Annotated in this window: 91 protein-coding genes, 3 tRNA genes, 3 rRNA genes, 1 other RNA gene and 2 pseudogenes; 59 read left to right on the top strand and 41 right to left on the bottom strand. The window is 71.8% G+C overall.

All coding sequences use genetic code 11. The features are described 5' to 3' along the window. The coding region (locus ACN265_RS00055; protein ID WP_421405667.1) for an RNA polymerase sigma factor at window positions 1-1,394 on the top strand (1,394 nt) is incomplete at its 5' end. Here ACN265_RS00055 and ACN265_RS00060 read toward each other — a convergent pair. Next, window positions 1,391-1,978 carry a TetR/AcrR family transcriptional regulator gene (locus ACN265_RS00060; RefSeq protein ID WP_357935777.1) on the bottom strand — a complete coding sequence of 196 codons (588 nt, stop codon included), beginning with the start codon at window positions 1,976-1,978 and terminating at the stop codon, window positions 1,391-1,393. The two genes, ACN265_RS00055 and ACN265_RS00060, sit on opposite strands and share 4 nt — an antisense overlap. A gap of 107 nt (window positions 1,979-2,085) precedes the next feature. Between ACN265_RS00060 and ACN265_RS00065 the strand changes: the two genes are divergently transcribed. Genes ACN265_RS00065 through ACN265_RS00075 form a run of 3 tightly spaced genes read left to right on the top strand, consistent with a single transcriptional unit; the run spans window position 2,086 to window position 3,930 of the window. Continuing rightward, window positions 2,086-3,015: an oxidoreductase gene (locus ACN265_RS00065; protein WP_421405661.1), complete on the top strand. Its 930-nt coding sequence runs from the start codon at window positions 2,086-2,088 to the stop codon at window positions 3,013-3,015. A gap of 49 nt (window positions 3,016-3,064) precedes the next feature. Further along, entirely contained in the window at window positions 3,065-3,430 is a 366-nt protein-coding gene (locus ACN265_RS00070) for a metalloregulator ArsR/SmtB family transcription factor (RefSeq protein WP_421405662.1), read from the top strand. Next, complete coding sequence (locus ACN265_RS00075) at window positions 3,427-3,930, top strand: SRPBCC family protein (RefSeq protein ID WP_421405663.1); 504 nt, start codon at window positions 3,427-3,429, stop codon at window positions 3,928-3,930. Before ACN265_RS00070 ends, ACN265_RS00075 begins: the two co-directional genes overlap by 4 nt. A 49-nt stretch (window positions 3,931-3,979) precedes the next feature. Here ACN265_RS00075 and argS read toward each other — a convergent pair whose 3' ends face one another. Together argS and ACN265_RS00085 are read right to left on the bottom strand one after the other, a co-directional pair. Continuing rightward, window positions 3,980-5,698 carry an arginine--tRNA ligase gene (gene argS / locus ACN265_RS00080; protein WP_421405664.1) on the bottom strand — a complete coding sequence of 573 codons (1,719 nt, stop codon included), beginning with the start codon at window positions 5,696-5,698 and terminating at the stop codon, window positions 3,980-3,982. Between the two features lie 561 nt (window positions 5,699-6,259). Continuing rightward, window positions 6,260-6,799, bottom strand: coding sequence for a PRC-barrel domain-containing protein (locus ACN265_RS00085; protein WP_421405665.1), 540 nt, complete (start codon window positions 6,797-6,799; stop codon window positions 6,260-6,262). Window positions 6,800-6,972: 173 nt separating this feature from the next. On the opposite strand from ACN265_RS00085, the gene ACN265_RS00090 reads away from it, so the two are divergent. The 5 genes from ACN265_RS00090 (at window position 6,973) to ACN265_RS00110 (ending at window position 14,275) form a co-directional block, all read left to right on the top strand. Continuing rightward, window positions 6,973-7,266, top strand: coding sequence for an SCO4848 family membrane protein (locus tag ACN265_RS00090; RefSeq protein WP_421405666.1), 294 nt, complete (start codon window positions 6,973-6,975; stop codon window positions 7,264-7,266). A gap of 597 nt (window positions 7,267-7,863) precedes the next feature. Then, a 16S ribosomal RNA gene (locus tag ACN265_RS00095) occupies window positions 7,864-9,378 on the top strand. 389 nt (window positions 9,379-9,767) lie between these two features. Further along, window positions 9,768-12,881 (top strand): 23S ribosomal RNA (locus ACN265_RS00100). A gap of 95 nt (window positions 12,882-12,976) precedes the next feature. Next, window positions 12,977-13,093: ribosomal RNA gene (gene rrf, locus ACN265_RS00105) — 5S ribosomal RNA — on the top strand. The 16S, 23S and 5S rRNA genes sit together here, the layout of an rRNA operon. Before the next feature lie 555 nt (window positions 13,094-13,648). Beyond that, window positions 13,649-14,275: an NADPH-dependent F420 reductase gene (locus ACN265_RS00110; RefSeq protein ID WP_204926965.1), complete on the top strand. Its 627-nt coding sequence runs from the start codon at window positions 13,649-13,651 to the stop codon at window positions 14,273-14,275. Between the two features lie 214 nt (window positions 14,276-14,489). On the opposite strand, the gene ACN265_RS00115 is transcribed toward ACN265_RS00110, so the two are convergent. The 3 genes from ACN265_RS00115 to ACN265_RS00125 all read right to left on the bottom strand — a co-directional run bounded on the left by ACN265_RS00115 (window position 14,490) and on the right by ACN265_RS00125 (window position 20,466). Continuing rightward, complete coding sequence (locus ACN265_RS00115) at window positions 14,490-16,310, bottom strand: VanW family protein (protein WP_420119418.1); 1,821 nt, start codon at window positions 16,308-16,310, stop codon at window positions 14,490-14,492. Between the two features lie 211 nt (window positions 16,311-16,521). Beyond that, the gene (locus tag ACN265_RS00120; protein WP_421405668.1) at window positions 16,522-19,038 is read right to left on the bottom strand and encodes a DUF5005 domain-containing protein; all 2,517 of its coding nucleotides are present in this window, start codon (window positions 19,036-19,038) and stop codon (window positions 16,522-16,524) included. Window positions 19,039-19,050: 12 nt separating this feature from the next. Further along, a complete protein-coding gene (locus tag ACN265_RS00125) occupies window positions 19,051-20,466 on the bottom strand; it encodes a polysaccharide biosynthesis protein (RefSeq protein WP_421405669.1) in 1,416 nt (471 codons plus the stop codon). Between the two features lie 149 nt (window positions 20,467-20,615). Here ACN265_RS00125 and ACN265_RS00130 point away from each other — a divergent pair. Together ACN265_RS00130 and ACN265_RS00135 are read left to right on the top strand one after the other, a co-directional pair. After that, window positions 20,616-22,163, top strand: a pseudogene (locus ACN265_RS00130) (hypothetical protein); the annotation flags it as partial. Window positions 22,164-22,299: 136 nt separating this feature from the next. Further along, a complete protein-coding gene (locus tag ACN265_RS00135; RefSeq protein ID WP_145922205.1) occupies window positions 22,300-22,494 on the top strand; it encodes a hypothetical protein in 195 nt (64 codons plus the stop codon). 131 nt (window positions 22,495-22,625) lie between these two features. On the opposite strand, the pseudogene ACN265_RS00140 reads toward ACN265_RS00135, so the two are convergent. Continuing rightward, a pseudogene (locus ACN265_RS00140) lies at window positions 22,626-23,771 on the bottom strand (glycosyltransferase family 4 protein); the annotation flags it as partial. A gap of 172 nt (window positions 23,772-23,943) precedes the next feature. Between ACN265_RS00140 and ACN265_RS00145 the strand changes: the two are divergent. Further along, window positions 23,944-28,191, top strand: coding sequence for an alpha-(1->3)-arabinofuranosyltransferase domain-containing protein (locus ACN265_RS00145; RefSeq protein WP_421405670.1), 4,248 nt, complete (start codon window positions 23,944-23,946; stop codon window positions 28,189-28,191). On the opposite strand, the gene ACN265_RS00150 is transcribed toward ACN265_RS00145, so the two are convergent. Next, window positions 28,086-29,303, bottom strand: coding sequence for an acyltransferase family protein (locus ACN265_RS00150; protein ID WP_421405671.1), 1,218 nt, complete (start codon window positions 29,301-29,303; stop codon window positions 28,086-28,088). The two genes, ACN265_RS00145 and ACN265_RS00150, sit on opposite strands and share 106 nt — an antisense overlap. Window positions 29,304-29,416: 113 nt before the next feature. Here ACN265_RS00150 and ACN265_RS00155 point away from each other — a divergent pair, with 113 nt between their 5' ends. The 3 genes from ACN265_RS00155 to ACN265_RS00165 all read left to right on the top strand — a co-directional run bounded on the left by ACN265_RS00155 (window position 29,417) and on the right by ACN265_RS00165 (window position 33,164). Beyond that, a complete protein-coding gene (locus tag ACN265_RS00155) occupies window positions 29,417-30,586 on the top strand; it encodes a DUF3068 domain-containing protein (RefSeq protein ID WP_421405672.1) in 1,170 nt (389 codons plus the stop codon). 362 nt (window positions 30,587-30,948) lie between these two features. Then, window positions 30,949-31,563, top strand: a complete 615-nt coding sequence (locus ACN265_RS00160; RefSeq protein WP_204926973.1) for a DUF6230 family protein — start codon at window positions 30,949-30,951, stop codon at window positions 31,561-31,563. 92 nt (window positions 31,564-31,655) lie between these two features. Next, a complete protein-coding gene (locus ACN265_RS00165; protein WP_421405673.1) occupies window positions 31,656-33,164 on the top strand; it encodes a DUF6114 domain-containing protein in 1,509 nt (502 codons plus the stop codon). An 85-nt stretch (window positions 33,165-33,249) separates the two neighbouring features. Here the strand turns inward: ACN265_RS00165 and ACN265_RS00170 are convergent, their stop codons facing one another. The 4 genes from ACN265_RS00170 to ACN265_RS00185 form a co-directional block, all read right to left on the bottom strand. Beyond that, window positions 33,250-34,920: a DUF885 domain-containing protein gene (locus tag ACN265_RS00170; RefSeq protein ID WP_421405674.1), complete on the bottom strand. Its 1,671-nt coding sequence runs from the start codon at window positions 34,918-34,920 to the stop codon at window positions 33,250-33,252. A gap of 132 nt (window positions 34,921-35,052) precedes the next feature. Then, the gene (locus tag ACN265_RS00175) at window positions 35,053-36,129 is read right to left on the bottom strand and encodes a PHP domain-containing protein (protein WP_204926976.1); all 1,077 of its coding nucleotides are present in this window, start codon (window positions 36,127-36,129) and stop codon (window positions 35,053-35,055) included. A gap of 74 nt (window positions 36,130-36,203) precedes the next feature. Further along, window positions 36,204-39,149, bottom strand: coding sequence for a glycosyl hydrolase (locus tag ACN265_RS00180; protein WP_421405675.1), 2,946 nt, complete (start codon window positions 39,147-39,149; stop codon window positions 36,204-36,206). A 160-nt stretch (window positions 39,150-39,309) separates the two neighbouring features. Then, window positions 39,310-40,239, bottom strand: coding sequence for a peptidoglycan DD-metalloendopeptidase family protein (locus ACN265_RS00185; protein WP_421405676.1), 930 nt, complete (start codon window positions 40,237-40,239; stop codon window positions 39,310-39,312). On the opposite strand from ACN265_RS00185, the gene ACN265_RS00190 reads away from it, so the two are divergent. The 4 genes from ACN265_RS00190 to ACN265_RS00205 all read left to right on the top strand — a co-directional run bounded on the left by ACN265_RS00190 (window position 40,225) and on the right by ACN265_RS00205 (window position 42,152). Continuing rightward, the gene (locus ACN265_RS00190; protein WP_421405678.1) at window positions 40,225-40,587 is read left to right on the top strand and encodes a hypothetical protein; all 363 of its coding nucleotides are present in this window, start codon (window positions 40,225-40,227) and stop codon (window positions 40,585-40,587) included. The two genes, ACN265_RS00185 and ACN265_RS00190, sit on opposite strands and share 15 nt — an antisense overlap. A gap of 73 nt (window positions 40,588-40,660) precedes the next feature. Continuing rightward, entirely contained in the window at window positions 40,661-40,828 is a 168-nt protein-coding gene (locus tag ACN265_RS00195) for a hypothetical protein (RefSeq protein WP_204926980.1), read from the top strand. Between the two features lie 114 nt (window positions 40,829-40,942). After that, window positions 40,943-41,476, top strand: a complete 534-nt coding sequence (locus ACN265_RS00200) for a tRNA adenosine deaminase-associated protein (RefSeq protein ID WP_204926981.1) — start codon at window positions 40,943-40,945, stop codon at window positions 41,474-41,476. Window positions 41,477-41,696: 220 nt separating this feature from the next. Further along, window positions 41,697-42,152, top strand: coding sequence for a nucleoside deaminase (locus tag ACN265_RS00205; RefSeq protein WP_420118805.1), 456 nt, complete (start codon window positions 41,697-41,699; stop codon window positions 42,150-42,152). Window positions 42,153-42,272: 120 nt separating this feature from the next. On the opposite strand, the gene deoD is transcribed toward ACN265_RS00205, so the two are convergent. Continuing rightward, complete coding sequence (gene deoD / locus ACN265_RS00210) at window positions 42,273-42,983, bottom strand: purine-nucleoside phosphorylase (protein ID WP_363658442.1); 711 nt, start codon at window positions 42,981-42,983, stop codon at window positions 42,273-42,275. A 75-nt stretch (window positions 42,984-43,058) separates the two neighbouring features. On the opposite strand from deoD, the gene ACN265_RS00215 reads away from it, so the two are divergent. Then, window positions 43,059-43,145, top strand: a tRNA-Ser gene (locus ACN265_RS00215). Between the two features lie 104 nt (window positions 43,146-43,249). Here ACN265_RS00215 and ACN265_RS00220 read toward each other — a convergent pair. The 4 genes from ACN265_RS00220 to ACN265_RS00235 all read right to left on the bottom strand — a co-directional run bounded on the left by ACN265_RS00220 (window position 43,250) and on the right by ACN265_RS00235 (window position 47,405). Next, a complete protein-coding gene (locus ACN265_RS00220; protein ID WP_421405679.1) occupies window positions 43,250-45,826 on the bottom strand; it encodes a hypothetical protein in 2,577 nt (858 codons plus the stop codon). A gap of 90 nt (window positions 45,827-45,916) precedes the next feature. Then, complete coding sequence (locus ACN265_RS00225) at window positions 45,917-46,411, bottom strand: hypothetical protein (protein ID WP_421411280.1); 495 nt, start codon at window positions 46,409-46,411, stop codon at window positions 45,917-45,919. A 32-nt stretch (window positions 46,412-46,443) separates the two neighbouring features. Continuing rightward, window positions 46,444-47,058, bottom strand: a complete 615-nt coding sequence (locus ACN265_RS00230) for a hypothetical protein (protein WP_363658450.1) — start codon at window positions 47,056-47,058, stop codon at window positions 46,444-46,446. A gap of 140 nt (window positions 47,059-47,198) precedes the next feature. After that, window positions 47,199-47,405 (bottom strand): helix-turn-helix transcriptional regulator, encoded by a 207-nt coding sequence (locus ACN265_RS00235; RefSeq protein WP_088646531.1) that lies wholly within the window; start codon window positions 47,403-47,405, stop codon window positions 47,199-47,201. A 156-nt stretch (window positions 47,406-47,561) separates the two neighbouring features. Between ACN265_RS00235 and ACN265_RS00240 the strand changes: the two genes are divergently transcribed. Continuing rightward, window positions 47,562-47,810 (top strand): flavin reductase, encoded by a 249-nt coding sequence (locus tag ACN265_RS00240; protein WP_421405680.1) that lies wholly within the window; start codon window positions 47,562-47,564, stop codon window positions 47,808-47,810. A 132-nt stretch (window positions 47,811-47,942) separates the two neighbouring features. On the opposite strand, the gene ACN265_RS00245 is transcribed toward ACN265_RS00240, so the two are convergent. Beyond that, window positions 47,943-48,638, bottom strand: coding sequence for an alpha/beta fold hydrolase (locus ACN265_RS00245; protein ID WP_420118078.1), 696 nt, complete (start codon window positions 48,636-48,638; stop codon window positions 47,943-47,945). 176 nt (window positions 48,639-48,814) lie between these two features. Beyond that, window positions 48,815-48,899 (bottom strand) — tRNA-Ser (locus ACN265_RS00250). Between the two features lie 82 nt (window positions 48,900-48,981). Between ACN265_RS00250 and ffs the strand changes: the two genes are divergently transcribed. From ffs to recR, 4 genes are all read left to right on the top strand, one after another. Continuing rightward, window positions 48,982-49,071: signal recognition particle sRNA small type (ffs, locus tag ACN265_RS00255), an RNA gene on the top strand. A gap of 107 nt (window positions 49,072-49,178) precedes the next feature. After that, window positions 49,179-51,986, top strand: a complete 2,808-nt coding sequence (locus ACN265_RS00260; RefSeq protein WP_421405681.1) for a DNA polymerase III subunit gamma and tau — start codon at window positions 49,179-49,181, stop codon at window positions 51,984-51,986. A 109-nt stretch (window positions 51,987-52,095) separates the two neighbouring features. Next, a complete protein-coding gene (locus ACN265_RS00265; RefSeq protein ID WP_067309858.1) occupies window positions 52,096-52,404 on the top strand; it encodes a YbaB/EbfC family nucleoid-associated protein in 309 nt (102 codons plus the stop codon). 7 nt (window positions 52,405-52,411) lie between these two features. Beyond that, window positions 52,412-53,005, top strand: coding sequence for a recombination mediator RecR (recR, locus tag ACN265_RS00270; RefSeq protein ID WP_088647762.1), 594 nt, complete (start codon window positions 52,412-52,414; stop codon window positions 53,003-53,005). 85 nt (window positions 53,006-53,090) lie between these two features. On the opposite strand, the gene ACN265_RS00275 is transcribed toward recR, so the two are convergent. Next, on the bottom strand, window positions 53,091-53,684 hold the full coding sequence (locus tag ACN265_RS00275; RefSeq protein ID WP_421405683.1) for a hypothetical protein: 594 nt from the start codon (window positions 53,682-53,684) through the stop codon (window positions 53,091-53,093). A 761-nt stretch (window positions 53,685-54,445) separates the two neighbouring features. On the opposite strand from ACN265_RS00275, the gene ACN265_RS00280 reads away from it, so the two are divergent. The 5 genes from ACN265_RS00280 (at window position 54,446) to ACN265_RS00300 (ending at window position 60,579) form a co-directional block, all read left to right on the top strand. Continuing rightward, entirely contained in the window at window positions 54,446-56,122 is a 1,677-nt protein-coding gene (locus tag ACN265_RS00280) for an ABC transporter substrate-binding protein (RefSeq protein WP_357932622.1), read from the top strand. Between the two features lie 99 nt (window positions 56,123-56,221). Next, window positions 56,222-57,229, top strand: coding sequence for an ABC transporter permease (locus ACN265_RS00285; protein WP_088643793.1), 1,008 nt, complete (start codon window positions 56,222-56,224; stop codon window positions 57,227-57,229). Next, window positions 57,226-58,332 (top strand): ABC transporter permease, encoded by a 1,107-nt coding sequence (locus ACN265_RS00290; protein WP_357932626.1) that lies wholly within the window; start codon window positions 57,226-57,228, stop codon window positions 58,330-58,332. The genes ACN265_RS00285 and ACN265_RS00290 overlap by 4 nt, the downstream gene beginning before the upstream one ends. Before the next feature lie 106 nt (window positions 58,333-58,438). Next, window positions 58,439-59,425: an ABC transporter ATP-binding protein gene (locus ACN265_RS00295; protein ID WP_420117574.1), complete on the top strand. Its 987-nt coding sequence runs from the start codon at window positions 58,439-58,441 to the stop codon at window positions 59,423-59,425. Window positions 59,426-59,502: 77 nt separating this feature from the next. Continuing rightward, window positions 59,503-60,579, top strand: coding sequence for an ABC transporter ATP-binding protein (locus tag ACN265_RS00300; protein ID WP_357932805.1), 1,077 nt, complete (start codon window positions 59,503-59,505; stop codon window positions 60,577-60,579). 68 nt (window positions 60,580-60,647) lie between these two features. Here the strand turns inward: ACN265_RS00300 and ACN265_RS00305 are convergent, their stop codons facing one another. Beyond that, complete coding sequence (locus ACN265_RS00305) at window positions 60,648-61,094, bottom strand: hypothetical protein (RefSeq protein WP_421405685.1); 447 nt, start codon at window positions 61,092-61,094, stop codon at window positions 60,648-60,650. After that, window positions 61,076-61,735: an HNH endonuclease family protein gene (locus ACN265_RS00310; RefSeq protein WP_088643797.1), complete on the bottom strand. Its 660-nt coding sequence runs from the start codon at window positions 61,733-61,735 to the stop codon at window positions 61,076-61,078. The genes ACN265_RS00305 and ACN265_RS00310 overlap by 19 nt, the downstream gene beginning before the upstream one ends. 108 nt (window positions 61,736-61,843) lie before the next feature. Between ACN265_RS00310 and ACN265_RS00315 the strand changes: the two genes are divergently transcribed. Beyond that, complete coding sequence (locus tag ACN265_RS00315; protein ID WP_421405686.1) at window positions 61,844-63,307, top strand: MFS transporter; 1,464 nt, start codon at window positions 61,844-61,846, stop codon at window positions 63,305-63,307. A gap of 16 nt (window positions 63,308-63,323) precedes the next feature. On the opposite strand, the gene ACN265_RS00320 is transcribed toward ACN265_RS00315, so the two are convergent. After that, on the bottom strand, window positions 63,324-64,043 hold the full coding sequence (locus tag ACN265_RS00320; protein ID WP_420117571.1) for a hypothetical protein: 720 nt from the start codon (window positions 64,041-64,043) through the stop codon (window positions 63,324-63,326). Window positions 64,044-64,337: 294 nt separating this feature from the next. Here ACN265_RS00320 and ACN265_RS00325 point away from each other — a divergent pair, with 294 nt between their 5' ends. Then, window positions 64,338-65,027, top strand: a complete 690-nt coding sequence (locus ACN265_RS00325; protein ID WP_421405687.1) for a hypothetical protein — start codon at window positions 64,338-64,340, stop codon at window positions 65,025-65,027. Between the two features lie 141 nt (window positions 65,028-65,168). Here ACN265_RS00325 and leuA read toward each other — a convergent pair whose 3' ends face one another. From leuA to ACN265_RS00340, 3 genes are all read right to left on the bottom strand, one after another. Then, window positions 65,169-66,923, bottom strand: a complete 1,755-nt coding sequence (gene leuA / locus ACN265_RS00330; RefSeq protein ID WP_204927020.1) for a 2-isopropylmalate synthase — start codon at window positions 66,921-66,923, stop codon at window positions 65,169-65,171. Window positions 66,924-67,241: 318 nt separating this feature from the next. Next, window positions 67,242-67,772: a nitroreductase family protein gene (locus ACN265_RS00335; RefSeq protein WP_420117568.1), complete on the bottom strand. Its 531-nt coding sequence runs from the start codon at window positions 67,770-67,772 to the stop codon at window positions 67,242-67,244. A gap of 85 nt (window positions 67,773-67,857) precedes the next feature. After that, window positions 67,858-68,676 (bottom strand): hypothetical protein, encoded by an 819-nt coding sequence (locus ACN265_RS00340; RefSeq protein WP_421405688.1) that lies wholly within the window; start codon window positions 68,674-68,676, stop codon window positions 67,858-67,860. Window positions 68,677-68,921: 245 nt separating this feature from the next. On the opposite strand from ACN265_RS00340, the gene ACN265_RS00345 reads away from it, so the two are divergent. After that, window positions 68,922-70,187 carry an aspartate kinase gene (locus ACN265_RS00345; RefSeq protein ID WP_088643814.1) on the top strand — a complete coding sequence of 422 codons (1,266 nt, stop codon included), beginning with the start codon at window positions 68,922-68,924 and terminating at the stop codon, window positions 70,185-70,187. Window positions 70,188-70,192: 5 nt separating this feature from the next. Continuing rightward, entirely contained in the window at window positions 70,193-71,254 is a 1,062-nt protein-coding gene (locus ACN265_RS00350) for an aspartate-semialdehyde dehydrogenase (protein WP_204927022.1), read from the top strand. A 132-nt stretch (window positions 71,255-71,386) separates the two neighbouring features. Here ACN265_RS00350 and ACN265_RS00355 read toward each other — a convergent pair whose 3' ends face one another. Next, window positions 71,387-72,808: a GGDEF domain-containing protein gene (locus ACN265_RS00355; RefSeq protein ID WP_357932644.1), complete on the bottom strand. Its 1,422-nt coding sequence runs from the start codon at window positions 72,806-72,808 to the stop codon at window positions 71,387-71,389. Window positions 72,809-72,981: 173 nt separating this feature from the next. On the opposite strand from ACN265_RS00355, the gene ACN265_RS00360 reads away from it, so the two are divergent. From ACN265_RS00360 to ACN265_RS00370, 3 genes are all read left to right on the top strand, one after another. Beyond that, entirely contained in the window at window positions 72,982-73,665 is a 684-nt protein-coding gene (locus ACN265_RS00360; RefSeq protein ID WP_421405689.1) for a histone deacetylase, read from the top strand. Window positions 73,666-73,807: 142 nt separating this feature from the next. Beyond that, a complete protein-coding gene (locus ACN265_RS00365) occupies window positions 73,808-74,266 on the top strand; it encodes a lamin tail domain-containing protein (RefSeq protein ID WP_363650421.1) in 459 nt (152 codons plus the stop codon). Between the two features lie 200 nt (window positions 74,267-74,466). After that, window positions 74,467-74,943 (top strand): hypothetical protein, encoded by a 477-nt coding sequence (locus ACN265_RS00370; RefSeq protein WP_420117565.1) that lies wholly within the window; start codon window positions 74,467-74,469, stop codon window positions 74,941-74,943. A 22-nt stretch (window positions 74,944-74,965) separates the two neighbouring features. Here the strand turns inward: ACN265_RS00370 and ACN265_RS00375 are convergent, their stop codons facing one another. Then, complete coding sequence (locus tag ACN265_RS00375; RefSeq protein ID WP_204927025.1) at window positions 74,966-76,072, bottom strand: calcium:proton antiporter; 1,107 nt, start codon at window positions 76,070-76,072, stop codon at window positions 74,966-74,968. A gap of 72 nt (window positions 76,073-76,144) precedes the next feature. Next, window positions 76,145-76,825, bottom strand: coding sequence for a M23 family metallopeptidase (locus tag ACN265_RS00380; protein ID WP_421405690.1), 681 nt, complete (start codon window positions 76,823-76,825; stop codon window positions 76,145-76,147). A 256-nt stretch (window positions 76,826-77,081) separates the two neighbouring features. Here ACN265_RS00380 and ACN265_RS00385 point away from each other — a divergent pair, with 256 nt between their 5' ends. Continuing rightward, window positions 77,082-77,453 carry a hypothetical protein gene (locus ACN265_RS00385; protein WP_421405691.1) on the top strand — a complete coding sequence of 124 codons (372 nt, stop codon included), beginning with the start codon at window positions 77,082-77,084 and terminating at the stop codon, window positions 77,451-77,453. A 99-nt stretch (window positions 77,454-77,552) separates the two neighbouring features. Beyond that, window positions 77,553-78,308 (top strand): hypothetical protein, encoded by a 756-nt coding sequence (locus ACN265_RS00390; protein ID WP_421405692.1) that lies wholly within the window; start codon window positions 77,553-77,555, stop codon window positions 78,306-78,308. A 112-nt stretch (window positions 78,309-78,420) separates the two neighbouring features. On the opposite strand, the gene ACN265_RS00395 is transcribed toward ACN265_RS00390, so the two are convergent. Further along, window positions 78,421-79,152: an SDR family oxidoreductase gene (locus ACN265_RS00395; RefSeq protein WP_421405693.1), complete on the bottom strand. Its 732-nt coding sequence runs from the start codon at window positions 79,150-79,152 to the stop codon at window positions 78,421-78,423. A 69-nt stretch (window positions 79,153-79,221) separates the two neighbouring features. Between ACN265_RS00395 and ACN265_RS00400 the strand changes: the two genes are divergently transcribed. Continuing rightward, a complete protein-coding gene (locus tag ACN265_RS00400) occupies window positions 79,222-80,049 on the top strand; it encodes a LysR family transcriptional regulator (protein ID WP_421405694.1) in 828 nt (275 codons plus the stop codon). A gap of 481 nt (window positions 80,050-80,530) precedes the next feature. On the opposite strand, the gene ACN265_RS00405 is transcribed toward ACN265_RS00400, so the two are convergent. Then, complete coding sequence (locus ACN265_RS00405; protein ID WP_421405695.1) at window positions 80,531-81,733, bottom strand: helix-turn-helix domain-containing protein; 1,203 nt, start codon at window positions 81,731-81,733, stop codon at window positions 80,531-80,533. Window positions 81,734-82,078: 345 nt separating this feature from the next. Here ACN265_RS00405 and ACN265_RS00410 point away from each other — a divergent pair, with 345 nt between their 5' ends. After that, window positions 82,079-83,158 (top strand): helix-turn-helix domain-containing protein, encoded by a 1,080-nt coding sequence (locus tag ACN265_RS00410; RefSeq protein ID WP_421405696.1) that lies wholly within the window; start codon window positions 82,079-82,081, stop codon window positions 83,156-83,158. A 973-nt stretch (window positions 83,159-84,131) separates the two neighbouring features. Continuing rightward, window positions 84,132-85,121, top strand: coding sequence for an AAA family ATPase (locus ACN265_RS00415; RefSeq protein WP_421405697.1), 990 nt, complete (start codon window positions 84,132-84,134; stop codon window positions 85,119-85,121). A 644-nt stretch (window positions 85,122-85,765) separates the two neighbouring features. Here ACN265_RS00415 and ACN265_RS00420 read toward each other — a convergent pair. After that, window positions 85,766-86,395 carry a hypothetical protein gene (locus ACN265_RS00420; RefSeq protein WP_421405698.1) on the bottom strand — a complete coding sequence of 210 codons (630 nt, stop codon included), beginning with the start codon at window positions 86,393-86,395 and terminating at the stop codon, window positions 85,766-85,768. 605 nt (window positions 86,396-87,000) lie between these two features. Between ACN265_RS00420 and ACN265_RS00425 the strand changes: the two genes are divergently transcribed. From ACN265_RS00425 to ACN265_RS00440, 4 genes are all read left to right on the top strand, one after another. Continuing rightward, window positions 87,001-87,378, top strand: a complete 378-nt coding sequence (locus ACN265_RS00425) for a hypothetical protein (RefSeq protein WP_421405699.1) — start codon at window positions 87,001-87,003, stop codon at window positions 87,376-87,378. A gap of 592 nt (window positions 87,379-87,970) precedes the next feature. Then, window positions 87,971-89,530, top strand: coding sequence for a replication initiator (locus ACN265_RS00430; protein ID WP_421405700.1), 1,560 nt, complete (start codon window positions 87,971-87,973; stop codon window positions 89,528-89,530). Then, entirely contained in the window at window positions 89,527-89,724 is a 198-nt protein-coding gene (locus ACN265_RS00435) for an excisionase family DNA-binding protein (RefSeq protein ID WP_421405701.1), read from the top strand. The genes ACN265_RS00430 and ACN265_RS00435 overlap by 4 nt, the downstream gene beginning before the upstream one ends. Further along, complete coding sequence (locus ACN265_RS00440; RefSeq protein ID WP_421405702.1) at window positions 89,724-90,941, top strand: tyrosine-type recombinase/integrase; 1,218 nt, start codon at window positions 89,724-89,726, stop codon at window positions 90,939-90,941. The genes ACN265_RS00435 and ACN265_RS00440 overlap by 1 nt, the downstream gene beginning before the upstream one ends. A 77-nt stretch (window positions 90,942-91,018) precedes the next feature. Here ACN265_RS00440 and ACN265_RS00445 read toward each other — a convergent pair. Further along, window positions 91,019-91,092, bottom strand: a tRNA-Pro gene (locus tag ACN265_RS00445). 218 nt (window positions 91,093-91,310) lie between these two features. Continuing rightward, window positions 91,311-92,204: a metallophosphoesterase gene (locus tag ACN265_RS00450; protein ID WP_421405704.1), complete on the bottom strand. Its 894-nt coding sequence runs from the start codon at window positions 92,202-92,204 to the stop codon at window positions 91,311-91,313. Window positions 92,205-92,229: 25 nt separating this feature from the next. Here ACN265_RS00450 and ACN265_RS00455 point away from each other — a divergent pair, with 25 nt between their 5' ends. Next, on the top strand, window positions 92,230-92,685 hold the full coding sequence (locus ACN265_RS00455; RefSeq protein WP_088643824.1) for a GatB/YqeY domain-containing protein: 456 nt from the start codon (window positions 92,230-92,232) through the stop codon (window positions 92,683-92,685). Between the two features lie 194 nt (window positions 92,686-92,879). Beyond that, window positions 92,880-93,320, top strand: coding sequence for a peptidoglycan-binding domain-containing protein (locus ACN265_RS00460; protein ID WP_420115490.1), 441 nt, complete (start codon window positions 92,880-92,882; stop codon window positions 93,318-93,320). Window positions 93,321-93,400: 80 nt separating this feature from the next. Here ACN265_RS00460 and ACN265_RS00465 read toward each other — a convergent pair whose 3' ends face one another. Beyond that, the gene (locus ACN265_RS00465; protein WP_421405705.1) at window positions 93,401-95,830 is read right to left on the bottom strand and encodes a penicillin-binding protein; all 2,430 of its coding nucleotides are present in this window, start codon (window positions 95,828-95,830) and stop codon (window positions 93,401-93,403) included. 402 nt (window positions 95,831-96,232) lie between these two features. On the opposite strand from ACN265_RS00465, the gene ACN265_RS00470 reads away from it, so the two are divergent. After that, the gene (locus tag ACN265_RS00470) at window positions 96,233-96,553 is read left to right on the top strand and encodes a WhiB family transcriptional regulator (protein WP_088643826.1); all 321 of its coding nucleotides are present in this window, start codon (window positions 96,233-96,235) and stop codon (window positions 96,551-96,553) included. 71 nt (window positions 96,554-96,624) lie between these two features. Here ACN265_RS00470 and ACN265_RS00475 read toward each other — a convergent pair whose 3' ends face one another. From ACN265_RS00475 to ACN265_RS00485, 3 genes are read right to left on the bottom strand one after another with little or no spacing between them, the layout of a single operon-like run. After that, window positions 96,625-97,773: an ArsA family ATPase gene (locus ACN265_RS00475; RefSeq protein ID WP_421405706.1), complete on the bottom strand. Its 1,149-nt coding sequence runs from the start codon at window positions 97,771-97,773 to the stop codon at window positions 96,625-96,627. 54 nt (window positions 97,774-97,827) lie between these two features. After that, entirely contained in the window at window positions 97,828-98,805 is a 978-nt protein-coding gene (locus tag ACN265_RS00480) for an ArsA family ATPase (RefSeq protein WP_204927045.1), read from the bottom strand. A gap of 26 nt (window positions 98,806-98,831) precedes the next feature. Beyond that, window positions 98,832-99,437, bottom strand: a complete 606-nt coding sequence (locus ACN265_RS00485; RefSeq protein ID WP_421405707.1) for a hypothetical protein — start codon at window positions 99,435-99,437, stop codon at window positions 98,832-98,834. 327 nt (window positions 99,438-99,764) lie between these two features. Here ACN265_RS00485 and ACN265_RS00490 point away from each other — a divergent pair, with 327 nt between their 5' ends. From ACN265_RS00490 to ACN265_RS00520, 7 genes are all read left to right on the top strand, one after another. Then, window positions 99,765-100,250 carry a hypothetical protein gene (locus ACN265_RS00490; protein ID WP_421405708.1) on the top strand — a complete coding sequence of 162 codons (486 nt, stop codon included), beginning with the start codon at window positions 99,765-99,767 and terminating at the stop codon, window positions 100,248-100,250. Between the two features lie 45 nt (window positions 100,251-100,295). Further along, the gene (locus ACN265_RS00495) at window positions 100,296-100,451 is read left to right on the top strand and encodes a DUF4177 domain-containing protein (protein ID WP_088643831.1); all 156 of its coding nucleotides are present in this window, start codon (window positions 100,296-100,298) and stop codon (window positions 100,449-100,451) included. An 11-nt stretch (window positions 100,452-100,462) separates the two neighbouring features. After that, window positions 100,463-100,924: a RidA family protein gene (locus ACN265_RS00500; protein WP_421405709.1), complete on the top strand. Its 462-nt coding sequence runs from the start codon at window positions 100,463-100,465 to the stop codon at window positions 100,922-100,924. 124 nt (window positions 100,925-101,048) lie between these two features. Further along, window positions 101,049-101,849, top strand: a complete 801-nt coding sequence (locus ACN265_RS00505; protein WP_357932705.1) for an MBL fold metallo-hydrolase — start codon at window positions 101,049-101,051, stop codon at window positions 101,847-101,849. Next, entirely contained in the window at window positions 101,846-105,421 is a 3,576-nt protein-coding gene (locus tag ACN265_RS00510) for an adenylate/guanylate cyclase domain-containing protein (protein ID WP_421405710.1), read from the top strand. The genes ACN265_RS00505 and ACN265_RS00510 overlap by 4 nt, the downstream gene beginning before the upstream one ends. A 164-nt stretch (window positions 105,422-105,585) precedes the next feature. Then, the gene (locus tag ACN265_RS00515) at window positions 105,586-106,104 is read left to right on the top strand and encodes a hypothetical protein (RefSeq protein ID WP_204927050.1); all 519 of its coding nucleotides are present in this window, start codon (window positions 105,586-105,588) and stop codon (window positions 106,102-106,104) included. Between the two features lie 30 nt (window positions 106,105-106,134). After that, a complete protein-coding gene (locus ACN265_RS00520; RefSeq protein ID WP_204927051.1) occupies window positions 106,135-107,691 on the top strand; it encodes a serine/threonine-protein kinase in 1,557 nt (518 codons plus the stop codon). Here the strand turns inward: ACN265_RS00520 and ACN265_RS00525 are convergent. Next, window positions 107,678-108,004, bottom strand: coding sequence for a hypothetical protein (locus ACN265_RS00525; protein WP_204927052.1), 327 nt, complete (start codon window positions 108,002-108,004; stop codon window positions 107,678-107,680). The two genes, ACN265_RS00520 and ACN265_RS00525, sit on opposite strands and share 14 nt — an antisense overlap. A gap of 129 nt (window positions 108,005-108,133) precedes the next feature. On the opposite strand from ACN265_RS00525, the gene ACN265_RS00530 reads away from it, so the two are divergent. The 3 genes from ACN265_RS00530 (at window position 108,134) to ACN265_RS00540 (ending at window position 112,081) form a co-directional block, all read left to right on the top strand. Continuing rightward, window positions 108,134-109,927 (top strand): alpha/beta fold hydrolase, encoded by a 1,794-nt coding sequence (locus ACN265_RS00530; protein WP_421405711.1) that lies wholly within the window; start codon window positions 108,134-108,136, stop codon window positions 109,925-109,927. Window positions 109,928-110,102: 175 nt separating this feature from the next. Beyond that, window positions 110,103-111,044 (top strand): transporter substrate-binding domain-containing protein, encoded by a 942-nt coding sequence (locus ACN265_RS00535; protein ID WP_421405712.1) that lies wholly within the window; start codon window positions 110,103-110,105, stop codon window positions 111,042-111,044. Then, window positions 111,041-112,081, top strand: a complete 1,041-nt coding sequence (locus ACN265_RS00540; protein ID WP_204927055.1) for a hypothetical protein — start codon at window positions 111,041-111,043, stop codon at window positions 112,079-112,081. The genes ACN265_RS00535 and ACN265_RS00540 overlap by 4 nt, the downstream gene beginning before the upstream one ends. 34 nt (window positions 112,082-112,115) lie before the next feature. Here ACN265_RS00540 and ACN265_RS00545 read toward each other — a convergent pair whose 3' ends face one another. Continuing rightward, window positions 112,116-113,279 (bottom strand): acyl-CoA dehydrogenase family protein, encoded by a 1,164-nt coding sequence (locus ACN265_RS00545; RefSeq protein WP_377683519.1) that lies wholly within the window; start codon window positions 113,277-113,279, stop codon window positions 112,116-112,118. Beyond that, entirely contained in the window at window positions 113,276-115,282 is a 2,007-nt protein-coding gene (locus ACN265_RS00550) for a biotin carboxylase N-terminal domain-containing protein (RefSeq protein WP_421405713.1), read from the bottom strand. Before ACN265_RS00550 ends, ACN265_RS00545 begins: the two co-directional genes overlap by 4 nt. Window positions 115,283-115,343 lie beyond the last annotated feature (61 nt).

Here is a 115,343-nt window from a genome sequence, read left to right on the forward strand (position 1 = left end):
GTGAGGTGGTGCACCTGGCGATCCGCCACGACCTCTCCTCCGCCGACATCGGTACGGCCCTGGGGGTGCCCACGAACCACGCGCACGCCCGGCTGTCCCGGGCCCGGTCGCAGCTCGAACGGGCGCTCGGCACGCTGCTCGTCGCCCGCAGCGGGGCACGGGACTGCCCGGCCCTGGCCGAGCTGCTCGGCGACTGGCAGGGCCGGCTCACCCCGGTCCTGCGCAAGCGGCTCGCCCGGCACATCGACGACTGCGCACGGTGCGGGCTGCTCCGGCGCGAACAGTGCAACCCGGCGGCGCTGCTGACCGCGTACACCGCGCCGGGGTTCCTGGTGGTGGCCGAGACGGTGTGGTCGCGTCTCGCCGAGGCGGGCTCCACCGCCGTGCAGGCCACCGCCGAACTGCCGGCCGGCAGCGGTCCCGCCGCCGACCCGTCCGGGCCCACCGTCGGGAGCGACGCCACCGACGTCACCGCAGCCCACGGCCCCGCCGGGCCGACCCCTCCGGCCGGTCCCGATCCGTCGTCGCCGGCCGATCTGGCGTCACCGGCTGATCCGTCGTCGGCCGCCGGTCCGTCGTCGCCCGATGGTCCGACGCCCCCGGCCGATCCGATGTCGACGGAAGGGTCCTCCGGTGTCGCCGGTCGGTCGGATGCCGCCGGGCGAGGCGGGTCGGATCCGATCGGCGTCGCGGCGGCCCCGGTCGGCGCGGCGGCGACATCCACCGCGACCCGGACGGCGGGCGTCGCGGCCCCGGACCGCGACCGGCGGCGTCGGCGGCGGATGGCCGTGACCGCCGGGCTGTTGCTGCTCCTGGTGGTGGCCGGCACCTGGGCGGTGTCGGCGGCCGGGCGGGACGCCGGGCAGGTGTCGGTGACGTCCGGCGTCCCCACCGGTGCGGCGGCGGTCACGCCGTCCGTCGTCGCCACCGCAGGCCCGTCGGCCCGGACGACCCCGGGGCCCGACGCGAGCGGTGCCGGTGACCCGTCCGCGCCCGGCGGTGCACCGACCGGCACCGCGACAGGTGCCGTCCCGGGTCCGACGCCGGCACCCTCCCGGCCGCCGGCCGCTCCCCGCCCGACGACGGGTGCGCAGCTCGCCGCGCCCTTCACGGTGTCGGCCGACGCGCACGTCCGCTGTGGCGCGGACGCCTACGCCCTGGTCGTCCGGGCCACCGGCAGCGGTGCGCTCAGCAGCGCGCAGGTGCGGTACACCCCCGCCGGGGGCGTTCCGACGAGCCGGGCGATGACGGTGGACGGCTCGTCCGCCCGGGTGACCGTGGGTCAGCTCCGGGCGTCCGCCGTGACCTGGACGGTACGGGTGACCGCCGTCGACGGCCGGACCGCGCAGAGCCCGTCGTCCACGGTGGCCGACCCGTGCGTGCGGCCGGGCTAGGCGGGCGGGGGTGAACCCTGGTCGGGTGCGCGGACACCGGCGAGCAGCACGGCCAGGTACAGCTCGACCCGGTCGTCGGGCGCGCCGGCGATCCGGGCGGCGAACGCGGTGCCGCAGACCAGGTGCTGCAGGTCGTCCAGGGTGAGTCCGGGGCGTAGCTGACCGGCCCGCGTCGCCCGCTCCAGCACGGTCGCGGCGAGTGCGGCCAACTCCGCCCGGCGGGTCGTGGTCGGTGCGGTGGCGTCCTCGTCCGGGCTGGTCGCGAGCACTTCGGCGAGGGTCGGCTCGGTGAGCTGGCCGAGCAGGATGCTGCGCAGCAGCCGTTGCAGTCCCGCCCACGGATCGTCGTCGTGGCTCGCCGCCTGTGCCTGGTCGAGCAGGGCGGCGAAGGCGTCGGCGGCGAGCGCCTCCAGCAGTGCGCGCCGGGTCGGGAAGTGCCGGTAGACGGTGCCGACCCCGACCCCGGCCCGCCGGGCGATGTCGTTGAGCTGCAACGACAGGTCGCCCTCCGCCACCAGCGCGCGGGCGGTGGCCAGCACCCGGTCGCGGTTGCGCGCGGCGTCCGCGCGCAGTGTCGTCGTCACCGCGCCAGCCTAACTCAGCGGATTACCCATCCGATCGGATTGACAATCCGTTTAATCCGGGCTTGAATCGGATAGGTAATCCACTCTTCTGTCGGAAGGCACTCGCCATGCATCGCGCACCCGGTTGGACCGCCGCCGATCTCACCGACCAGTCCGGCCGGACCTTCGTGGTCACCGGCGCCAGCAGCGGCCTCGGCACGGCGATCACCCGCCACCTGGCCGCCCGGGGTGGCCGGGTGGTGATGGCCGTGCGGGACACCGCCAAGGGCGCCCGGGTCCGGGCCGAACTCCGCCGCGCCCACCCCCGGGCCGATCTCGTCGTCCGCCGGTTGGACCTGCTCGACCTGGATTCCGTCCACGCCTTCGTCGACGATCTCCACCGCGACGTCGACACGGTGGACGCCCTGGTCAACAACGCCGGCATCGGCACCGTCCCCCGACGGTTGAGCCCGCAGGGGGTGGAGAGCCAGTTCGCCACCAACCACCTCGGGCACTTCGCCCTCACCGTCCGGCTGCTGCCCACCCTGACCCTCGGCCGGAACCCGGTCGTGGTCACCGTCTCCTCCGGTCTCTACCGGCTCGGCCGGCTCGACCTGACCGACCTGGCCGCCGAACGCCGCTACTCCGCCGCCGGCGCCTACGCCACGTCCAAGCTGGCCAACGTGCTGTTCGGGCTGGAACTCGACCGCCGGCTGCGGGCCGCCGGCTCCCCGGTACGCAGCCTGCTCACCCACCCCGGGATGACCAGGACCGACCTCTCCCGGGACCTGCCGCCACTCGCCCGCCGGATCGAGACCGTGCTCGCGGGCCCGCTGCGCCGCCCGCTCGACGAGGCCGCCGCCCCGATGCTCTTCGCCGCCACCGTCCCGACCGCGCCCACCGACCGGCACATCGGTCCCGGCCGACGCTTCCGCCGCGCCGAGCCCACCTTCGCGCCGTTGCGCGGCCGCGCCACCGACCAGCAGCTCGCCGCCGACCTGTGGGCCCGCTCCGAAGAGATCACCGGGGTGCGCCTGACGCCCACCCCGCTGCGCTGAGCGGTGGGGACTGACCGGTAAAGCGTAACCCATAGGTTACGCTTTACCGGTGGACGAGGTGGCGGCGGCGATATCCGATCCGGTGCGTCGCCACATCCTCGAGCTGCTACGCGACGGCGACCTTCCCGCCGGGGAGATCGCCGACCGGTTCCCGATCAGCAGGCCGGCGGTCAGCCGCCACCTGCGGGTGCTGCGGGACAGCGGCCTGGTCCGCAGCGAGCTGGTGGGCCGGCAACGGCGCTACCGGCTCGACGCCGACCGGTTCACCGAGCTCGCCGACTGGCTCGCCCGGTTCCGCCGCCCACGCGGCTGGGCGCAGCACCTCGACGCGCTGGAGACCGAGGTCCACCGCACCCGCCGGGAGCGCCGCACGCGCGACAACCGGGCGGACCGAGCCAGAGGAGAAACCGCGTGACCGGCACCCCCACCGGACGGCTGTTCCGTACCGCCACCGGCACCGACCTGGTGCTGGTACGCACCTTCCGCGCCCCCGTCGCGGACGTCTGGGTGAGCGTCACCGAACCCGAGCGCACCGCCCGCTGGTTCGGCCCGTGGGAGGGCGACGCCGGCCCCGGCCGGACGATCCGGTTGCAGATGGTCTTCGAGGACGACGCCCCGTGGACCGAGCTGCGGATCGAGACCTGCGAGCCGCCCCGGCACCTGGCCGTGTCGGCGGCCGACGGGTCGGGCGGCTGGCGGATCGAGCTGCTGCTCACCGAGACGGCCGGCCGCACCGAGCTGCGGTTCACCCACCACCTCGACAGCGAGGAGCACGTCGGCGAGATCGGCCCCGGCTGGGAGTACTACCTCGACCTGCTGGTGGCCGCCGGGACGGACGCCCCGAAGGCCGGGTTCGACGACTACTACCCGGCGATGAAGCCGTACTACGAGGGGCTGCGCGGGCCGGCCGCCTGAGCCCGCCGGGGCCGCGTCCGGTCGACCCGGCGCGGCCCCGGCGTCGCGCTCACATCCGGTCGAGCGTCCGGATGCCGAGCAGGTCCAGTCCCTGCCGCAGGGTCCGTCCCGTCAGGTCGGTCAGCAGCAGCCGGCTCGCTCGCAGCTCCCCCTCCGCCCGCAGCACCGGACACCGCTCGTAGAACGTGCTGAACCGGGTGGCCAGCCGGTGCAGGTAGCCGGCCAGGTGGTGGAAGCGCGCCGTCCGGGCCACCTCGTGGACGACACCGGCGAACCCGAGCAGCTCGAGCGCCAACGCCCGCTCCGCCGGGGTACCGAGCAGCACCACGGTCGCCGCCCCCGGCACCGCACCGGCCCGCCGCAGCACCGACCGGGTCCGGGTGTACGCGTACTGGAGGTAGGGGGCGGTGTTGCCGTCGAGGGCGAGCATCCGCTCCCAGTCGAGCACGTAGTCACGGGTCCGGTCGGTGGCCAGGTCGGCGTACTTGATCGCGCCGATGCCGACGGCCCGGCCGATCTCGGCCGCCGCCGCCTCGTCCAGGTCCGGGTTGCGGGTCCGGGCCAGCGCGGTCGCCCGGGTGACCGCCTCCGTCAGCAGGTCGACCAGCTTCACCGACCCGCCGGCCCGGCTGCGCAGCATCCGCCCGTCCGGGCCGAGGACGGAGCCGAAGCCGAGGTGCTCGGCCCGGACTGGTGGACGCAGCCAACCCGCCTGCCCGGCCACCGCGAACACCATGGCGAAGTGCTGCTGCTGCGGCAGGCCCACCACGTAGAGCAGCCGGGTCGCGCCCAGCTCGTCGACGCGCTGCCGTAGCGCCGCCAGGTCCGTCGCCGGGTACCCGAACCCACCGTCGCCCTTGCGCACGATCAACGGCAGCCCGACGCCGTCGCGTCCGACGAACCCGGGCGGGAAGACGCAGGTCGCCCCGGCGCTGTCGGTCAGCAACCCGAGCCGGTCGAGGTCGGTCACCACCGCGCCGAGCCGGTCGTTGTACGCGCTCTCGCCCCGGAAGTCCTCCTCGCTCAGGGTGACGTCGAGCAGCTCGTACACGGTCAGGAAGTACCGCTGGGACTGCCCGACCAGCAGCCGCCACAGCCGGCGGGTCTCCGGGTCGCCGCCCTGCAAGGCGACCACCCGCTGCCGGGCGCGTTCCCGGAACGCCGGGTCGGCGTCGAACTTCGACCGGGCCGCCCGGTAGAACCCGTCCAGGTCGCCGATGGACAGCTCCTGCGCCGCCTCCGCCTCACCGAGGTCCACCAGGTGCGCGATCAGCATCCCGAACGGGGTGCCCCAGTCGCCCAGGTGGTTGACCCGGACGACACGGTGTCCGAGCCAGCCCAGCACCCGGACGGCCGCGTCGCCGATGACCGTCGAGCGCAGGTGCCCGACGTGCATCTCCTTCGCCACGTTCGGCCCCGAGTAGTCGACCACCACGGTCTCCGGCTCGCCGGTCACCGGCACCCCGAGCCGCTCGTCGCCGGCGAGCGCGGCGACCATCCCGGCCAGCGCCCCGTCGGCGAGGGTCAGGTTGACGAATCCGGGGCCGGAGACCTCCGCCACCGCGCAGACGTCGTCGAGGACCGCGTGGTCCAGCACCGCCCGGGCGATCTCGCGCGGGGGCCGGCCGAGCCGCCGGGCCAGCGCCAGTGCCGCGTCGGACTGGAAGTCCGCCCGCGGCGAGCGCCGCACGGTGGGCGCGACCGGTTCGCCGGCCACGGCGGCGAACGCGGGCGTCAGCCGGTCGGTGAGCAACCTTTCAAGATCCATTGGTACGCCGATCTGCTCGGATCCGTCAGTCAGGCGGATCCCCGGACGGGGGAGCCTGCGGACGGACCGAGGACAGCGGTGGTGACCGGCGGCTCGATCCGCCGGTCGCAGGGGAATGGGTCAGCGCGGGCGGGCGACGGATCGCCGGCGTCGCTCCGCACCGACCACGACGTCGTACGACGTCCGGGTGTGCTGAGCGGTCGCGCTGGTCATGCCGGCAGCGTACCGGACCGTCGGCGTGGCTGGTCCGGCCCTGCCGGCCGCGTCCGGTCCCGGCGTGGCCGGTTCGGCTCTGCTGGCCACGTTCCGTCCCGTGCCGGCCTGGTCGGTCGCCCTGCCGATGCGTCCCGTCCCGGCGTGGTCGGTCGGCCCTGCTGGTCCTGGCCTGGTCCCGGCCTGGCCTGGTCCCGGCCTGGGCCGGTCCGCCCGCGAGTGCCCGTCGGGCGGACCCGGCCGGCGAGGTGATCGGTCTCGTTTTGCAGGGCATGCCGGCACCGGAACGACCACGGTGCCCGTCGGCGGGTCTCGACCCCCACCGAGATGCCGCCGGGGCCCCGCCGGTCAGCCCCGGCGGTAGCTCTTCGTGTAGTAGTCGCCGACCTGGTCGCGGTAGTCCGGCCGGGCACCGTCCTCGGGATCGAAGACCGGGGAGTCCTTGACCTGTTCCCGGCTCCGGTCGACGTGCACCACCCGGTCCCCGTGGTCCACCCGGGCGACCGTGCCGACCGGCAGCAGGACCTTCCGCCCGAAGATCCACGGCCCGGTGTCCACCACCAGCCAGCGGGCACCCGCGTCCTCGCTCGCCTCGTCGATCGCGCCGATCCGCCCGTCGGTCGCCTCCACCCGGTATCCGGTCAGGTCGAGCGGTGTGCCCGGGCCGGGCGCGTCCGGTCCGTCGTGTGACTCCCGGTCGGGCCGCTCACCCGGCTCGGTCTGGTCGTATCCACCGGCCAGCGCCGCCGGGTCACGCCACGCCCACGGGTTGAACGGCTGCATCCGGGCCACCTCCACCTCGTCGTCGACCCCTGCCAGGTGCCCCGACCCCCACCAGCGGAAACCCGGCCACCAGATCCGGCCGGCCCGGCCCGCCCCGACCGCCACGTAACCGCCACTCGGCCCGTCGCTCGACCGTGTTGATCAAGAAGTTTGCGTCACGGATGTCCCCGAGGGTGACGCAAACCTCTTGATCAACACGGTGTGGTCCGGGAACCGCCGTCGGGGGCGGGAGTGGGGGTGGGCCGGTAGGCGGCAGGGCGCTGGGATACTCGTCGACCATGGTGTTGTCGCGGGGTTGGTCGTTGTTCCTGGTTGGTGTCGGGGTGTGGACCTGGGTGATCTGGCCGAGGTTCGGGCTCGCCATCTGGAACGACACGCGGGCCTGGTCGGGAGATGCGGTCGGCATGGGCGCGCCGACCGGCTTCCTCTGGATCCACGCGCTGCTCATCGCCGCCTCGTTGGCCATCGGCTCCACGGCCGGCGTGCTCGGCGTCCGGGGGTGGCGGGCGGCCCGTCGCCTGTCCCGCCGAGTTCAGCCGGGCGGCACGGAAGCCGATGACCAGCGGATTTGACGATCAAACCTGAGGCCGCGTAACTTTCTCTCTGCCAGCGCGGAACGGGCAAACGGGGTGAAAAGCCCCGGGTTCGAATCCGATGTGTGGCACCGGGTCGTCGGGGGCACTGTCTCCAGGACGACGCGGTCCGGGTGGGGCTAGCCGAACGCCGCAGGGCGGATTTGGCCGGGCGGAACCGACCGGGTAAGGTTGTCGACCGGCAGAGCACCGGGCGAGCATGCGGGAGACCGCAGCGGCCGGTTCTGCCAAATCCGATGATCAATCGCAGCGCTGGCCGCTGCGTGCGCTCAGCGGAGCAAGGCCGTACGAAGCGTGACACACCGGGACACACCGGTTGACACGGGGAAGACGGTGAGGTAACGTAGTAAAAGTGCCAGGCGCGAGAGCGCGGGGCGCGACGAACGAGATACCCCGGTCGGGTTGCCGTTGGTGCGGTGGTTTGGCTGGTGTGTGGTTGTTCTTTGAGAACTCAACAGGGTGCTTGTAAAGCCAGTGCCAATTGTTTTATACCCCGGGCTGGCCGAATCTTCGGGTTTGGTTGGCTGGGATTCCTTTGGCAACACTTTTGTTGTCAGGATGCTGTTCAACAGGTTTTTGTTGGAGAGTTTGATCCTGGCTCAGGACGAACGCTGGCGGCGTGCTTAACACATGCAAGTCGAGCGGAAAGGCCCTTCGGGGTACTCGAGCGGCGAACGGGTGAGTAACACGTGAGTAACCTGCCCTAGGCTTTGGGATAACCCTCGGAAACGGGGGCTAATACCGGATATGACCTTGCCCTGCATGGGGTTTGGTGGAAAGTTTTTCGGCCTGGGATGGGCTCGCGGCCTATCAGCTTGTTGGTGGGGTGATGGCCTACCAAGGCGACGACGGGTAGCCGGCCTGAGAGGGCGACCGGCCACACTGGGACTGAGACACGGCCCAGACTCCTACGGGAGGCAGCAGTGGGGAATATTGCACAATGGGCGGAAGCCTGATGCAGCGACGCCGCGTGAGGGATGACGGCCTTCGGGTTGTAAACCTCTTTCAGCAGGGACGAAGCGCAAGTGACGGTACCTGCAGAAGAAGCACCGGCCAACTACGTGCCAGCAGCCGCGGTAAGACGTAGGGTGCGAGCGTTGTCCGGATTTATTGGGCGTAAAGAGCTCGTAGGCGGCTTGTCGCGTCGACCGTGAAAACTTGGGGCTCAACCCCAAGCCTGCGGTCGATACGGGCAGGCTAGAGTTCGGTAGGGGAGACTGGAATTCCTGGTGTAGCGGTGAAATGCGCAGATATCAGGAGGAACACCGGTGGCGAAGGCGGGTCTCTGGGCCGATACTGACGCTGAGGAGCGAAAGCGTGGGGAGCGAACAGGATTAGATACCCTGGTAGTCCACGCTGTAAACGTTGGGCGCTAGGTGTGGGGGGCCTCTCCGGTTCCCTGTGCCGCAGCTAACGCATTAAGCGCCCCGCCTGGGGAGTACGGCCGCAAGGCTAAAACTCAAAGGAATTGACGGGGGCCCGCACAAGCGGCGGAGCATGCGGATTAATTCGATGCAACGCGAAGAACCTTACCTGGGTTTGACATGGCCGCAAAACTTCCAGAGATGGGAGGTCCTTCGGGGGCGGTCACAGGTGGTGCATGGCTGTCGTCAGCTCGTGTCGTGAGATGTTGGGTTAAGTCCCGCAACGAGCGCAACCCTCGTTCGATGTTGCCAGCGCGTTATGGCGGGGACTCATCGAAGACTGCCGGGGTCAACTCGGAGGAAGGTGGGGATGACGTCAAGTCATCATGCCCCTTATGTCCAGGGCTTCACGCATGCTACAATGGCCGGTACAATGGGTTGCGATGCCGTGAGGTGGAGCGAATCCCAAAAAGCCGGTCTCAGTTCGGATCGGGGTCTGCAACTCGACCCCGTGAAGTCGGAGTCGCTAGTAATCGCAGATCAGCAACGCTGCGGTGAATACGTTCCCGGGCCTTGTACACACCGCCCGTCACGTCACGAAAGTCGGCAACACCCGAAGCCGGTGGCCCAACCCTTGTGGAGGGAGCCGTCGAAGGTGGGGCTGGCGATTGGGACGAAGTCGTAACAAGGTAGCCGTACCGGAAGGTGCGGCTGGATCACCTCCTTTCTAAGGAGCACCATCCGGTGAAAGCCGGTATGGAGCCCACACTGCCCGAATGTGGTGGTGGGGTGCTCAGATGGCGGAGACACTGGCAAGTTTTTCCCTGGCAACGGCCGGGATACCTAGTACAGCTGCTTCGGTGGTGGGAACGGGGTCCTGGTGCGGCTGGTGGAGGGATGTGAGCACCCTGTTGGGTCCTGAAGGAACAACCTGAGGTTGTTTTTTCGGAGGACTGTTCTGGAGCGTGAGCTTCGGTGGTCTGCCAGGCATGGCCTGGTCTCGCATACCGGATTCTGTTCTGCCTTGTGGGGTGGGGTGGGGTTGCTGGTGTGGGGCTTTCGGGTTGTGGGTTGGTTGTTTGTTGAGAATTGCACAGTGGACGCGAGCATCTTTGTGGTCAAGTTGTCAAGGGCGAACGGTGGATGCCTTGGCACCAGGAGCCGATGAAGGACGTGGGAGGCCGCGATAGGCCTGGGGGAGCTGTCAACCAAGCTGTGATCCCAGGGTGTCCGAATGGGGAAACCTGGCACCAGTCATGTGGTGTCACCCGCACCTGAACACATAGGGTGTGTGGGGGGAACGCGGGGAAGTGAAACATCTCAGTACCCGTAGGAAGAGAAAACAATGTAGTGATTCCGTGAGTAGTGGCGAGCGAAAGCGGATTGAGGCTAAACCGGTTGCGTGTGATACCTGTCAGGGGTTGCGTGGTCGGGGTTGTGGGACCCTGCTGAGTGTACTGACATGCATTCGAGGAGTTATAAAATCAGTGGCTAGCCGAATGGTGTGGAAAAGCCAACCGTAGTCGGTGAGAGTCCGGTAGGTGAAAGTTGCTGATCTTCTGTGGGTGTTCCCGAGTAGCGGCGGACTCCTGAAATCTGCCGTGAATCTGCCAGGACCACCTGGTAAGCCTAAATACTTCCTGGTGACCGATAGCGGACGAGTACCGTGAGGGAATGGTGAAAAGTACCCCGGGAGGGGAGTGAAATAGTACCTGAAACCGTTCGCCTACAATCCGTCGGAGCCTTGCGGGGTGACGGCGTGCCTTTTGAAGAATGAGCCTGCGAGTTAGTGGCATGTGGCGAGGTTAACCCGTGTGGGGGAGCCGTAGCGAAAGCGAGTCTGAATAGGGCGTCGTAGTCGCATGTTCTAGACCCGAAGCGGAGTGATCTAGCCATGGGCAGGCTGAAGCGCGGGTAAGACCGCGTGGAGGGCCGAACCCACCAACGTTGAAAAGTTGGGGGATGACCTGTGGTTAGGGGTGAAAGGCCAATCAAACTCCGTGATAGCTGGTTCTCCCCGAAATGCATTTAGGTGCAGCGTCGTGTGTTTCTTGCCGGAGGTAGAGCACTGGATGGTCTAGGGGGCCTACAAGCTTACCGAAATCAGCCAAACTCCGAATGCCGGTAAGTGAGAGCGCGGCAGTGAGACTGCGGGGGATAAGCTTCGTAGTCGAGAGGGAAACAGCCCAGATCACCAGCTAAGGCCCCTAAGCGTGTGCTAAGTGGAAAAGGATGTGGGGTCGCATAGACAACCAGGAGGTTGGCTTAGAAGCAGCCACCCTTTAAAGAGTGCGTAATAGCTCACTGGTCAAGTGGTTCCGCGCCGACAATGTAGCGGGGCTCAAGCACACCGCCGAAGCTGTGGCATTCACATTTTAATCTCGCTTGGACTTGATTCCTTGTGCAGGTGTGTGGATGGGTAGGGGAGCGTCGTGCCGGGGGTGAAGCAGCGGGGTGACCCAGTTGTGGACGCGGCACGAGTGAGAATGCAGGCATGAGTAGCGAAAGAAGGGTGAGAAACCCTTCCGCCGGATGACCAAGGGTTCCAGGGCCAGGCTAATCCGCCCTGGGTGAGTCGGGACCTAAGGCGAGGCCGAGAGGCGTAGTCGATGGACAACGGGTTGATATTCCCGTACCCGCGAAAGAGCGTCCCTGATGAACCTCGTTGTGCTAACCACCCGAGCTGGCTGATGTCTTCGGACGGATGTTGGGGAGCGTGGGAACCTGGCGGGTAGTAGTCAAGCGATGGGGTGACGCAGGAAGGTAGCTGAGCCCGGCCGGTGGTTGTGCCGGGGTAAGCGTGTAGGCCGTGCCGTAGGCAAATCCGCGGTGCATTGAGGCTGAGACGTGATGCCGAGCCGATTCAGGTGAAGTCAGTGATCCTATGCTGCCGAGAAAAGCCTCTAGCGAGTTCTGAGCGGCCCGTACCCCAAACCGACACAGGTGGTCAGGTAGAGAATACCGAGGCGATCGGGCGAACTGTGGTTAAGGAACTCGGCAAATTGCCCCCGTAACTTAGGGAGAAGGGGGGCCGGAGACGTGAAGCCCCGTGCGGGTGGAGCGTTGTATGGCCGCAGAGAGCAGGGGGAAGCGACTGTTTACTAAAAACACAGGTCCATGCGAAGAAGTAATTCGATGTATATGGACTGACGCCTGCCCGGTGCTGGAACGTTAAGGGGACCTGTTAGCTCCTTTTGGGGGCGAAGCGGAGAACTTAAGCGCCAGTAAACGGCGGTGGTAACTATAACCATCCTAAGGTAGCGAAATTCCTTGTCGGGTAAGTTCCGACCTGCACGAATGGCGTAACGACTTCCCCACTGTCTCAACCACAGGCCCGGCGAAATTGCAGTACGAGTAAAGATGCTCGTTACGCGCGGCAGGACGGAAAGACCCCGGGACCTTTACTATAGCTTGACATTGGTATCTGAATGGACTTGTGTAGGATAGGTGGGAGCCGGTGAAACCTGTACGCCAGTATGGGTGGAGGCAATCTTGAAATACCACTCTGGTTGATTTGGGTATCTAACTTCGGACCGTTATCCGGTTCAGGGACAGTGTCTGGTGGGTAGTTTAACTGGGGCGGTTGCCTCCTAAAGGGTAACGGAGGCGCCCAAAGGTTCCCTCAGCCTGGTTGGCAATCAGGTGTTGAGTGCAAGTGCACAAGGGAGCTTGACTGTGAGACTGACAGGTCGAGCAGGGACGAAAGTCGGGACTAGTGATCCGGCACTTGCGTGTGGAAGCGGTGTCGCTCAACGGATAAAAGGTACCCCGGGGATAACAGGCTGATCTTCCCCAAGAGTCCATATCGACGGGATGGTTTGGCACCTCGATGTCGGCTCGTCGCATCCTGGGGCTGTAGCAGGTCCCAAGGGTTGGGCTGTTCGCCCATTAAAGCGGTACGCGAGCTGGGTTTAGAACGTCGTGAGACAGTTCGGTCCCTATCCGCCGTGCGCGTAGGATACTTGAGAAGGGCTGTCCCTAGTACGAGAGGACCGGGACGGACGAACCTCTGGTGTGCCAGTTGTCCCGCCAGGGGCACGGCTGGTTAGCTACGTTCGGAAGGGATAACCGCTGAAAGCATCTAAGCGGGAAGCCTGCTTCAAGATGAGGTATCCCACCCCACTTTGTGGGGGTAAGGCCCCCAGCTAGACGACTGGGTTGATAGGCCGGAAATGTAAGCTCGGTAACGGGTTGAGTTGACCGGTACTAATAGGCCGAGGACTTGACAACAAGGCTGCTACGCGTCCACTGTGCAACTCTGAACAAACACCAAACAACCCCCCACAGTGTGTGGGTGTGTGTGTTGTTTGATATGTTCATAGTGTTACGGCGGTCATGGCGGAGGGGAAACGCCCGGTCACATTCCGAACCCGGAAGCTAAGCCCTCCAGCGCCGATGGTACTGCACTCGGGAGGGTGTGGGAGAGTAGGACACCGCCGGACAACCTTTCAGTTGAGGCCAACCCCGAACAGGGGTTGGCCTCAACTGCATTCCACACCATATCTCTCCCCCCGGAACTGCTTCCGCTATCCGTGAGAGAGGCCCCCCACCGGCACGGAAAACCCCGCCTCCGGAACCTCCCCCTCCGGGACTTCTCGCCTCAGGCTGAGGGCCCCGGGGTTGGGGCTGGTGGGTAGAAGAAGCGCCTATCCCGACACGGGATACCCCTACATCCGCGACGTCGGCGATAGGCAGCCAGACGGAGAGCGGCCCGCCCACCACCCGCTCCGCCCTTCGCGGACCAGCAGCCCGGAGACGTCGAGGCAACCCCGCCACGCCCGCGCCGGGGACAGGCGGGCGACGTTCCGTGAATCGGCCCGTACGACGCCTGTGACCTCGTACCGTCGATGCGGGACTGACTCCCGGGGCCCCGCGCCGGGGTCCGTGACGACGTGACGTGGTGCACGCCTCGTCCACGATCGGAGCGGACCTGTCGGGGTACCTGCTGACCGTACGACCGGAACTGACCGTCGGGACCGGCGGAGGCAGGAGTGGCCATGAAGATCGGAATCATTGGTTCGGGGCACATCGGCGGCACCCTCACGCGGCGGCTGGGCGCCCTCGGGCACGACGTGACAGTCGCCAACTCGCGGGGGCCGGAGAGCCTCACCGAGCTGGCGCAGGAGAGCGGCGCGACCGCCGGCACCGTGGAGCAGGCCGTCCAGGACGCCGAGCTGGTCGTGGTGGCGATCCCGCTCTTCGCGGTACCCGCGCTGCCGGTGCAGCCGTTCGACGGCAAGATCGTGGTCGACGCCAACAACTACTACCCGCAGCGCGACGGCGACATCGCCGAGCTGCTCGACCGTAGCCTCAGCTCCAGCCGGTGGACCGCCGACCACCTCAAGGGCGCCCGGGTGGTGAAGACGTTCAACAACATCCAGGCGGCGCACCTGATGGACCACGGCAAGCCGGCCGACGCCGGTGACCGGATCGCGCTGCCGGTGGCCGGGGACGACGCCGACGCCAAGCAGCTCGTGATGCAGCTCGTCGACGCGCTCGGCTTCGACCCGGTCGACGCGGGCACCCTCGACGAGAGCTGGCGGCAGCAGCCCGACACCCCCGTGTACGGCACCGACCGGGACGCCGAGGGTGTCCGGCAGGGCCTCGCCGAAGCCCGCCCCTGACCTTGCCACGTCGGTGCGCCGCGGCCGGGTGGCACCGCCGCCACCCACCACCGCAGAGACCCCATGTGCCGGGAGCACCAGGTGCCCGAGCCGGCCCGGATGTCCGGCAGTCACCGCGTACCCGGGAGACAGCGAGCCCCGCCGGCTGATCAGCCGGCGGGGTTCGGTCGTGTCCGGGGTCGGTGTCCCCGACCCGTTCGGGTGGGGCGTGGGGTCAGGGCTTGGGGCCGCAGACGAAGTTGGGCTCGGGGTCGTACGTCCAGCTGAACTTCTCCCGCTTGACGACCTTGCCGTCCTTCTTGATCACGCGGAAGGCGTCCTGGGTGAAGCCGGTGCTGCCGGCGGCGGCGATGCAACTCGGGCCGGGCTCCAGGTGGACCGTCTTCGGCGAGGTGATGTTGCGGCGCGGGCCGTACTCGGTCTTCACGCTGTCGTAGATCTTGGTGCTCCACATCGACACGGTGATCGTGTTCGAGGTGTACGCGGTGTCGATCAGGACCCCGTACGGCGTGTTGTTGCGGAACTTGAAGTCCAGGTCCGGCCAGAAGATCGTCGACTCGATCACCGCCGGGTAGCGGCTGAAGTAGAACGAGTGCGGCTTGTGCTCGACGTCCTGGAGCCCGGCGTAGTAACTGGCGTTGAAGAGCGTGGTGGTGAACTGGGAGACGCCGCCACCCACCCCGGGCACCAGCTTGCCGCCGAGGATCACCGGAGCGTCCTTGTAGCCCTGGGCGTAGCCGCGCTCGCCGGTGTGCCCGTTGAGCGAGAACGTCTCCCCGGGCTTGACGATGGTGCCGTCCACGTCCTTCGCGGCCTGGATGATGTTCTGGCTACGCGGCGAGGAGAGCCCACCGGGGAACTTCGTGGAGAAGGTGGAGACCCGCTCCTTGATGCCCAACTCGGCGAGCTTCGCCTCGGTCAGCTCCGGCTCGGCATCCGTGAGCTGCCCGGTGACCGTCCGGCCGTCCGGCTTCGGCAGCACCGCCAGCAGGTCCCGGCTCAGCGCCGCCGAGTCGAGCTGCTGGCCGGCCCGGCCCGGCACCACCTTCGGCTTACCGCCCGAGATGGTCAGCCCGGCGTCCTTGGGCGTCGACTCGATCGCGGCCAGCTTGCTGCCCAGCGCCGACCGCAGCCGCTTCACGTCGACCCTCGGCGTCAGCTTCCCCTCGTCGTCGGCCGAGAAGCGCAACGCGCGGGCGATCGCCGTGGGCGGGACGCTCACCGACCCCTTGCTGGAGGTGATCGTCACCGGTGCGGCGACGGCCGGCTTCGCCAGCTCGGCGATCATCCGGTCCACCTCCTCCCGGGTGGTCACCGGGTTCTTCTCCACCACCGGCACCGTCACCGGCTGCCCGGCCAGCCAACCCGCCCGGACCACCCGGGCGGACTGCTCCGGGTCCAGGGTCAGGCTCGGCTTCGGGTAGACGGGCTTCGGCGTGGTGCCGGTGAAGATGATCGCCGGCAGGGTCATGTCCCGGCCTTGTTCGCCGAGGATCTGCCGCAGCGCCGCGTCCAGCTTGGCGGCGTCGACAGTCACCACCGGGTCGACCGACCGGGAACCGAACAGCCGGTCCACCGGGTGCGCCTGCGCGTCGGTGGCGGCGGCGACGGTGGCGTCCACGTCCACCGCCAGGCCGACGTCAGCGGGCTTGATCTCCGCCCGGTTCTCGCCCACCACCACGGTCAGCGGCGCGTCGAGCGTCGCGGCCCGCTTCTCCAACTCGGCCCGCAGCTCCCTGGCCGCGTCGGACCGGCTGCGGCCACCCAGCTCGGTGCCGAGCACGTTGGTGCCGCGCGGCACGTCCCCGGCGTACGCCCAGGCGCCCGCGCCGACCACCCCGGCCAGCACCGCGGCGGTCACCCCGCCGGCGAGCAGCACCCGGCCGCGCCGCCACCACGGCCCCGGCCCGGCACCGGGACCTGCGGCCCCACCGGCCGGTGGGGGTTCGTCCTCGGACGGCCAGCTCACCGCGGTGACCTGCACCGTGGGGCGGTCGTCGGAGACCGGTTTGTCGCCGTACAGGGTCACAGCCACCTCGATCGGACGTACCACGTGGGGGGTTGCGGGCCCCCAGGGACACCTACGGTAGCCAACCGGACGGCCAGCCGACAGCGTGCGTCCGGCCATCCTCACCGCCGCGTGTCGCGGCCGGTCACACGGTGTATGGGCGTTCGTGGCACGGTGTCCGGATGACCGCCCGGCGGCTGTGGTCGGCGGCACAGGGGCCGTGGGCGACCGACGGTGGTCAGCGGATGCGGACGCCGACCGCCGGGGTCGGCGGGCCGTCGTCGCGTCCGTCGGTCACGGCGACCCGGAACTGGTAGTCGTGCCCCCGGGTCAGCAGCACCGCCGTGTGCCGGGTGTCCCGCACCGGGTACGGGTCGACACGCCACCGCTCCCCGGCGGTGGCGTCGCGCCACTGCACCCGGTAGGCGAACCCCGGCCCGGCCGGTCGCCAGGTCAGGCGGGCCTCACCGGTGCCGACGGCGGTCACGACGAGCCCGGTGGGGGTGGGCAACTGCGGGGTGGCCCGTGCCGGCGTGCTGCGCGGTCCCGCACCGGCCTGGTTCACCGCGGCCACCGTGAACTCGTACTCGTGCCCGTTGCGTAGCCCCGGCACGACGGCCCGGGTGCCCCGGGTGGGGATCTCCTCGGTGGTGAAGTCGCGTTCCCCGGCGGTGACGTCGCGCCGGTGGACCCGGTGCCAGCCGTCCGGCACCGACGAGAGCCAGGTCAGCTCGACGCTGCCGGCACCGGCCTCGGCGCGTAGCGCCCGTGGGGCGTCGCCGGGTGCGGTGAACCGGGCCCGGGCCCGCACCGGCGTGGACCGGGGCCCCTCGCCGCCGCCGTTCACCGCACTGACCGTGAACTCGTACTCGTGGCCGTGTTCCAGGTGTTGGGCGAGGTGCCCGGCGCTGGCCTCCACGGCGGGTGGGCCGTACTCCCGGGTGCCGGTGGTCAGGTCGCGCCGGTACACCCGGTAGGAGACGCCCGGCCCGAGGGTGCGCCAGACCAGCCGGACGGTGCCGTCGGGCTGCCCGGCGGCGACCAGACCCGACGGCGGCGCGGGCGGGGTGACCAGCGCGGTGACCCCGACCGGGGCCGACGGCGGACTGTCCCCGCCGCCGCCGACCGCGACCACGGTGAACTCGTAACGGTGCGCGTGCCGCAGGAACGCGACGGTGGCGGTGGTGCCGGTGAAGGTGCCGACCGTGCCGCGTTCCCCGGTGTCCAGGTCGTGCCGGTACACCCGGTAGAGCTGGACGAAGGGCACCGGTTGCCAGCTCAGCGCGACGTCACCGGCGCGGCCCGGAACCGCCCGCAGGCCGCCCGGCGGCGGTGGGGGCGGCACCGTGGCGGTGACCCGGCCGGCCGGTGAGGGCGGGCCCTCGCCGCGCCGGCCCACGGCGCTCACCCGGAACTCGTAGTCGTGCCCGTTGACCAGGAAATCGGCCGTGAAGCGGGGCTCGTCGACCGGTTCGCCGATCCGGACGAAGTGCGTCTGGCCGGCGGTGACGTCCCGCCGGTGCACCTGGTAGCGCAGCTCGTCGTCGGCGCGTACCGGCGGCCAGTCCAGCTCGGCGGTGCCGGCGCCGCCCGGACGGGCGGTCACCGCCACCGGCGGCGGGGGCAGCTCGGCCGGGTCGGGGCGGCGGCGGGGCCACGGCACCTCGACGAAACGCGGCCGGTAGAGGCCCGCGTCGGCGTAGGTGACCGCGTCGTCGACGTCGTTGACGTTGTAGGAGAACAGCAGCTGGCCGGGACGGACCAGCTCCGGGTGCAGGTCGACGTCGTAGACCAGGTGGCCGGCTGCCGTCTCGGGGGCCCGGTGCAGGTAGTCGGGGCCGGTGAACGGGCCGGTCGGGGCATCGGCCGAGTAGGCCACCAGGTCGCCGCTGAACACCAGGTTGTTCTCCTGGGTGACCAGCACGTACCGGCCGTCGACCCGCTGCACGCCGTAGGCGGTGCCGACGCCGCTGAGCAGCCGGGCCGAGGTGCGGTCGTCGGGGGACCAGCCGTCGCCGGTCCAGAACTCCCACCGGCCGGTCAGGTCGTCGCCGGCCACCCGGGCCAGGTGGGCGAACTTCGCCTCACCGGCGGCCTCGGTGCCGTACACGTAGGTGTGGTCGCCGTCGCGGAGCAGCTCGGAGCCCCAGGAGACCCGGGGGCCCAGGGGCAGCGGACGGACCCCGGTGGGGGTGAGCGCGGGCAGCGCGAAGGTGGCCAGGGCGGTGCCGAGCAGGGCGTGGTCCAGCGGGCTGAGGCCGGTACGCCGGTAGCGGTGGACCAGCACCTGGAGGGTGTCACCGGCGACGGTGGCGTCGCCGATCCAGGAGAACTCGCCGGGCGTCGTCGCGGGGATCAGGTCGCGTGGGTCGTCGGCGGTGCCGCCGTGCAGCGTGGTGGTGAGCTGGTCGCCCTGCTGCACCACTGCCGAGTTGTGCACGAACGGCGCGCTGCGGGGGCGGGAGCCGTCGGGGTGCACCGGGCCGAGGAAGGTGTCGGAGAACAGCCAGAGCAGCCGGCCGTCGGGCAGCCGTACCGAGGCCGTCCGGTCGGCGCCGTTCCACCGGCCGGAGGTGTCGCCGTAGTCGTCGAAGGCGGCGGTCAGCCGGGCGGCGGTCGTCCCGCCGTCGGGTCGGGACGGCTGCGGCGTCGCGGTGGGTACGGCGGCGAGCAGCCCGACCAGCCAGACGGCGAGCAGCCAGCGGGCCGGCCGGCGGACGCCGACCGGCTCCCGGCCCGGGTCGACCTCCGCCACCAGAACCCCCGTCTACTGGTCACCCACCCGTAGGGTGTCACGATCAACGGCGGGGGCGGTAGCCGTCGGCCGGGTGGGTGTGGCCGGTGCGTCCGGTCCGCGACGGACCGTCAGCGCGCCGGTGACGAGGGCGGTGACCGCCGCCGTGGCCAGGGCGGCACCGGCGATCCCGGCGACGGTGTGCGGCACCACCGTGGCGGTCGCGGCCAGGAAACCCGCCGTGGAGATCCACAGTGGTGCCGAGGGCCATCGCGCGGCCGCCGCGACCCGCGCGTTGATCAGCACGAAGACCAGCGCGTACAGCGCCCCGGTGGCGGCGAACAGCGGGGCGAGACCGCCGTGGCGGGTGTACTCCGGGCCGCCGGCCAACCCGAAGGCCAGGCCACCGGCGAGGGTCGCGGCGAGCACCAGCGCCGCGCCGGCCGCCCCGACCAGCAGCAGCGCGGCCCGCAGGGTGCCCCGGTCACCCCGGGCCAGCCGGGGCAGCGCGATCACCGTCACCACCTGGGGGGCCCACAACGCTCCCTTGGTGAGCACCGTGCCGACCGCGTACGTGCCGGAGGCGTCCGGGGGCAGGAACCGGCGGGCCAGCAGCAGGTCGGCGTACGACACGACGAGCATCGCCAGGGTCGCCCCGCTGGCGGTGAGCACCGTCCGGGTGGCCAGGGTCGGGGCGACCGGGTCGAGGCCCGCCCCCCGGTTGAGCCGGACCAGCAGCGCCAGCACCAGCACGGAGGTGACCGCCCCGGCCAGCAGCGCGCCGGTCAACCCGCCGCCGAGCGCCAGCCCGGCGATCATGCCGCCGTAGCGGCCGGCGGCGAGCAACGCCATCCCGCCGGCCAGCCGCAGGAAACGCTGGTCGCCCTGGAGTTCACCGAGCCACCGGCCGGCGGCCACCACGGCCACGGTCAGCACCCCGAGCAGCAGCACCGCCGGGCCGGTCAGCCGCAGCCCGACGGCGGCGACCGGCAACGTCACGGCCAGCAGCGCGGCGGTCACCGCCACGGTCAGCAGGGTGGGGCGGGCGGTGCCGGCCCGACCGTGCCGGGCCCGGTGCACGGCCACCGCGATCTGCAGGCCGGTGCCGGCCACGCCGCCGATCGCGCCGAGTGCCAGCAGGGTGGCCAGCGCGCTCAGCTCGGCCGGTGGGAGGTGCCGGGCACCGAGGACCGGCACCACGTACGCGAGCCCGTTGACGAAGACCCCGGCCAGGGTGACGGCCACCCCGGCGACGCCGATGCCGGCCGTCCGGCCCGGCCCGCCGCCGGACCCCGGGCCCGGCCCGTCGCCCGCCTCCCGGCCCGGCCCCTCGCCCGGACCCCGGTCCGGCCCGTCGCCGGACGGGCGGGGGTGCTCGTCGGGAGCGCCGGGTCGCCCGTCGCCGGTCCCGGGACGCCTGTCGTGCGCGCCGTCCGATGCTGTGCCCATCACCGCTCCGTGTCGCCGGCCCCGCCGGTGCTCCGCTGCCCCGCCCGTGATCGTCCCGGGTCGTCGGCTCCGCCCGTCGCCAGCAGCGCAAGTACAGTGTCGCCACGCCGGCGCCGATCGCCGGGTCAGCCTAGTGAGGAGGTCAACCCCTGCGGGAGAGGCCGATCCTCGTCGCCACCGGGCTGGCCGTCACCGCGCTGGTGCTGGCCCCGCTGGCCGCGCCCGGGTACGTGCTCAGTTACGACATGGTCTTCGTGCCCCGGCAGCCGTGGCGGGCCGAACTGGTCGCCCCGGTCGACTCGCTGCCCCGGGCGGTGCCGCTGGACGCCCTGGTCTCGCTGGCCAGCCAGGCGGTGCCGGGGTGGCTGCTGCAACGGCTGGTGCTGGCCGGGGTGCTGCTGCTCGCCGCGATCGGGGCCGGTCGGCTGGTGCCCGCCCGGCGGCCGGTGGTCCGGGTGGTCGCCGCGGTCGGGTACGCGTGGACGCCGTACCTGGCGGAGCGGCTGCTGATCGGGCACTGGGGACTGCTGCTGGCGTACGGGGCGCTGCCCTGGCTGGTCGACGCCGCGATCCGGGTGCACCGGCCGGGTGGGCTACGCCGATTGGTGCTGGTCGCACTGCCGGCCGTGGTCACCCCGACGGGTGGCCTGGTCGCCCTGGTCACGGTCGCCGTGCTGGTCGCCCGACGGGGTGCCGCCCGGACGACCGCGCTGGCCGTCGGCGCGTTGCTGCTGCTGAACCTGCCGTGGCTGGTGGTCGCCGGGTTCAGCGCGGCGGACGCCCGGACCGACCCGGCCGGGGTGGCCGCGTTCGCGGCGCGGGCGGAGAACTGGAGCGGGGTGGTCGGCGCGTTGGCCGGCACCGGTGGGATCTGGAACGGGCAGACCGTCCCGGCGAGCCGCGCGTCGCCGTTGACGCCGGTGGCGACGGTGGTCCTGCTGGTGCTGGCGGGGTACGGCCTGCGGGAGTTGCGTGGCCGGTGGCCGGCCGGGGCGGCGTACCGGCTCGTCGGGTTGGCCGGGGCCGGTTTCCTGGCCGCCCTGGCCGGGGCCCTGCCGGGCGGGTCGGCCGGGCTGGGTTGGCTGGTGTCGACGGTGCCCGGGGCCGGGGTGCTGCGCGACGGGCAGAAGCTCCTGGTCCCGTACGCGCTGCTGCTGGCGCTGGCCGCCGCGCTGGGGGCGGAGCGGCTGGCCGACCGGGTCGCCGCCCGGGGTGCGCCGGGTGGGGCCGGTGCGGTGCTCGCCGCCGTGCTGCTGCTGCCCGTGGTGGTGCTGCCCGACCTGGCGTTCGGTGCGGCGGGCCGGCTGCGTCCGGTGGCGTACCCGGCGGACTGGGACGCGGTGGCCCGGCGGCTGGACGGCCGGTCGGGGGAGGTGCTGTCGCTGCCGTTCGGGGCCTACCGGGCGTACCCGTGGAACGACGGTCGGACGGTGCTGGACCCGCTGCCCCGCTACGTCGACGCCGACGTGCTGGTGGACGACACGCTGTGGGTGGGGACGACGGCGGTGCGGGGGGAGAACCCGCGGGCCGCCGAGGTGGGCCGGGTGCTCGCCGCCGGTGGCCCGGTCGCCGCGACCGGGGTGCGGTGGGTGGTGGTGCAGCGGACCGTCGGTGGCCGGCGGCTGGACCCGGCGACGCTGGCCGGGTTGCGCGAGGTGTACGCCGGGCCCGACCTGACCCTGTACGAGAATCCGGCCGGCCGGTGACCGGGCGGTCGCCGGCTGTCTCCGCTGCCTGCCGGGCCCGTCGTTGATCGTCCGCGCGGCTCTCCCGGCATTGGCTACTTGGTGGTAACGTCCCGCGCACGCAGCTCACGAGGAGGAATACAGCACCATGCGCAGTGCTCTCTCGTTGGTTCTGGTCGCGGTGGCCGCGATCGCTCTGGGTGCCTTCGGCACGGTGGCGTTGGCCACCAGCCTGACCGGCACGTCGGCGGCCGAGGCGGCGAAGGCCGAGCAGGCCGCCCGCACCGAGTCCGGCGGCGGCAACGGTGGTGCCAACCAGCCGCTGGTCTACGGCACCAGGTAGGACTGTTCCACCTGCCCGGCCGGTGATCCCGCCGGCACCGTCGACCCTGACTGTTCTGCCTGCTCCGACCGTTGCGCCGGTGTGTCCGCCGGCCCCGACCGCTCGCCCGGCGTGCCCGCCGGACCGTTCGCGGCCCTCGTCACGAGGGCCGCGAATTTTTCGCCCGAGACCGGCCAGGTGAACCGGGCGGCGTGGGCGCGGGCCGCCGCGCCCATGGTGGCCCGGTGGTCGTCGTCGGTCAGCAGCCGCCGCACCTTGGCCACGAAGTCGTCCACGTCCTCGGCGAGCAGGCCGGTCTCGCCGTCGACCAGGGATTCCTCGACCCCGCCCGCGCCCCGGAAGGCGACCGTCGGGGTGCCGACCGCGCCGGCCTCGACGATGGTGAGCCCCCAACCCTCCTTGAGCGACGGGGTGAGCGCCACCCAGGCCGAGGCGAGCAGGTGCCGCTTGTCGGCGTCGGAGACGAAGCCGGTGAACCGGACCCGGTCGGTGAGGCCCAGTTCGGCGGTGGTGTGCCGCAGTTGCGCCTCCCACCAGCCCTGCCCGGCCACGGTCAGGGTGAGGCCGGGCAGTTCGTCGGCGAGCGCGGCGAGGGTGGCCAGCGCCACCTCGACCTGCTTGTGCGGGACCAGCCGGCCGAGGACCACCAGCGACGGTTCCGCCGAGCGGGGCACCGGGCCGACGGTCATGTCCGGGGTGCCGTTGTGCACGATGTCGATTCGGGCCGGGTCGATGCCGAGGGTGGCCAGCTCGTCGCGGGTGGCGGCGGAGACGGTGACGTACCGGCAGCGGCGGTAGACCCGGGGGGCGAGCCAGGACTCCACCCACCAGCCGAACCGGGCCAGGCCCGGGCCGAGCACCACCGGCCACTGCTCCCGGTGCACGTGGTGCACCAGCGCGATGACCGGCCGGCGGGCGTAGAGGGCTGAGAGGAAGGGCAGCCCGTTGCCGACGTCGACGATCAGGTCGGGTCGACCGCCCCGGCGGCGGCTCAGCGGGCCGAAGCCGAGCGCTCCGGCCAGGTACGCGAGCGCCGCCCGGAGGTAGACGGTGTGCCGGCCGCCGCGCCGCAGCACGCGTACGCCGTCGGGGGTGGTCTCCTCGGCGGTGCCGGCGGGATGGGTCGCGCAGAACAGGGTGGCCCGGTGGCCGCGGCGGACCAGTTCGCCGGCGATCCGCTCGACGTAGACCTCCGAGCCACCGCCCTCCGGATTGCGGGTGTCCCGCCAGTTGAGGAACAGAACGTGCCTGGTGGTGGCGGCAGCGGGTGCGTCCAACACTCAACTCCTACTGCCGAGTAGTCTTCGCGGTCGCGTCACACTATGGGCTGCGTCACGCACGTCGCAATGCCCGATCGGAGGCGAGATGCAGCAGTCGCCGGGCCGTCCGGGGGCGGCCGAGGGGCCGGACGACACATCGAGCACGGTGTGGCGTGTGCGCTTGGTGGCGGTGTGTCTGGCTTTGTCGGCACTGGCGTTCCTCCAGGACCCCGGGCTGATCGCCATCGACACCAAGGTCGACCTGGCGATCGATCCGGCCGGATGGCTGACCCGGGCCCTGCACGTCTGGGACCCGGACGGCACCTTCGGGCAGTTGCAGAATCAGGCGTACGGCTACCTCTGGCCGATGGGGCCGTTCTTCCTGCTCGGCAAGCTGCTCGCCGTACCGGCGTGGGTGGTGCAGCGGCTGTGGTGGGCGCTGCTGCTGACCGTGGCCTGCGTCGGCGTGGTCCGGCTCGCCGAGCGGCTGCACGTCGGCACCCCGTGGGCCCGGCTGCTCGCCGGGGTCGCCTTCGCGCTCTCCCCCCGGCTGCTCACCGAACTCGGCCCGATCTCGGTGGAGGCATGGCCCAGCGCGCTCGCCCCGTGGGTGCTCGTCCCGCTGGTCGGGCTGGTCGACGGGGTGCCGGTGCGGCGGGCGGTCACCCGGTCGGCCCTCGTGGTGGCCTGCGCCGGTGGGGTCAACGCGACAGCCGTGCTGGCCGTGGTGCCGCTGGCCGCGCTCTGGCTGCTCGGCCTGCACCCGTTCCGGCTCCGCATCAAGGCCCTCGCCGCCTGGGGGCTGGCGGTGGGCGCGGCGACCGCCTGGTGGCTGGTGCCGCTGCTGCTGCTCGGCCGGTACAGCCCGCCCTTCCTCGACTACATCGAGACCGCGCCGGTGACCACCACCCCCACCGACACCACCACCGTGCTGCGCGGCGCCTCGCACTGGCACGCCTACCTCACCGGCGCGTACGGGCCGCCGTGGACGGCGGGCTGGCGGCTCGCCACCGAACGTCCCCTGGTGGTCGCCACCCTGCTGGTGGCCGGGCTGGGCATCGCCGGGTTGGCCCGCCGGGGCATGCCGCACCGGCGGTTCCTGGTCACCGGCCTGCTGGTCGGGCTGGCCCTGGTCGGGCTGGGCCACCTCGGCCAGCTCGACGGCTTCGGCGCGCAGACCCAGCGCACCTTCCTCGACGCGGCCGGCGCGCCGCTGCGCAACGTGCACAAGTTCGACGTGGTGCTCCGGCTGCCCCTCATCCTCGGCCTGGCACACCTGGTCGGGCTGGTGCTGCGGGCCGCCCGCACCGGCGACCGGCCCGAACTGGCCGCCGTGCTGCCCCGGGCGTTGCAACCGGTCCGGCTGCGTGCCGGCCTGGTCACCGGCACCGCCCTGGTCGCGGTCGCCGCGGTGGCCACACCCGCGCTCGGCGGTGGGCTGGCCGCCCAGGGCAGCTTCACCGGGGTGCCCGGCTACTGGCGGGAGGCGTCGGACTGGCTGGACCGGGCCGTCGGCGACGACCGGGTGCTGGTGGTGCCCGCCGCCCGGTTCCCCCGCTACCTGTGGGGCAGCCCCAGCGACGAGATCACCCAGCCGTTGTCCGACCGGCCGTGGGCGGTGCGCAGCTCGGTGCCGCTCACCCCGCCCGGCACCATCCGGCTGCTGGACACCGTCGAGTCGGCGCTGGCCGACGGGGAGGGTTCCGCCGGCCTCGCCGACCTGCTCGCCCGCTCCGGGGTGAAGTACCTGCTGCTGCGCTCCGACCTCGACTACGGCCACAGCGGGGCCGTCCGGCCGGTGGTGGTCCGGCAGGCGCTGCTGCGTTCCCCCGGCATCGAGCCGGTGCGCGGGTTCGGCCCCGAGGTCGGCGGGGGCCGGCTGCCCGGCAACGTCGTCGACCGGGGACTGGACGTCGGGGTCCGGGCCCTGGAGGTGTACGAGGTCCGCCGCGACGTCGACCGGGTCGTCGCGTACGACGCCGCCGACCTGACCACTGTCGTCGGCGGCCCCGAGTCGCTGCTGCCGCTGGCCGCCGCCGGCCGGCTCTCCGCCGCGCCGACCGTGCTCGCCGGGGACCGCCCGGCCGGGCTGGACGCGTCGACGGTGACGCTCACCGACGGGTTGCGCCGCCGGGAGGTGGCCTTCGGGCAGCAGCACGACAACGCCTCGGCCACCATGACCGCCCGGGACCGCCCCCAGCTCGACGCACCGGCCCGGGACTACCTGCCGCCGTGGGCCGACGGGCAGTCCACGGTGGTGCGCTACCTCGGCATCGGCGGGGTGTCCGCGTCCAGCTCGTGGTCGCAGGCGCAGCCGTTGGGCGGGGGACGCCCCGAACACCAGCCGTACGCGGCGGTCGACGGCGACCTGAGCACGTCCTGGCGGTCCGCCCCGGGGACCCGCGCGCCGGGGCAGTGGTTCGAGGTGGAGCTGGACCGGCCGCAGGTCGTCCGGCAACTGCGGATCACCTTCGACACCGGGGCCGACTCGCTGCCCACCAGGATCACCGTGACCGCCGGCCGGCAGCAGAGCACCGTGCAGACCGCCGGGCAGACCGTCGAGGTGACCCTGCCCGACGGCTACCCCACCCGGTTCGTCCGGGTCACCGTCGAGGAGGTCTTCGACGTGCGGGCCGGCTTCGGCGGGGTGGGCATCGCCGAACTCGTCATCCCCGGTGTCGAGGCCGCCCGGACCCTGGTGGTGCCGGACCCACCGGCCACCGACGGGCCGGCCGCGATGGTGTTCACCGCCGCCCCGGCCGCCCCGGCGTGCGTCTTCGACGAGGGCCGGCCGATCTGTGCCGGGGCGATGGCCCGCGCCTCCGAGGACAGCGACCGGATCGACCGCACCGTACGGTTGCCGGCCGGCGCGGACCACCGGGTCGCGCTGTGGGCCCGGCCCCGGCCCGGCGGAGCGCTCAACGCGCTGCTCGACCCCGGTGGGGCGGCGGCGGTCACCACCGGGGTCACCCCGACCGTGGCCGCCTCGACCGTCGGCGTGTCCCACCCGAGCGCCCGTCCCGGCGCGGTGGTCGACGGGAACCCCGCGACCGTCTGGTACGCCGCCGACGCCGACCGGCAACCGTGGCTGCGGTTGACCTGGCCGAAGGCGCGCACCGTCACCGGCCTGCGGATCACCCTGCCGCCCGGTGCGGCGGCGGCCCGCCCCTGGCGGGTCACCGTGCTCGGTGACGAGGGGATGCGCGGCGGAGTGCTCGACGAGGGCGGCACGCTGCTGTTCGACAGGCCGATGCGCAGCGACGACCTGACCGTGCTGATCGCCGACGTGGTGCCGGTGGCGTCGTACGACCCGTACCGGCGGGTGACGCAGGACCTGCCGGTGGGGGTGGGTGAGCTGACCGTGCTGCCGGACGGCCCGGCCACCCCGGCGGACCCCGCGAAGCGGGTCACCCTGCCCTGCGGCACCGGCCCCACCGTGACCGTGGCCGGTGGTGGGCAGCGCCGGACCGCGCTGGTCGCCAGCCGGCGGGACCTGGTGGAACTGCGCGAGGTGCCGGCGGTGCTCTGCGGTCCGGCCGCGAAGACGCCGCTGCGGCTGGCCGCCGGGGAGAACCGGGTGGTGGCGGCGGGGACCCGGCTGACCGTACCGAGCCGGCTCGCGCTCACCCCGACCGGCGGGGCGTCGGCCCGGTCGGCCCCGGCCGGCGGCACCGGTACGAGCGGTACGGCCGGCACCGGGGCCGGCGACGCGACCGTCGGACCCCGGCAACCCGGGGCGACCCGGACGGTGCTGCGCATCGACGAGTGGTCGGCCACCCACCGGGTGCTGCGGCTGGACAGCTACCCCGGCCAGCGGGTGCTGGCGTTGCGGGAGAACGCCAACGCCGGCTGGGTCGCCACCGCAGGCGGCCGGACGCTCACCCCGTTCGTGGTGGACGGCTGGCAGCAGGGTTGGCTCGTCCCGGCCGACGTCGCCGGTACGGTGACGCTGCGGTTCGCCCCCGACCGGGGGTACGTGCTGGCGCTCGGGGCCGGGGCGGTGCTGCTGGCCGGGGTGGCCCTGCTGGCGGTGCTGCCGTCGCGGCGTACCCCGGGGGCGGTGGTGCCGCGGCGGCGGCGCGGGCGGGTGCTCGCCGCGCTCGTCGGCGGCGCGGCGTTGCTGCTGTTCGGCGGGCCGGCGGCGGTCGGGGTGGCGCTGGCGGTGGTGGCCGTGGTGCTGGCCGGGCGGGCGTTGGAACCGCACCTGCACCCGCCGGACCGGCGGGGCATGCACCGGCTGCGCCGGGCCACCGTGCGCTGGCTGCCGGTGGCGTGTTTCGCGGTGGCCGGCTGGTGGGCGGCGACCCGGGGCGGGCACACCGCCTGGCCGCCTCAGTTGGCCGCGGTCGCCACCGCCACCCTGCTCTGGCTCTCGCTGGTGCTGCGCCGACGCGGCCACCGGCCACCCCAGCGTTGGAAGGGGCGCTCCACCGCGTAGTAGCTGACCGCCGCGAGGACCAGCCCACCGGCCACGGTGAGGGCGAACGTGCCGAGCGGGTCACCGGTGAACTCCGGCCGGCCGTCGAGCAGGTAGATCCCCTCCAGCACGAACGGGTGCCAGAGGAACAGCCCGTAGGACACCCGGCCCAGCCACCGGCCGACGATGCTGTCGAAGACGCCCTTGGTGCGGGTCTGCGGCCCGAACGCCACCGGCACGATCAGCAGCACCGCGACCACCAGGTAGAGCACCAGCTTGGTGGCGAACTGCCCGGCGGTCGGCTCGGCCAGGTCCCGGGGGCCGGTGACCGGGGTGGTGGCGACGGCCAACGCGCCCAGGGCGATCGTCCAGCAGGCCAGCGGGGCCCGGCCCAGGTCGTCCAGGAAGCGCCAGCGCCCGCCCCGGCCGGTGCGCAGCGCGACCTGCGCGCCGGCCAGGGCCATCCCGGCCCCGAACCAGCCGGCGTACGAGGGCAGCCACATGGTGTGCAGGCCGAGGCTGAGCACGCCCGCCCCCATCAACGCCACCCAGCCCCCGGTCACCGCCGTCGCGGCCAGCGCGATCCGCAGCACCCCGTCCGGGTGGGCCGACGTCGGTGTGCCCGGTGTCCGTCGCCGGCCGAGCAGGAGGACCGCCAGCACCGGCAGCAGCAGGTAGAACGTGACCTCGGTGGCCAGGCTCCAGGTCTGGCTGAGCCCGTGCCGGAGCTGACCGTGCTGGTAGATCTGGGTCAGCGTGAGGTGCCGCAGCCAGTCGCCAGTCGACGCCGGCCGGTTCTGCGGCAGCACCAGCAGGCAGACCACCACCGCCACCCAGTAGGCGGGCAGGATGCGGGTGGCCCGCCGCCACAGGTAGCGGCCGGTGCCCGGGGGCCGCTGGCCCGTCGCCCGCGCGTGCGCGTACGGCCGAAACAGCAGGAACCCGGAGAGCACGAAGAAGACCGCGACGCCCACGTCCAGTCGGGACAGCCAGGCTCCGACGGCGGTGTCGCCGGTGTTACGCCCGGTGGCGAAACCGACGTGGTGCCCCACCACGGCGAGTGCCCCGATCACCCGGACGGCGTCGAGGGCGGGCAGCCGCCGCAGGACCTGATCGGGAATCGGGGCAGACATCAACCGTCCAGAGGGTCGCGGGGCTATGTGACTCGGGAGTAACGTGCGGCCAAGTTTTACATCCTCGATCTTCCGCCGGTAACCGGCTGACCGTCTTTGTTAGGGGAGGACCAGTGAAGACTCGCCTGGGTGCCGCGCTGTTCGGCATCGGCGTGCTGTCGCTCGCGGTCGCCGCGGGAACGGCGTACTACGTGGCGCCGTCGGTGACGAAGTTGCCGTACGACCTGACGTTCTGCAACGCGGACGGCAAGCCGGACGGCTGCCTGCGGGCGAGCGTCGCGGTCGCCGACAACGCCACCTTCATGCAGGTGCTCGACGGGAAGCCGACGATCCAGACCGGTCAGCTCAAGGCGACCACCGAGGTGGTGCCGCAGGCGTCGACGACCGAGAAGGAGATGACCGGCGACCTCAGGGGCGACGCGGTCGTCTGGGACGTCTACGGCACCGTCGTGCGGACCGACAACGGCTCCGACGTCAGCAAGTACGCGGCCGAGTTCGCCCTGGACCGGGTCACTGCCGCCGCCCGGGACTGGGACAAGCAGTACCTGGACACCGACGGTCCGGGCGGCACCGACGACTCGGTGACCTTCGCCGGGCAGACCTACAAGTTCCCGTTCCGTGCCGAGCGGCGGGACCACACCTTCTTCGACCGGGACCTGCGCCGGGGGCTGCCGATCGCGTTCGACGGCACCGAGCAGATCAACGGCACCGAGGCGTACCGGTACGTGCAGCAGATCCCGGAGACCGACCTGGTCACCCCGGAAGGCTCGCTGACCGCGCTGGCCGGCGCGCTGGCACCGGGGGCGACCACCGGCAAGGTCACCTACAGCAACACCCGGACGATCTGGATCGAGCCGGTCAGCGGCAACTTCGTCAAGGTACGTGAGCAGCAGCGGAAGAACTTCGTGCCCAATCAGGGCAGCCCGGTGACCCTGCTGGTCGCGGACTTCGTCTACGACGAGGCGACCATCGCCAACAGTGTGAAGTCGGCCGGGGTGACCCGGGACAAGCTCCAGTTGATCGGCCGTACCCTGCCGATCGGGCTGGCCGTCCTCGGTGGCCTGCTGTTGCTGGTGGGCCTCTGGCTGGTCGTCGCCGGGCGGCGGCGCGCGACGCCGGCCGCCGGGCCGAAGGGGGCCGGTGTGGCCCCGGCGACCGACGCCCCGACCCGCGACGGGAAGGCCGAGCCGGCGACCGTCGGGCGGTCGGGCGGCCCGCTCACCGACGAGATCCCACCCGCGTCGACGAACTGGCGGGGCGGGGGTGAGCCCGGCTCGCGCTGACCGCGCACGTCGGCACACCAGGGCGGGTCGGGTCTCCCGGCCCGCCCTCCGCGTCTCCGTGGTGACCGTACGCGTCCGTTATGGAATCGTAACTTGTCAATGGTTTACCAACTCGCAGTGATGGATGACGCCGGATTTGGCGGCATCTATCCGGTCGACTGCCGGGGATCGGTTGCACCCAGCGTGAGTACGGCGACCGGCTCGGATGATCGACGGTTACCGGTCGGTAGGTGGGGTCTTGTGAGCCACGCCTCAGTGGGTGCACCATCAGGCACGCATTCGTTACCCGTCGGTAACAGATCTTCCGGCCCGGTCGCGGCCCGACCGGCTCCCACGACCGGCACCAGCCTGAGGAGGAATCCGTGCAGAATCGGACCGACGAGCCGGGGCGTACCCGGTGGCGGCGTTTCGCCGCGATGATGGTGCCCGCGACGGCCGCCGTGGGCGCCATCCTGTTCGGCATGCAGAGCGGGGCCATCGCCTCCGACATCACCGTCTCCGGGCAGACCTTCAAGATCGGGGCCGAACGTCTGGAGGGCGACGGCTTCACCCAGTACGGCGGCATCGTCAAGGAGAAGAACGGCAAGGTCCACCCGGTCGCCCTCTCCGAGATCAGCAGCGCCCAGCTCTACAAGCTCTGCCAGTCCGTCCGCGCCGACCTGCCCGGCCTGCCGGTGGTGCTGACCATCAACGCCGGTGACGACAAGCCGGCCACCGCCAAGAACATGATGATCGCGATGGACAGCCTGGGCGGCAACGCCACCTTCACCAACATCCGCATCGGCCGGGACGCCACCGACCTCAACGCGTCGGCGCAGGCCGGTTCGTTCGGCCAGGACGCCCAGCACGTCACCATCACCGACCTGCGGCAGGTCTCCCGCTACACCACCGCGGCCACCTTCAACCTGACCGGCCTGCGACTCAAGGTGAACGTCGGGGAGGCCGCGAAGGGCAAGGAGTGCTTCGCGGACGACTGATCCGCACCGGGCCGGACCCCTCCCGTCACCCCCCGCCGGACGGCAGGGGCCCGGCCCGCCCGACCCCGTACCCATCCGCCCAGGAGGAGCACGTGACAAGCGCGCAACCGCCGTACGCCCCGACCGGCCCCGGTCGCGGGTGGCGGAGCTTCCGCCGGTGGCGACGCAGCCGGCCGTTCTGGGGCGGCCTGCTCACCGTGCTCGCCGGGGTGGAGATGTTCGCCTCCACCAGGATGACCCTCAACGGGCTGAGCTTCTCCTCCGGCGCGACCGGGCTCTACTCGCTGCTCATCCCGATCATCCTGGTCACCTGCGGGCTGCTGCTCTGGTTCAGCCCCGGTCAGCGGCTGTTCTACTCGATCGTCGCGGCGGTCACCACGGTCTACTCGCTGATGGGTCTCAACCTCGGCGGCTTCTTCCTCGGCCTGCTGCTCGGCCTTGTCGGCAGCGCCCTCGGCTTCGCCTGGACCCCGATCCGCCCCGCCACACCGCCCGCCGCCGACACCGCCGCGCCGCCCACCGCCGGACCGACCGCCGCCGGAGCCCACCCGGACGCCGACCCCGACGCCGACGACGGGTTCGACGCCGACGGCCGGCTCGGCTTCTTCGGCGGCCCCGGGGCGGACGCCGCCGCGCAGCGAGACCCGGCGCAGGACCCCGCCGGCGGGCGGGACCCACGCCACCTCGGGGTCGCGCTGCTGGTCCTCGGCCTCGCCGCCGGTGCACTGGTGGCCGCCGCGCCGAAGCCGGTACGGGCCGCCGCGCCGGGGCCGGTCCGGGCCGCCGCGCCGCAGCCGGCACCGACGGCCTGCCCGCGACCGGCACCCACCGGGACCGCCGCCCCGCGCCCCACGGCGAGCCGGACCGCGACCCCGTCGGCCACCCCCGGCGCGGCCAGCCCGTCGCCATCACCCTCGCCGGACGGCAACCTGCTCACCGACCTGCTGCACGGCCTCGGTGACCTGTTCACCGGGGGTGGGAAGACCGAGCCGGCCGCCAGCCCGTCGCCGGACGGCACCCCGTCGCCGGGCGCCGGGGCGACCCCGAAGGCCACCCCCACCGCCCGGCCGAAACCCACCGCCACCGGCTCCGGAACCCGCTGTGCCCCAGGCAGACCCGCCCGCCCCGGCACCGTACGGCCGGGACGGCCGCTGCCGAGGATCGCCCCCGAGCCGGGGCAGCCCAGGGTGGCCCGGCAGCCGTCCAAGCTGACCGGCACCCGGGTCACCATGACCGGGCTGCGGTTCGAGGGCATCGTCGACCTGCCCACCTCCGACGGCACGCTGAAGGCGTTGAAGTTCAGCATGAGCCGGGCGGTCACCGCCGACTTCAGCCTGGTTGCGGACGGTCCGGCGGGGCGCCACCAGCGGTACGTCACCGACGAGCTGACGGTGCGGGGCGACGTCGCGTTCTACGCCACCCGGTTCGTCGGCAAGCTGCTCGGCATCACCGTCACGCTGACCCCCGACCTGCCGTTCCCCGACGGCATCCCGGTCACCTCGCCGATCCCGATCACCTTCACCGACCCGGCGATCGACCTGGCGTTCGTCGACTCCGACACGCTGACCGCCCGACCGGCCCTGGCGTTGAGCCTCTCCTGACCCTGCTCCCACCCCCACGGTGTGTCGGGGGCGGGCATCCGCCCGCCCCCGACCACCCGTCACGCCCGCCGACCGGCGGTGCGGATCAGAGCCGGGCCAGGGCCCGGCGCAGCGGGTCGAGCCCGAGCGCACCCAGGTCGAGCGCCTGCCGGTGGAACTCCTTCAGGTCGAAGTCGGCGCCCTTGCGGGCCATCGCCTCCTCCCGGGCCTGCAGCCAGATCCGCTCGCCCACCTTGTACGACGGCGCCTGCCCCGGCCAGCCCAGGTAGCGGTTCAGCTCGAAGCGCAGGTTCTCGTCCGGCACCCGGCAGTGCGCCCGCATGAACTCCCAGCCCAGCTCCGGCGTCCACCGCTCACCCGGGTGGAAGCCGAACGGGTTGTCCCGGGGGATCTCCAGCTCCAGGTGCATGCCGATGTCGAGGATCACCCGGGCCGCCCGGAACGCCTGCCCGTCAAGCATGCCGAGCTTGTCGCCCGGGTCCTCCAGGTAGCCCAGCTCGTCCATCAGCCGCTCGGAGTAGAGCGCCCAGCCCTCGCCGTGGCCGGAGACCCAGCACAGCAGCCGCTGCCAGCGGTTGAGCAGTTCCGCCCGGACGGCGGTCTGCGCGACCTGGAGGTGGTGGCCGGGCACGCCCTCGTGGTAGACGGTGGTCACCTCGCGCCAGGTGGAGAAGTCGGTGACGCCCTGGGGCACCGCCCACCACATCCGCCCCGGGCGGGAGAAGTCCTCGCTCGGCCCGGTGTAGTAGATCGCCCCGTCGCTGGTCGGGGCGAGGCAGCACTCGATCCGCCGGACCTGCTCGGGGATGTCGAAGTGGGTGCCGTGCAGCTCGTTGATCGCCTTGTCGGCCAGCGCCTGCATCCAGTCCCGGAACGCCTCCTTGCCCTGGATGGTGCGCGCCGGGTCGGCGTCCAGCACGGCCACCGCCTCGTCGATGGTGGCACCCGGGCCGGCGATCCGGCCCGACACCATCCGCATCTCGGCCTCCAACCGGGCCAGCTCCGCGAACCCCCAGGCGTACGTCTCGTCGAGGTCGACCTTCGCGCCGAGGAAGTACTGCGAGGCCAGCTCGTACCGTTCCCGGCCGACGGCCTGCTTGTCCCGCCCCAGCGGAACCAGTTCGGTACGCAGGAACTGGCCGAACTCGGCGGTCGCCGCAGTCGCCGCCGCCGCGCCCCGGCGCAGCTCGGCACCGAGCGTGCCGTCGGCGTCCAGCCGCTGCACCAGCCCGTGGAAGAAGTTGTCGCCGTGCGGGTCCGTCCAGGTGTCGCACTGCTTGGCCACCTCGGTCAGCTGCACCTTGGAGCTGACCCGGCCGGCGGCGGCGGCCTCACGCAGCGTGGTCTTGTAGCCCTCCAGGGTGGCGGCGAACCGGTTGAGTCGGGCGGCGACGGCGGCCCGGCCCTGCTCACCCTCGGTGGGCATCAGGTCGAAGACCATCCGGATCTCGTGCAGGCCGCTGGCGATGACGTTCACCTCGCTGGTGATCTCGCCCGCGTCGTGCCGGGCCAGCTCCAGCCCCAGGCGCTCCTGCATCGCCTCCTTGGCGGTCCGTTCCGCCTCGGACTCCGGCTCGGTCACGTCCAGGTCGGCGAGGGTGAGCCGGGTCAGTTCGGCCCGTGCCTCGTAACCGGCGGGCGAGAGGTCGTCGAGCTGGTCGTCGTAGCCGGCGATGCCGACGTAGGTGGCGCCGGTCGGGCTCAGTTGCGCCCAGTCGGCCACGTACCGGTTCGCGAGGTCATCGATTCGTCCCACGCTGCGACCCTACGTGACCGTCGGGGCCGGTTGTCGAGTGTGTTTGCCGGGCCCGGGGTGAACGGCACGCCGGAGCCGTCGTTGCGCTATCCGAGCCCAGGGGATACCGCAACATCGCCCCAGAAGAGTTGATCATCCCGAGGCGCGGGCGCGGGTCCAGTCGAGCAGGCGGTCCGCCGGCCAGGTGTTGACCACCCGGTCGGCGGGGACGCCGCACAACGCGGCCCGCACGCAGCCGAACCGCTGCCAGTCGAGCTGCCCGGGGGCGTGCGCGTCGGTGTCGATGGCGAACCGGCAGCCGGCCTCCAGGGCCCGGCGGATCAGCCGCTTCGGCGGGTCCTGCCGCTCCGGCCGGGAGTTGATCTCCACGGCCACGTCGTGTTCGGCGCAGGCGGCGAAGACCGCGTCCGCGTCGAAGTCGCTCTCGGCGCGGGTCCGCGCCCGGTGCCCCTTGTCACCCGGGCCGGTCACCCCGGCGGGCCGGGACGACACCATCCGCCCGGTGCAGTGGCCGAGGATGTCCAGGTGCGGGTTGGCGATCGCGGTGAGCATCCGGCGGGTCATCCGGGCCCGCTCGTCGCGCAGGCCGCTGTGCACCGAACCGACCACCACGTCGAGCCGGGCCAGCAGCTCCTCGTCCTGGTCGAGGGTGCCGTCGGCGAGGATGTCCACCTCGATACCGGTGAGGATGCGGAACCCCTCGGGCAGCGCCGCGTTCACCGCCGCCACGTGGTCGAGCTGCCGGCGCAGCCGGTCGGCGGTGAGGCCACGGGCCACCGTCAGCCGGGGCGAGTGGTCGGTCAGCACCACGTACTCGTGGCCGAGTTCGACCGCGGCGAGCGCCATCTCCTCGATCGGTGACCCGCCGTCGGACCAGTCCGAGTGGGTGTGGCAGTCGCCGCGCAGCGCGGCCCGCAACGCGCCGGCCGCCTCGTCCAGGTCGACGCCCTCGGTGGCGACCAGCCGGCGCAGGTAGACCGGTTCCTCGCCGGCCAACGACTCGGTGACGCAGCGGGCGGTCACGTCGCCGACCCCGGGCAGGTCGGTGAGCGTGCCGGCCCGGGTCCGCTCGGCCACTTCCGCCGCCGGCAGCGCGGCCAGGGCGGTCGCCGCCGAGCGGAACGCGCGTACCCGGTAGGTGGCCTCGTTGGCCCGCTCCAGCAGGAACGCGATCCGGCGCAGGTCGGCGACGGGGTCTCTGGCGCTCATGGATGGCAACCTACGCGCCCGCGCCGCCGGTCGGGGGACGACCGGCGGCGCGGGGTGTACGCGGGGGAGGCGGATCAGGAGTACGGCAGCTTCACCACCGACTGGTTGCCGGTGCCGAGGGTGGACGGGTTGACGCCGATCGCCGACCACACCTCCACCTTCACCGTGCCGCCGGAGAGGTTGCCCAGCGTGCCGGTGGCCGACTGCAGGCCGGCGTTCTGCGTGTAGTGCTCGTAGCCGGGCACCGGGTCGGTGGCGAAGTACCGGTACGTCTCCACCCGGTCGAAGGTTCCGTCCCCGGTCAGGTCGTAGGAGACCCGGGCCTGCACCCCGTTGCCGACCGACTGGCCGGCATCGAGGAACAGGTCGAACCCGGTCTGGCCCCCGGTGTAGGCGAGGTTGAGCCGGGTCGCGGTGAACACCACCGGGTTGCTGGGGGTGCCGTCGTGGTTCGCGCCCCCGGAACCGGGGACGGTGGTCGTCGCCGCGCTGCCGGCGGAACCGAGCCCGCCACCGGGCAGCAGGAACCGGGTCGGCGAGCCGGCCGGCGGGGTGGTCGGCGGCGGGGTCGGGCTGGTCGGGGTCGGCGACGGCCCGGTCGGGGTCGGGGTGGGGGTGGGCGACGTCGTCGGGGACGCGGTCGGCGTCGGGCTCGGGTTGGTGCCGCCGGCCGCGTTGCCGCCGCTCCAGGTGTACGCCCCGGTCGTGGCGGTCTTCCCGGCGGCCACGGTGAGACTGGTGCCGTCGGAGAACCGCACGGTCAGCGGCGCGGCGGTGATGTTGCTGGCCACGTAGGTGCGTGCGCCGTTGCGGCTGAACACGGCGGCCAGCGGGTGGCTGGCGGTGACCGTGGTGTCGACCTGGCCGAGCGCGGCGAGGTTGCGGATCCAGTGGAAGGTGTGCGCCCGGCTCTCGCCCTCCTCCGGGGTGTAACCGGGGTTGGCGCGCAGCTTGGCCAGCGCCGCGTCCGGGTCACCGAGGGCGAGGAACTGCCAGAGGATGTCCTGCCACACGGTGGGTTCGCCGCCGTTGTTGCGGACCAGTTCGGCGTAGTTCGCCTTGTTGTACGCCGGCCGGTAGCCGAGGTAGAGGTGGCCGCCGGTGACGGGGAGCATGTTGATGCCCTGGATCATCTCCGGCTCGGCGCTGAACCAGGTCGCGTACGCCCCGCCGTCGCCCCAGACCATGCCGACGGTGGAGTGCCCGAACGCCGCCGGGTAGTTCTCGTCGTCGACGTCGAACCAGTACTCCTGGATGGCGGCGGCCTGGGTGGTGTAGATGAACACGCCCGCGTCGCGGACGGCGGTGTTGCCGGTGGCCTGACCCCACTGGATCAGGGCGTTGGCGAAGTTCATCCCCTCCGACGAGGACTCCTGGTTGTTGCCGGCGTTGAACGAGCCGTGCCCGGAGGCCCAGTCGTGCCCGGCGTAGATGTCGAAGTCCCGCAGGTAGGGGAAGCGGGTGTCGGAGCGCTGGTAGTTGTTGGCGTCCCGGATGAGCAGGTCGACCATGCCGCCGTACTGGCTCTGGGCGGCCCATGCCGGGTCGAACTTGGCAAGCGTCGCCGCCGCCGCGATGAAGTACCCGTAGTGGAAGTGGTGGTCGTTGAGTTCCTGGTCGGACCCGTACGACGCCGGGTAGCCGATCAGGGTGCCCCAGTTGCGGTCGTAGTAGAAGACCTTCGCGGCCTTGCCCGGCGTGGCGGTGAACCAGTCGGTCAGGGTGCCGCGGATGGCGGCCAGCGCCGCGTTGCGGGTCTCGGTGTCACCGACCTGGTCGGCGATCTCGGCGATCCGGGCGGCTCGGCCGAGTCCCTTGCCGGTCCAGTAGGTGTCCCCGCCGCGCTGGTCCATCGGGTTGCCCCGGACGGCGGCGAGCTGCTCCTTGAGCTGGGCCAGGTCGGTGCCGGAGCCGGTGGCCACGGCGGGGACCTCGGGCAGCACCCCGTGGAACTTCATCGCGGTGCGGAAGGAGGCCACCCCGGTGAGCACCTTCATCCGGCCGCGCGCCGACGGGTAGGTCTGGGTGAGCGGGGTGCTGCCGGTGAGCGCCTTCCACTGGTGCGGGTAGAGGCTCACCACCGTCTGCGTGGCGGTGCCCTCCCGGGCGGTGGTGGTGAACGAGTACGTGGTGGTCACCGCGCTGGTCGCCGGGTCGTAGGCGTAGCCGACCCGGGTGCCGGTGACGTGTGCGTGGGCGTACCGGCCGTAGCTCGTGGCGAGTGAGGCGCGGGCGGTGGCGTCGGCGGTGGGCGGCAGCAGGGCGATCGAGAAGTAGCCCTTGCCGGCCAGGCCGGAGGTGATCCGTCCGTTGGTGACGGTCCAGGTCGCGCCCGTCGGGGCGTACCCGACGTAGTCGTGGCCCCGGACGGTGAAGCCGATGGTGGCGCCGCTGTTGGACCAGACGGTGGCCGCGCCGCCGGTCGGGTTGATCTGGGCGTCACCGCCGCTGGCCTGGAAGTAGGCGAACGGCAGCCCGTGGCCGATGGTGGCGCGCAGGGTCCGGGCCCCGTCACTCCAGTACGGGGTGACCGTCCAGTCCGTCCAGTCGTCGACCTTCACCACCGGTGCGCCGAGCGCGGCCACGCCGACCCGGATGTCCTCGGTGTAGGTGTACTTGAACTCGCCCACCCCGGTCGCGGTGCCGCTGACGGTGGCCGCCGACGGTGCCGAGAAGCCGAGCCCGTCGGTGAACGTCTGGTAGGACACCGGGTGGGCGTGCAGCGGTTCGCTGTAGGAGCAGTTCGTCTTCTTCCACAGCAGCGACGACCACCAGTCGTTGGTGGGCACCGGCCCGGCGGGGGCGTTCGCGGTGGCGTACTGGCGGGGGTTGGTGGACATGGCGCCGCAGCCGGCGGGCAGCGGGCCGACCGGGTCGGTGGTGTAGCTGCCGGCACCGACGGTGGCCGCCTCGGCGGGGGAGTCGGCGGTGGTGAGGGTGAGGCCGCCGACGAGGACGGTCAGGGCGGTGGTGGCGGCGAGCACCCAGGGGGCGCGGCGGCGGGGGACGGGAGGTGTCATCGTGCCTCCTCCGCGCGGGGCGGGTGGGCCAACTGCGCGCGGTTCGTCGGAATTAGAGGGTTTCATGGGTCGAGAGAGCGCTCTCTCTGCATCGGACGTTAACCGACGAGTAATACCTACGTCAATGCGTACGGCCGATGACGCCGCCGCCGACCCCCGGTCAGCCTGCGCCGGAGGAGCCGCGCGGCGCGCGCGGGCAGCCGTGCTCACGCTCCCAGGCGGTCACCGCCGCCACCGGCGACCGGTTGCCCTTGCCCCGCCAGGAGTCCAGGTACTTCGCCGGCCACACCACGCCCCGCCGGATCCACCAGTCGTCGTGCCCGGTGCACTTCGGCGACAACCCGAAGTGCAGGTGACAGACGTTGTTCGCGTTCCCCGTCCGACCCACCTCGCCGAGCTGCTGCCCGGAACGCACCCGGACCCCGGCCTCGATCCCCGGGCTGACCACGCTCAGGTGCGACCCGTAGTACCGCACCCCGTCGTCACCCAGCAACGACACCGACAGGCCGCCGTTGTACGGCCCCAACGGCCCCTTCTTACGGAACCGGTCCACCCGGCTCACCTCCAGGACCGTCCCGTCGGTGACCGCCACCACCGGCTCACCACAGTCGGCGAAGATGTCGGTGCCCGGATACCCCGAGTGCGTCGGATGGTAGGCGACGTTGCCCGCCCGCACCGGAAAGACCCGGCGCAGGGCCGCCGCATCCGGCGTGGCCGACGGCGTCACGCTCGGAGCCGGGCTGCCCGACGGGCTGCCGGCCGGGGCCGTCGGGGTCGCCGGCTGGTCGCCCGTCGCCACCGCCGACGGGCCGTCCCAGACCGGGCCCGCGACCGGCTCGTCCGTCCCGCACCCCGCCAGCACCGCCGCCACGAGCAGCAGCACGGGGTACGCCGGACGGGTGCGCCGTGGGTCGGGACGCAGCAGGGACATTCGGACATCCTGACAGACGGCTACCGTGGAGGTCGCACCGCCGGCGGCATCCGGCCGACGACGGCCCCCGGAACGGCCCGCCGACCCGATCCCGGCCGACGACGGTGCGACGGGTTCCGGCCGGCCGGAGGGGGAGCAGTGACCATGACCGACCACCATCCCGGACGCGTCCCGTACGCCGCCTCGGGGCTCTTCCCCGCAGGTCCGCCCCGCCGGCCGACCTGGCGGGAACCACACCCCGTCACCGGCGCGGCGGTGGCCGCAGGTGGTGCCCTCGCCGCCGCCTGGCTGGTGCTCTTCGGGCTGCTCGGCCACGACGTCGGCAGCTACGCCTGGTGGACGGTGATCGCCGGCGCGCTCGCCTGGCTCGTCGCGTTCGCCCTGGTTCGCTTCGGCGACCGGGGGGCCGGTGCGGGTGTGGCCATCGTCACCGCCGGTGGCTGGAGCATCGCATTCGCGGTGGTCGTGGTGCGGTGGGCGGTCAGCGCGGACTGGCCGATGTGGTGACGCTGCGTCGTCGTGCGGCTTCGTTTGCTGCACCATCTTGACGTACCCGCTGTGACTGAGGACGCTCTTCGGTATGGCCTGGAACACCCCGCGGCTCGACTCCGAGCGGAGCCGTCGCCGCCTCCAGATTCTCGCCGAGCTGGCGGGCGCCCGCTCGGTACGCCAGCGGGAACGGCCGCAGCGGGAACGCACCGAACGGCTGCGTCAGCTCATCGCGACCCGTCGCCGCGTCGCCGGCTGACGAACTTTCCCCGGATTGCCGGCCCTTCGGGGCGTTGAGCGGTCGGCTGCCGACCCGACCGGTTAACGTGCACGCGTAACGAGTCGGCTGTGCCGAGGCCTTTTTGGGGGAACCATGTCGTACTTCGCTGCCGCCGTGGTGCGCGACGAGGGCGGCTGGAACGCCGCCGAGGTGAACCTGCGCGGGGCCACCGACATCGACGAGGTCGCCGACCGGCTGCGCGATGTCGAACCCGACGCCGACGTGTCGCTGCTCTTCGTCGAGGCCGACGACGCGTACCTGGTGGTGCTGCGCCTCGACGAGGGGGAGGACCTGCGGGTCTTCGGCTCCGACTCGGCGTACGCCGAGGAGTCCCGGCTGGGCGCGCTGCTCGTCGGCGACCTCAAGACGTCGGTCACCGGCCTCGACGACGTCGACGAGCCGCCGTCGGCCACCGCCGGTGGCGGCGACGAGGACAGCGAGCAGCCGGTCGTCGACCCGGAGGCCGACCCGGTCGGCGACGCCGACCTCCTCGCCGACCTGGGCATCTCCGCCCAGCGCCTGCTCAAGCTCTGCGCCCACGAGGGCATGCTCCCGGCCGACGTGACCGCCGAGGTGTGCCAGGTGCTCGGCTGCGCCGACGAGGTCGAAGAGCTGCGTGAGGTCTGACCCTCCGCACGTCGGCGACGCCACGGCGGGGTCGCCCGGTACCGGAGGTGGCCCCGCGTCGCCAGGTGCCGCCGGGCCGGTCGACGCCACCGATCCCGCCCTGGGCACCGTACGGCCGGGGCAGCCGACACCCGGCGCGGCCGGGCGGGTCGGTCCCGGGGCGACCGAGGGACTGGCCGCGCAGGATTCCGCCGGTCGCCGGCAGCGGCACGAACGGTGGATGCGCCGCGCCTTGGAGATCGCCGTCACCGGCCCGGACCTGCCCGCCGGCCGCGACGATGCCGCGGCGACGGTCGACGACGTGCCGGTGGGGGCGGTGGTCTACGGCCCGGACGGCACCGAACTGGCCGTCGGACGCAACGAACGGGAACTGACCGGGGACCCGACCGCACACGCCGAGGTGCTCGCGCTGCGCCGGGCCGCCGCGCGGACGGGCCGGTGGCGGCTGGACGACTGCACGCTGGTGGTCACCCTGGAGCCGTGCACGATGTGCGCGGGCGCGCTGGTGCTGGCCCGGATCTCGACCGTCGTCTTCGGCGCCTGGGAGCCCAAGACCGGGGCGGCCGGCTCGCTCTGGGACGTCCTGCGCGACCGCCGGCTCAACCACCGCCCCGAGGTGTATGCCGGGGTCCTGGAGACCGAGAACGCCGCCGTCCTGCGCGCCTTCTTCCGCTGACCCCGGGGCCGGGTCGACGGGGCGGGGCGGGGTTGGGTTTGGGTGACGGGGCTGATGTTGCGGTATCGCCGGGCGGGGACACCGCAACATCGGCCCCGTTGCGAGCCGTCGAGGCGACGGTCAGGAAGCGGCGACGGTGTCCAGCGCGATCTCGACCATCTGGCCGAAGGTCTGCTCACGCTCCTGCGCGGTGGTCTTCGCGCCCGTCTTGATGTGGTCGCTGACCGTCAGCAGGGTCAGGGCGCGGGCCTTGAACCGGGCGGCGATCGTGTAGAGCGCGGCCGACTCCATCTCCACCGCCAGCACCCCGTAGTCGGCGAGGGTGTCGTACAGGTCGGGCCGGTCGGTGTAGAAGGCGTCGGCGGCGAGGATCGGGCCGACGTGCATGGTGATGCCGCGCCGCTCGGCCACCTCGACCGAGGTACGCAGCAACCCGAAGTCGGCCACCGGGGCGTAGTCGATCAGCCCGTCGAAGCGCATCCGGTTCATGTTCGAGTCGGTCGACGACCCGATCGCCGCGATCACGTCCCGGAGCTGCAGGTCCTCGGTGAGCGCGCCGCAGGAACCGACCCGGACCAGCGTCTTCACGCCGTACTCGTTGATCAGCTCGTGGGCGTAGATGGACGCGGACGGCATGCCCATGCCGGAGCCCTGGACGGAGACGTCCACGCCGTTCCACCGCCCGGTGAAGCCCAGCATGCCCCGCACCGTCGAGTAGCAGGTGGCACCCTCGAGGTAGGTCTCCGCGATCCACTTGGCCCGCAGCGGGTCGCCCGGCATCAGGACCCGCTCGGCGATCTCGCCCGGCTTCGCGCCGATGTGCGTACTCATGGCAAAGATCCTGCCAGGCCGGCCCGGGGGATACCGGTGCGGCATCCGAACCGGTGTTCCTGTACCCTCGTCGGCGGTGGCGTGTCCGAGTGGCCTAAGGAGCACGCCTCGAAAGCGTGTGAGGGTTTACGCCCTCCGCGGGTTCAAATCCCGCCGCCACCGCTCGTGAACAGCGAGAACGCCCGGTCGATCCGCGAGGATCGCACCGGGCGTTCCGCGTTTGGCCGGCCGGGCCGGCCCCCGATCGGAGCCGGCCCGCGACCCGGTCAGGACGTGCCGGCGTTCCGCTGACCCACTCGGTAGGTGGCGGTGTTGCCGTCGGTGTCCAGCAGCACGGTGACTGGGCCGGGAGGCAGCGCGCAGGTGACGGTGCCCTGGGCGGCGCGGTCCGTCCCGCACGTCGACCGGCCCGTCCCGTCGAAGACGGTCAGCCGGGCCCGGCCGGTGCCGGCGGTGCGCGCCCAGGTGAGGGTCTGCCGGGCGGCGTGCTGGTCGGCCGGGACGGTGAAGCAGGCCGCGAGGCGGTCCGGGCCGGTGGTCACGGTGGTGTCCGTGGTGTCCCGGGGCAGCGTCGGGCAGGCCGGCGCGTCGGTCCGGGCGAAGCCCACCGTGTACGCCAGCTGCGTCACGAAGGTGTGCCCGGTGAGCAGCGCCGAGTGCGGTGCCGGGCCGTCCAGTACGCAGCCGTGCCAGGTGTACCACCAGAGGCTGCACTCCGCCTCGCCGTCCGCGTCCACGATGTCGACGTTCAGCGCGGCGTCGACAGGCAGCAGCGTGGCGATCGACGCCCCGGACGGGGTGGGCAGGACCAGGCAGTCGATCTGGCCGGAGGTGTCGATCCGGCCCCGGTGCGGCGCGTCGGCCCAGCCGGCGTCGGAGACGGGTGTGCACCCGGTCGGCCGCAGCGGCAGCAGGGACACCGCGAACTCGGTGGTGCTGGTGGCGTCTCTGCTGGCCAGCAGGGTGTGCCGGCCGGCGGGCAGCGGGCAGCGGACCTGGGCGCAGACCGTTCGGCCGGCGGTGTCGAGGACCCGGGCGAACGTGGTCACGTTGTCGCTGTGCAGGGCGGTCACCCGGTAGACCCCGGCGGCCGGGACGTCCAGGATCCGGCACGCCACCGGGGCCGGGGCGCCGGTGGGTGCCGTGCCGTAGCTGCCGGGCCGGACCGTGGGGCAGCCCACCGGGTCGGAGATCCGCCTGATGGCCAGCGGGTACGTCTCGGGGGTGTTCCCGGTCCACTCCCGGTACGAGATCACCCGGTAGTCGCCGTCGGCCGGGAGCACACAGCCGACCTGGTCGGACGGCTCGGTGCAGATCCGGTTGCCACCCGTGTCCTGGGTCCAGCGTGCACCGGACACGATGACCCGTTCACCGGCCCGGCCGGTGAACGGCTGGCAGTTGGTCTGCACCCGGGCGACCTGACTCACCTGGAGGGCCGGCTGGTCCCAGGGGGCGTAGCCGGTGTTCGACGAGCATCCGTCGGCCCGGTCGAGCGGGTTCAGCGCCACCTCGTACCGGTGGGGCCGGTCGGCGTAGAGGGGACTGCTGACCAGCAGGGTGTACCGGCCGGCGGCCGGCACGGTGCAGACCGGGATGCCCTCCCGGGCGCAGACCTGAGCGCCCGTCGCGTCCAGCACCTGCCAGTCGAAGCTGGTGGCGTCGAGGCTGACGGCGCGGACGAGCAGCGGCCGGGCCGCGTCGGTGCTGAAGATGTGGCAGGTCGTCTCGCCGGCCGGGGTCGCACCGCTGTTCACGGCGCTGCCCGGGTCGCCGTACGGGGCGAGCGGCAGGCTCTGGCAGCCCGCCGGGTCGGACAGCCGCCGGGCCTTGACCAGGTGGGTGCCCTCCTTGCCGTACTGCTCCCAGCTCAGCAGCCGGTAGGGGCCCGGCTGTTCGAGCCAGCAGTCACCGCCGCCGTAGCTCAACTCGCAGACCGTTCCGAACTGCCCGTCGAGGATCAGCCCCCGGATGTCGCGCGGACCGCCCGGGTCGGCGAACCGCAGCAGCGCGCCGCGCGGCTGGTCGAACAGGTGACACCGGGCCGCCGCTCCGGCCGGCAACGTCACCGTGCTCCCCGGGGAACTGAAGTCGAACAGGTCCGCCGGCAACTGCCCGCAGCTCGACGGGGTATGCGTCGACTCGGCCGCGATCGTGTAGTTCCCCCGCCCGGTCGAGTACGGCAACCGCAGGGTGATCCGGTAGGTCCCGGCGGCACCGACCCGACAGCGGTTCGCGTCCACGCCGAGCCGGCACAACTCGCGACCGGCGGCATCGGTGACCCGGCCGCCGACGGAGTCCGGCCCGGAGCCCCGCCCAAGCTGGATCAGCAGCAGGTCGTCGGCGGCGGTGGTGGTGACGGTCCAGACGTCCTGCGCCTGGTCGACGATCGCGGTGCAGGTGACGACCGTGCCAAGGACCAGACCGCCGCTGCAGCGGGAGCGGGGTGGCTTGGGCTGCCGGACAATGGTGGTGGAGCGGGTACGTGGCTGTTCGGTGCTCAGCCCGGCGGCCTGCGCACCGGGGGCCGGGGCCGTCGCCAGGTGCGGCGGGATCTGCTCCGCTGCGGGAACCGGCACGTCCCGGTCCGGTGTGTTCCGGCCGGATCCGGTGGCCGGCGTCTTCCGGGCGGTGGCGGCCGGCGACCCCGGGTCCGATGTGGCGGGTGCCGGCGGGTGGGTCGCCGCGCTGTCTGACGTACCGACCGCCGCAGCCGGGGTCGGTGCCCCGTCACCTGTGGCGATCGGGCCGACGGCCAGGGCCGGGACGAGCAGGGCGGCCAGCGCGAGGCGTGGCAGTGACTTCCCGGCCCGGATCACCGGGCGGGACAGGACGGTACGTGACATAGATCCCCCGTGTGCTGCCGACGCCGACCGCGTGGCCAGGAGATGTTCTCATCGGGGCCGGTCGCGGACAATCCACGTTGCGGTTGCAGTTCAGCAGGGGCTGTGGCCCTCGTCGAAGAGGCGACGGGCCCAGTCGGCGTACCCGGCGATGATCTCCCGGACGGCCGTGCCGTCGTGCAGGAAGAGGTAGCCCCGGTCGCCGTCGCGGGCCAGCAGCCCGTCGAACCGGTACGTCCGCTGTGGAGCGTGCAGCCGGACCGCCGACGGGTAGCGGGCCAGCACCTCCGCGACGGGGGTGCCGACGGTGATCCCCTCCGGGGTGCTCATCGGGTCGTCGAGCCAGAGCAGCACCAGCCGGTCGTCGACGAAGATCGGGCTGGCCGTGCCGTGCCCGACCAGCGTCATGCCGCAGGTGTCGGCGTCGGCGCGCAGCACCCCGCGTCGGGTCAGCTCGGTCTCGCTGGCACCGAACTCGGCCCCGGCGAGGCCGTGCAGCCCGACCACCTGGCTGGCGCCGATCGGCCGCGCCGGAATGTCGGGCCCCGACGGATGGGTGCCGCTGCCCGACGCCGAGGCAGCCACCAGTAACGCCGCAAGAACGGCGAATTGTCGCAATTTCATGGAATCCCCCAGTCCCCAACGGGACCGGGGCGTTCAGGTTGCTGGTCAGCCGCGAATTCCTGCTCCTCCCACTCCTCGGCCAGCTCGTCCCAGTAGTCGGCGGTCAGGCCGCGCCGGCCGTGGGTCAGCCAGCCGTCCGTGTTCCGCTCCAGGTGCAGGCCCAGCTCGGCGAACGGGTCCAGCCACCGGCCGGGCTCCACGCCGAGCCGCGCCAGCGCCGCGTTGATCGGCCACTCCCCGCGCGGCAGCGTGAAGGCGGAGTCGAAGCGGGGACCCCAGCTCAACCGGCCGCCGAGCCACACCGCCGACGCCTGGTGGCCGATCCCGCCGGCGAACTCCGCCTCCAGGTACGCCACCGGACCCCGCCGCGACCAGCGGTCCAGCAACCCGCCCAGAGCCGGCGAGATCACCAGCTCGAACGGCTGCCCGGCGGTCGGTTCCTCAGGGTGGTAGTCCGGCAGCGCGCCGGTCAGCTCTTCGACCAACTGCGGCGTCACCGGCAGCAGCGCGAAATCCTGCCGCAGTGCCGCCAGCACCGCGTGATCAAGGTCGGCGGTCTGCTCACGCAGCAACTCGACATCCGCGACGACCGCGCTGAGCTGGTAACTCATCCAATCCCCCCGCCGTCCACACCCTGTGGATAGCACATGTGTACGACGGATCCAGGGCCGCCGCGAGTGCCCGCACCGTACCGGGGTTCGCGGTGGGAGGCATGCCGGTGTCGTGCTGCCCTGCCCGACGGGCCGGGCGGCTACTCGTCGTCTTCCGCAGGTGGGCGGGGCGGGCGGTGGTGGCGTGCCCACTCGTCCACCTCGTCCGCGTCCCAGACCGTGGTGCCGATCAGGCGGGCGAGCGGTTCGGGGAAGCCGGGTCGGCGGGTGATCTGTAGGACCCGTTGCCGCGACACGTTGAACAGGGCAGCCAGTTCGCCCGGTCCGTACAAGCGCGGTCGCTTCACCGTTCGACCGTAAGCACGGCATTGGCTTGACTATCGCTCCTTGCTGATTGACAAGTGCATGCCAGGTGCGGTGAGGTAGAGATGGCCTCCGGCCCGGTGGAGGAGCTTCCCGGCGGGTCGGGGTGCCGCGAAGTTCGGACCCACCTCGGAGGCGACATGCAGAGACACGCGCCGCTCAGACCTCTCTGGATCTGCACCGCCGATGCGCTGCCCTGGCCCTGCGGGAGGGCTCGGCTCGACATGGTCGCCGAGTACGCGGGGGAGCGGGTCAACCTCGCGGTCGACCTTGCCGAGTTGTTCCGCGAAGCAATGGCCGACCTCACCCGGATCTGTCCCGAGCCGCCCGACCCGATCGGCACGTACCAGCGCTTCCTGGGCTGGGTGAAGACGACCCCCAGGGCCTGACCCCTCCTGGCCGCCCTGTCCTGGCACAGCTTCGGAAGGCGACGAAAGGTCGGCTCCGGATCAGGGCCGGCCCTCGCGTTGGTGCTGTTCGGACGAGCGGAGGATGAACGTATGCGTCCCGCGCATACGTCGTCAGTCGTGTTCGGCGGCGATCTCCCGCAGCAGACCGGCGAGCAGCTCCGGATGGGAGAGCATCGGATGGTGTCCGGTCGGCAGCTCCACCGTCCGCCCCGCCCTGGCCGCCTGGGCGCGCTGTACCTCCGGCGGGGTGGCCCGGTCCCCGGCGCAGACCACCGCCGTCGACGGGGTCGACCGCCAGCCCGCGTAGCGGACCGGAGTGGTGAGTACGGCGGCGTCCTGCCGGACCAGCCGGGCCATGGCACCCTCCACCGCCGCCGGGTCACAGTCGTGCAGGAACAGCGGCGGGACCAGCTCGGGCCGGGCCGCGAACGTGCCGTCGGGGAAGAATTCCAGGTGGGGCGCGGGTCCGGCGGGACCGAGATCGGCCAGGGACTCACCCACGTCGGGCAGGAACGAGCTGACGTAGACGAGGTGCCGGACGTCCCCGGCGTCTGCCGCCGCAGTGGCGACCATCCCGCCGTAGGAGTGGGCGACGAGGATCGCCGGCCCGCCGTCGCGCAGGACGCGACGGACCTCCTCGACGTCGTCGTCCAGCCCCGCCGGTCGGCGCGCGTCCGGCAGTTCGCCGCAGCTCGGCAGATGTACCGCGACGCTCGCCGTCCCGCCGGCCGCGAGCAGCGCCTCGACCCGGGACCACCACCACGCCCCGTCGCGTACGCACGCCCCGTGCACGAAGACGATCCGCATGGCTGCCTCCCTCGACCGGGCCGCTGTTGCGGAGAACCCTAGGGGCCGTCGCGGGGGCCTGAGTGCCCGTTCTGCCGTGGGCGTACGCGGCGCGACCTCGGCCGGGTGCTGCTGGAAACGACGAAGGGTCGGCTCCCGATCGGGGCCGACCCTCGCGTTGGTGCTGCTCAGACGAGCGGAGGATACGAGATTCGAACTCGTGAGGGTTTTATCCCAACACGCTTTCCAAGCGTGCGCCCTAGGCCTCTAGGCGAATCCTCCGCGAGCCAGGATACAGGTCCCCGGCGGCCGGACCACCCCACCACCCCCCGAAGATCCACCGGGGGTCGGGTAGGGTGGTGCCTACCTCCCGTGCGGCGGTATCTCGTGAACCTCCCCAGGGCCGGAAGGCAGCAAGGATAAGCGAGCTCTGCCGGGTGCACGGGAGGCCTTTTTGTCTCCGCCCACCGGTACCGTACCTGCGGGTCGGGTCCCGGGGTGGTGGGTGGTCACCCGCGCCCGACCGGCGCAGAATGGCTCGGTCGAGAGGAGGCGGGACGAGTGACGCTGGCGCTCTACCGCAAGTACCGGCCGCGTACCTTCGCCGAGGTCATCGGCCAGGAGCACGTCACCGAGCCGTTGTCGCAGGCGCTGCGCAGCGGTCGGCTCAACCACGCCTACCTGTTCTCCGGTCCCCGGGGCTGCGGCAAGACCTCCAGCGCCCGCATCCTGGCCCGTTCGCTCAACTGCGAGCAGGGCCCCACCCCGGAGCCGTGCGGGCAGTGCGACTCGTGCCGGTCGCTGGCCGTCGACGGCTCCGGCTCGATCGACGTCATCGAGATCGACGCGGCCAGCCACGGTGGCGTCGACGACGCCCGTGAGCTGCGCGAGAAGGCGTTCTTCGCGCCGGCCCAGAGCCGCTTCAAGATCTACGTCATCGACGAGGCGCACATGGTCTCGTCGGCCGGCTTCAACGCCCTGCTCAAGCTGGTCGAGGAGCCCCCGGAGTACGTCAAGTTCATCTTCGCCACCACCGAGCCGGAAAAGGTCCTCGGCACGATCAAGTCGCGGACCCACCACTACCCGTTCCGGCTGATCCCGCCGAAGGTGCTCCGGCCGTACCTGGAGCAGCTCACCCAGGCCGAGGGGGTGACCGTCGATCCGGCGGTCTTCCCGCTGGTGGTGCGCGCCGGTGGCGGCAGCGCCCGGGACAGCCTCTCCGTGCTCGACCAGCTCATCGCGGGCGCCGGCCCGGAGGGGGTCAGCTATCCCCGGGCCGCCGCGCTGCTCGGCGTCACCGACGCCGCGCTCATCGACGAGATGTGCGACGCGCTGGCCGCCGGGGACGGCGCGGCGGCGTACGCGACCGTCGACCGGGTGGCCGAGGCCGGCCACGATCCCCGCCGGTTCGCCTCCGACCTGCTGGAACGGCTGCGCGACCTGATCGTGCTCCAGCAGGTGCCAGACGCCGCCGACAAGGGCCTGATCGACGGCCCGGCCGACCAGATCGAGCGGATGGCCGCCCAGGCCCAGCGACTCGGCCCGGCGACGCTGTCCCGCTGCGCCGACATCGTGCACAACGGCCTGGTCGACATGCGCGGCACAACCGCTCCCCGGCTGCTGCTGGAGCTGATCTGCGCCCGGATGCTGCTGCCCGGCGTCGACGACTCCACGGGTGGCCTGCTCCAGCGCCTGGAACGGATGGAGCGCCGGCTCACCCTGGGTGCCGTCGACCTGCCGCCGGCCGCCGCCGGCTCCGCGCCTCCCCCCGCCCCCACCGAGGTACGCCCCCAGCCCGCCCCGGCCGTCGCCGACACCCCGCCGGAGCCCGGAGCCCCCACCGGGGTGGCTGCCGCGCGGGCTGCCGCTGCCGGTGCCCGCCCCGGATCGCCTTCGGCGGCACCTGCCGCGCCGCCGTCGGGTGGCCCACCGGTCGCCGACGCCGCTCCCGTACGCCGTCCGGTGCCGCCGTCGGCGGTACTGCCCGATCCGGCGACGCCCGAGCCGCCCCGACCGGGCAGCGACCCGGTGGGCGCGCTCGACGCGGTGGCCGTCCGGCGGGCGTGGCCGGAGGTGGTCGGCAAGGTCAACCGGACGAACAAGCGGATCGCCGCTCTGATGCGGGATGCCGTGGTCCGGGACCTCGACGGGGACACGCTGGTGGTGACGGTGAAGTCGGTGGTGCTGGCCAAGATGATGGCCGACCACGCCCGGGTGCTCACCGACGCGCTCTACGAGGAGTTGGGCGGACGCTGGCAGATCCGCTGCGAGGTGGCCGGTGAGCGGGGCGGGGTGACCCCCGCTGGTCCGTCCCGGCCGGCCCGACCGTCCGCGCCTCCCGCCGACTCCCCGTTCGACGGTGGTGCCACCCCCCACCCGGCTCGTCCGTCCGCCGGCCCGGATGCCGGTCCCGGCCCGTCCGGCGTGGCCGGCGGCCCGGCGGCCCGGCCCGACGCTTCCCCGCCCGCCGGCGGAACCAGCGCGCATGGCGGGACCAGCGCGCACGGCGGGACCAGCGCGCACGGCGGGGGCGGTCCCGGTGGCGCGCCCGGGGTGCCGGGTGCTGCCGGTACCGGCCGCGCGAACGGTGCCGGTGCGGTGGACGGTTCCGGTGCGGGCGGCGCGACCGCCGTGGCGGTGCGGGGCGGCGACCCGCAGGCGCAGGGCGGCGGGTCCGGTACGGCCGACGACGACTGGCCCGAGCCGGCCCGTCCCGGTGGCGAGGACGGATGGCCGGAGGCTGCCCGCCCCGGCGGGGCCGGCAGCGCGGGCGATGCCGGCGACTGGCCCGAGGCGGCCCGTCCGGGCGGCGCGGTGGCCACGGCGACGATGGCCGGCGGTTCGGCGCAGTCAGGATCGACGGGCGCGCAGGCCGGACCGGGCACGGCGGGAGCATCCGGAGCACGGACGGTGGCACCGGCGACCGGGACGGCGACCGCGCGTGCCGGCGGGGCGGCACCTGCCGTACCCAGGCCGGCGGGGCAGGCGACGGCCCCGGCGCAGACCGGTGCGACCGCCCCCGGCGCGGCCCCGGTGAGCAGCGCGATCGCGGCGGCGCGGGCGGCTGCGGCGGCGGCAGCGGCCGGCACCGCCAAGGGGCCACGGTCCGCCCAGCCGGCGCGCCGGATGGCGGACGCCGACTGGGCCGGTGAGCCGCCGTACGACCCGGACTACGACGGGCCGGGGCGCGCCGGTGGACGCTCGCAGCCGACGGCGGCCCCGGCCTACGAGGGCTTCGACCCGGGGGACGAACCGCTGGATGAGGTGATCGACGAGCGGACCGCCCGGCAGTCGAGCGAGGAGCAGGCGGTGCAGTTGCTCCGGGAGGCGTTCGGAGCCGAGAAGATCGACGAGGTGGACGCGCGCTGACCCGCCGTCGCCCGGACCGGAGACACCGACCGTGCCCGACTAGGCTGGGCGCGGCCGAGCAGACGAGTGCGAGAAGGAGCCATCCGTGCGCCCAGGTGGACAGCCGAACATGCAGCAGATGCTGAAGCAGGCGCAGAAGATGCAGCAGCAGATCGCCAAGGCGCAGGCCGAGCTGGCCGAGGCCGAGCTGACCGGCACCGCCGGCGGCGGTCTGGTCACCGCGACCGTGTCCGGCTCCGGCGAGATCAAGAGCATCAGGATCGACCCGAAGGCGGTCGACCCGGAGGACGTCGAAACCCTGGAGGACCTGGTCGTCGCGGCCCTGCACAACGCCGCCGAGGCGGCCAAGGAGCTGACCGACCAGAAGATGGGCCCGGTCGCCGGCGGCATGGGCGGCCTCGGCCTGCCCGGATTCTGACCCGCAGATGTACGAGGGTGCCATCCAGGACCTGATCGACGAGTTGGGGCGGCTGCCGGGCGTCGGCCCGAAGAGCGCCCAGCGGATCGCCTTCCACGTCCTGTCGGCGGACCCGGCCGACGTCACCCGGCTGGCCGGTGCGCTGCGCAAGGTCAAGGACCTGGTCCGGTTCTGCACCACCTGCTTCAACGTTGCCGAGTCGGAGCAGTGCCGGATCTGCCGCGACCCGCGCCGCACCGACGAGGTGATCTGCGTGGTCGAGGAACCCAAGGACGTGGTGGCGATCGAGCGGACCGGTGAGTTCCGGGGCCGCTACCACGTGCTCGGCGGGGCGATCAATCCGCTGGAGGGGATCGGCCCGGACAACCTGCGCATCCGCGAGCTGATGAGCCGGCTCAGCGCGGGGACGATCCGCGAGCTGATCCTCGCCACCGACCCGAACACCGAGGGCGAGGCGACGGCGACGTACCTGGCGCTGATGGTCAAGCCGATGGGTATCGCGGTCACCCGCCTGGCCAGCGGCCTGCCGGTCGGCGGCGACCTGGAGTACGCCGACGAGATCACCCTGGGTCGGGCCTTCGAGGGCCGCCGCGCGGTCTGACCCTCGCCGATCACCGGCCCCGCCGGTGGAGACACGCCGATGGCCGGCACCCCGGGTGGGGTGCCGGCCATCGTGTCGTACGGGGTCAGCTGTTCCAGTGCTTGGCGACGAGGTCGGCGGCCTGGGTCTCCCACTGGGCGTAGTGGTCGGGGTAGGCGGAGACCTGGACGGTCTGGGCGGCCTTGGTCAGGGGCATGTCCTGCCAGCCGTCGACCTGCTTGAGGCCCTTGAGGAAGGCCAGGGTGGCGTATTCGGGGTCGGTGATCTGCTCGACGGTGCCCCAGCCGCTGGAGGGGCGCTGCTGGAACAGGCCCTGCGAGTCGTGGTCGTTGCGGTCGCCGAGGTGGCCGAGGTTCTCCAGCTTCGACTCCTGCAGGCTGGTCGCGATCGACACGACGGCGGCGCGCTCGTCCATGCCGGCCTTCTTCGTCGCCGCGATGATCGCCTTGGCGTTGTCGGTCTGCTCGTCGTTCAGGTCGATGCGGGACTGGGTGCCCTGCACGCCGTGCGGGATCAGCTTGGCCTTGTCCACGGCGGGCTTGTCGGCTTGGACGGTGGCGACGGGGCGGGTGTCGATGGTGGGGGTGTCGGTGAGGTGCAGGGGACCGGCGGCGATGCCTCCGGCGAAGGCCAGACCGGCGATGCCGAGGACGCTCTTACGCAGGATGGTGGTCTTCATGGGGAAGCTCCTTCGGGGGTAGACGCCCCGTCCGGCCCGTGGAGGGCTGGGCGCGCCCGTGGGGGACGGGCAGCGCAGGGGCGTGGGCACCACGTCGGGGGCGCTCATACGGGGGAAAGTCTGTGGGGGGTTTCCGGCCGGGGCCTGCCGCGTGGGGCGGTGGCCGCTCGTGCCGGGGTCAGGTGTAACGACCGGGGGTCCGGGGTCATTCCCGCAGGGGGTGCGGGGTCGGCCGGGGGCTGCTGCGGTCGTACCGGGGTGTAACGACCGTCGGTGCCGGGTCATTCCGCCGGCGGCCGGGGCGTCGGGCGGCCCGGGGGTGCTGCTGCGGTCGTACAGAGGGTGTAACGCCGGGGGCGGGGTGGGGATTCCGGCCCGGGGGTGCCGCCGGTCACGGGACGTTGACCCCAGGACACGCACGTAGCGTCGGACTGCGCGGAGCGTACCCCCGGAACCGGACACGGTGCGGACGGCGACCGTCGCGGAGCCGCCTCGCGGGAGCCGGCGGGGCGGGGCGTGACGGTGGGTCACCGCTGGTGGCGGCGGATTCGGACACCCGGGCTATTTCAGGACAAAACTGGGACGTGCTGCTGTGACAGTCCCGTTTGTCGGGAGATCCGGCGGTGTCAGACGGAGTGCTTGGTGTCGGCTTGGTAGCGATTGCCTAACGGCCGTTCCGCTTCGGTGTGTCGTGTCATAGCCTCCCGCTCACGGACCGAGCCATGGACCGGCGTTGTTCAGGCGGATGACAGAGGTGAGAGATGCAGGCGAGAAGGCTAAGGACGGCCGTGAGCCTCGTGGCCGTTGCAGCCCTGGCGGTCGGCGCGGCCGGCTGTGCGGAGAGTGACCGCGGCGATGACAACAGTGGCGAGGCCAAGACGGGCGGCACCTTCATCTTCGCCGGTGCCGGTGACCCGAAGAACTTCGACCCGATCTTCAACGACGACGGTGAGTCGTTCCGGCCGGTCCGGCAGATGTACGACACGCTGGTCCAGCACAAGCCGGGCACTGCCGACCTGGTGGGTGGCCTCGCCGAGAGCTGGGAGCACGACCCCGAGGGCAAGGTCTGGACCTTCAAGCTGCGCCAGGGCGTGAAGTTCCACGACGGCACCCCCTTCAACGCCGCCGCGGTCTGCTTCAACTTCGACCGCTGGTACAACATGAAGGGTGCCGCCGCCCAGTCGCAGATGATCTACTACCAGGACGTCTTCGGCGGGTTCGCCAAGAACGAGGCCGAGGGTGCCGGCGAGGCGCTGTACAACAAGTGTGAGGCCAAGGACGACGGCACCGCCGTGGTCACCCTCAACAAGTACAAGGGTGCGTTCCCGGGCGCGTTCGCGCTGACCGCGCTCTCGATCGCCAGCCCGGAGGCCCTCAAGAAGGGTGACGCCGACACGGTCAAGCAGAACGGCGACTCCTTCGAGTACAGCTCGTTCGCGACCACCACCCCGGTCGGCACCGGTCCGTTCACCTTCGGTGGCTGGGACAAGGCCAAGAACGAGATCACCCTGAACCGCAACCCCGACTACTGGGGCGAGAAGGCCAAGGTCGACAAGGTCATCATCAAGGTGATCAAGGACGAGAACACCCGTAAGCAGGAGCTGCGGGCCGGCACCGTCCAGGGCATCGACTTCCCGGCTCCGGCCGACCGCAAGGCGCTGTCCGGTGAGGGCTTCCAGGTCCTCGACCGCCCGGCGTTCAACATCCTCTACCTGGGCATCAACCAGAAGAACCCGAAGCTGAAGGACCTGCGGGTACGCCAGGCGATCGCCTACGCCCTCAACCGTCAGCAGCTCGTCCAGACCAAGGGCCCGGGTGGCACCAAGGTCGCCGACGAGTTCATGCCGGACACCGTGCTCGGCTACGCCCCGGACGTGCAGAAGTACGAGTACAACCCGGACAAGGCCAAGCAGCTGCTCAAGGAGGCCGGCGCCGAGGGGCTGACCCTCAACTTCTACTACCCGCCGGACGTCTCCCGGCCGTACATGCCGAACCCGCAGGAGATCTTCACCGTCCTGGCCAACGACCTGCAGGCCGTCGGCATCAAGGTCAACGGCACGCCGCGTCCGTGGAACGGTGGCTTCAAGGACGACGTGCAGCAGTTCGGCAAGCAGGACCTGCACATCCTCGGCTGGACCGGTGACTACAACGACCCGGGCAACTTCGTCGGCACCTTCTTCGGCCGGGGCAAGGTCGAGTTCGGCGACCAGGCCATGACCGAGATGTTCGACGCGATCGCCAAGGCCGACGGCACCGTCGACGAGGCGGGCAAGAAGGCGGCCTGGGAGCAGGTCAACCGCGACATCGCCGCCAAGTGGCTGCCGGCCGTGCCGGTCTGGCACGCCCCGCCGGCCATCGTCGTCACCAAGGACGTGCAGGGGCTGGTCGCCAGCCCGCTGACCGACGAGCGCTTCAACACGGTCAGCGTCAGCAAGTGACGTCCGTCGGCTGACGCCGTAGGCGTGCATCGGCCCGGGTCGGGAGCAAGTGCCGGCCCGGGCCGATGCCGCGAACATCGAGAGTCTGGTGTGTGAGAGATGTTGCGAGTCATAGTCCGCCGCCTGCTCCAACTGGTGGTGACGCTGATAGCGCTGTCCGCGCTGATCTTCGTCTGGTTGCGGAACCTGCCCGGCGGTCCGGTCGAGGCGCTGCTCGGCGAGCGGGCCACCCCGGAACGACGGGCGCTGCTGATCAAGGCGCTCGGCTACGACCAGCCGATCCTCGTGCAGTACGGCAAGTTCATGCAGCGGGTCCTCACCGGGGACCTGGGCAACTCGATCCGGACCGGTGACCCGGTCACCGACGTCATCGCCCGCGCCTTCCCGGCCACCATCGAACTGGCCATCGCCGCCATGATCATCGCGGTGGGGCTGGGGGTGCCGCTGGGCTATCTCGCCGCCCGCTACCGGGGCCGACTCCTCGACAACCTGACGATCGCCGGCACCCTGCTCGGCATCTCGATCCCCATCTTCTTCCTGGGCTACCTGCTCAAGGACGTGCTCACCCAGGACATCCACTGGTTCCCGCCGTCCGGGCGGATCAGCACCGGGATGGACAACACCTCGGTGACCGGGTTCTACGTCCTGGACGGCCTGCTCACCCGGGAGTTCGACGCCAGCGCCGACGCGCTCTGGCACCTGATCCTGCCGGCGGTCACGCTGGCCACGATCCCGCTGGCGGTGATCGTCCGGATCACCCGGGCCAGCGTGCTCGACGTGCTCAACGAGGACTACGTACGGACCGCCGAGGCGAAGGGCCTGCGGCACCGCACCATCCGGGGCCGGCACATCCTGCGCAACGCACTGCTGCCGGTGGTCACCACCATCGGCCTGCAGACGGGCGCGCTGCTCTCCGGCGCGGTGCTCACCGAGAAGGTCTACAACTGGGGCGGGCTCGGCACCCTGATCACCGACTCGATCAGCGGCGGCCGGGACTACCCGGTGCTCCAGGCGATCATCCTGCTCGCCGCGCTGGTCTTCGTGCTGGTCAACCTGCTGGTCGACCTCTCCTACGCCTTCATCGACCCGAGGGTGCGTGTGCGATGACCGACCCGACCACCCGCCCCGGCGTGGGCAAGCCCCGCACCGGCGACACCCCCACCGACCAGCCCGCCGAGGGCCCGGCCGCCGACGGCCAGGCCGGCCAGCCCGGCAACGACGGGACCGGCCGGCCCGCCGAGAGCCCGGCGCAGCGGCGGGAACGCAGCATCGGCCGGCTCGGCGACCGCAAGCGGGCCCGGCTCGACGAGTTGGCGCGGGCCACCGCCGACCCGGGCGGCGTCAGCCTCTACCGGGACGCGCTGCGCCGGCTGCGCCGCAACCCGGTGGCCATCGTCGGCGCCGTCATCGTCGGGTTGTTCGTGCTGGTGGCGCTCTTCGCCCCGTTGATCGCCCCGCACGACCCGGTGCAGCGCTTCGACGAGCTGACCCGGGATCTGACCGTGGACAGCATCCCCGGGGCCACCGCCGGGCACCCGTTCGGTTCGGACCCGCTCGGCCGGGACTTCCTCTCCCGGATGATCCACGGCAGCCGGCAGACCCTCTTCGTCGGTGTACTCGCCACCCTGATCGGGCTCACCCTGGGCGTGCTGCTCGGCGCGATCGCCGGGGCCTTCGGCGGCTGGGTCGACGTGGTGCTGATGCGCCTCACCGACGTGATGCTGGCGCTGCCCAGCCTGCTGCTGGCGATCACCCTGGTCGCGATGGCCAGCCGGTCGAGCCAGTGGACGGTGATCTTCGCGGTGGCGATCGTCAGCGTGCCGATCTTCGCCCGGCTGCTGCGCGGCTCGATGCTGGCCCAGCGGGAGAGCGACCACGTCCTCGCCGCGCGGGCGTTGGGCGTCAAGGAACGCAACATCGTCCTGCGGCACATGCTGCCCAACTCGCTGACCGCGGTGATCGTGCAGGCCACGCTGACCTTCGCGGTGTCGATCCTCGACGCGGCGGCGCTGTCCTTCCTCGGCCTCGGCGACCCGGACATCAACCGGGCCGAGTGGGGGCTGATGCTCGGCGTCGACGGCCAGCGCTACTTCGAGGTCCGCCCCGAGCTGGCCTACTATCCGGCGCTCGCGATCATCGTGGTCGCGCTCGGCTTCACCCTGCTCGGTGAGGCGATGCGCGAGGCGATCGACCCGAAGAACCGAAGGTGACGGCGGTGCGGCGGGCCGGCGCGACCGGCCCCGGGCCGGGCGGGAGCCGGGTGGACCGGCGACCGCAGCCGGGAGCGAACGACCAGCACAGTGAGGATGTGACCCGATGAGCCTGCTCGACGTACGCGATCTGAGCGTGGTGTTCCAGCGCCGGGGCGAGCGGCCGTTCACGGCGGTCGACCAGGTCAGCTTCACGGTGGAGCCGGGGCAGACGGTCGGCCTGGTCGGCGAGTCCGGCTGCGGCAAGAGCGTGACCAGCCTGGCCATCATGGGGCTGCTGCCGAAGCGGGGTAACCGGGTCACCGGCGAGGTGCTGTTCGAGGGCACCGACCTGCTCAAGCTGCGCCCGGACGACCTGCGGGACCGGCGGGGCCGGGACATCGGCATGATCTTCCAGGACCCGCTGTCGTCGCTGAACCCGGTCATCCCGATCGGGGTGCAGGTCGCCGAGGTGCTGGAGCGGCACCGGGGGATGGATCGCCGCAAGGCGCTGCGGGAGGCACGGGAGCTGCTCGACGCGGTCGGCATCCCCGACCCGGACCGTCGGCTGACGGAGTTCCCGCACCAGATCTCCGGGGGTATGCGCCAGCGTGCCCTGATCGCCATCGCGCTGGCCTGCAAGCCCCGGTTGCTGATCGCGGACGAGCCGACCACCGCGCTGGACGTCACCATCCAGGCGCAGATCCTCACCCTGCTCAAGCAACTGGTCGACGAGACCGGCACCGCGCTCATCATGATCACTCACGATCTCGGGGTGGTGGCGGGGCTCTGCGACACGGTCAACGTGCTCTACGGCGGCAAGGTGGTGGAGCGGGCCGCCCGGCACGAGCTGTTCGCCCGGCCCCGGCACCCGTACACGCACGGGTTGCTCAGCTCGGTGCCCCGGCTCGACTCGGTGCGGGGCGAGCGGCTGCACGCGATCCGTGGCTCGGTGGCCGACAACATCCCCTGGGTCGAGGGCTGCGCCTTCGCGCCCCGGTGCGACAACGTGGTGGACGCCTGCCTGGACGGCCCGCCACCGTTGGAGCCCACCGCCTCCGGCGGCGACCTGCGGTGCAACAACCCCGTTTCGGAGGAGGTGGCGGTGCCGTGACCGAACGGACCGGAACCACGGATGGTGCCGCGACCGGGCAGGCCGGGGCGGGGGCGACGGCGGAGCAGGGGCGACCCCTGATCGAGCTGCGCGACGTCAAGGTGCACTTCCCGATCAAAAGCGGGCTGCTCTTCGACCGTACCGTCGGCTACGTCTACGCGGTCGACGGCGTCTCCCTGTCGATCAACGCGGGTGAGACGTACGGGCTGGTGGGCGAGTCGGGGTGCGGCAAGTCAACGCTCGGCCGGGGCCTGCTGCGGCTGGTCGAGCCGACCGACGGTGAGATCGTCTTCGACGGCACCGACGTGCGCGCGCTCAAGGGCGAGTCGATGCGTAAGGCCCGCCGTCGGATGCAGATGATCTTCCAGGACCCGCTCTCCAGCCTGGACCCCCGGCAGTCGGTGGAGTCGCTGCTGGTGGAGGGGCTGAAGGCGCACGGCCTGGCCGACGACAAGGAGGCGACGAGCCGGCGGTTGCGGGACACCCTGAAGGCGGTGGGTCTGCCCGCCTCGGCGTTGAGCAGGTATCCGCACGAGTTCTCCGGCGGGCAGCGCCAGCGCATCGGCATCGCCCGTGCCCTGGTGCTCGACCCGGACCTGATCGTCGCCGACGAGCCGGTCTCCGCCCTCGACGTGTCGATCCAGGCCCAGGTGCTCAACCTGCTGGAGGACCTCCAGAACGAACGCGGGCTGACGTACCTGATCATCGCGCACGATCTGGCGGTGGTCCGGCACATCGCCGACACGGTCGGGGTGATGTACCTGGGCGGGCTGGTGGAGGAGGCGTCCAGCGACGACCTCTACCGGGAGCCGATGCACCCGTACACGAAGGCGTTGATGTCGGCGGTGCCGGTGCCGGACCCGCTGGTCGAGGACCGGCGGGAGCGGATCCTGCTCGCCGGTGACCTGCCGTCGCCCACCAACCCGCCGGCCGGCTGCCGGTTCCACACCCGGTGCCCGTGGGCGCAGCCGACCCGCTGCGCCGATGAGCGGCCGGCGCTGCGCGAGGTCGTCGGCGGCCACCGGGTCGCCTGCCACTTCGCCGAGGAGATCGCCGCCGGGCGGCTGCGCCCGCACGAGGTGGAACCCGAGCTGGTCCGGCCGGACGAGGGCGGGACGCCGGGCGACCCCGGTGAGCTGATCCCCACCCCGTGAGCAGGTGACAGGGCCCCCTTCCCGGCGACGGGAAGGGGGCCCTGTCCGTGGGTGCGGCGGCGGGCGGGTCAGCCCTCGGGGCGGTGCAGCAGGGCGAGCGCGACATTGTGCACGGCGTCGAGATCGGCCGGGTCGGCGAGCCTGGCCGTCCCGCCGGTCACCGCGTACCACTCGTCGGCGTCCTTGTACTGCACGGTGAGCGTGGCCTGGCCGTCGGCGTACCTGGACTTCAGGGTCAGCTCGCCGGTCACCACGCCGACCTCGTCGGTCATCACCCCGCCGGGGCCGGCGACCAGGTCGGCGGTCAGCTCGCGGGGCCCGCCGGTGCCGCCCGCGTCGGCGGTCATCCCCGCGCCCGGCACCCCGGCCGGGGCGGCGGGCTGTCCGTCGGCGGTCATCCCGGCGGTGGCGGCCCCCGTGCCCTCCGGTGCCGCGTCGGCTGCCGTCGCCGGTGTGGCGGCCGGGCCGGTCCCGGCGTCGGCACCGGCCGGCGGTGTCAGCGCTTGCTCGCCCATGTGCAGCCCCCCAACATGTCGGTGATGGCGGCCTTCTCGGCGCTGGTCACCGTCAACTTCCAGTGGTGCTTGACCTCTACCCAGTGTTCCGCGTACGTGCACCAGTAGGCGCGGTTCGGCGGTTTCCACTGCGACGGGTCCTGGTCACCCTTGGACCGGTTGGAGCTGGCGGAGACCGCGAAGAGCTGCGGTCGGGTCAGGTCGTTGGCGAAGTCGCCGCGCTTGGCGTCGTCCCACTCGTCGGCCCCGGAACGCCACGCGTTGGCCAGCGGCACCATGTGGTCGATGTCCACGTCGGAGGGGTCGGTGAAGGTCCGCCCGTCGTAGACGCTCTCCCACCGCCCGCCGACCACGTTGCAGCCGGAGAGGCGGATGTCCTTGCCGTCGCGCTGGAGCACGCTGTCCCGCACGTCGCAGTTCTTGCCGGTGTCCCGCCAGTGCGGGAACCGGTTGCGGCTGTAGCCCTTCATCGAGCCGGCCTCGGCGACGGTCAGCTCCGAGAGCTGCTCACCGACGTTGCCGGAGCTGCCCGGTGGCGCCTCCGGCTCCTCCACCGAGACGTCACAACCACCCGCGCCGAGGGCGAGCAGCGCGGCAAGGGCCGCCGCCACCGCCGCGCGGCCTCCTGATCTGGTACGCACAGACGACACCTTTCCAGCTTGCGGGCTTCCGGCGATCCCGCACAGTACCCAAGGCACGGTTTCCGTGTTTCGTGGCGTCTCCGGTCGAGGGCGTGCAGATTGGTACCCATGACCGCACCCGCTCACGCGCTCCGTATCCGTACCACGGCCGGGCGGGGAACGCTGCTCGCCGCGATCCTCGCCTCGGGCATGGTGTTCCTGGACAGCACCGTGGTCAACGTGGCGCTTCCCCGGCTGGGCGCCGACCTCGACGCGACCGTCGCGGGTCTGCAGTGGACGGTCAACGGGTACGCGCTGATGCTGGCCGCGTTCGTCCTGCTCGGTGGGTCGCTGGGGGACCGGTTCGGCAGGCGGCGGATCTTCCTGATCGGGGTGGTCTGGTTCGCGGTCGCCTCCGTCCTGTGCGGGCTCGCCCAGGACACCAACCAGCTGATCGCCGCCCGGTTCCTCCAGGGTGCGGGCGGGGCGCTGCTCACCCCCGGGTCGCTGTCGGTGCTCCAGGCGAGCTTCCACCCGGACGACCGGGGTCGGGCGATCGGTACCTGGTCGGGGCTGTCCGGGGTGTCCACCGCGCTCGGCCCGTTCGTCGGCGGGTGGCTGATCGACGCGCTCTCCTGGCGGTGGATCTTCTTCATCAACCTGCCGCTCGCGGCCGGGGTGCTGCTGGCGGCGGTGCGCTGGGTGCCCGAGAGCCGGGACGAGAACGCCTCCCGCACCGCCGGCCGGCGGTTCGACATCGCCGGGGCGCTGCTCGGCGCGTTGGCGCTGGGTGGGCTCACCTACGCCCTGATCGACGCCCCGGTACGCGGCCCGCGCTCCTGGCCGCTGCTGCTCGCCGCCGTGGTGGGCGTCCTCGCCGCGGTCTGCTTCGTGCTGCTCGAACGGCACCGGGGCGAGGGGGCGATGCTGCCCACCACGCTGTTCGGCAGCCGGCTCTTCTCGGTGCTGAACGTGTTCACCGTGCTGGTCTACGCCGCGTTGAGCGGGTTCACCTTCTTCCTCTCCGTCTACCTCCAGAACGTCGTCGGCTGGTCGGCGCTGCGGACCGGGCTGGCCACCGTGCCGATGACCGTGCTGTTGCTGCTCGGTTCGGCGCGGGCCGGGGCGCTGTCGGCGCGGATCGGCCCCCGGCCGCTGCTGACCGTCGGCCCGATCGCCGCCGCCGCCGGCCTGCTGCTGTTGCGCCGGGTCGGGCCGGGTGCGTCGTACTGGTGGGACGTGCTGCCCGGGGTGCTGCTGTTCGGGGTCGGGCTGACCCTGGTGGTGGCCCCGCTGACCGCGTCGGTGCTGGCCGCCGTGGCGGACCGGTTCGCCGGGGTGGCCAGCGGCTTCAACAACGCCGCGTCGCGCACCGGCGGCCTGCTCGCGGTGGCCGCGCTGCCGCTGCTGGTGGGTCTGTCCGGCACCGGCTACGAGCAGGCCGGCGCGCTCACCGACGCGTTCCGGGGTGCGATGACCTGGTGCGCCGGGTTGTTGCTCGCCGGCGCGCTGCTGGCCGCCCTGCTGGTGCACCGTCCGGCGTCTGCCGACGGTGCGTCGGACCGGGCCGCGCGCCCGGCCACGGGCGGGTAGCGGCTCTGCCGAACTGTCACCTGGGGGTGAGGAGGGTTTCAGTCAACACCACCAAGCCGGTCGGTGACTCACACTGCACCCGTATGGCGAGTTCGTCGGTCTTCTCGACATCGACCGAAAGTTGAACCGGGGCACCCTGCCTGGTCGCCTTGCCGCCGCGATCCAGCCGGTTGACCGTGTCGTCCTCCTGTTTGGTGGAGGTGATCACTGATACGTAGGCCTTCGCCTGCGAATCGTCCGGGAAGTAGGGCCGAATGACGGTCGTGAGATCCACATAACGGCCCAGCAGTGGATAGGTGACCTCCCGGTACTTGTCTGCTGAGGTATTTCGTGGGCAGGTAATGGTGATCGGGCGCTGGTAACCGGGCTGACCGCGTAGGGCCCGTGGTAGATCCACCAAATTGTCCTTCCCGCCCTGCACTTCCAAGGTGTCGAGGTGGACGCCGTTCGGAGTGCCCTGCACGCCGGCCGGCTCCCCCGTAATCTCTTGATCGACACTTCCTCGATCGCCGGCTGTTTGGGCGGGTGCAGTAACCGTCGTCCGGCTAGCTGACGCCGAAGGATCGGAATTGGGTTCACGTTTCGTGAGATCGAGGTAGTCGCGTCCCAGCGACGCGGCGGCTATGAGGATGCCCAGTAAGGTCAGGGCAATCGTCAAGCGACGACCGCGTTTCGACCCTTCGTCGGGCTGGTGGCCACGGCTCTCTGCTGGGCGGAGGTTCTCAACGTCGGCCACGTCTCTCCCCGAATGTGATCCACTAATGCTCGGACGGCATCTATCATCCGGATGATCGGACTCCATCCCTAACTGGCTGCTGTCGTTTATGCGACAGTGGATCTCGTTGTTTCTCGGATGGAGGGGACTACAGAATTCCCTGCTACAGATTGCAGGAGGTTCTTAGTGGTTCTACCAAACGATGGGAACGCACCAAGCAGTCCGGCTGCTCCGCCGACGGCGGGCGACCAGTTGGATGCCGCTCCCCATCCGCAAGCCGTGAATTCCGATAGCCGTTCCCCCCGTGGTCGGCGCGTGGCTCTCACTGCCTTGGGAGTTTCGGTCCTGGCGCTGCTGCTGGCGTTCGGGTCCGCCTTGTTCTCCTGGCGCGCGATCGACCAGGCCAAGGACGCGAAGTCGTTCGCACTGGGTAACCGCCCGGCGAGTATCGCGCCGTCACCGAACCCTTCCGATACGGCCCCGGCCACCTCGGCACCGGCATCGGACCTCCCGTCGGAACTGCCGTCGGGGATCGACGACGTGCCGCGTTCGCCGGGCGAGGCACCGGTGCTGACCGAGCAGACCGTCTACGATCCCAAGTACCAGAAGCAGCCGATGGTCCTGCAGGCCGCGTGTGGACGCACGATGTACGCCGACCTGGACGAGCCGAGAGCCAAGAACGATGACGACCAGGCCGAGATCAGTCTGTCGACCAGCTGCAGCTCCAACCAGCCCATGCTCCGTCTGATGGACGGGGTGGAGGGCAGCGAGGACGCCCGTCCCGGCATGACGCCGAAGGAATGCGCCGACAAGATCCGTAGCGCGCTGGTCGGACGGGACGCGCCCATCCCGGTGCGCAAAGGTACCGCCCTGTGCATCACGACCAGTTACCAGGATGCGCGGGAGCGCAGGGATCAATGGCGGATGATCCTGATGCAGGTGGTCGGCGTTTCCAACGACGGCGCTGCCACGGTGGAGTTGTCGGCTTGGAACATCCCGGACTAGTTCCGTCGGGCCGCTTTCCTGCGTGGCTCAGGTGCGAGGCCCCGTGAGGGCCGGTGCTGCCCGTCACGGGGCTTGGCCTGTGGATCACGAATCGCGATGGGGCCCTGTCGAAAGACGCCAGGGCCCCATCCTCGCCTGGGATCAGGACCGGGTGCGGTTGGTGGCGCTGGTGACGGCCTTGATGGAGGCGGTGACGATGTTGGGGTCGGTGCCGACGCCCCACACGGTCTGGCCGTTGATGTCGCACTCCACGTAGGCGGCGGCCTGGGCGTCGCCACCGGAGGAGAGGGCGTGCTCGTGGTAGTCCAGCACGCGTACGGCCACCCCCACCGACTGGAGCGCGTTGACGTACGCGTCGATGGGGCCGTTGCCGACGGCGGTGAGGGTGCGTGCCGCGCCGTCGACGACCACCTGGGCCTCGATCTCGACCTTGCCGTCGACGGTGCCGATCGTGTAACCGGTCAGGTTGACGGCCGGGTCGACCTGGTGGTCGAGCAGGTAGTTGCGGGCGAAGATCTGCCACATGGTGCCCGGCTCGACCTCGCCGCCGTCGTGGTCGGTGACCTGCTGCACGACGCCCGAGAACTCGATCTGGAGCCGGCGCGGCAGGTCCAGCTGGTGCTCGGTCTTCATGATGTACGCGACGCCGCCCTTGCCGGACTGCGAGTTGACCCGGATGACCGCCTCGTAGGTGCGGCCCAGGTCCTTCGGGTCGATCGGCAGGTAGGGCACCGCCCAGGTGAACTCGTCGATCGGCACCCCGGCCGCCTCGGCGTCGCGGTGCAGGGCGTCGAAGCCCTTCTTGATGGCGTCCTGGTGGGAGCCGGAGAAGGCGGTGTAGACCAGGTCGCCGGCGTACGGGTGACGCTCGTGCACGGGGAGCTGGTTGCAGTACTCGACGGCCCGCTTGACCTCGTCGATGTTCGAGAAGTCGATCATCGGGTCGATGCCCTGGGAGAACAGGTTCAGCCCCAGCGTCACCAGGTCGACGTTGCCGGTGCGCTCGCCGTTGCCGAACAGGCAGCCCTCGATCCGGTCCGCGCCGGCCAGCAGGCCCAACTCGGCGGCGGCGACCCCGGTGCCCCGGTCGTTGTGCGGGTGCAGGCTGAGTACCAGGCTGTCCCGGCGGGGCAGGTGCCGGTGCATCCACTCGATCGAGTCGGCGTACACGTTGGGGGTGGCCATCTCGACGGTGGCCGGCAGGTTGATGATCAGCTTGCGGTCTGGGGTGGGGTCGATCACCTCGATGACCTTGCCGCACACCTCCACCGCGTACTCCAGCTCCGTGCCGGTGTACGACTCGGGCGAGTACTCGTAGTAGATGTCGGTGTCCGGGGTGTGGATCTCGGCGTACTTGCGGCACAGCCGCGCGCCCTGGGTGGCGATGTCGGTGATGCCGTCGCGGTCCAGGCCGAAGACCACCCGACGCTGGAGCGTGGAGGTGGAGTTGTAGAAGTGCACGATCGCCCGGTGCGCGCCGCGCAGCGACTCGAAGGTCCGCTCGATCAGGTGCTCCCGACACTGGGTGAGCACCTGGATGGTGACGTCTTCGGGGATCAGGTCCTGCTCGATGAGCTGCCGGACGAAGTCGAAGTCGGTCTGGCTGGCCGAGGGGAAGCCGACCTCGATCTCCTTGTAGCCCATCTGCACCAGCAGCTGGAACATCCGCCGCTTGCGTTCCGGCGACATCGGGTCGATCAGGGCCTGGTTGCCGTCGCGCAGGTCCACCGCGCACCAGCGGGGGGCGGCCTCGACGTGCCGGGTCGGCCAGGTGCGGTCCGGCAGGTCGATCCGGAACTGCTGGTGGTACGGCTGGTAGCGCTGGTACGGCATCCGGCTGGGACGCTGCCGGGCGATCTGGTCGGCGTCGGCGTCGGTGGTGACAGGTTGAGCCATGACGGAGTGCTCCCGTGGGTCAGGTGGCGTCAGCATTGCGAAGGTGTCGGCGGGTCGGGCAACGATGCCCGGACGGTTGCCGAGATGGAGTTCGGATCTGCTGGACGGCGCGGTTCGACTCCGCGACGGGGTGCCGGCCGGTCAGGCCCCGTCGCGGCGACCAAGGAGAAGGTACGCCCGCCACATGACAGAGTGACCCTACGTGATGAGCCGGGGGGTGCAAAGGTCGGTCCGGACTCTGAGACCGGAATCGCACCCGCCCGGGGCCGCCGCCGGGCCGCCGGCCGAGGTCCCGCCGCGACCGTTTCGAGCGGGGCGTCAGCCGAGCAGCAGGGCGTGGACCGGGTGCCGGCGGCGCAGCGCGGTCTCCCGCCGCAGCAGCTCTCCGGGCAGGGCGGACGGGTCGCCGAGCGGGCCCACGGCGGTCACCACCAGCGGGCGTACCCCGGTGGCCAGGTCCAGGTCGGCGGCGAGCGCGGCCCGGTCGAAGTCGCGGATCTGGCGCACGTGCAGACCGAGGGCGGTGGCCTGGACGCTCAGGTGGGCGATCGACTGGCCCAGGTCGTACGCGCACCGCTCCGGGTCGCCCGCGACGTGCGCGCCCAGCAGCAGCGCGGCGGCGTGCCGGGCCCAGCACTGGTCGGCCCCGGTGAGGCTGACCAGGATGCGTTTCCAGGTCTCGTCGTCGCGGCGGCCGAGGGCGAACCGCCACGGCTGGGTGTTGCCGGCCGACGGGGCCCAGCGGGCCGCCTCCAGCAGGGACGCCGCCTCGTCGCCGGTCAGTTCGGCGGTCGGGTGGAACGCCCAGGGGCTCCAGCGGAAGGCGAGCAGCGGGGTGAGGTGAGCCATGCGAAGAGAATCCCTTATGGGGTATTTGGTGGATTAGCCCGCTATGGCAAATGTGGTCAAGGCCACCCGTAACCCCCCGAACGGGTCAGGACGTTTGCGGGCTCGGCTCCGCCGACGAACCCGGCTCCCGGCCGAGCGGCTCGCCGGGCACCACCGGCCCGGCCAGCGGCACCGTGTCGGGTGCCGGGCCGGGCGGTCCGGCCAGGGTCAACGTGCCCAGCGCCGCCCGGACGAAGGTGGGCGTCCCGTCCGGCTGGTAGCAGTAGACGCCCACGTCCAGCGGCGGGTGCAGCGAGGCGGCGGTGCTCTCCACCACGTAGCAGGTCCCCGGCACCCCGGACGGCGTGGTCGCGGTGGAGACCGACAGCGCGGTACGCCGGTCGGTGAGCACCTCCAGCCAGTCGGTGAACGGGTGCTGCACCCGGGGGTCCAACCGGTGCGGCACCGCGTCGTCCCGGTCACCCAGCCGTACGCAGCTCGCCGGCTCGGGGCGGCCGGCCGACGGCAGGCCGCACTGGAACAGCCCGTCCGGGGTGGCGGTGAGCGCGATGTCGGCCGTCCCGTCGAGGGCGCCCCCGGGCACGTCCACCCGCCAACTGCCGTCGTTCGCGCTGGTCACGGTGATCTCGCGGGTCGGGCCGCCGGTGCCGGCCAGGGTGTACCGGGCGGTCAGGTGCCGGTCCCGGGCGGCGGCGGCCAACGCCGCCAGCTCGTCGCGGGCGCTGTCGACCTCGACGGGCGTCGGAGCGGACGGCGACCCGGTCGGCGGGGCGTCCGGCCCGTCGGAGGCGCACCCGGCCAGCAGCACCAGCACCGGCAGCACCGCCAGCACCGACCGGCCCGGCCACCCCCGGCGGCCTGGCGGTTGCGGGGGCGGTGGGATCGGATGGGGATGGGCATGCACCGGGTCATTCTGCGCCCGGCGACCGCCCCGGACGACCCCGCCCGGACCGGTGACGGGCCGGGCGTGTCAGGTCGTGTCGCCGGCCCGGACCCCGCTGCGCGGCGGTGGCCTGCGCCGGATGGTGGGATCACCCGACCCGCACTCGCGTACCGCCCGATACCCTGGGGTGGTCTGACACGCGCCGCCGGACTTCAGCCGGCGGCGTCGGCACGCTCAGGGTCGTCGCTGGGAGGGAGTGCGCCGTCGTGGCACTCGTGGTGCAGAAGTACGGCGGGTCCTCCGTCGCCAACGCCGAGCGGATCAAGCGGGTGGCCGAGCGCATCGTCGCCGCCCGCAAGGCCGGCGACGACGTGGTGGTGGTGGTCTCCGCGATGGGGGACACCACCGACGAGCTGCTCGACCTGGCCAACCAGGTCAGCCCCCTGCCGCCGGGCCGTGAGCTGGACATGCTGCTCACCGCCGGGGAGCGGATCTCCATGGCGCTGCTGGCCATGGCCATCCACAACCTGGGGTATGAGGCACGCTCGTTCACCGGCTCGCAGGCCGGCGTGATCACCACCTCGGCGCACGGCCGGGCGCGGATCATCGACGTCACCCCCGGGCGGCTCAAGGGCGCGCTCGACGAGGGCGCGGTGGTGATCGTGGCCGGCTTCCAGGGCGTCTCGCAGGACACCAAGGACGTCACCACGCTGGGCCGGGGCGGCTCGGACACCACCGCCGTGGCGCTCGCCGCCGCGTTGCACGCCGACGTCTGCGAGATCTACACCGACGTCGACGGCATCTTCACCGCCGACCCCCGGATCGTGCCCAACGCCCGGCACATCCAGCACATCACCTACGAGGAGATGCTGGAGCTGGCCGCCTGCGGCGCCAAGGTGCTGCACCTGCGCAGCGTGGAGTACGCGCGCCGGGCGGGCTTGCCGATCCACGTCCGTTCGTCATACTCGACCAACACCGGCACCATGGTCACCGGATCGATGGAGGACCTTCCCGTGGAACAGGCACTGATCACCGGGGTTGCCCACGACCGCAGCGAGGCGAAGATCACGATCGTGGGGGTGCCCGACGAGCCGGGCGCCGCCGCCAGCATCTTCGACACCGTGGCCGGTGCCGAGATCAACATCGACATGATCGTGCAGAACGTCTCCACCGAGGGCACCGGGCGCACCGACATCTCGTTCACCCTGCCCAAGGCCGACGGGCCGACCGCGATGGCCGCGCTCAGCAAGATCCAGGAGCCGGTCAAGTTCAAGGGCCTGCTCTACGACGACCACGTCGGCAAGGTGTCGCTGATCGGTGCCGGCATGCGCTCGCACCCGGGTGTCGCGGCCGGTTTCTTCGCCGCCCTCGGCGCGGCCGGCGTCAACATCGAGATGATCTCCACGTCCGAGATCCGGGTCTCCGTGGTCTGCCGGGACACCGACCTCGACCGGGCGGTACGCGCCATCCACGACCAGTTCGAGTTGGGCGGCGACTCCGAAGCCGTGGTGTACGCGGGAACCGGGCGGTAGCCCCGATGGGACCGCAGCCCACCCTGGCCGTGGTCGGGGCGACGGGGGCTGTCGGCACCACGCTGTGTGACCTACTCTCCTCCCGACGCAACGTCTGGGGCGAGATCAGGCTGGTCGCCTCGGCCCGCTCGGTCGGGCGGCAGGTGCGCTGCCGGGGCGAGGAGTTGACCGTCGGCGCGCTCACCCCCGAGGCGTTCGACGGGGTCGACGTGGCGGTCTTCGACGTGCCCGACGAGGTGTCGGCGCACTGGGCGCCCATCGCCGTGGAGCGGGGCGCGGTGGTCGTCGACAACTCGGCCGCGTTCCGGGCGGACCGCGACGTCCCGCTGGTGGTGCCCGAGATCAACCCCGAACAGGTGCACCACCGGCCCCGGGGGATCATCGCCAACGCCAGCTGCACCACCCTGACCATGATCGTGGCGATCGCCCCGCTGCACCACGAGTACGGCCTGCGGGAGCTGGTGCTCGCGTCGTACCAGGCGGTGTCGGGGGTGGGGCAGGCCGGAGTGGACGCCCTGCACCTGCAACTCGGCAAGATCGCCGGGGACCGGGTGCTCGGCTCCCGACCCGGCGACGTCCGGCAGGCGGTCGGCGACGAGCTGGGTCCGTTCCCCGCGCCGCTGGCGTTGAACGTGGTGCCGTGGGCGGGGTCGCCGGCCGAGCAGGGCTGGTCGTCGGAGGAGATGACGGTCCGCAACGAGTCCCGCAAGATCCTCGGCCTGCCCGACCTGAAGGTCTCCGCCACCTGCGTACGGGTGCCGGTGGTGACCGGTCACTCGGTCGCGGTGCACGCCGTCTTCGCCACCGAGGTCGACGCCGAGGTGGCCCGGGAGGTGCTGCGTAACGCCCCCGGCGTGATCCTGGTCGACGACCCGGAGGCCGGGGAGTTCCCGATGCCCATCGACGCGGTCGGCACCGACCCGGCCTGGGTCGGCCGGATCCGTCGGGCCGTCGACGACCCGCGCGCCCTCGACCTCTTCGTCACCGGCGACAACCTGCGCAAGGGTGCCGCCCTCAACACCGTCCAGATCGCGGAACTCGTCGTCAAACCCCGCCCCCGCCCCTAACCCACCCCCACCCACCCGCGCCCCCACCCCGACCCCGTGTCGATCAAGGAGTCGTGGTGCTCGCAAAAGGCGTGGGCCGGGGCAGAAAGCCCACCACAAGTCCATGATCGACGGGGGCGGGCGGGGCGGGGGTCAGGGGGTGGAGAGGTGGACCCGGTTTCGGCCTCGGTGCTTGGCCGCGTAGAGGGCCTGGTCGGCGCGGTGCAGGGTGCGGTCGGCCGGTTCGCCGGGGAGCGGTAGCGCCACACCGACGCTGATCGTGCGGCCGGTGCGCCGGGCGGCCTCGGTCAGCCGCTCGGCGATGCGGACCGCCTCGTCGGCGTGGGCCACCTCGATCACCGCGACGAACTCGTCGCCGCCGGTGCGGTACAGCTCGTCGCCGTGCCGTAGCGCCGCCTCCAGGGCGCGGGCCAGCCCCACCAGCAACCGGTCCCCGGCCTGGTGGCCGTACGTGTCGTTGACGCTCTTGAAGCCGTCCACGTCGATGGCGAGCAGCGCGGTACGCCCGGGGGTGGCCGCCGCGATCCGCCGCCCGAACGTGCCGGTGTGCCGCAGCCCGGTGAGCGGGTCGAGGCTGGCCTGCTCCCGGAGCTGCGCCAGGGTACGCAGCCGCTCCAGGGCGGCCCACGCCTGCCCGGCGAGCAGTTCCATCAGGTTGACCGTGGTCGGGTCGGGGTGCAGCAGCCGTTCGTCGGCGACCAGCAGCACCCCGCCGTCGTCGGGTGGGCCGACCGGCACCGACACCAGGGTGCGTACCCCGGCACGGGCCAGCGCCTGGTGTTCCTCGGTGGGCGGGCAGCCCGCCTCACCCAGGGTGTACGCCGCGCCGTACCGGTGGGCCCGCGCGACGAGCCGGTCGAGCTGTGTGGTCGAGGCGTCGGTCAGCGCGGAGCGGACCCGTGCCTCCCAGTCGGTGGGGACGGTGGTGGGCGCGGCGACGCGGGGACCGTGCCGGCCGGCGAGCACCAGCACGGCGGTGGAGAGGGTGGAGACCTCCCGGGCGGCGGTGAGCGCGGCGGTCAGCAGGTCCCAGTCGGTGGGGGCGGCGGTCATCGCGGTGGCGTGCCGGAGCAGTTTCTCGCTGCGGCTCTCGGCGGGCGGCCCGCCCAGCGCCGCGATCCGGGCACCGAGCCGCTCGGCGAGCCGGTCGGCGGTCTCCCGCCACGGCGTGAGGTCCACCGGCCCGCTCCACTGGAGGTCGAGCACGCCGATCGGCCGGCCCTGCTGGTCCCGCACCGGTACGCAGATCTCGGCGGTGACGTCGGGGCGCAGCGGCAGGTAGTCGGGGTCGGCGGTGACGTCACCGACGGTGGCCCCGACGCCGGAGGCGTACACCCGGCCGACGATGCCCGACTTCGGCGGGACGGCGGAGAAGACCTGCCAGGCCCCGGTGGCGGCGATGCAACGCAGCCGGTCGTGCACCTGGAGCAGGACGGAGATCGTGGCGGGGGCGTGCCGGGCGAGCGCGGTCACCGTCCACCGGCAGGCCTCGGCCGCGGTCGACGCCATCGACAGGCGGACCGTGACGTCCCGGACGACTCGCTCGTGATCCACGTTCTTCCAGGTGAGGAGGGCCCGGCGGGTGCCGGGGGCTGCGATCAAGCGTACTCAGCGGTGGGCGGCCGGTCGGATCACGATCAGTTTGTTCGTACACATGTTTCATCCACAGGGTGTGGACAGGGCCTGTGGGCGATAGCGTGGGGACCCCGGCGCGCGGAGGGGGCGGCATGGAACTGCTCTGGTACGTCGCCTACGGGTCGAACCTGCACGCCGCCCGGCTCGGCTGGTACCTCTCCGGTGGCCGGCCACCCGGCGGGCTGCGGTCGTACCCCGGCTGTCGGGACTGCCGACCGCCGCGCCGGACGCTGCCGGTGCTGATCCCCGGCGGCATCTACTTCGCCGGCGAGTCCCGGGCCTGGACGGGCGGGATGGCCTTCTACGACCCGGCGCTGCCCGGCGTCGCGGCGGCCCGGGGCTACCTGCTCACCCGGGCCCAGTTCGCCGACCTCGCCGCCCAGGAGATGTACCGGCCCCCCGGCGACGACCTGCCCGCGCTCGACGCGGCGGTGGCCGACGGCCGGGCCACCCTCGGCCCGGGACGCTACGAGACGCTGCTGCGGGTCGGCACCCGCGACGGGCTGCCGATGCTCACCTTCACCGCGCCGTGGCGGGCCGCCGACGTGGCGTGGACCCCGCCCGCCCCGGTCTACCTGCGGATGATCGCCGAGGGGTTGCGGGAGGCGCACGGCTGGACGCCGGCCGAGACGGTGGACTACCTGGCCGACCGGCCCGGGGTGGCCGGGCACTGGAGCCGGCACCGACTGGTCGGCCTGATCCGCCCGCCGGACGAGTGCGGATCGGTGGAAGGGACGCCGTCGCCTGACGATCGCGCCATCCATGATCACCATTAGGGTCCCGCTGCCGGGACTGGCGGACCGGATTGGCGACGCGACGCATTTCCGGTCCACGGTCGCCCGTCCGCGTCGATAACCTCGGCTCACTTTCCGTGACCGGTTCCCGTGGATGCCGGTCCGTGAACCTGTGGGGGTACGCGTGAAGCACACCAGGCTCGTCGGATTCGCCGTGGCGCTCGCCGTCGCCGTCGGCGGCCCGCTCACCGTCGCCGGACCGGCCCAGGCCGCCACCCCGGCCGTCGAGATCACGAAGGTCTACTACAACTCCCCGGGCAGCGACACCCGCTCCAACACCAGCCTCAACGCCGAGTACGTCAAGCTGACCAACCGGCGCAGCTCGACGATCAACCTGAAGTCCTGGACGCTGCGCGACAAGTCCAAGCACGTCTACACGTTCTCCGGCGACGTCCGCCTCGCCAAGGGCGCCAGCGTCTACATCCACACCGGCAAGGGCAAGAACACCTCCACCCACCGGTACTGGGGCTCCGGGAACTACATCTGGAACAACACCGGGGACACCGCCTACCTGCGCAACTCCGCCGGCACCGGGATCGACTCCTGCTCGTGGGGAAGCAAGGGCAGCTACACGTACTGCTGAGCACCGCTCGGACCCGCGGTGACCGGAGCGTTGAGGGGCGTTCTCCGGCCATCGTTCGACCGTCCCGGGAAGGGCGGCCGGCGACTTCTCGCACCGGGAGTCGCGGCCGGTCCCGGGGCGGTCGACCCGTTTCCGCCCGCGCCGATCCGACTCCGGTGTCCGGCCGGGTCGGTGTCGGCCGGCTCTGCCATGCTGGGCCGGTGACGGTGACCTGGCGACACCTGCCCGCCCCGGCCCGCGAGATCGCGGTGGCCGCCACCGCGGCGGTCGAGGCCGCCCAGGCGCGCGACAGCGCCGCGTACGACGGCGCGGTGCCCCGGCTCGCCGGTGCCGACCGCGCAGGGCTGGTCCTCGGCGGGGTGGTCCGGCTTTTGCTGGAGCAGGCGCACCCCGACGGGCTCGACAGCGACGACGTGCGGCAGGTGCTGGAACGCTGCGTCCGCGCCGCCGCCACCTGGCGACCCGACGTCGACCCGCACGTGGTGCTGGTGCTGCTGGCCGGGGCGCTCGGCGTCTACGATCCGGGCGACGACGACACCCCGCCCGACCCGGCCGCCGTCGCCGCCCACGTGCCGCTGCTGGTGGTCGACCTGCTCGCGGTGACCGGCGTCCCGTTCGCCGGGTGCCTGGACGCGGCGTTCGCCGAGGTCGCCCGCACCGAACGCCACGACGACTGACGACGCCCCGCGGCGCGGCGGGTCAGGGGCTGGCGGCGAGGAAGACGAACGCGGCGAGCAGCACCAGGTGCACCCCGCCCTGCAGGACGGTGGCCCGGCCCGGCACCACGGTCAGCACCCCGGTGACGACGGTCAACGCCAGCAGGGTCAACTGGGTGCCGGCGAGGCCGAGCAGCAGCGGCCCGTCCAGCCAGATCGAGGCGAGGGCGATCGCCGGGATGGTCAGGCCGATGCTCGCCATCGCCGAGCCGAGCGCCAGGTTGAGGCTGATCTGCACCCGGTCCCGGCGGGCCGCGCGGGCGGCGGCCAGGGTCTCCGGCAGCAGCACGAGCAGCGCGATGACCACCCCGACGAAGGACTGCGGCAGGTTCGCCGCCGCGACCCCGGCCTCGATGGTCGGTGAGACGGTCTTCGCGTCACCGACCACGGCGACCAGGGCGACGAGGAGCAGCACCACACTCGTCACCGCGGTACGCGTCGACGGCGGGTCGGCGTGCCCGTCGCCGTCGGCGTCGGGCACGCTGCCGTCGCTGGTCACCGGCAGGAAGTAGTCCCGGTGCCGGCCGGTCTGCACCATCACGAACAGCCCGTACAGGGCCAGCGACGCCACGGCCGCGAAGGCGAGCTGGGCGGGGGAGAACTCGGGGCCGGTCTTGCTGGTGGTGAACGTCGGCACCACCAGGCTCAGGGTGGCGAGGGTCGCCACGGTGGCCAGCGCCCCACCGGTGCCCTCCGGGTTGAACACGGCCACCCGCCGCCGGAGCGCGCCGAGCAGCAGTGAGAGCCCGAGGATGCCGTTACAGGTGATCATCACGGCGGCGAAGACGGTGTCCCGGGCCAACGCCTGGGTCTTGTCCCCACCACTGATCATCAGGGTGACGATCAGGGCGACCTCGATGACGGTGACCGCCACCGCGAGCACCAGCGAACCGTACGGCTCACCGACCTTGTGGGCGACCACCTCGGCGTGGTGCACGGCCGCCAGCACCGCGCCGGCCAGCAGGAGGGCCACCACCGCCACCAGCAGACCCGGCAGTTCGCGGTTCCAGGTGACGAGCAGCAGCAGCACCGCGAGGACGGGTACCACGATCGTCCAGTCGGACATCCGGGGGCGGAGCAGCGCGGGCATGCCGTACACCCTGCCAGGAAAACCGGGTCGTCGCGCCGCGCCGGGCGGCGGACGCCACCGCACCCGGGGTGGTCACCGTGTCGGCTCGACCACCACCGCCTCGCCCGGGACGCCCCGGTCGACCTCGACCGGCGGGTCACCCGGCCGCCGCCACGACCGGTAGTGCCGGAAGGCCATCGGCAAACCCCGGGCGGCGTACGGGTCGGCGGCGTCCATCACCTGCAGGTGCAGGTGCGGCTGGGTGGAGTTCCCCGAGTTGCCGCAGTCGGCCAGCTCCTGCCCGACGTCGACCGGGTCGCCCACCGCCACCCGGAGCGACCCGGCGCGCAGGTGGGCGAGCAGGACGTACCCCCGACGCCCGGCCAGTTCGACGATCACGTGGTTGCCGGCGACGGCGCCTGCGCCCCGGCGGACCCGGGCCGCCTGGGTCAGGGCGTAGGCCAGCAGCGTCGTCGGCGACCGGCGGGCCTCGTGGTCGGCCTCCCCGTCGTGCACCGCCACCACCCGGCCGGCGGCGGGGGCCAGGATCGGCCGCCCGAAGGCGAGGAAACGCTGCGGCGGCTCGGTCGCCAGCAGCGTCCGCCAGTCCCGGACGGTCGCCGTCCGTCGCCCCCGCACCGCCACGAAATCCATCGCGTACGTGGTGGCGAAGAGGTCGGTGCCGTGGCTGGGCACCCGCCGGGCGGGGCTGTTGCGCACCAGCCAGGTGCCCCGGAACGGCAGGGCGAGCACGACCGGGCCGGGGATCGACATCGGGCTCCTCCACGGGTGGGAGGCCAACGGTACGACGCCACGGCCACCCGGTATCCCGGGGGCGAATCCGGCCCGGTCGTGATGTTCCACATCGGCCGGACAATTCTCCCCGGAAAAACAGTACGCGCGTTCCGAATGGTCGGGCCGGCGCGGTGGCGTTCAGTCCATGACCCGACAGGCCAGCTTATTGCCGAATGTCAATTAATAGATGATGCTCTCGATGGAGAAACGTTCTCCAATTGTCGAGAGGACGCAGATGAACAATTCGCTCCGCAGAACCCTCGCCCTGGTCGGGGTGGGTGTCGTACTTCCGTTCTTGGCCGCGCCGGCCGACGCGGCAGCACCGCGACCGCTCAGCGTCGAGGCGGTGGCGGCCATGACGCCGGAACGACAGGCCACGGTCCTCGAACCGCTGCGACTGGCGGCCGACGCCGTGGCCCAGGTCGGGCAGGGCACCCGGGCGGACATCTACACGCAGGTCGAGATGGCCGCCGACTACCGGTCGGTCAACGTCTACCTGACCGACGTGCGGCAGGGACGCGCCTTCATCGCCGCGGTCCGCCGGGTCAACCCCAAGGTGGACACCCGGCTGATCAACGTGGTGCAGAGCAGGAAGTCCCGTCAGTAGCTCCGTAAGGAGATCACCGCCCTCACCGAACGCACCGACCTGCCCTTCACGGTCGGCCTGGCGGGCAGCTCCGTCGACGGCAGCGTCATCGAACTCGCCGTGGACGACGCCCAGGCCGCGCACGCCTACCTCGCCTCGCCGGCCGTCGCGCAGCGGCGCGCCGCCGCCGACGCCACCGAGATCCGCGTCCGGCAGGCACCCCCGTCGAAGCCGCTGAGCCGCTGGAACGACACCTCCCCGTTCTACGCGGGAGCAGCCCTCGGACCGGCCTACGGAAGCGAGGCATACTGCACCAGCGGCATCCCCGCCGTCAGCACCTGGGACGGCCGGCAGTGGCTGGTCACCGCCGGCCACTGCTACAACGTCGGTGACAACGTCTCGGCGGCCGGCGGCAATTACATCGGCCAGGTCAAATACAAGCGGGCCGATCTCGACTCGGTATTCATCGAGGCACCGACGTACCGGTACACGTGGGACGGCCTCGACGCGACCGGCTACGCCCGCTATCTCAACGGCGTACGCAATGTGGCGGTCGGCGATTTCACCTGCCAGCTAGGATACAACTCGAAGGTCGTCTGCAACATCAGGACGGTCTACGCGGGCAATGCCAGCTGGGTCGTGAATGGCACCACCGTCTGGGGCAGCTACGGCGTGCCGAACGGCGGTGGCATCGTCGGTCGCGGTGGCGACAGCGGCGGGCCGGTCATCTACCTCAACGACCCCAACTCCCGCCAACTCAACGGCATCGTCAGCGTCGGCTACGGCTGCGGCGCGTCCGGCTGCACCACCGGACTGGGCTGGGTCGACGTGTGGACGATCTTCAACGGCTTCTCCATCAAACTGAACCCGTCCTGACCTGACCAACGGGGTCCGGTGGGCACGGGTGACCGTGCCGCCGTCGTCCCCGACTGCGCCAGGGGCCACTCTCCGTTGCTGGGAGTGGCCCCTGACCTCGGGCTGAGCCGTCTCACCACGGCACCTTTCCGCCGTCGTCGAAGAACCCGCCGCTGGGGCACTCCCGCCCCGACGTGGCCAGCCGCACCACCACCGCCGCGCCCTCGGCCGGCGTCCGGGACAGCTGAAAGGGCAGCCCCTTGGCGAAATCCGTGTCACACGCGCCCGGCGCGATCGCGTTGACCAGGATTCCGTCCCCGGCGAGCGCCTTCGCATACTGCACGGTCAGCATGTTCAACGCCGCCTTGGACAACGGATAACCCAGCGACGCCGGCATCCGGCTCAGATAGTGGGTCGCGTCGGTCGTCCACGTCATCGACGACGTGCCACTGGACACGTTCACGATCCGCGCCCCGGCCGAGCGGCGCAGCAGCGGCAGCATCGCCTCGGTCACCGTCACCACCCCGAACAGGTTCGTCTCGAACACCTCCCGGATGCCGTCCAGCCGGGCCGCCCCCGGTGCCTGCGCCGTCAGGTCGCCGCCGATCCCCGCGTTGTTGACCAGGATGTCCAGCCGGCCGAACCGGGCCCCGATCTCCTCGGCGGCAGCGGCGACCCCGGCCGGATCGGTCACGTCCAGCCGGATCGCCGACGCGCCCTCGATCTTCGCCGCCGCCTCCGCTCCCCGCTCCGGGTCCCGGGCACCGACCAGCACCGTGATCCCCAACTCGGCGAGGCCTTCCGCGACGGCCCGCCCGATCCCCTTGTTCGCGCCGGTCACCAGCGCGATGCGTGCTCCACTCATGCCCCGAGCCCATCACCGGCAGCGCCTGCGGACCAGGACCGAAGCGGTCCGTGGCGATACCTTGGCGGTATGGATGAGGTCGAGACGCGCGAACTGCGTTACTTCGTCGCGGTCGCCGAGGAGCTGCACTTCGGCCGCGCCGCACAGCGCCTCGGCATCGCCCAGCCACCCCTGTCCCGAGCGATCCGCCTGCTCGAACGCCGAATGGGTGTCACGCTGCTGGAACGCACCAGCCGCGCGGTCCACCTCACCCCGCCCGGCGAGGTGCTGCTCACCGAGGCCCGCGGCGCGCTCAACGCGGTCGAGGCGGCGATCCGGCGTACCCGAAAAGCCGCCGAGACCACCCCGCGCCTGACCCTGGCTCTCAAACCCGGCGGCGACGCCGGACTGCTGCGCACCATCCTCGACCGCTACGCGGCATCTCCCGGCGCCGTCCCGGTCGACCTCGCCTTCCGGGTCGGCGAACGCGCCGCCATGGTCCGCGACGGCCGTGCCGACCTCGCCCTGCTGCACCGGCCGCAGAACGACCTGACCGGCCTGGACAGCGACGACCTGCACACAGAGGGTCAAGTCGTGCTGCTACCCGAGGGCCATCGGCTCGCCGGACGCGCCACCGTGTCGATGGCCGACCTGCACGGCGAGCCGATGCCCCGCTGGCCCGAAGCCCGCCCCGGCGTCACCGGCCACCCGGTCGCCGACAGCAACCAGCTGCTGCACCTGATCCAGCTCGGCCGCCTGATCGCGGTCGTCCCGGAATCGGTGGGCGAGTACCTTCCCCCGGGCCTGATCAGCCGCCCCGTCCTGGACGCCGACCCGGCCACCCTGGTTCTCGCCTGGTCGCAGACCAGCACGTCGCGCGAGGTCGCCGCCTTCGTCCGCGCCGCGGTCACCGCCTGACACCGGCTCACCGCCGCAGCGACACACGCGCAGCACCTGCGCGCCGACCAGGTCGGGCACCACGTCGACCCCGCGCAGCCGTACGGACCTGCTTGTACGTCATTGCTGCAAAGCACCAGAGGGCACATCCATGGATCGGATGTGCCCTCTGACCTCTGGTCGGGGTGGCCGGATTCGAACCGACGACCTCTTCGTCCCGAACTGCCGGCGCGCCGGTCGGGTCGGGTGTTGTCCGAGGTCATCCGGCCTGCTGGGGCTCGTCCGGGTCGGGTGTGGTCGGTTCGGTTGCTGTACTCCGCTGCTGTACTTCTTCCGCCGAGCGCAGGACGTTGCGGGCGGCGGTCCCCACCGGGCAGCCTGCGACCCGGCAGATCGGACAACGACCGTCAGGTCCGGGCTGGTGATCGCGGAGGAGGGCACGGGCGGTGAGGATCAGCCGGTTGCGGATCTGCGCCAGGGACAGGTGGGGACCGGTCACCGTTCAACCCGTTCCGAGCATGTCGACGAGTTGGGTGATCGTTGCCGGGGCGTCGGGGTCGCGGGCGACCTGGGCGAGGATGTCCCTGCCGGCTGGTCGATGGTGGATCTCGGCCGGTGCGGTCCGGTGGGCCTCCATCAGGACCCGGCCGGCCCTGACCGGGTCGTCGGCCTGGAGGTAGGCGCGGGCAACGTCGATCAGGTACGCGGCGCGGTGTTCGGCGGGCAGCCACCGCCAGCCATCCCGCACGGTCACCTTCTCGTGCCAGGCCACGGCCGTCTCCGCGTCGCCCAACTCCACCGCCACGATGATCCGGGCCAACTCCACCGCCGTCGCCCCGAACCCTGTCCGGTGATGGTCGTGACCATCTCCCACCTGTGCCGCAATCTCCGCAGCCTCATCGACCAGCTCGACGGCGGCGCGGTCGTCCCCTATGCAGGCAGCGGCCAGGGCAGCCTGCACCAGCAGGGTCCCGCACAGAGACAGCTCGGCAGGAGGGCCGTACTCGATCACGGGTGGGGCGATCCGGTACGCGGCGGTCAGCATCACCGACTTCGCCACCCGCGCCCGTCCCGAGCCGCGCAACACCTGACCGAGCTGCACCGCAGTGGCCGCCACCAACACCCGGTCACCGGTGGCGGCGGTCATCGCCCGGTCGACCGCCAACCACGCCACGTCGAAGGCACCGAGCTTCACCAGCAGCGACGCCGTCACCCGGTACGCCTCCACCAGCGGCACCCGCCCCGCACGGGGATCGTGGGCGTGGGTGCGCTGCGCGTCGGCCACCAGCTCCGGCACCAGGTCGACCACCTGCGGGTAGCGGGCATGCTGGAAGGCCGTCCATACGTGCGCGGTCTCCCGCGTCAGCCTCTCCACTGTCAGTACCGGTCGGCGGGTGTTCGGACGCGCTAAGGCGATCTCGTACGTCGTCAGGGCCGCGCGGATCCGTTCCACACCCTCGGCGCGCTCGGTCACCCCGGACGGCTCAACGTGCCGGCCGAGCAACACCCCCGGCTCGATCCGCAGGACGGCGGCGATGTCCTGGAGCGTCGACACCTTGTCCAGCGACCGGACACCCCGCTCGACCTTGTCCACCCAACTCTTCGACTTACCCAGCCGATCGGCCAACACCTGCTGGGAGAGCTTCCGCCGTCCCCGCCAGTACGCCACCCGACGACCGACCGGCAACAGGTCAACGCTGTCCACGACGCCACCGTCGATCCGGCACTGCCCGATCCGTCTCCTCCGCCGGTATCCGGTCCGCCTCGGCCTGCGCGAGGATCCGCTGCCGAGCCGCCTCCCGTTCCGCCTGCTGGATCTGCTCGCCCCTGGACTGGTCCGGAACGTCGCCGCTCATTCCCGCCTCCACAGTTAGAGAGGGCGCGGCGACACTGCTCTCGGGGGGATCGCCGCCGCCGCGCCCGGCTGGCGACGTGGCCAAGCCCGGTCGTCGCACCGGCCGCGCTGACCACGTCTGGTGTCTACTCTTGTGATCCCACGACTACGCTCGGAAGTGGCTCGATGCTTTCAGGACCTTTCACAGGGGCTCCGATGGATGACCTCGGCGCACAACTGAGGCAGGCTCGTACTGAGGCAGGCGTGACGCTGGCCTCCATCGCGGCCCGCACCAGCTACTCGGCTTCGCACCTGAGCAACGTCGAGTCGGGACGTCGGACCGCGACGCCGGACATCGTGCTCGCCTACGCGCGAGCGTTGGGAGACCCGGACGTGAGACGCAGGCACCTTCTCCAAGCCGCCACCATCGGCCCGATCGCCGCCAACGAGCTGATCCGATCCGGCTTCACCGCAGCCCTCGCCGGCCGACGGGACAGCGAAGACCGCTGGCGCGACCGGGTCGAGCAGTACGGCCGGGACTACATGGAGATCGGCGCGGACAGCCTTCAGAGCAGGCTTGCCAGTGACCTCGTCGTCCTGCAACAGCAGCTCGACTCCCCGACGATGTGGGCGACCGCCGCCCGCGCACTCACCACCTACGGCAAGACCACCAAGGACCCGACCGAGGCGATCGGCTGGTACGACACCGCCCGGATCGCCGCCGACCGCTCCGGCGACCTCGCTGTCCGGGTCTGGGTACGTGGTCGGGCCGCCATCGCCCTGGCCTACGAAGGCGCGGCCCTACCCGTCGCCAAGCGGTACGCCGACGAGGCCATCGCCCTTTCCGACCGACCCTCGCTCGGACGTCTCCAGGCGCTGATGGCCCGCGCACACGTCGCCGCCGGACGAGGCGACATCGGCGGAGCCACCACGGCCGACGAGGACGCACGACGGATCTTCGACCAGACCGCCTCACCAGACGAGGAGATCTCCGACGCCGCCGTACCCGCCTGGCGTATGGCCACCTTCCGGTCGATGCTCTACGCCCGACTCGGCATGGTCGGCCCCGGCGAGCAGGCCCAGACCGATGCCGACCGGCTCCGGCCGCCAGCGCTGACCCGGTTCGCCACCCACATCGAGCTGCACCGGGCACTCATGATGGCCAAGTCCGGGGATCGGTCCGGGGGACTTGCGTATGCCCGACGAGCATGGGCGACGCTGCCAGCAGACCGCCGCTCGCAAACCCTCGGACTGGTGCTGCAAGAAGTGGAGAGAGCTGCACGCAAGCCAGCCTGATCCCCGCTGGGGGGATGCGGTCTCAACTTGTCGATCGCCGTCGGCCGGTGACGGCTTGCACCGATGAGCAGGGCTCGGGCGGTGCCCCTCGATGTCTGGGCTTGGCCGCCATGAACGCTGGCGCTGCCTCTTCGCTGCCTCGCTGCCTGACGTCTCACTGACACTCTTGTGCACCGCATCCACACTTGTCGGGAACGGCTGAGCAAGAACCTCCCTCTTCACCATCGCTCGGCACCGTGTTGTCGGTGGTCGTCACCGTCCGTGTCGGCAGGCGTGCCGCTCCTGGCAAGAGTCATCGGGTCCGCAGAAGTACATGCTGTCAGAGGGCTCGTCCCGCGCTCCTCGGACGGACCTCTGCGGAGACACCCCGAGTGCCTGATCGCTCCGCCTTCCTCCAACTTCACGGCAAACGCAATATTCTAGGGAAGTTCTGACACCCGCCACAGTCGTGGCCTTACACCTTGCCTGCCGGGCACCCCACCCCTGATCATGGTTCCCTAGTTCGAGAGATCGTGCGCCCACCCATGAGCGAGGCAAGGACAGGAGGCGTTCACTGTGAGTGCTCACACGAAAATCTCGGTCACGTTGCCTAAAGCAGGCGTCCGCACCCGCTGCACTACGTCGCCTGCACTTGCGGAAGGAATACCTAATGGATGAGCGCCCGCTGGGCCCAATCGTTTCCATGCGACTCTGCAATTTTCGTCGCTTCGAGGACACCGGGGATCTCAGGTTTGCGAGGGTAAATTTCCTTTTTGGCAAGAACAGTAGCGGGAAAACGACCCTCTTGCGCGCCCCACTACTCCTCAAGCAACTAGTGAGCGAGCGGAGCCTGGTTAGCGGCATTCCATTCTCGGGCCCGTACGTCGACTTTGGCTCTTACCCCGAAGCAGTTCTGAATTCAGAACGCAGCAGGGATATCCGCTTGTCGTATGAAATTGAATCGACCCGAGGCGGCTTTCGTAGAATACCCCGCATGCTGGCCAACGAATTCCCCGACGGCATCACTTCACTTCGGATCGAGATCGACCTCCACTGGAACGCAAGAAGTGGGAAGGCCCAATATAATTCTATCCACATTTCCGAGCCTAACTACAATAAGCTAATCGTTGACCTCAGGCGTCTAGGGCCAGATCGCGTACGAGTGGAGATGCCGTCAGCAGGTGGCGGACGGGTCCTTCAAGGCGGAGAGCTAAATCTTGCCACTCTTCGCAGCCTAACATTCGAGCTTGAGCCAGACGAGAAGTTCAATAGCAATGCGTTGGAAATATTCCTTTTTACCCTCTCGCAAGCACTGACAGATGCAACCAGGCGAATCGTTCACATTGGCCCCCTTCGCGACATGCCGGAACGCGCATACCGGATCGACCAACTGTCCACCTCTGGCGGGTCCACAGAGCACGTAGTGGGCATGCTGGTCGACAAGCCAAAAGCTATCGCGGCCGTATCTCGCGCCCTCCGTCGACTTGGTATTGCGAAGCAGGTCGACGTTGTGCGACCCGCACCGGGTTACGCTGGAATCGTCTTGAGCGATGTTTCTAGCTCCCGGAAGGATAACTTGGCGGACGTGGGCTTCGGTGCATCTCAGGTGCTGCCAATCCTGGTGCGCTTGGCGTTGGCTCCACCACGCGCGCTCGTACTAGTCGAGCAACCCGAGCTGCACCTCCATCCCGAGGTGCAAGGCGCGCTTGCCGAAGTTATGGTCGACATTGCAATCGATCGCAATCTTTCATTGTTCGTTGAGAGTCATAGCGAAAATATGCTTCTGCGACTGAGACGCCTGGTGGCTAGCGGCGTTGTCGAGCCGGAAGTAGTCAAAGTCTTCGTGACAGATAGCGGTGCAGTTTCAGAGGCCGCGATTAGCGCAAAAGGCCGTATCGACACGAGCGCCTTCCCTGCAGGATTCTTCGAGGAGGAATGGGAAGAGGCGATGGGAATTATTGCTGCCGGCGGGCGCCGCCCGTGACAATCCTTATCGCCTTCGACACCTGCGCTTTAATGAATATTGATCGCGGCGATAATGACGAGGTGATGGTCAGGGTCGACTTAATCAATAGAATCTATCAAGGCTTTATATCCGGCACGATTGCCTTATTGTTCGATCATGGCGGCCAGGTTCATAGAGAGTACTCGGAGAATCTTCTGCCTGACTCCATGGGGCGCAGATTATCTGTAGCAGCGGCCAAGCAAGGGGCTGTCGAGTACGCATCAGAGACCCCCACGAAGAAATGTTTGCAAGGCCTAAGGGACTGCTCTTTCGATCGGAGTGATATCGCTTTCGTTTCTATCGCTCACCACGCGAAGGGAATCTACGTAACATCCGAGGAGAAACACCTGGTAGTGAAGCAACGCCAGTGCGTAAGTCGTAGCTGCGGCGTCAAAGTGCTGTCCATCGGGGAACTTCACAAACTCCTAGTTCAGAAAAGTCCGTCGTAAGAGGCGCGCTTGGCACCTAGCTGGTACCCCACGCTGGTCGCGCATGCTCCTAGGCTGGCGGCATTGATGGTTGGTTGCCGACGTTCAGGGTGTCTTACGCCTCTTATGTAACTCGCCCCCTGGCGTCAGCAGCCGTCCGCCATCGTGCACTCTGGTTATCGCTCAGTTAGTCACTCATCCACCTTGCCCGAGCGTGGAGCCGACTGCTGGAGCGCGGGAAGCGCGACGCTTCCGCTGGAATTTCCGCCGCCAGGCCAGCGCCCGGGCCTTGAGTTGACTCAGACGACTCTGCTCCGTCTCTCGGACGGCAAGATCTGCCCGCAGCCCTGTCCGGATGCGCTCCAGGTCATCCAAGGTCAGTCCCGCTACTGATTGCCACTCCACTTCGTCGGCCTTCTTCAGATACGCAAGCTGAATCAACAGCATTCGATGTCGTGACCTCATGCCGTGTCTGACCCCGACCGACAACTGGACTTGAAATCGCTGGCTCGCAACGAGTTCGGCTCGTGGAAGAGCTTCGTCGATCTTTTCGTCCCAGCGGCCCCACTCATCCATCTCTGCCTTGACCTTGGAAAGCGTCTCGGGAGTCACCTTGTAGTCCATAAGCTTGAGCGATGTATCGATCAACCGAAAGGAGCTATAGCACCTGTCCACTGCCTCAAGGACGTCGGCGTATGCCTTCAGCCGTTGTTCCCTGGTCCAGTTGAAGGACTCTCGCGATTCGTTGGCCTGAGCGCCGTAGCGCACACCGAGCAGGGCCGCGCCAGCGGCGACGAAAGGTGGCATCAACGTTTGCCAGTCCATGCTCATGCACAGTACAAGGGAAAGTCCCGCCAGCGCGGCTTGCTGCCATCCCGTCTGCCGTCGACCCGCCCTCCTGGGGAGCGGGCCGCCGCCCGGCCCGCCACGTCAAGCGGACCTTGACGGCCCGTACGGACGCTGGCGGGTCGGGCGGTGGTCTGCTCGGCTTGCCCGGGTCGATGGCGGGCGGGATGGCTCCCCACCGCCACCACCCACGGACCGCGAGCCGCCGACGGACCCCCGGCCATCCTGGAGCCGGAGCGCCCCCGCCGGAGGCGCAGTAGCCGCCACCCCGCCACCGGCCCGGCAGCCGCCGACGGACCCGGCGTGCGCTCTCCTACGCCGCGCGGACTGCTGGCCGCGCGGCCCGGCCGGCTGCCGGCCCACCACCCCACCGGACAACGGCCTGTCGTGCTGCGGCGGCCCACCGGGCTTCCCGCTGTCCGCGCCAGCAGCCGGGCGTGTTGCGTGACCGGAGTCGGAGCGCCAGCGGAGCGACGGGCGCGCGCCCTGGCGGCGGCGCGTGCGGCCCGTTCAGGGCCGCCTTGATAGACGTACAGAAAGTCCTCCCACCCGGGCTGGCAGCCATGCTGTCGTAGCCTCCCGGGGTGAACATCTACGAGGATCCGCCGCTGGTGTCACACGGCCTGGCGGATGAGGTGCTTACTGCTGCTCTTGGGGGCAGGGGCAAAGCGCTTTCGCCGAATTCGGTGTTGGTAGGGCTGGCGCTCTACGACGACGACCGCCTCTTCGTCGAGCGATGGTGCTACCGGATCGCGCAGGATTGCGCTGACCTATGGCTCGTCGCCACGGCGTCGCTTTGCCTGGGTCACCTCGCCCGACGCTTCGGATATTTGGAGCCCGCGTCAGTCGTGCTCGTCCGCGAGCTTGCCGAGCGGACGGACCTTGACGGCCGGGTCTTCTCCGCTCTGGAAGACGTGACGTTCTTCCTTGAGGAGTTGCCCAACCGGAGGAAGGCGGAATAGGGCAACTAGGCCGAACGTCAAGCATGTCCCGGGACTGAACCGTGAAGCATGGGGTGGGACCAGACAGGCGGCAATCCGGGTCGAGCGCCTTCGAGGCGGGGTTCACGGCGGGTTGACGTGTCGATACCCGGTGCTACTCTGGCCCACGTCGAGCACGCCAGCGCGGCCTTCCCGCCGGATCGCTGAACTCGACTTCGGAGTAACCGAGCGGCCTTCCTGCCGCTGACGCGGGTCACGTCCCGCCGGCCTTGATCGCACCGGCCACTACGCCGACCCGGAATCCACTGAGCGGCCCCGCACGGCCTTTCCTGCCGTCCACGATGGCCCTCGGATTCACGCACCTCGCCGGGTGGGGATCGCCTGCGGCAACCACCGGAAGCCGACGACCAGGCACCCCACCCGTCCCGGCATCACCCAAGATCCAGAAACCCAGCTCAACGGCGGTAGACGGCCCGATGGCCAACCCCGCCCTCCGGCGTGAGCCGCCCTCTCCGGCGGTGCCAGGAGACACCACGAACACCACCGACGGACACCGCTCCAGCGTCCGGTGGCAGTTCGTCGCCCGTCCCCTGCCACCCATGAGGAGAGAACCGTGTCCACCCTCACCGCCGGCCGTGACGCCCAGGCCCTGCGCCGCGCCGCCGCCCCGGACTACTTCGGCTGGCTGGAGCACACCCGCGCCGCCGGAGGCTGCACCCGTCCGATCCGCCTGGCCGGCACCCTCACCGCCGTCGAACCCGGCACCGGCCGGGTCCTGGCCGAGCAGCACACCGACGAACTGCCCGACCGGACGCTCTACAAGGCGTGCGGCAACCGCCGTGCCGCCCAGTGCCCCGACTGCGCCTGGGTCTACGCCGGCGACGCCTTCCAGGTCGTCCGCTGCGGCCTGACCGGCGGCAAGACCATCCCCACCACCGTCAGCGCGCATCCGGTCGTCTTCGCCACCTTCACCGCCCCGTCCTTCGGCCCGGTGCACCACCGGCACATCCCCCGACACACCTGCACACGCCGACGTCGCTGCGACTGCCGCCCCGCACCCTGCCGCGCCCGGAGCACCGCCAGCACCTGCCCACACGGGCGGCCCGGGGCCTGTTTCACCCGCCACGACGCCGACGATCCGCAGCTCGGTCGACCGCTCTGCCTGGACTGCTACGACCACGACCACCAGGCCGTCTGGAACCACTTCTCCGGCGAGCTGTGGCGCCGCACGAAACAGGCCATCGAACGCCACCTCACCGCAGTGTGCCGCCGACGCGGCATCCCCCACGTCCAGGTCACCACCGACTCCGGCCGGCTGCGGCGGGTGCCTCCGATGCGGGTGTCCCACAGCAAGGTCGCCGAGATGCAGCGCCGGGGCGCGGTGCACTTCCACGTCCTGCTGCGCCTCGACGGCGTCGACCCGCACGACCGGCACGCCCTGGTGCCGCCGCCGGCCGGGATCACCGTCGACGACCTCGACGCCGCCGTCCACGCCGCCACCCGACAGATCACCGTCACCACCCCGCCGCACCCCGACCGCCCGCAGGGCTGGCAGGTCGCCTGGGGCGAGCAGGTCGACGTACGCCGCATCGGCACCAGCGACGGCGACGTGACCGACGCCAAGGTGGCCGCCTACCTCGCCAAGTACGCCACCAAGTCCACCGAGGTCACCGGCCACTGCTCCACCCGACTCACCCCGGACACCGTCGACGCCTACACCGACCCAGAAGGCGACCACCTCGCCCGCCTCATCGACGCCTGCTGGCGACTCGGCCGCCCCACCCGGCACCACACCACCCGGACAGCCGGGAAGACGAAAGACAGTCAAGGCGACCTTGACCCCACATTCAACCCCTACGCGGGGCTGCGCCGCTGGGCGCACATGCTCGGCTACGGCGGTCACTTCCTCACCAAGGCCCGCCGCTACTCGGTCACCTTCGGCCTGCTCCGCGACACCCGCGCCGCCTACCGCCGCACCGAGCACACCGGTACCGCCGGCAGCGACGACACCGTCGGCACGGTCACCGTGGGCACGCTGGCCTTCGTCGGCTCCGGCTGGCTGACCGACGGGGACGCCCTGCTCGCCAACACCGCCGCCGCCCAACGCCGCGAACGCCAACGCGTCGGCCGGGAGGAACTCGCCCACGAGGCGTGGTCGGGGGTGGCGGCATGACCCGGCACCTCACCCCACGCTGGTACTCGCCCGCCGAGGTCGCCGTCCTGCTCGGCTTCGGCCTGTCCAAGGTCAAGATGAAGATCGCCACCGGCGAGCTGCGCTCCATCAAGGACGGCAAGTACCGCCGCATCCTGCCCGAGTGGGTCGACGAGTACGTCCGCGAGCAGGTCCAGCGGCAGGAGGCCGCCTGATGCCCGCCCGTACCCGCGCCAACGGCGAAGGCTCGATCTTCCCCTACCGCAACGGCTTCGCCGCGTACGTCTGGGTCACCAAGCCGGACGGGAAGCGGACCCGCAAGTACGTCTACGGCCCGACCCGGGAGGTCGTCCACGACAAGTGGATCAAGCTGCACCGGCAGGCCAAGGTCGGGCCGGTCGCCACCCGGGTGCCGACCCTCGGCGACTACCTGACCTACTGGCACCGGGAAGTGGTGCGCCCCAACCTCGCGCCGCTGACCTGCGCCACCTACGAGACGATCCTCCGGCTGTACGTGATCCCCGGCCTCGGCGGGAAGCGGCTCGACCGGCTCCAGGTGCGCGACGTACAGACCTGGATCAACGAGGTGGCCCGCGCCTGCCAGTGCTGCGCCCAGGGCAAGGACGCCCGCCGCGCGGAACTGAAAAGGCGCTGCTGCGCGCTCGGCCGGTGCTGTGGTGACGTGCCGTCCGCCCGCACCGTCAAGGACGTCCGAGGTGTGCTGCGTTCGGCGCTCAACCATGCCGCCACCGAGGAGCTGGTCACCCGCAACGCCGCCGCCCTGGTCAAGCTCCCACCGGTCCGCCGCCGCAGGGGTCGGGCGTGGACCAGCGACGAGGCGCGTCGCTTCCTGGAGTCCGCGCGGGCCGACCGCGACCCGTTGTACGCCGCGTACGTGCTGATCCTGGTGCTCGGCCTGCGCAAGGGTGAGGTGCTCGGCCTCACCGGGGACGCCGTCGACCTGGCGGCGGGGGAGTTGTCGATCGGCTGGCAGTTGCAGCGGGTCGGCGGCCAACTGCTGCACCGGGAGACCAAGACGCAGACCTCGGACGCCACCCTCCCGCTGCCGGACATCTGCGCGGCGGCACTCGACCTCCGTCAGCAGGCGAGGAAGCACGACCGCGACCAGGCGGGCATCGCCTGGCAGGGCTCGCCGCTGCTGTTCACCACCCGCTACGGGACCCCCATCGAGCCGCGCAACTTCAACCGGTCCTGGGACGCCCGCTGCGCCCGCGCCGGAGTTCGGAAGATCACCGTGCACGACGCCCGGCGTACCTGCGCGACCCTGCTCGTCGACCTGGACGTGCACCCGCGCGTCATCATGCAGGTGCTCCGGCACGCTGAGGTGTCGGTGACGATGGAGATCTATTCGCAGGCGTCCTCGGACGCCACCCGCGACGCCCTCAAGCGGCTGGGGGAGAGCCTGCGCTGACGCCGCTGCTGTACTTCACTGCTGTACAGAAGCACTAGAGGGCACATCCATGGATCGGATGTGCCCTCTGACCTCTGTCGGGGTGGCCGGATTCGAACCGACGACCTCTTCGTCCCGAACGAAGCGCGCTACCAAGCTGCGCCACACCCCGAGGCGTGCGGTGAAATAGTAGCCCACCCGCTCCGCCGATCAAACTCGGTACCCCCCGCTCCGGCGACGGCCAGGCCGGCACCCGGCCCTGGCCTGCCCACCCCCATGATCAGATTGCCGAAATGACGACGACACGCCGTCACGACTGCGCGAAACGGCAATCTGATCATGGGGGTGGAGCGGTGGAGGCAGCAGAGCAGGGGGGCGGCAGAGCGGGGATCAGCGGGGGGTGAGGGTGAGGATGCTGGCCTCGGGCGGGCAGGCGAAGCGCACCGGGGCGGTGGGGTGGGTGCCGAGGCCCGCCGAGACGTGCAGCCAGGAGTCGGAGCCGGGCCAGCGGTGCAGGCCCTTCGCCATCGCCCGGGGCAGCCCGCAGTTGGTCACCAACGCGCCGTAGCCGGGTACGCAGACCTGACCGCCGTGGGTGTGCCCGGCCAGCAGCAGGCCGAAGCCGTCGGCGGCCATCTGGTCGAGCAGCGCCGGTTCCGGGGCGTGGGCGAGCGCGATGGACAGGTCGGCGGTGGGGGTGACCGGGCCGGCGACGGCCGGGTAGTCGTCCTGCCCGATGTGCGGGTCGTCCACGCCGACCAGCTCGACGAGGCGGCCACCGGCCTTGATCGAGGTACGCGCGTTGTTGAGGTCCGCCCAGCCGGCCCCGGTGAGGACGTCCCGCAGTTCCTCGTACGGCAGGGCGGCGCCCTCGGTGTACTCCCGGCCGGGCAGGAAGTAGGTGAACGGGTTCTTCCAGACCGGCCCGGTGTAGTCGTTGGAGCCGAAGACGAACGCGCCCGGATAGTCGAGCAGCGGTTGCAGGGCGCGCAGCACCCCGGGCACCGCGTCGGGGTGGGCCATGTTGTCCCCGGTGACCACCACCAGGTCCGGGTCGAGGGCGGCCAGCGACGCCACCCACTGCTGCTTGCGCCGCTGGTCGGGCATCATGTGCAGGTCCGACAGGTGCAGCACGCGCAGAGGCTCGGCGTCGGCCGGCAACACCGGCACGTCGTACCGGCGCAGGGTGAACATGTTGCGTTCGACGAGGGACGCGTACGCCAGTGTGGCCGCCCCGGCGGCGACGGTCCCGGCGGCGAGGCCGAATAGTGTGCGCTTTCGCATGCCGACCAGGGTAGTTTGACCGTCCATGAGCACGCTGAAGGACCGCCTGACCGCAGACATGCGCGCCGCACTCAAGGCGCGCGACGAGCTGACCACCTCCACGTTGCGGATGGCGCTGGCCGCCGTCGGCAACGCCGAGGTCGCCGGCAAGGCCAAGCGCGAGCTCTCCGACGACGAGGTGCTCGCGGTGCTGACCAAGGAGGCGAAGAAGCGCCGGGAGGCGGCTGCCGCCTTCGCCGACGCCGGTCGTGCCGAGCAGGCCGACAAGGAGACCGCCGAGGGTGCGGTGCTCGACCGCTACCTGCCGAAGCAGCTCTCGGAGCAGGAGCTGACGGAGCTGGTGTCGGGGGCGCTGGCCGCGGGCGGCTTCACCGAGAAGTCCCAGATGGGCCCGGCGATGAAGGCGGCCCAGGCCGCGGTGGCCGGTCGGGCCGAGGGCGGTCGCGTCGCCGCCGAGGTACGCCGACAGCTCGGCCTCTGACCCACATTGGCTCTGGTCGGTTCGATGGCTCCGGTTTGTCAATTCAATTTTGATTACCGGGAGTGTTCGTAATTGACTGTTGCGGTGACGGCTGATTCGTGGAAGGCTCGTTTGGCCGGCTTGACATGCAACGGGGGCGTGATCGATACCGGTTGAGGACATGACCCTCGTTGCCTCGACCATCTGAGGTGACTATGAAGCCGTTGGCTGTTGCTTCCCTATTCATTTCGACGTGCATGGGTGCCGTCGTCGTGCCGTCGGCGGCGTCCGCCGACATCTCCATCCAGGCCACCTGCTCTCGTACGGTCAACGTGGCGAGCAGTGCGTACAGCACGTCCGATCCCATCGCCATGCCGTCGACCGGCAGCACCGCGTCGAGCACGAGCTGTGGAATGGCGCAGGGTGCCAACAGCAGCGCTGTCGGTGCCCTGCAGCGGGCGTTGAAATACTGTTACGGTGCCAGCATCACCGTGGACAACGATTTCGGCCCTGCGACCAAGTCTGCCCTCGTCTCCGCTCAGAAGCGGGAGGGCATCACCGCAGACGGAATCTATGGTCCGCAGACCCGGTCGAGCCTCACCTGGCGCACGGTGGGTGGTCGGTGCGACGAGGCTGCGAACCCCATCTACACCTGATTGTTTGAGTTCCGTTTACCGTGAATGCGGAACGGGCGGGCACCCCGTATGGGGTGCCCGCCCGTCGGCGTCGGTAGGGGTCAGTTGCCCGGTGGACGGCCCGGTGGGGTGCCAGTGTTACCCGGCCCGTTCGGCCCGTTCGCGGTGCTGCCGCCGCCGCTGCTCACCTCGATGGTGACCACGCCGCCCTTGATGGTGCGGCCGTTGGGGCTGGTGCCGGCGACGGAGCCGGCCGGGCAGTCCGAGGCGATCTTGTTGTCGGAGACGACGACGGAGAAGCCGGCTTCCTTGAGCTTGCCCCGGGCACCGTCCACCGACTGGCACTTCACGTTCGGGATGGAACGCTGGTCACCGTTGATGATCTTGCCGTTGGGTGGGGTGAACTCGATGCCGGGCTTGCCCTTCATGGCGTCCCGCAGCGTCTGGTAGACCGCCGGGTTGATGCCGGTCGGCGTCTCGTCGTGACCCATCCGCTGGTTGGTCTGCGGCCAGTCCGGGTCGGCCATGATGCCGGCCACCGCGAACTGCTTGGTCATCACCACCAGGGCCGAGGTCTTGTCGCCGTCGGTGGTGCCGGACTTGCCGGCCACCGGCTTGCCGACGATGCCCCGGACGTTGCGGGCGGTCGCCCCGACGCACTTGGAGACCGACGACCGGTCACCGACCGGGCAGCGGGCCGCGTCCACGGCGGCCCGGGCCACCTCGGTGGAGATCCGCTGCTCGCAACGCGGGTTGGCGACGTCGAGCTTGTTGCCCTCCGGGTCCTTGATCTGCTGCACCGGGATCGGCTCGCAGAACTTCCCGTCGGCCGCCAGGGTGGCGTAGGCGTTCGCCAGCTCCAGCGGGGTTGTCTGGGAGACACCCAGGGTGAACGCGCCCCACTGGTTGGCGCCGCCCTCCTTGGTGGCCCGGCGGGCGTCGTCGCTGCTGCGGAAGGTGATGCCGAGCTTCTGCGCCGCCTTGATCACGTTCTCCGCGCCGACCTGCTGCTCCAGCGGGACGAAGTAGGTGTTGACCGAACTGCCGAAGGCGGTCCACATGTTGTGCACGCCGGCCATGCTCGCCGAGGCGTTCTTGGGGCAGTAGAAGTGCGTCCCCGGGCAGGCGGCCGGTGAGTTCTGCTGGACGATGTAATCCGACTTGAAGACCGGCGGCGAGTTGATCGGGTAGGCGAGCGGGATGCCCTTCTCCAGCGCCGCCACCATGGTGAACATCTTGAACGTCGAGCCGGCCTGGTAGCCGGTGATGCCCTGGCCGCCGCTGAGCAGCGGGTTCACCGTGTTGGGGTAGTTGCCCCGGATCTTCTTCTTGGCCTTCTTGGGGTCGCTGGAGTACTTGTTCTGCGGCTTCTTCGGGTCATCGATCTTGAAGTTCCGGTTCACCGACAGCGCGCGTACCCGACCGGTGCCCGGCTCGATCGCGGCGACCATCCGGGCGGCCTTGCTGTTCACCCCGAGGTTCTTGCGGACGGCCCGGTCGGCGCCGTTCTGCGCCTGCACGTCGAGCGTGGTGGTGATGGTGTAGCCGCCGCTCTTGAGCCGCCGCTCCCGGTCGTACGTGGTGGAGCCGAAGGTCTCCTGCGAGAGCCACCAGCGGTAGAAGAAGTCGCAGAAGAAGCCCCAGTCCTTCTGGTTGGTGGCGACGCAGCCGTTCGGGGTGCGCTTGTCCTTCACCACCAGCTTGGTCGCCTTGGCGGCGTCCCCCTCCTGCTGGGTGATGGCCTGCGTCTTGACCATGTTGTCGATGACGTAGTTACGCCGGTCGAGCGCGAGCGGGTAGCCGCTGCGGGTGGTCGGATCGTTGGTGGTGGGCGCCTTGACCATGCCGGCCAGCAGCGCCGCCTCCTCGATCTTGAGGTTCTTGGGCGACTTGCCGAAGTACACCTGGCTGGCGGCGAAGACGCCGTACGCGCCGTTGCCGAAGGAGGCGAGGTTCAGGTAGCGGGTGAGGATCTCGTCCTTCGAGAACTCCTTGTCGACCTGGAGGGCCAGCCGCATCTCGCGGATCTTGCGGGAGCTGGTGTCCTCGGTCGCGGCCACCACGTCGGCCGGGTGGGTGGCCGAGTAGGCGATGGCCAGCCGGACGTACTGCATGGTCAGGGTGGACGCACCCTGCTGCGAGTTGGTGCCGGACTGGTTGTTGACGAAGGCCCGCGCCACGCCGTTGATGTCCACGCCGTTGTGCTTGTAGAAGTCGTGGTCCTCGGCGGCGATGATCGCCTTCTGCATGTACGGGGAGATGTCCGCGAGCTTCACGTCGCGCCGGTTCTCGTCGTACATGGTCGCCAGCGGGGTCTTGCCGTCGTTGGCGAGCAGGTAGCTGATCTGTGGCGCGCGGGCCACCGTCAGCTCCTTGGGTAGCGCTCCGAAGGTCTCGGCGCCGGCCTTGGCCGCCAGGCCGGACATCGCCACCGCGGGGAAGGCCGCCGCCGCCACCACCACACCGGCCAGCAGGCCGCAGATCAGTAGCGATGCGGCGTTGGTGAAGACATTGTGGTCACGTTTCCGCATCCAGGTCACCTCGACAGGGTACGCGAGTAGGGAACGAGGGGCGCCGGGGCGTTCTTTCCCCATTTCCTGCGCGCGCCGACCTCGTTGTGCTAAACGCACGACCCCCGCTGCGAGGTTGCGGGTTACCGCGCCGAGTCTCCACCGATCGGTGGAGCCCGCGCAGCGTTTTCACGTACTCCGAGGGGGTAAGCGGCGATCGAAGGCCCGGGAAGCCGGGACTGTCCGGAATGTTGGATTTCGCCGACAACGTTGCGTAATCATGCGACTACAGAGCATGATGGTGGCGGCGACACGAGCCACACGTCGTCCGTGCCTCCTTGGGGAAGGAACGGGCCGGACGACCGGGGGGAACGACGGCTGGTCGCACGAGTCGGTTGGTACTGCAAGGGGGGACGTGTACAGATGGGGATGATCACTGACTGGCCGTCGCTGGCGGCGTGTCAGAACGGGGACCCGGACGCGTTGTTCGTACAGGGCGCCGAGCAGAACGTCGCGAAGCGGATCTGCCGAAGCTGCCCGGTGCGGTACGAGTGCCTGGCCGACGCGCTCGACAACCGCATCGAGTTCGGCGTGTGGGGCGGCATGACCGAACGGGAGCGCCGTGCCCTGCTGCGCCGGCACCCGCAGGTGGCGAGCTGGCGCAAGATGTTCGAGGCGGCGATGAAGAAGAACGCCAAGGACCGCAGCGGCAAGGACAAGATCCTGGTCACCGCCGCCGGTTGAGGCCCGACCGTGGTCCGACCGGACCACGGTCTTCCCCGGCGCGGGCCCGGACGGGTGGACCGGCCCGCAGGTCAGGGGTGGCTGATCGCCGCGCCGATCGTCCGCAGCCCGTCGACGTCGTGCACGTCGGCGGGCTGCGCCGTCACCGACACCGTCGGCACCGCCGGGAACGCCTCGGTGAACCGCCGGGCCACCTGCTGCTCGCGGGCCGCCTGCTGCGCCAGCGCGGCGTGCGCCCGCAGCACGTCGACCGTGGCGTCGTGCCCACCCAACTCGACCAGCCGGTCGGCCGCCGCCCGGCTCGTCGCCGGGTCCAGATCCACCGCCGGCCGGTGCACCCGGTTGAGCACCAGCCCGGCCAGCGGCATCCGCTCCGCGCCCAACCGCCCGGCGAAGTAGGCCGCCTCCCGGACCGCGTCCGGCTCCGGCGTCGCCACCAGCAGGAACGCCGTCTCGCCGGCCTGGAGGATCCGGTACGTCTGCTCGGCCCGCTGCCGGAACCCGCCGAACATCGAGTCGAGGGCCGCGACGAAGCCGGAGAGGTCGGTCAGCAGCTGCGCCCCGAGCACCTTCTGCACCACCCGGGAGAACATCCCGAAGCTGGCGGTGACGAAACTGAACATGCTCCGCCCCCCGCTGCGGGCCGGGGCGAGCAGCAGTCGCAGCATCCGGCCGTCCAGGAAGCGGGAGAGCCGGGCCGGGGCGTCGAGGAAGTCCAGCGCCGAGCGGGACGGCGGGGTGTCCACCACGATCAGGTCCCACTCGCCCCGGGCGTGCAACTGGCCGAGCTTCTCCATCGCCATGTACTCCTGGGTGCCGGCGAAGGTGGAACTCATGGCCTGGTAGAACGGGTTGGCGAAGATCTCCGCCGCCTTCGCCGGGTCGGTGTGCTGGAGCACCACGTCGTCGAAGGTGCGCTTCATGTCCAGCATCATGGCGTGCAGCTCACCGCCGCCGGCCTCGACGTCGATCCCCTTGACCCGGCGGGGGGTGTTGTCCAGCTCGGTCAGGCCGAGCGACTGGGCCAACCGGCGGGCCGGGTCGATGGTGAGCACCACCGTGCGCCGGCCGTGCCGCTCGGCCGCCCGCAGCGCCAGCGCCGCCGCGGTGGTCGTCTTGCCCACCCCGCCGGCGCCACAGCAGACCACGATGCGCACGCCGGGGTCGGCGAGGATCTGGTCGACGTCCAGCACGGGCGCCGCGTCTTCGGAAGGCACCAATCGAGCGTATCGGGCCGGTGGGGTCCGTGCGCCCGGGCCGACGTGAGGTGTGCGTCAATCCGCCCGACGGAGGATCTCGGCGAACGCCGCCAGCCCGGCCGAATCCACCCCGTCGGGCAGCAACGGCAGCTCGGTCACCGGCCGCCCCAGCTCCACCAGGTCGGTCCGCAGCGAATCCTCCAGCTCCCGCCGTACCCGCTGGTCCCGCGCCTCGCCGGCCAGCCCGGCCACGGTCGCCTGGTCGGTCGGCAGGCCGGCGGCGGCCAGCCCACGTCGCAGCTCCGCCCGGGTCACCTCGCGGCCGGTGGTCGACGGCGGGCGGGCCGCGTTGACGATCACCCGGCCCACCGGGAAGCCGAGCTGGGTCAGCTCGGCGATCGCGTCCACCGTCTCCTGGACCGGCATCTCCTCCAGCAGCGTCACCACGTGCACCGCGGTCATCGGGGAGCGCAGCAGCGCCGACACCCCGTCGCTCTGGGTCTTGATCGGGCCGACCTTCGCCAGCCGGGCGGTCTCGGCGGTGACGTTGAGGAAACGACCGATCCGGCCGGTCGGCGGGGCGTCCAGCACCACCGCGTCGTACACCCGGCGCTGGCCGGCGGTGCGGGTGGTGGCCTCCTTGACCTTGCCGGTGAGCAGCACGTCCCGCAGGCCCGGGGCGATGGTGGTGGCGAAGTCGATCGCGCCGAGCTTGCGCAGCGCCCGACCGGCCGCGCCGAGCTTGTAGAACATGTCGAGGTACTCCAGCAACGCCTCCTCGGCGTCCACCGCGAGGGCGCGCACCTCGCCGCCGCCTGGGGCGTCGACGAGGTGCCGCTCGGCGTACGGGAAGGGTTCGACCCCGAAGAGCTGGGCGATGCCCTGCCGGCCCTCCACCTCGACCAGCAGGGTGCGGTGGCCGCCGGCGGCCAGGGCGAGCGCCAGCGCCGCCGCCACGCTCGTCTTGCCCGTGCCGCCCTTGCCGGTCACCACGTGCAGGCGGGACGGCCATCCGGTACCGGCCGGGTCGGCCGGCCGCTCAGCTGCTCGCACCGGTCGAGCCTATCCACCCCGCGCGCTCAGCCGACCTCGCAGACCCACCAACCCGTCTTCCGTACGACGGTGAACCGCAACGGCTGCTCGGCGATCTTCTCGTCGGCGGTGGTCATGGTGAGGGTGGTGGAGACGGTGGCCCGGTCCCCGTTCTGGCTGTCGACCGTCGGACTGGACCAGCGGAACCGCGGGTTGATGTAGGTGGTGGCGTACTTCTGCACCTCGGCCACCTTGGCGTTGATCTTCTGCGGGTCGCGTGATTCCGCGCAGACGAAGTTGGCCGCCCTGCCGGCGTCGCGTTCCTGGTAGACGGCGGTGAGGAAGCCGTCCACCGCCACCGTCGGCTCCTTGGCCCCCTCGCCGCCCTCGGTGTCGCGCAGGGTCAGGAAGGCGAGCGTCCCGCCGCCGCCGCAGAGCACCACGGCCGCCGCCAGCGCGAGCCAGGCGGCCAGCGGGCCGCGTCGCCGCGCCGGGGTCGCCGCCCGGTACCCGGGGTGACTGGTCGATGGCGGCGCGCCGACACCTGACGGGGAGAGGCCGGGAGCGGTCGTCCCGCCCGGGTCTGGTGGGTCGTGCCGTGGCGGTGGTCCGCCTGGCGATCCGCTCGCGCCACCGAACGGTGGATGGGTCATGTGGTCCCCCGGGGGATGGGGCGCCGTCGCCGCCCCTGGCGACGACGCGGGTACGGGCGCGGCGGGCGACCCCTGATCGCCCGTCCGAGGCGCAAGGGTAACGGTCGATGGGCGGCGCGTGGCGGACCGCTCACGACCTGCTGTGGATCGCGATCGTTTTTCGGATCAGGCGAGTGTCGCATATGTGACTTTGTGTGATCAACCGTGCGCGTCCCGTTGTCCCCGTGTCGGGCGGGGTCCTACGTTCGTCCGGGTGTGGGGGAGCGGATCGGGTCGGCACCCGGTCCGGACGGCGGTCATTCATGGTACGAGGCCGGAGGAAGGTACATGCGCGACGCGGAGAACATCGCCCGAGCCCACTTCTCAGCATCAGGAGACCGGGGGAGGCGGGGAGGTTCGGCCGGTGACGCGGACGCCCCCGGCACGGGGCTGCCGATGAACGAGCGCTCCTACCGGCGCTGCGCCGAACCGACCGAGGTGCTGCGGATGCTCGGCCGCCCCGGTGACCGTGGCCGGGACGACGAGGAGCCCGGCTACGTCATCCACCTGCCGATCCGGGTGGCCGATCTGGCGGCGGCGACCGCGCTGGCCGGCACCGTGGCCACCTCGCTGGGTTTCCTCGTCGAACTCGACGCCGGCGAGACCACCGTCTCCACCGCCGACGACCAGAACAACAGGCACCGGGTCTTCTGCGACCTGCTGCTGCCCGACCGGTCCCGCTGCCCCCAGCCGTACGACCACGCCGGGCAGTGCGGCGAGCTGCCCACCGCCCCCGAGCAGCGTCCCGCGCCCCGGCCGGCACCCGGACCGTAGGCTGTCGACGACACAGTCCACGCCAGGCAAGGGAGCCTTCCACCGATGCAGAAGTGGGAATACGCCACGGTCCCGCTGCTGGTCCACGCGACCAAGCAGATCCTCGACAACTGGGGCGAGGACGGCTGGGAACTCGTCGCCGTGATCCCCGGCCCGAACCCGGACCAGTTGGTCGCGTACCTCAAGCGGCCCAAGGGCTGAAGGGACCGAGGATGAGCAACGGACCCCACGCCAAGCTGGCCGAGCTGGGCCTGGCCCTGCCCGAGGTGGTGCCGCCGGTGGCCAGCTACGTCCCGGCCGTGCAGTCCGGTCAGCACGTCTACGTCTCCGGTCAACTGCCCGTCGCCGAGGGGAAGCTGCTCGCCACCGGCCAGGTCGGCGCGGGTGTCTCGCCCGAGCAGGCCAAGGACCTCGCCGAGCGGTGCGCGCTGAACGCCCTCGCCGCCGTCGACTCGCTGGTCGGCCTGGAGAACATCGTCAAGATCGTGAAGCTGACCGGCTTCGTGGCCTCGGCGCCGGGCTTCCACGGCCAGCCGGCCGTGATCAACGGAGCCTCGGACCTGCTCGGCGCGGTCTTCGGGGAGGCCGGCCGGCACGCCCGCTCCGCCGTCGGGGTGGCCGAGCTGCCGCTGGACGCCCCGGTCGAGATCGAGTTGATCGTCGAGGTGGCCTGACCGCGTCGCCACTCCCCGCGAGCTGACCCGACCGGTCGGTCGAAAGCCGTGAAGGACCACAAAACCAGTGGGCCGGTTCGGCAAGATCGCGGGGAGTGGCGCACAGGGTCGTACGATCGCAGCCATGACCGGGCATGTGACGGCACCGCCGGCCGCACCGGCCGACCGGCTGCCGCAGTGGGTGACGTTGCTGCGTGCCCCCAACCCGGGGCCGATGACCCTGGAGGGCACCAACACCTGGCTGCTGCGCGCCCCCGACGCGGCCCGGGCGGTCGTCGTCGACCCCGGCCCGGCCGACGAGGGGCACCTGGCCGCCGTGGCGGCATCCGGCCCGGTCGGGCTCGTGCTGATCACCCACGGGCACCCCGACCACACCGAGGGCGCCCCCCGGCTGAGCGACCTGCTCGGCGGCGTCCCCGTGCTCGCCGTCGACCCGGCGCACACCCTCGGCGGGGACCCGCTGACCGGGGCGGCCGGGCAGCTCGACGGGTACGGGCTGGGCATCGACCTGATCGCCACCCCGGGGCACACCGCCGACTCGGTCTGCCTGCTGGTGTCGTACGGCACCGAGCGGGTGGTGCTGACCGGGGACACCATCCTCGGCCGGGGCACCACCGTCGTCGCCCACCCCGACGGCCACCTCGGCGACTACCTCACCAGCCTGGAGCGGCTGTCCGCGTACCAGGGAATCCCGGCGCTGCCCGGCCACGGCCCGGCGCTCGCCGACTGCGGCGCGGCGGCCGACTTCTACCTCGCCCACCGCCGGGCCCGGCTCGACCAGGTCCGGGCCGCCGTCGACGCGGGCGCGCGCACCGCACCCGAGGTGGTGGCGACCGTCTACGCGGACGTGGACCGGTCGCTGTGGTGGGCCGCCGAGTGGTCCGTCCGCGCCCAACTGGAGTACCTGGGAGTGGAGCAGCCGTGACCTGCCCGGTGTGCGGCACGCTCGCCGTCCCGGGCGCGCGGTTCTGCCACAACTGCGGGGCGGCGCTGCCGGCCGCCGCCGGCCTGCCGACCGCCGAACGCCGGGTCGTCACCGTGCTCTTCGGCGACCTGTCCGAGTTCACCTCCTGGTCGGAGGACCTCGACCCGGAACGCGTCGGCGCGGTCACCGACCGGGTGCTCGCCGCGCTCGCCGGCGCGGTGAAGACGTTCGGCGGGCACGTCGACAAGCTCACCGGCGACGGCATCATGGCGGTCTTCGGCGCGCCCGTGGCCCACGAGGACGACGCCGAGCGGGCCGTGCGGGCCGCCCTGTCGATGCAGCGGGCCGTGCGCCGGGTGCTCGACGACGAACGCGGCGGCGGCGCACCGCTCGGCCTGCGGGTCGGGCTGAACACCGGCGACGTGATAGCCGGCATCCAGGCCGCCATCGAGTACACGGTCATCGGGGACACGGTGAACACCGCCGCCCGGCTGGCCGACGCCGCCGCCGTCGGCGCGATCTACGCCGGTGCCCGTACCTCGTCGGCCACCCGGCACGTCGCCTCCTGGCGGGTGCTGCGCCCGCTGCGGCTCAAGGGCAAGCGCGAGCCGGTCGAGGCGTACGAGCTGCTGGGCCTGCTCGACGCCCCGGGCACCCGGTCGGGGCTCGGCGACGAGGCGCCCTTCGTGGGGCGGGAGACCGAGATCGGCCGGGTCGCCGGCCGGCTCGCCGAGGTGATCGACCGGGGCGAACCCCGGGTGCTGCTGATGACCGCCGAGGCGGGGATCGGCAAGTCCCGGTTCGCCGCCGAGGTGGAACGCCTCGCCGCCGGCTACGACGTCGGCGCGGGCCGGTACGCCGCCCACAGCGGGGCCCGGGTGCTCTCGGTACGCTGCGCCGCCTTCGGCGAGCGGCGTCGGCTGGCCCCGCTGGCCGACCTGGTCCGGGCCGCCGTCGGCCTGCCCAGCGACACCTCCACCGCGCTCACCCGGCCGGCCGTGGAGGAACGGCTGCGCCGGCTCGCCCAGCGGCTCGGCCGGCTGCGCGCCGATGCGCCACCGCTCGCCGGTGACCAGCTCCTGGCCCTGCTCGGGTACGCCGAACTGCCCGCCGGCAGCCCCGGTGAACAGGGCGGCTGGGGGACCACCCCGCCGGCCGCCGACGCCGAGGCGGTGCCGGTCGCGGTGGCCGGGCTGCTCAGCGCCCTGGCCGCCGAGGCGCCGCTGGTGATCGTGGTCGACGACCTGCACGACGCCACCGGCGAGACGATCGCCGCCCTCGGCGCGACGCTGTCCCGGCTCACCGGCCCGGTCCTGGTGATGCTGCTGGGCCGCCCGGAGCTGGTCCGTACCGCCGGGGCGTTGACCTGGATCGCCGACGCCGAGGTGCAACCGCTGCCGCCGCTGCGCGGCGCGGACGCCTCCCGCCTGCTCACCAGCTATCTCAACGGCGGCAGGCTGCCCCAGGCCGACGCCGACCGGCTGCTCGCCACCGCCCAGGGAAACGCCTTCTACCTGGCCGAACTGGTCACCCTGCTGCGGGAACGGGGAGCGTTGACCGCCGGTCCCGACGGCGGCTGGCGGCTGGTGCCCGGGTCGCTGGGCAGTCGGCTGCTCTCCCGGGACCTCGCCGCCGTGCTCGCCGCCCGCATCGACGCGCTCCCGCCGGAGGCCCGGTCGGTGCTGCGGGACGCCGCCGTGGTCGGCGACGTGGTGCCCACCGGCGCGTTGGAGGCGCTGCGTGAGCAACGGTCCGGGCCCGCCGGCCGGCCCGGCGCGGTGGCCGCCGTCGAGCTGGAACGGGCCGTGGAGGAGCTGCTGCAACGCCGGATGCTGCACCGCACCCGCAGCGGTTTCGCGTTCGCCACCCCGCTGATGCGGGAGGCCGCCTACGCCGGGGTGAGCAAGGCCGAACTCGCCGAACGGCACGCCGCGCTGGCCCGCTGGGCGACCGGGGTCCCCGGCGCGTCGGTCGCCCCGCCGGGCGGGTTCACCGACGCGGCCCGCGACGACTTCGTGGCCGAGCAGGTCGAGCGGGCCGCCGTCCTCGCCGACGCGGTGAAGCTCCGCCCGGACTCGCCGGCCCGGACGGTCGCCGGGCTCGGGGTGGCCGCGCTGGGCCGGGCCGCCCGCCGGGCGTTGCAGGCCGGCGAGCCGGCGCTGGCCGTCGAGTACGCCGAACGCGCCGCCGACCTGGCCCGCGACGGGCTGCCCCCGGCCGACCGGGTGGTGCACGCGCGGGCGTTGCTCCAGGTGGGCCGGGTCGGTGACGCGCTCGCCTTCGCCGAGAAGATCGCCGCCAACGCCGGTGACGACGCCGGCACCCGGGCCAGCGCCCTGCTGCTCGCCGGTCAGGCCCAGCAGACCCAGGGCGACCAGGCCCGCGCGGTGGCCTGCTGGCAGGAGGCGTTGCAGGTGGCCACCGCCGGGGAGGTGACCAACCTGCGGGCCTCGGCGATGCGCCGGCTCGGGATGGCCGACTTCGTCGCCGGCCGGCTCGGGCAGGCGAGCAGCCGCCTCGCCGCCTCCTACCAGATCAGCCTCGCCGCGAAGGACCTGCGCGGGCAGGCGTGGGCGTTGCAGAACCTCGCCTGGGTCACCACCACCCGGGGGGACTTCGCCGGCACCGACGCGGTGCTCGGTCGGGCCGCCCGGCTCTTCGCCGAGCTGAAGGACCCGTACGGGCGGGCCTGGCTGCGCGGCACCACCGCCTTCGCCCGGCTGCTGGCCGGCCGACTGGGGGAGGCCTGCCGGCTGGCCGGGATCTTCCTGCCGTTCGGGGAACGGGTCGGCGAGGCGTGGGCGGTGGGCACGCTGCGCGCGGTCGAGGCGTTCGCCGGGGCGGAGATGGGCGAGGTGGCCGAGGCGGACCGGTCGGCCCGCCGGGCGTACCGGGACTTCGCCGCCGTCTCCGACGACTGGGGGCGCGGTTTCGCCCTGGTCGTCCGGGGGGTGGTGGCGCGGGGGCTGGGTGAGCCGGAGCACGCCGCCGACCTGTTCACCGACGCCCTCGCGTACGCCGGGCGGACCTCGCACCCGTTGCTGACCGGGATGGCCGGCACGCTGCGCGGCTTCGTGGCGTTGGACATGGGCGACTGCGAGACCGCCGAGCGGGACGCCCGTGCGGTGCTGACCGCCGTCGAACCGCACAACCCGCAGGCACCGGCGCAGGCCGCGCCCCGGGTGCTGCTCGCCACCGCCCGGCTCGCCGCCGGTGACCCGGCCACCGCGGTCGGGTTGCTCGCTCCGGTGGCGACGACCGCTGCGAAGACGCCGACCCTGCTGTTCTCCCGCCGGCAGACCCTCGCCCGGTACGCTTCCGCGCTGCTCGCCCACGGCCAGTCGGAGCAGGCGTTGGACTGGGCCCGACGGGCGGTCGCCGCCCCGGCGGAGGACGTCCGCAGCCAGGTGATCGGCGCCGGGGTGCTGGCCGAGGCGTTGGCGGCGTGCGGTCGTCCGGCCGAGGCGTTGGCCAGCGCGCAGGAGGCGGTGCGGCTGGCGTACGCCACCGAGCAGCGCAGCGAACGGGCCAGCGCCGACGCCCTGGCGGCCCGGCTGGCCGACGGGGTCTGACCGGGACGGTCGGCGGGTGCCGGCGGTGGTCCGCCGGGCGGTGATCGTCCGCGGACGGCAGGTCTGTCGGTTCCGGGGATGTGCGCCTGTCGGCCGGGACGGTTAGCGTGTCACTTCACGCGACCGCCACTGGGTGCCGGTCGCGCCGTCGGGTGGGGGGCAGGATGAGGTTGCCGCGTTCGGGCGCCGGTTGGACGATCGCGGTCTTCGGGGTGCTGGCGGTGCTGCTCGGTGCGCTCGGGCTGGTGTGGCCGGAGGCGCAGCTGCGGATGCTCGGCTTCGAGGTGCCGGCGACCCGGGCACCCGGCGACTACACCGGCACGTTCCTCACCGCGTCCTCGATGGCCTCGTTCAACATGGGCGTCTACTACCTGTTGGCGGTGGCGACCGAGTGGCGGGCGTTCTACCGGTTCACAGTGGTGTTCCGGCTGGTCACCTTCACCGTCTTCACGCTGACCGTGCTGGCCGACGTGGCACCGGACCGGTTCATCGGGGTGGCGTTGTGGGAGGGTGCGGGCGCGGTGGCGACGGCGCTCGGCCTGCGCTTCGACGCCCGTCGATCAGCAGGTGGGGACGGTAGCGCTCCCAACTCGACACCGTCGCAGGTCAGTGGCGTATCCGGGGGCACGACGAGCCGGTCGGCCGCCGCCGGTCCGGCCACCGCCGCCGGTACGGACCGCTGAGCGCCCCGGCGGAACGGGTATTTTCGAGCCGTGACCGAGACCCCGCCCGGCGCCCTTCGGCTGCCCAATGTGCCCGGTCTGACCGACTTGCAGGTCTTTGCCCGGGGTGGCTACGCCACCGTCTACCGGGCCACCCAGATCTCCGTCGGTCGGGAGGTCGCCGTCAAGGTGGAGAACCGCACCCTGGACAACGAACGCGACCAGGCCCGGTTCCTGCGGGAGGCGCGGGCGGCCGGGCGGATGTCCTCGCACCCGCACGTGGTCGACCTCTTCGACGTCGGGGTGACAGTCGACCAGCACCCCTATCTGATCATGGAGTTGTGCGACGGGTCGTACGCCGAACGGATGCGGACCTCGCCGCTCGACGCGTCCGAGACCCGTGACCTCGGCATCAAGATCGCCGACGCGCTGGCCCACTCCCACGCGGCCGGGGTGCTGCACCGCGACGTCAAGCCGGCCAACATCCTGCACTCGCACTTCAACTCGGCGGTGCTCGCCGACTTCGGGCTGGCCGTGCTGGCCGAGGCACGGGACGCCTCGGTCACCCTGGAGGTGCTCACCCCGGCCTACGCCCCGCCGGAGATGTTCAACCACAGCCCGCCGTCACCGGCCGTCGACGTGTACGCCCTCTGCGCCACCCTCTACGCGGTGATGACCGGCCGCCCCCCGCGCTGGCAGTCCGAGCGCAACCCGAGCCTGGTCACCGTGCTGGAGTTGTTCCACCACCCGATCCCCGACCTGCCCGGGGTGCCCACCGAACTGGTCGACGTGCTGCGCGCCGGGATGTCCAACGACCCCGACGCCCGCCCCTCCGCCCTCGAACTGCGCGACCTGCTGACCGCGCTGCCCGTCGATCCGGCTCCCGCCCCGGTCAGCGGCGCCCCGGTCTCCGGCGGGCCGTCCGGGGGCACCGGCGGCGGTGGGCCGTACACCCTCGGGTGGACCACCAGCCAACCCGGACGGAGCACCGGGCGGCCCACCCCCCGCCCTCCGTCCCAGGACGACCACCCGACCGTGCCGCACGGCACACGGCGGCGGCGGCGCTGGTTCTTCGGCGGCGCCGGGGTGCTCGCCCTGGCCGCCTCGGCGAGCGCCGGAGCGTGGGTCGCCGGTGGCGCACCGCCACTGGCCGGGCCGACCGCCGCCCCGTCGACCGTCGGCTCGTCCAGCCCGGCCGCCCGCTGGGGTGCCCTGCCCGGCTGCGCCGCCGACGGCACCGCCGCGGTCCTGCCGCCCGGCGCCCGGTGCGCCCCCGTGCTGGAGTGCTTCGGCCCCGTCCGGCTACGCGGCGACCGGGCCGAGGCCGCCCAGGTCTCCTGCGAGGGGCGGCACACCTGGGAGACGTACGTGGAGGGGCAGTTGCCGGCCGCGCTGGCCGCCGCCGGGCACGACGCGATCAGCGCCGACCCGACCGTCCGGTCGGTGTGCAACGCCCGGACGTTCCGGCTGACCAGCGGGATCGACTACGCCAACGGCTGGCGGCTCGAAGTGCTGCCACCCGGCGAGAAGGATTTCGACCGCACCTACCGCTGTCTCGCCGGGCGGGGCGTGAACGCCCTGGTCGCCCCCACCCTCACTGGTCGCTGACCTCGCGCATCCGGTGCAGCCGGCTCAACACCGCCGCGGTGTCCAACGCGTCGAGGGTGTCGGCATCGAGGAACGAGCCGGCCTCCGGCAGGCCCGGGGCGGCCGCCCCGACCGGTCGCTCCCGGTCGTCGCGTTCGCGCAGTGCGGCCAGCGCGGTGCCGGTCACCGTGGCGAAGAGGACACCGAGCAGCGCCAACCCCACCGTCACGATGCCGGCGGGATGCCGGAAGACCAGCACCACCACCACCGCGGCGGTCGCCAGCGCCGCGACCACCGCCACGGTCCGCGCGTCCGGCCTCAGGAATCGCCTCACCTGACAAGCATGGCCTTTTCGGGCGTGCTGTCAAACCATACGGCCCAGTGTGGTTGACCGTTCTGCCTAGAGTGACGAACGTCGAGGTGTCGTCTCGACTCGTCCCGTATCCCACCGGAGGGCATCTACATGCCACAAACCACCCGGTCGCTGGCTGCTGCGGTCGTCGCCGGCCTGCTCCTCACCACGATGGCGGTCGTGCCGGCAGCCGCCGCGCCCGGCAGCCCGCACACCCGCCCCGCCGTGCCCGATCGGACCAGCCGCACCGAGGCCCGGCGCGTCGACAGCGTGCCCACCCCGAAGCTCGACTGGTACGCCTGCTACGGCTACGCCGAGTGCGCCACCGTCGCACTGCCGCTGGACTACGACAAGCCGAAGGGCGCCACCACCGAGGTCGCCCTGCTCCGGGTGAAGGCCCGCGACCAGCAGGCCCGGATCGGCAGCCTCTTCCTCAACCCGGGCGGCCCGGGTGGCTCGGGCACCGACATCGCGCTGGCCGCGCCGTCCTTCCTCGGCGACGACCTGCTCGACCGGTTCGACATCGTCGGTGTCGACCCGCGCGGCGTCGCCGCCAGCACCAACGTCCGGTGCTTCCCGTCGGTGAAGGAGCAGACCCGGGCGTACGCCGGTCTGAACGTCGCCTTCCCGTGGACGAAGGCCGAGGAGAAGGCGTACCTGAAGTCGGCGAAGGCGGTCGGCCAGGCGTGTTCGACCACCGGTCGGCCGTTGACCTCGGCGATGTCCACCGCCGAGGTGGCCCGGGACATGGACGTGCTGCGCCGGGCGGTGGGCGACCAGAAGCTCAGTTACCTCGGTTTCAGCTACGGCACCGCGCTGGGCCAGTACTACGCGAACATGTTCCCGGACCGGGTCCGCGCGGTCGCCGTCGACGGGGTGCTCAACCCGGCCGCCTGGGTCGGCCAGGGTAAGGCGCGTGAGCAGCTCCAGGAGTCCCGGCTGCGCAGCTCCGATGCCGCCTACCGGGCGTTGCGGGAGATCCTGGCCCGCTGCGCCGGGGCCGGCCCGCAGGCGTGCCCCCTCGCCGCCGCCGGTGACCCGGTCGCCTCCTACGATCTGGTGGCCAGGCGGCTGCGGCAGAAGCCCGTGGTGATCGACGACCCGGACGCCGGCCCGTTCACCGTCAGCTACGCCGACTTCGTGGCTGCCAGCCTCAGCGCGCTCTACAGCCCCTACGGCTGGGAGCCGATCGTGGATAGCACCGCACTTCTGCTCACCCTCACCGACCCGCAGTCGGCGTCGCCGGCCCGACTCGCCGGGGCGCGCGCGGCGCTCGGCCGGATCGCCGCACAGGCCCGTGAGCAGCGACGGTTCGACTTCCCGTACGACAACGGGCTGGAGACCATGGGCGTCGACTGCACCGACGCCTACCACCCCGGGAAGCTCGCCGACTGGCCCGCGCTCAGTGCCCAGCAGGACAAGCGGGCACCCTACTTCGGGCGGCCCTGGTCCTGGATCACCGCGCTGTGTGCCCGGGACGCCTGGACGGTCCGCGACGCCGACGCCTGGACCGGGCCGTTCGACCGCCGGACCGCCGCACCGGTGCTGGTGGTGGGCAACTACTGGGACCCGGCCACCAGCTACCAGGGGGCGGTGACCTCGGCGCGGCTGCTGCCGAACAGCCGGCTGCTCAGCAGCGACAGCTGGGGCCACACCGCATACGGGACGTCGGCCTGTGTGACCGGGGCGATCGACGCGTACCTGCTGCGCGGGGCGCTGCCGGCCGAGGGCACCGTCTGCGTCGGTGACGTGCAGCCGTTCGTCGGGGCGTCGGAGCCGGCCGGGCGGGCCGCCTCCGACAAGAACGCGCTGGCCGCCGCCGGGTTGCCGGCCCGGGGTGCGCCCAAGCGACTGCCGCCGGTGGTCGCGCCGCTGCCCCTGGCGGGTTCGCTGACCGTACGTTGATCCGACTCCGGGGTACGACGGGCGCTCGGGTCGTCCGTCGTACCCCGGGCTTCTCTCCCCGGCTGGTCGGGTGGACGTCGCGGCGGTCGACCCGGCACCGCGATGCGGCGCGACGGAGATGGACGGGAGCCGCTACCCTCGGTGTCCCCAGGCTGTCCGTCAGCGAGGTGCGCCGATGAACCACATCTCCGCCCGCCACCGGGTCCGATCGGTCACCACCACCCTGGCGGTGGCCCTGGCCCTCACCCTGGCCGCCGCCGCCGGCTGCGAGAACCGCCGTGAACCGTCGCTGCCCTCGGTCCGCGACAAGCTGCGCGAGTCGCACATCGACGGTCAGCCGAAGATCAAGATCGGGGTGGCCACCACCGAGCCGCTGATGGGGGAGCTGCGCAACGGCGTGCACTCCGGCTTCGACGTGGAGATCGCCCGCTACGTCGCCTCCTACCTCGGTTACGAGGGTGACCAGCGCATCGAGTGGGTCTCGGTGACCACCGAGGACCGTATCCCCGCCCTCCAGGGCGGCGTGGTCGACCTGGTGGTCTCCAGCTTCTCCATCACCGAGGAGCGGGAGAAGCTGGTCAGCTTCGCCGGGCCGTACTTCGTCACCACCCAGGAGGTGATGGTGCCGACCCGGCTCAGGGACAAGATCCGCACCATCGAGGACCTCCGCGAACCGACCTACAAGGTGTGCACCAGCGGTGGCTCCACCACCGAGGCCGAGCTTGCCAAGCACGACGTCAAGGCGCTGGTGGTCAAGGAGGTCGGCGACTGCGTCAAGGGCATCCGGGAAGGCCGCTACGACGCGGTCAGCTCCGACGAGACGATCCTCGCCGGGTTCCTCTCCCTCTACCCGACCGAGTTCGAGATCGTCGACATGCCCTTCGGCACCAGCGAACTGCTCGGCATCGGGGTGCCGATCGGCGACCCCGCCCTGCGCGACCTGGTCGCCTTCGCCCTGCAGAAGAGCTACCTGCAGGGCCGCAACGGGATCAGCAGCCCGTGGATCACCGCCTACACCAGGTCCCTCGCACCGTATCTGAAAGCGGAGAAGGCGCAGCCCCAGCCGCTGAACGTGCCGGAACTGGTCGACTTCGACGACAAGGCGCCGACCCGGTGACCGCCCCGGCCGTACCGCAGGATCTGGGCGCCACCACCGTCGCCGTGCGCGACGGCTGGGACCCGGCGGTGGAGCGGCGGGCGCGGGCCAGCCAGTCGTTCTGGACGGCCGTGGTCGGCGTGCCCGCCATCTTCTCCGTGCTGCGCCTCGGCGTCGAGGCGGGCGGCGAACTCCAGACCACGCTGCTGCTGGTGGCGAACGTCGGGCCGGTGAACCTGCTCGCCGGCTTCCTCACCACCGCCGCCCGGCTGCTCTCCACCGGCCTGGTCGCGGTCTTCGCGCTCGGCGCGGTGCTGCGGGTCAGCGTCGAACGGATGCCGCCGGCCGTGCGCCGCCCACTCTTCGTCCGCTGGGCGGACCTCACCCCGGCCTGGTTCGTGCTGGCGAGCTTCCTCACCGCCCTGGTCACCTGGCAACTGCTCTACCTGCCGTTGCTGCTGCCGGCGTTCGTCGCCGCCTTCCAGCTCACCCCGGCCCGCCTGCACGAGCACGTGGTGCCCCGGACGCTGCTCGTGGTGGCGCTGCTCGGCGGTTACGGGTGGCTGCTCGCCCCCACCCTGGTCGACGCGTGGCAGCAACGGGAACTGCTCGTCCTGGCGCTGCTCGTCGCCCCGCCGCTGCTCGCCCTCGCGGTGACCGGCCCGCTGCCCGGGGCGGTGATCCGGCCGCTCGCGTCGGTCACCGAGGCGGCGGTGCTGGCCATGCTGGTCTGGGCGGCGCTGCCGGTGATCACCACCCCGGTGCTGCCGCTCACCGTGACCACTGTGGAGTCGAGCCCCGGCGTCACCGAGGACGTCCGGGGACACGTGGTCACTGTGGACGACGTCAACATGGTGCTGCTCCAGGAACGCGGCGGCGTCCGGTACGTGCCGGTGGACGACGTCCGCGCCCAGGTGCTCTGCCCCAGCGAGGAGGAGCTGCCCCGGCACCGGCTGCGCATCCGCGACTACCACGTCGAGGACTCGCTGCTGGAGGGGCTGGGCCGGCGGGTGCGCCCGGTGCACCGTACCGATGCGGCCTGCCGCGCCGTGCACTGACCGGGCGCTGCCGGCGGGTGACCGTCGCAGGGGGTCAGTAGGACTTCTCCTGGCCCAGCACGTGCTGGGCGACGAAGTTGAGGATCATCTCCCGGCTGACCGGGGCGATCCGACCGGCCCGCACCGCGCCGAGCAGCGTCGCCACGCCGTACTCGGTGGTCATGCCGGCCCCGCCGAGGGCCTGCACGGCGGTGTCCACGGCCAGCGCGGCGGCCTCCCCGGCCGCGTACTTGGCCATGTTGCCGGCCACGCCGGCCTCCAGGTCGCGGCCCGCGTCGTACAGGGTGGCCGCCTTGTGGATCATCAGTCGGGCGAGTTCCACCTGCACCGCCGCGTGCGCCAACGGATGCGCCACACCCTGGTGCGCGCCGATGCTCCGCCCACCCCAGACCTTGCGGGTGGCGGTGTAGTCGGTGGCCCGCTCGATGGCGTACCGGCCGGTGCCGACGCCCATCGCGGCGACCGTGATCCGTTCCGGGTTCAACCCGGCGAACAACGCCGGCAGGCCGGCGTCCAACGACCCGCCGACCAGCGCGTCGGCGGGCAGCCGGACGTCGTCCAGGTAGAGCAGGAACTGGTTCTCCGGGGAGACGATCTCCATGTCCAGCTTGGACCGGGTCAATCCGGCCGCGTCGGTCGGCACCACGAACAGCGCGGGCTTGAGCTTCCCGGTCGCCGCGTCCTCGGTACGCGCCACCACCAGCACGTACTGCGCCTCGTCCACGCCGGAGATGTAGCACTTGCGGCCGGAGAGCAGCCAGTCGTCGCCGTCGCGGCGGGCCACCGTGCCGAGCCGGTGGAAGTTCGACCCGGCCTCCGGCTCGGTGATCGCGAAGACCACCTTCAGCGAGCCGTCGGCGAACCCGGGCAGGAACCGCTTGCGCTGCTCCTCGGTGCCGTGCCGGTTGATCACCGTGGCGGCGATGGCCGGCGACACCACCAGCAGCAGCAGCGGGCACCCGGCGGCGGCCAGCTCCTCGCAGACGATGGCCAGCTCGGTGAGGCCGCCACCGCCACCGCCGTACTCGGCGGGGACGTTGACGCCCAGGTAGCCGAGCCGACCGGCCTCGTCCCACAGCTCGGTGGTGTGCCCACCGGACTTCGCCTTCTCGACGAAGTAGGAGTGGCCGTACCGGCGGCCCAGCGCGCGGACGGCGTCGCGGAGCTGATCCTGCTCGGGGGTGAGGTCGAAGTTCATCGGGGTGCCTCCTCGGGGTTGACCACGGCCAGCACCGCACCCGTCTCGACCTGCCCACCGGGGGGCACCGGCAGGTCGGCGACCACACCGTCGGTCGGGGCGAGCACGGGATGTTCCAGCTTCATCGCCTCCAGGGTCAGCAGCAGGTCACCTGCGGCGACCCGCTGACCGGCCCCGACGTGCACCCGGGTCACCGTGCCGGGCAGCGGCGCGAGCAGCGACCCGACCGCGAGCGCCGCGCGGGGCAGCGGGAACCGGGGCAGCTCGGTCAGCTCCGCCGCCCCGTCCGGGCCGTCCACGAAGACCACCGACCCCGCCCGGTGTACGCGGAACACCCGCCGCACCCCGGCCACGTCGAGCAGCACCCGGTCCGCTGCCGCCGTCACCAGCTCCACCACCGGCGGCGCGTCCGGTGCGTCGGTGGCCGTCGGGTCGGCGACGGCCGGGCCGGTGGACCAGTCGGCGAGCGCGCCGGACCGGTCCAGCCGGTAGCGCACCTCGATCTCGTCCCCGGTCGTCGTGGCGTACCGGACGGCCTGGGGGACGGCCGGCACGTTGCGCCAGCCCGAGGGGAGACCGGCGAGCACCGGGGCGGCGGCCCGACGTGCGGCGGCCCCGGCGAGCGCGGCGGCCAGCGCGGCGACCGGCAGCCGGTCGGCCGGCAGCAGCGGCGCGAAAACCCCGGGGTGTGCGTCCAGGAACCCGGTGTCCACCTGCGCCGCGCCGAACTCCGCGCTGCGCAGCACCCGGACCAGCAGGTCCCGGTTGGTGGCCACCCCGTGCAGCTCGGCGCGGGCCAGCGCCCCGGCGAGCGACCGGGCCGCCTCCGCCCGGGTCGGTGCCCAGGCGACCAGCTTGGCGAGCATCGAGTCGTAGTGCACGCTCACCGTCGACCCGGTGTCCACCCCCGAATCGAGCCGCAGGCCCCGGGTCGGGGTGAACTCGCCGGCCACCCCGGGCACCGTGAACCGGTGCAGCGTGCCGGTCGCCGGCCGGAACCCCTGCGTCGGGTCCTCCGCGCACAGCCGTACCTCGATCGCGTGGCCGTCGGCCGGCGGGGTCGCCGGCACCGGCAACGCACCGCCCTCGGCGACCAGTAGTTGCAGCCGGACCAGGTCCAGCCCGGTGACCGCCTCGGTGACCGGGTGCTCCACCTGGAGCCGGGTGTTCATCTCCAGGAAGAAGAACTCGCCCGCCGGGGCGAGCAGGAACTCCACCGTCCCCGCCCCGACGTAGTCGACCGCCCGCCCGGCGGCGACCGCCGCCGCGTGCAGCCGCTCCCGCACCCCGTCGGGCAGGACCGCCGGGGCCTCCTCGACGATCTTCTGGTGCCGCCGCTGGATCGAGCAGTCCCGCTCGCCGAGCGCCACGACCGTACCGTGGGTGTCGCCGAAGATCTGCACCTCGACGTGCCGGCCGCGTTCGACGTACCGCTCGACGAAGACCGTGCCGTCGCCGAACGCGGCGGCGGCCTCGCGGCGCGCCGAGTCGACGGCCGCCGGCAGGTCGGCCGGGTCGCGGACGATGCGCATCCCCCGGCCGCCGCCCCCGGCGGACGCCTTGACCAGCACTGGGAAGTCGGTGACCTCGTCGCCGTCGGTCCAGGTGGGCAGCATCGGCACGCCCGCCCCGGCGAGCAGCTCCTTCGCGGCGATCTTGTCGCCCATCGCCGCGATCGCCTCGGCCGGCGGACCGACCCAGGTCAGGCCCGCGTCGGTCACCGCCGCCGCGAACCCGGCGTGCTCGGCGAGGAAGCCGTAACCCGGGTGGACGGCGTCCGCGCCGGTGCGCCGGGCCGCGTCCAGGATCGACCCGATCCGCAGGTACGTCTCGACGGGCGTGTTCCCCGGCAGCCGGACCGCCTCGTCGGCCTCGGCCACGTACGGCGCGTCCGCATCGGCGTCGGAGTGCACGGCGACCGTCGCCACGCCGAGCGCCCGGCAGGTGGTGAAGACCCGCCGGGCGATCTCCCCCCGGTTGGCCACCAAGAGCTTCTGAATCACGAGCGCCGATCCCACCTTTCGTTCGCGGCTGCGGGACTCCGCTTCGCTGCGTTCCTCGCGC

It is taken from the genome of Micromonospora sp. WMMD730, assembly GCF_049178955.1.
Lineage (GTDB): Bacteria > Actinomycetota > Actinomycetes > Mycobacteriales > Micromonosporaceae > Micromonospora > Micromonospora wenchangensis.

What these genes read in the sequence shown, in the direction of transcription:
- ACN265_RS00245 (WP_420118078.1), bottom strand. Translation starts at nt 48,638, where the DNA reads ATGCGGATCGTCTTCGTGCACGGGGCGTGCGTACGCGACGGGGCGTGG.
- ACN265_RS00500 (WP_421405709.1), top strand. Translation starts at nt 100,463, where the DNA reads ATGAGCAACGGACCCCACGCCAAGCTGGCCGAGCTGGGCCTGGCCCTG.
- ACN265_RS00535 (WP_421405712.1), top strand. Translation starts at nt 110,103, where the DNA reads ATGAACCACATCTCCGCCCGCCACCGGGTCCGATCGGTCACCACCACC.
- leuA (WP_204927020.1), bottom strand. Translation starts at nt 66,923, where the DNA reads ATGGCTCAACCTGTCACCACCGACGCCGACGCCGACCAGATCGCCCGG.
- ACN265_RS00220 (WP_421405679.1), bottom strand. Translation starts at nt 45,826, where the DNA reads ATGTCACGTACCGTCCTGTCCCGCCCGGTGATCCGGGCCGGGAAGTCA.
- ACN265_RS00185 (WP_421405676.1), bottom strand. Translation starts at nt 40,239, where the DNA reads ATGGTGGTCGGTCATGGTCACTGCTCCCCCTCCGGCCGGCCGGAACCC.
- ACN265_RS00135 (WP_145922205.1), top strand. Translation starts at nt 22,300, where the DNA reads ATGCGCAGTGCTCTCTCGTTGGTTCTGGTCGCGGTGGCCGCGATCGCT.
- ACN265_RS00190 (WP_421405678.1), top strand. Translation starts at nt 40,225, where the DNA reads ATGACCGACCACCATCCCGGACGCGTCCCGTACGCCGCCTCGGGGCTC.
- ACN265_RS00380 (WP_421405690.1), bottom strand. Translation starts at nt 76,825, where the DNA reads ATGTCGATCCCCGGCCCGGTCGTGCTCGCCCTGCCGTTCCGGGGCACC.
- ACN265_RS00415 (WP_421405697.1), top strand. Translation starts at nt 84,132, where the DNA reads ATGCTGGCCAACGAATTCCCCGACGGCATCACTTCACTTCGGATCGAG.
- ACN265_RS00200 (WP_204926981.1), top strand. Translation starts at nt 40,943, where the DNA reads ATGTCGTACTTCGCTGCCGCCGTGGTGCGCGACGAGGGCGGCTGGAAC.
- ACN265_RS00280 (WP_357932622.1), top strand. Translation starts at nt 54,446, where the DNA reads ATGCAGGCGAGAAGGCTAAGGACGGCCGTGAGCCTCGTGGCCGTTGCA.
- ACN265_RS00495 (WP_088643831.1), top strand. Translation starts at nt 100,296, where the DNA reads ATGCAGAAGTGGGAATACGCCACGGTCCCGCTGCTGGTCCACGCGACC.
- ACN265_RS00545 (WP_377683519.1), bottom strand. Translation starts at nt 113,279, where the DNA reads ATGAACTTCGACCTCACCCCCGAGCAGGATCAGCTCCGCGACGCCGTC.
- ACN265_RS00470 (WP_088643826.1), top strand. Translation starts at nt 96,233, where the DNA reads ATGGGGATGATCACTGACTGGCCGTCGCTGGCGGCGTGTCAGAACGGG.
- ACN265_RS00440 (WP_421405702.1), top strand. Translation starts at nt 89,724, where the DNA reads ATGCCCGCCCGTACCCGCGCCAACGGCGAAGGCTCGATCTTCCCCTAC.
- ACN265_RS00505 (WP_357932705.1), top strand. Translation starts at nt 101,049, where the DNA reads ATGACCGGGCATGTGACGGCACCGCCGGCCGCACCGGCCGACCGGCTG.
- deoD (WP_363658442.1), bottom strand. Translation starts at nt 42,983, where the DNA reads ATGAGTACGCACATCGGCGCGAAGCCGGGCGAGATCGCCGAGCGGGTC.
- ACN265_RS00410 (WP_421405696.1), top strand. Translation starts at nt 82,079, where the DNA reads ATGGATGACCTCGGCGCACAACTGAGGCAGGCTCGTACTGAGGCAGGC.
- ACN265_RS00275 (WP_421405683.1), bottom strand. Translation starts at nt 53,684, where the DNA reads ATGAAGACCACCATCCTGCGTAAGAGCGTCCTCGGCATCGCCGGTCTG.
- ACN265_RS00150 (WP_421405671.1), bottom strand. Translation starts at nt 29,303, where the DNA reads ATGTCTGCCCCGATTCCCGATCAGGTCCTGCGGCGGCTGCCCGCCCTC.
- ACN265_RS00240 (WP_421405680.1), top strand. Translation starts at nt 47,562, where the DNA reads ATGCAGAGACACGCGCCGCTCAGACCTCTCTGGATCTGCACCGCCGAT.
- ACN265_RS00110 (WP_204926965.1), top strand. Translation starts at nt 13,649, where the DNA reads ATGAAGATCGGAATCATTGGTTCGGGGCACATCGGCGGCACCCTCACG.
- ACN265_RS00400 (WP_421405694.1), top strand. Translation starts at nt 79,222, where the DNA reads ATGGATGAGGTCGAGACGCGCGAACTGCGTTACTTCGTCGCGGTCGCC.
- ACN265_RS00285 (WP_088643793.1), top strand. Translation starts at nt 56,222, where the DNA reads ATGTTGCGAGTCATAGTCCGCCGCCTGCTCCAACTGGTGGTGACGCTG.
- ACN265_RS00360 (WP_421405689.1), top strand. Translation starts at nt 72,982, where the DNA reads ATGGAACTGCTCTGGTACGTCGCCTACGGGTCGAACCTGCACGCCGCC.
- ACN265_RS00465 (WP_421405705.1), bottom strand. Translation starts at nt 95,830, where the DNA reads ATGCGGAAACGTGACCACAATGTCTTCACCAACGCCGCATCGCTACTG.
- ACN265_RS00195 (WP_204926980.1), top strand. Translation starts at nt 40,661, where the DNA reads ATGGCCTGGAACACCCCGCGGCTCGACTCCGAGCGGAGCCGTCGCCGC.
- ACN265_RS00175 (WP_204926976.1), bottom strand. Translation starts at nt 36,129, where the DNA reads ATGAGCGCCAGAGACCCCGTCGCCGACCTGCGCCGGATCGCGTTCCTG.
- ACN265_RS00435 (WP_421405701.1), top strand. Translation starts at nt 89,527, where the DNA reads ATGACCCGGCACCTCACCCCACGCTGGTACTCGCCCGCCGAGGTCGCC.
- ACN265_RS00230 (WP_363658450.1), bottom strand. Translation starts at nt 47,058, where the DNA reads ATGAGTTACCAGCTCAGCGCGGTCGTCGCGGATGTCGAGTTGCTGCGT.
- ACN265_RS00180 (WP_421405675.1), bottom strand. Translation starts at nt 39,149, where the DNA reads ATGACACCTCCCGTCCCCCGCCGCCGCGCCCCCTGGGTGCTCGCCGCC.
- ACN265_RS00515 (WP_204927050.1), top strand. Translation starts at nt 105,586, where the DNA reads ATGAGGTTGCCGCGTTCGGGCGCCGGTTGGACGATCGCGGTCTTCGGG.
- ACN265_RS00460 (WP_420115490.1), top strand. Translation starts at nt 92,880, where the DNA reads ATGAAGCCGTTGGCTGTTGCTTCCCTATTCATTTCGACGTGCATGGGT.
- ACN265_RS00450 (WP_421405704.1), bottom strand. Translation starts at nt 92,204, where the DNA reads ATGCGAAAGCGCACACTATTCGGCCTCGCCGCCGGGACCGTCGCCGCC.
- argS (WP_421405664.1), bottom strand. Translation starts at nt 5,698, where the DNA reads ATGGATCTTGAAAGGTTGCTCACCGACCGGCTGACGCCCGCGTTCGCC.
- ACN265_RS00065 (WP_421405661.1), top strand. Translation starts at nt 2,086, where the DNA reads ATGCATCGCGCACCCGGTTGGACCGCCGCCGATCTCACCGACCAGTCC.
- recR (WP_088647762.1), top strand. Translation starts at nt 52,412, where the DNA reads ATGTACGAGGGTGCCATCCAGGACCTGATCGACGAGTTGGGGCGGCTG.
- ACN265_RS00350 (WP_204927022.1), top strand. Translation starts at nt 70,193, where the DNA reads ATGGGACCGCAGCCCACCCTGGCCGTGGTCGGGGCGACGGGGGCTGTC.
- ACN265_RS00090 (WP_421405666.1), top strand. Translation starts at nt 6,973, where the DNA reads ATGGTGTTGTCGCGGGGTTGGTCGTTGTTCCTGGTTGGTGTCGGGGTG.
- ACN265_RS00265 (WP_067309858.1), top strand. Translation starts at nt 52,096, where the DNA reads ATGCAGCAGATGCTGAAGCAGGCGCAGAAGATGCAGCAGCAGATCGCC.
- ACN265_RS00490 (WP_421405708.1), top strand. Translation starts at nt 99,765, where the DNA reads ATGCGCGACGCGGAGAACATCGCCCGAGCCCACTTCTCAGCATCAGGA.
- ACN265_RS00385 (WP_421405691.1), top strand. Translation starts at nt 77,082, where the DNA reads ATGAACAATTCGCTCCGCAGAACCCTCGCCCTGGTCGGGGTGGGTGTC.
- ACN265_RS00290 (WP_357932626.1), top strand. Translation starts at nt 57,226, where the DNA reads ATGACCGACCCGACCACCCGCCCCGGCGTGGGCAAGCCCCGCACCGGC.
- ACN265_RS00455 (WP_088643824.1), top strand. Translation starts at nt 92,230, where the DNA reads ATGAGCACGCTGAAGGACCGCCTGACCGCAGACATGCGCGCCGCACTC.
- ACN265_RS00485 (WP_421405707.1), bottom strand. Translation starts at nt 99,437, where the DNA reads ATGACCCATCCACCGTTCGGTGGCGCGAGCGGATCGCCAGGCGGACCA.
- ACN265_RS00420 (WP_421405698.1), bottom strand. Translation starts at nt 86,395, where the DNA reads ATGGACTGGCAAACGTTGATGCCACCTTTCGTCGCCGCTGGCGCGGCC.
- ACN265_RS00205 (WP_420118805.1), top strand. Translation starts at nt 41,697, where the DNA reads ATGCGCCGCGCCTTGGAGATCGCCGTCACCGGCCCGGACCTGCCCGCC.
- ACN265_RS00315 (WP_421405686.1), top strand. Translation starts at nt 61,844, where the DNA reads ATGACCGCACCCGCTCACGCGCTCCGTATCCGTACCACGGCCGGGCGG.
- ACN265_RS00335 (WP_420117568.1), bottom strand. Translation starts at nt 67,772, where the DNA reads ATGGCTCACCTCACCCCGCTGCTCGCCTTCCGCTGGAGCCCCTGGGCG.
- ACN265_RS00530 (WP_421405711.1), top strand. Translation starts at nt 108,134, where the DNA reads ATGCCACAAACCACCCGGTCGCTGGCTGCTGCGGTCGTCGCCGGCCTG.
- ACN265_RS00125 (WP_421405669.1), bottom strand. Translation starts at nt 20,466, where the DNA reads ATGGGCACAGCATCGGACGGCGCGCACGACAGGCGTCCCGGGACCGGC.
- ACN265_RS00375 (WP_204927025.1), bottom strand. Translation starts at nt 76,072, where the DNA reads ATGCCCGCGCTGCTCCGCCCCCGGATGTCCGACTGGACGATCGTGGTA.
- ACN265_RS00305 (WP_421405685.1), bottom strand. Translation starts at nt 61,094, where the DNA reads ATGGGCGAGCAAGCGCTGACACCGCCGGCCGGTGCCGACGCCGGGACC.
- ACN265_RS00395 (WP_421405693.1), bottom strand. Translation starts at nt 79,152, where the DNA reads ATGAGTGGAGCACGCATCGCGCTGGTGACCGGCGCGAACAAGGGGATC.
- ACN265_RS00295 (WP_420117574.1), top strand. Translation starts at nt 58,439, where the DNA reads ATGAGCCTGCTCGACGTACGCGATCTGAGCGTGGTGTTCCAGCGCCGG.